The 115343-nt window shown below is 55.2% G+C and carries 100 protein-coding genes, 1 tRNA gene and 1 pseudogene (2 of these 102 running past the window's edge); 47 read left to right on the top strand and 55 right to left on the bottom strand.

What is annotated here, in order from left to right; all coding sequences use genetic code 11:
• Positions 1–412 carry the 5' portion of a 50S ribosomal protein L13 gene (gene rplM / locus JK231_RS17020; protein ID WP_034826650.1) on the bottom strand. Its footprint begins 17 nt before the window's first position, so only the first 412 of its 429 coding nucleotides appear in the window; the start codon lies at positions 410–412; its stop codon lies beyond the left edge, outside the window.
• Positions 413–651: 239 nt separating this feature from the next.
• The gene (gene zapE, locus JK231_RS17015) at positions 652–1779 is read right to left on the bottom strand and encodes a cell division protein ZapE (RefSeq protein WP_211729108.1); all 1128 of its coding nucleotides are present in this window, start codon (positions 1777–1779) and stop codon (positions 652–654) included.
• Between the two features lie 184 nt (positions 1780–1963).
• Here zapE and zapG point away from each other — a divergent pair, with 184 nt between their 5' ends.
• The 3 genes from zapG (at position 1964) to degS (ending at position 5016) form a co-directional block, all read left to right on the top strand.
• Positions 1964–2368 (top strand): Z-ring associated protein ZapG, encoded by a 405-nt coding sequence (zapG, locus tag JK231_RS17010; protein WP_034826655.1) that lies wholly within the window; start codon positions 1964–1966, stop codon positions 2366–2368.
• Between the two features lie 111 nt (positions 2369–2479).
• On the top strand, positions 2480–3850 hold the full coding sequence (degQ, locus tag JK231_RS17005; protein ID WP_058961870.1) for a serine endoprotease DegQ: 1371 nt from the start codon (positions 2480–2482) through the stop codon (positions 3848–3850).
• An 86-nt stretch (positions 3851–3936) separates the two neighbouring features.
• Positions 3937–5016, top strand: a complete 1080-nt coding sequence (gene degS, locus JK231_RS17000; protein ID WP_034826661.1) for an outer membrane-stress sensor serine endopeptidase DegS — start codon at positions 3937–3939, stop codon at positions 5014–5016.
• Between the two features lie 69 nt (positions 5017–5085).
• Here degS and epmA read toward each other — a convergent pair whose 3' ends face one another.
• The 4 genes from epmA to efp form a co-directional block, all read right to left on the bottom strand.
• Complete coding sequence (epmA, locus tag JK231_RS16995) at positions 5086–6063, bottom strand: elongation factor P--(R)-beta-lysine ligase (RefSeq protein WP_058961869.1); 978 nt, start codon at positions 6061–6063, stop codon at positions 5086–5088.
• 159 nt (positions 6064–6222) lie between these two features.
• Positions 6223–6357, bottom strand: coding sequence for an entericidin A/B family lipoprotein (locus JK231_RS16990; protein WP_038649531.1), 135 nt, complete (start codon positions 6355–6357; stop codon positions 6223–6225).
• A 104-nt stretch (positions 6358–6461) separates the two neighbouring features.
• On the bottom strand, positions 6462–6596 hold the full coding sequence (locus JK231_RS16985) for an entericidin A/B family lipoprotein (protein WP_034826667.1): 135 nt from the start codon (positions 6594–6596) through the stop codon (positions 6462–6464).
• Positions 6597–6651: 55 nt separating this feature from the next.
• Positions 6652–7218: an elongation factor P gene (gene efp, locus JK231_RS16980; RefSeq protein ID WP_034826669.1), complete on the bottom strand. Its 567-nt coding sequence runs from the start codon at positions 7216–7218 to the stop codon at positions 6652–6654.
• Positions 7219–7259: 41 nt separating this feature from the next.
• Between efp and epmB the strand changes: the two genes are divergently transcribed.
• Positions 7260–8288 carry an EF-P beta-lysylation protein EpmB gene (epmB, locus tag JK231_RS16975; protein ID WP_097119020.1) on the top strand — a complete coding sequence of 343 codons (1029 nt, stop codon included), beginning with the start codon at positions 7260–7262 and terminating at the stop codon, positions 8286–8288.
• Positions 8289–8331: 43 nt separating this feature from the next.
• Here epmB and JK231_RS16970 read toward each other — a convergent pair whose 3' ends face one another.
• From JK231_RS16970 to JK231_RS16955, 4 genes are all read right to left on the bottom strand, one after another.
• A complete protein-coding gene (locus JK231_RS16970; RefSeq protein ID WP_034826674.1) occupies positions 8332–8679 on the bottom strand; it encodes a DUF4156 domain-containing protein in 348 nt (115 codons plus the stop codon).
• Between the two features lie 198 nt (positions 8680–8877).
• Positions 8878–10530: a chaperonin GroEL gene (groL, locus tag JK231_RS16965; RefSeq protein ID WP_034826677.1), complete on the bottom strand. Its 1653-nt coding sequence runs from the start codon at positions 10528–10530 to the stop codon at positions 8878–8880.
• A 45-nt stretch (positions 10531–10575) separates the two neighbouring features.
• On the bottom strand, positions 10576–10869 hold the full coding sequence (locus JK231_RS16960; protein WP_021507766.1) for a co-chaperone GroES: 294 nt from the start codon (positions 10867–10869) through the stop codon (positions 10576–10578).
• Between the two features lie 195 nt (positions 10870–11064).
• The gene (locus JK231_RS16955) at positions 11065–11517 is read right to left on the bottom strand and encodes an FxsA family protein (RefSeq protein ID WP_097119018.1); all 453 of its coding nucleotides are present in this window, start codon (positions 11515–11517) and stop codon (positions 11065–11067) included.
• A gap of 375 nt (positions 11518–11892) precedes the next feature.
• Between JK231_RS16955 and aspA the strand changes: the two genes are divergently transcribed.
• The 6 genes from aspA to JK231_RS16925 all read left to right on the top strand — a co-directional run bounded on the left by aspA (position 11893) and on the right by JK231_RS16925 (position 18029).
• Positions 11893–13329 (top strand): aspartate ammonia-lyase, encoded by a 1437-nt coding sequence (aspA, locus tag JK231_RS16950; protein ID WP_007886584.1) that lies wholly within the window; start codon positions 11893–11895, stop codon positions 13327–13329.
• Between the two features lie 117 nt (positions 13330–13446).
• Positions 13447–14748 (top strand): anaerobic C4-dicarboxylate transporter, encoded by a 1302-nt coding sequence (locus JK231_RS16945; RefSeq protein ID WP_211729107.1) that lies wholly within the window; start codon positions 13447–13449, stop codon positions 14746–14748.
• An 83-nt stretch (positions 14749–14831) separates the two neighbouring features.
• On the top strand, positions 14832–16532 hold the full coding sequence (locus JK231_RS16940; RefSeq protein ID WP_211729106.1) for a protein-disulfide reductase DsbD: 1701 nt from the start codon (positions 14832–14834) through the stop codon (positions 16530–16532).
• Positions 16533–16598: 66 nt separating this feature from the next.
• A complete protein-coding gene (locus JK231_RS16935) occupies positions 16599–17177 on the top strand; it encodes a transcriptional regulator (RefSeq protein ID WP_097119015.1) in 579 nt (192 codons plus the stop codon).
• A gap of 190 nt (positions 17178–17367) precedes the next feature.
• A tRNA-Phe gene (locus JK231_RS16930) sits at positions 17368–17443 on the top strand.
• A 256-nt stretch (positions 17444–17699) separates the two neighbouring features.
• Entirely contained in the window at positions 17700–18029 is a 330-nt protein-coding gene (locus JK231_RS16925) for a helix-turn-helix transcriptional regulator (RefSeq protein ID WP_045831892.1), read from the top strand.
• 195 nt (positions 18030–18224) lie between these two features.
• On the opposite strand, the gene JK231_RS16920 is transcribed toward JK231_RS16925, so the two are convergent.
• The gene (locus JK231_RS16920; protein ID WP_034826692.1) at positions 18225–18524 is read right to left on the bottom strand and encodes a helix-turn-helix transcriptional regulator; all 300 of its coding nucleotides are present in this window, start codon (positions 18522–18524) and stop codon (positions 18225–18227) included.
• A complete protein-coding gene (locus tag JK231_RS16915; protein ID WP_034826694.1) occupies positions 18517–18876 on the bottom strand; it encodes a type II toxin-antitoxin system RelE/ParE family toxin in 360 nt (119 codons plus the stop codon). Before JK231_RS16915 ends, JK231_RS16920 begins: the two co-directional genes overlap by 8 nt.
• Before the next feature lie 296 nt (positions 18877–19172).
• Here JK231_RS16915 and JK231_RS16910 point away from each other — a divergent pair, with 296 nt between their 5' ends.
• Both JK231_RS16910 and JK231_RS16905 read left to right on the top strand, forming a co-directional pair.
• Positions 19173–19997, top strand: a complete 825-nt coding sequence (locus JK231_RS16910) for an SDR family oxidoreductase (RefSeq protein WP_160834328.1) — start codon at positions 19173–19175, stop codon at positions 19995–19997.
• A 329-nt stretch (positions 19998–20326) separates the two neighbouring features.
• Entirely contained in the window at positions 20327–21022 is a 696-nt protein-coding gene (locus JK231_RS16905; RefSeq protein ID WP_034826696.1) for an RraA family protein, read from the top strand.
• 79 nt (positions 21023–21101) lie between these two features.
• Here the strand turns inward: JK231_RS16905 and JK231_RS16900 are convergent, their stop codons facing one another.
• Positions 21102–22022, bottom strand: coding sequence for a DMT family transporter (locus JK231_RS16900; RefSeq protein ID WP_097119011.1), 921 nt, complete (start codon positions 22020–22022; stop codon positions 21102–21104).
• Positions 22023–22281: 259 nt separating this feature from the next.
• Here JK231_RS16900 and JK231_RS16895 point away from each other — a divergent pair, with 259 nt between their 5' ends.
• The 4 genes from JK231_RS16895 to JK231_RS16880 are packed head-to-tail and all read left to right on the top strand — an operon-like array spanning position 22282 to position 25609.
• On the top strand, positions 22282–23121 hold the full coding sequence (locus JK231_RS16895; RefSeq protein ID WP_058961861.1) for a transporter substrate-binding domain-containing protein: 840 nt from the start codon (positions 22282–22284) through the stop codon (positions 23119–23121).
• Between the two features lie 2 nt (positions 23122–23123).
• Positions 23124–23834 (top strand): 5-oxoprolinase subunit PxpB, encoded by a 711-nt coding sequence (gene pxpB, locus JK231_RS16890; RefSeq protein WP_160834329.1) that lies wholly within the window; start codon positions 23124–23126, stop codon positions 23832–23834.
• Positions 23831–24817 (top strand): biotin-dependent carboxyltransferase family protein, encoded by a 987-nt coding sequence (locus JK231_RS16885; RefSeq protein ID WP_160834330.1) that lies wholly within the window; start codon positions 23831–23833, stop codon positions 24815–24817. Before pxpB ends, JK231_RS16885 begins: the two co-directional genes overlap by 4 nt.
• A 21-nt stretch (positions 24818–24838) precedes the next feature.
• Positions 24839–25609, top strand: a complete 771-nt coding sequence (locus JK231_RS16880; RefSeq protein ID WP_211729105.1) for a 5-oxoprolinase subunit PxpA — start codon at positions 24839–24841, stop codon at positions 25607–25609.
• A 64-nt stretch (positions 25610–25673) separates the two neighbouring features.
• Here JK231_RS16880 and JK231_RS16875 read toward each other — a convergent pair whose 3' ends face one another.
• Entirely contained in the window at positions 25674–26876 is a 1203-nt protein-coding gene (locus JK231_RS16875; protein WP_034826708.1) for a pyridoxal phosphate-dependent aminotransferase, read from the bottom strand.
• A 456-nt stretch (positions 26877–27332) separates the two neighbouring features.
• Here JK231_RS16875 and nac point away from each other — a divergent pair, with 456 nt between their 5' ends.
• The 6 genes from nac (at position 27333) to JK231_RS16845 (ending at position 31897) form a co-directional block, all read left to right on the top strand.
• Positions 27333–28256: a nitrogen assimilation transcriptional regulator NAC gene (gene nac / locus JK231_RS16870; protein ID WP_034826712.1), complete on the top strand. Its 924-nt coding sequence runs from the start codon at positions 27333–27335 to the stop codon at positions 28254–28256.
• 114 nt (positions 28257–28370) lie between these two features.
• Positions 28371–28787 (top strand): acetyl-CoA carboxylase biotin carboxyl carrier protein subunit, encoded by a 417-nt coding sequence (locus JK231_RS16865; protein ID WP_211729104.1) that lies wholly within the window; start codon positions 28371–28373, stop codon positions 28785–28787.
• A 131-nt stretch (positions 28788–28918) separates the two neighbouring features.
• The gene (locus JK231_RS16860; protein WP_160868463.1) at positions 28919–29671 is read left to right on the top strand and encodes an SDR family oxidoreductase; all 753 of its coding nucleotides are present in this window, start codon (positions 28919–28921) and stop codon (positions 29669–29671) included.
• 22 nt (positions 29672–29693) lie between these two features.
• Positions 29694–30389 carry an amino acid ABC transporter permease gene (locus JK231_RS16855; protein ID WP_058961854.1) on the top strand — a complete coding sequence of 232 codons (696 nt, stop codon included), beginning with the start codon at positions 29694–29696 and terminating at the stop codon, positions 30387–30389.
• A 5-nt stretch (positions 30390–30394) separates the two neighbouring features.
• A complete protein-coding gene (locus tag JK231_RS16850; protein ID WP_034826721.1) occupies positions 30395–31150 on the top strand; it encodes an amino acid ABC transporter permease in 756 nt (251 codons plus the stop codon).
• A 9-nt stretch (positions 31151–31159) separates the two neighbouring features.
• On the top strand, positions 31160–31897 hold the full coding sequence (locus tag JK231_RS16845; protein ID WP_045816006.1) for an amino acid ABC transporter ATP-binding protein: 738 nt from the start codon (positions 31160–31162) through the stop codon (positions 31895–31897).
• Positions 31898–31946: 49 nt separating this feature from the next.
• Here the strand turns inward: JK231_RS16845 and JK231_RS16840 are convergent, their stop codons facing one another.
• From JK231_RS16840 to JK231_RS16830, 3 genes are all read right to left on the bottom strand, one after another.
• Positions 31947–33116, bottom strand: coding sequence for a Gfo/Idh/MocA family oxidoreductase (locus JK231_RS16840; protein ID WP_211729103.1), 1170 nt, complete (start codon positions 33114–33116; stop codon positions 31947–31949).
• Between the two features lie 10 nt (positions 33117–33126).
• On the bottom strand, positions 33127–34050 hold the full coding sequence (locus JK231_RS16835; RefSeq protein ID WP_211729102.1) for a TIM barrel protein: 924 nt from the start codon (positions 34048–34050) through the stop codon (positions 33127–33129).
• A 254-nt stretch (positions 34051–34304) separates the two neighbouring features.
• Entirely contained in the window at positions 34305–35330 is a 1026-nt protein-coding gene (locus JK231_RS16830) for a LacI family DNA-binding transcriptional regulator (RefSeq protein ID WP_097119002.1), read from the bottom strand.
• Between the two features lie 332 nt (positions 35331–35662).
• Between JK231_RS16830 and JK231_RS16825 the strand changes: the two genes are divergently transcribed.
• Both JK231_RS16825 and JK231_RS16820 read left to right on the top strand, forming a co-directional pair.
• The gene (locus JK231_RS16825; RefSeq protein WP_211729101.1) at positions 35663–36700 is read left to right on the top strand and encodes a Gfo/Idh/MocA family oxidoreductase; all 1038 of its coding nucleotides are present in this window, start codon (positions 35663–35665) and stop codon (positions 36698–36700) included.
• Between the two features lie 16 nt (positions 36701–36716).
• Positions 36717–37598, top strand: a complete 882-nt coding sequence (locus JK231_RS16820; RefSeq protein ID WP_034827178.1) for a sugar phosphate isomerase/epimerase — start codon at positions 36717–36719, stop codon at positions 37596–37598.
• Between the two features lie 35 nt (positions 37599–37633).
• On the opposite strand, the gene JK231_RS16815 is transcribed toward JK231_RS16820, so the two are convergent.
• Positions 37634–38644, bottom strand: a complete 1011-nt coding sequence (locus JK231_RS16815; protein WP_211729100.1) for a Gfo/Idh/MocA family oxidoreductase — start codon at positions 38642–38644, stop codon at positions 37634–37636.
• Between the two features lie 100 nt (positions 38645–38744).
• On the opposite strand from JK231_RS16815, the gene JK231_RS16810 reads away from it, so the two are divergent.
• The 3 genes from JK231_RS16810 to JK231_RS16800 all read left to right on the top strand — a co-directional run bounded on the left by JK231_RS16810 (position 38745) and on the right by JK231_RS16800 (position 41038).
• Complete coding sequence (locus JK231_RS16810; RefSeq protein WP_211729099.1) at positions 38745–39764, top strand: LacI family DNA-binding transcriptional regulator; 1020 nt, start codon at positions 38745–38747, stop codon at positions 39762–39764.
• A 102-nt stretch (positions 39765–39866) separates the two neighbouring features.
• Positions 39867–40748, top strand: a complete 882-nt coding sequence (gene yghU / locus JK231_RS16805) for a glutathione-dependent disulfide-bond oxidoreductase (protein WP_038643540.1) — start codon at positions 39867–39869, stop codon at positions 40746–40748.
• Positions 40748–41038, top strand: a complete 291-nt coding sequence (locus tag JK231_RS16800) for a DUF1330 domain-containing protein (protein WP_034826742.1) — start codon at positions 40748–40750, stop codon at positions 41036–41038. The genes yghU and JK231_RS16800 overlap by 1 nt, the downstream gene beginning before the upstream one ends.
• A gap of 73 nt (positions 41039–41111) precedes the next feature.
• Here the strand turns inward: JK231_RS16800 and JK231_RS16795 are convergent, their stop codons facing one another.
• The 4 genes from JK231_RS16795 to JK231_RS16780 form a co-directional block, all read right to left on the bottom strand.
• On the bottom strand, positions 41112–42563 hold the full coding sequence (locus tag JK231_RS16795; RefSeq protein ID WP_211729098.1) for a methyl-accepting chemotaxis protein: 1452 nt from the start codon (positions 42561–42563) through the stop codon (positions 41112–41114).
• A 207-nt stretch (positions 42564–42770) separates the two neighbouring features.
• On the bottom strand, positions 42771–43685 hold the full coding sequence (locus JK231_RS16790) for a substrate-binding domain-containing protein (RefSeq protein ID WP_034826747.1): 915 nt from the start codon (positions 43683–43685) through the stop codon (positions 42771–42773).
• Positions 43686–43758: 73 nt separating this feature from the next.
• Positions 43759–44538, bottom strand: a complete 780-nt coding sequence (locus tag JK231_RS16785; RefSeq protein ID WP_211729097.1) for a TIM barrel protein — start codon at positions 44536–44538, stop codon at positions 43759–43761.
• Positions 44538–45536, bottom strand: coding sequence for a Gfo/Idh/MocA family oxidoreductase (locus JK231_RS16780; RefSeq protein WP_211729096.1), 999 nt, complete (start codon positions 45534–45536; stop codon positions 44538–44540). The genes JK231_RS16785 and JK231_RS16780 overlap by 1 nt, the downstream gene beginning before the upstream one ends.
• A 197-nt stretch (positions 45537–45733) precedes the next feature.
• On the opposite strand from JK231_RS16780, the gene JK231_RS16775 reads away from it, so the two are divergent.
• On the top strand, positions 45734–47692 hold the full coding sequence (locus tag JK231_RS16775; RefSeq protein WP_211729095.1) for a sigma 54-interacting transcriptional regulator: 1959 nt from the start codon (positions 45734–45736) through the stop codon (positions 47690–47692).
• 191 nt (positions 47693–47883) lie between these two features.
• Here the strand turns inward: JK231_RS16775 and JK231_RS16770 are convergent, their stop codons facing one another.
• From JK231_RS16770 to JK231_RS16755, 4 genes are all read right to left on the bottom strand, one after another.
• Complete coding sequence (locus JK231_RS16770; RefSeq protein ID WP_058961842.1) at positions 47884–48561, bottom strand: SDR family oxidoreductase; 678 nt, start codon at positions 48559–48561, stop codon at positions 47884–47886.
• Complete coding sequence (locus tag JK231_RS16765) at positions 48558–49751, bottom strand: exo-alpha-sialidase (protein ID WP_211729094.1); 1194 nt, start codon at positions 49749–49751, stop codon at positions 48558–48560. The genes JK231_RS16770 and JK231_RS16765 overlap by 4 nt, the downstream gene beginning before the upstream one ends.
• A 1-nt stretch (position 49752) precedes the next feature.
• Positions 49753–51174, bottom strand: coding sequence for a sodium:solute symporter family protein (locus tag JK231_RS16760; RefSeq protein WP_211729093.1), 1422 nt, complete (start codon positions 51172–51174; stop codon positions 49753–49755).
• Positions 51175–51428: 254 nt separating this feature from the next.
• The gene (locus JK231_RS16755) at positions 51429–52334 is read right to left on the bottom strand and encodes a LysR family transcriptional regulator (protein ID WP_160834340.1); all 906 of its coding nucleotides are present in this window, start codon (positions 52332–52334) and stop codon (positions 51429–51431) included.
• A gap of 84 nt (positions 52335–52418) precedes the next feature.
• Here JK231_RS16755 and JK231_RS16750 point away from each other — a divergent pair, with 84 nt between their 5' ends.
• Positions 52419–53489 carry a tartrate dehydrogenase gene (locus JK231_RS16750; RefSeq protein WP_097118991.1) on the top strand — a complete coding sequence of 357 codons (1071 nt, stop codon included), beginning with the start codon at positions 52419–52421 and terminating at the stop codon, positions 53487–53489.
• Positions 53490–53593: 104 nt separating this feature from the next.
• Here JK231_RS16750 and JK231_RS16745 read toward each other — a convergent pair whose 3' ends face one another.
• Genes JK231_RS16745 through JK231_RS16735 form a run of 3 tightly spaced genes read right to left on the bottom strand, consistent with a single transcriptional unit; the run spans position 53594 to position 56683 of the window.
• Positions 53594–54409 carry a carbohydrate ABC transporter permease gene (locus tag JK231_RS16745; protein WP_034826777.1) on the bottom strand — a complete coding sequence of 272 codons (816 nt, stop codon included), beginning with the start codon at positions 54407–54409 and terminating at the stop codon, positions 53594–53596.
• Positions 54409–55281: a sugar ABC transporter permease gene (locus JK231_RS16740; RefSeq protein ID WP_038643559.1), complete on the bottom strand. Its 873-nt coding sequence runs from the start codon at positions 55279–55281 to the stop codon at positions 54409–54411. Before JK231_RS16740 ends, JK231_RS16745 begins: the two co-directional genes overlap by 1 nt.
• A 58-nt stretch (positions 55282–55339) precedes the next feature.
• The gene (locus tag JK231_RS16735) at positions 55340–56683 is read right to left on the bottom strand and encodes an extracellular solute-binding protein (protein ID WP_097118990.1); all 1344 of its coding nucleotides are present in this window, start codon (positions 56681–56683) and stop codon (positions 55340–55342) included.
• Between the two features lie 531 nt (positions 56684–57214).
• Between JK231_RS16735 and JK231_RS16730 the strand changes: the two genes are divergently transcribed.
• Positions 57215–57814: a GNAT family N-acetyltransferase gene (locus tag JK231_RS16730; protein WP_160834342.1), complete on the top strand. Its 600-nt coding sequence runs from the start codon at positions 57215–57217 to the stop codon at positions 57812–57814.
• A gap of 13 nt (positions 57815–57827) precedes the next feature.
• The gene (locus JK231_RS16725) at positions 57828–58919 is read left to right on the top strand and encodes an ABC transporter ATP-binding protein (RefSeq protein WP_211729092.1); all 1092 of its coding nucleotides are present in this window, start codon (positions 57828–57830) and stop codon (positions 58917–58919) included.
• 99 nt (positions 58920–59018) lie between these two features.
• Here JK231_RS16725 and JK231_RS16720 read toward each other — a convergent pair whose 3' ends face one another.
• Entirely contained in the window at positions 59019–60140 is a 1122-nt protein-coding gene (locus JK231_RS16720) for an ROK family transcriptional regulator (protein WP_058961835.1), read from the bottom strand.
• 26 nt (positions 60141–60166) lie between these two features.
• Positions 60167–61042 carry a BadF/BadG/BcrA/BcrD ATPase family protein gene (locus tag JK231_RS16715; protein WP_176505788.1) on the bottom strand — a complete coding sequence of 292 codons (876 nt, stop codon included), beginning with the start codon at positions 61040–61042 and terminating at the stop codon, positions 60167–60169.
• A 267-nt stretch (positions 61043–61309) separates the two neighbouring features.
• On the opposite strand from JK231_RS16715, the gene JK231_RS16710 reads away from it, so the two are divergent.
• The gene (locus JK231_RS16710; protein ID WP_160834344.1) at positions 61310–62470 is read left to right on the top strand and encodes a Gfo/Idh/MocA family oxidoreductase; all 1161 of its coding nucleotides are present in this window, start codon (positions 61310–61312) and stop codon (positions 62468–62470) included.
• Between the two features lie 101 nt (positions 62471–62571).
• Here JK231_RS16710 and JK231_RS16705 read toward each other — a convergent pair whose 3' ends face one another.
• Complete coding sequence (locus tag JK231_RS16705; RefSeq protein WP_097118986.1) at positions 62572–63810, bottom strand: MFS transporter; 1239 nt, start codon at positions 63808–63810, stop codon at positions 62572–62574.
• Positions 63811–64227: 417 nt separating this feature from the next.
• Here JK231_RS16705 and JK231_RS16700 point away from each other — a divergent pair, with 417 nt between their 5' ends.
• Complete coding sequence (locus JK231_RS16700; protein WP_211729091.1) at positions 64228–64827, top strand: hypothetical protein; 600 nt, start codon at positions 64228–64230, stop codon at positions 64825–64827.
• Between the two features lie 283 nt (positions 64828–65110).
• Positions 65111–67501 carry a glucose/quinate/shikimate family membrane-bound PQQ-dependent dehydrogenase gene (locus tag JK231_RS16695; RefSeq protein WP_038649714.1) on the top strand — a complete coding sequence of 797 codons (2391 nt, stop codon included), beginning with the start codon at positions 65111–65113 and terminating at the stop codon, positions 67499–67501.
• Positions 67502–67630: 129 nt separating this feature from the next.
• Here JK231_RS16695 and JK231_RS16690 read toward each other — a convergent pair whose 3' ends face one another.
• The 3 genes from JK231_RS16690 to JK231_RS16680 form a co-directional block, all read right to left on the bottom strand.
• Positions 67631–68842: an MFS transporter gene (locus JK231_RS16690; RefSeq protein ID WP_097118984.1), complete on the bottom strand. Its 1212-nt coding sequence runs from the start codon at positions 68840–68842 to the stop codon at positions 67631–67633.
• A 110-nt stretch (positions 68843–68952) separates the two neighbouring features.
• Positions 68953–69843 carry a LysR family transcriptional regulator gene (locus tag JK231_RS16685; protein WP_211729090.1) on the bottom strand — a complete coding sequence of 297 codons (891 nt, stop codon included), beginning with the start codon at positions 69841–69843 and terminating at the stop codon, positions 68953–68955.
• A 179-nt stretch (positions 69844–70022) separates the two neighbouring features.
• The gene (locus JK231_RS16680) at positions 70023–70391 is read right to left on the bottom strand and encodes a helix-turn-helix domain-containing protein (RefSeq protein ID WP_034826803.1); all 369 of its coding nucleotides are present in this window, start codon (positions 70389–70391) and stop codon (positions 70023–70025) included.
• Between the two features lie 290 nt (positions 70392–70681).
• Between JK231_RS16680 and JK231_RS16675 the strand changes: the two genes are divergently transcribed.
• From JK231_RS16675 to JK231_RS16665, 3 genes are all read left to right on the top strand, one after another.
• A complete protein-coding gene (locus JK231_RS16675) occupies positions 70682–71341 on the top strand; it encodes a response regulator (protein WP_034826805.1) in 660 nt (219 codons plus the stop codon).
• Positions 71338–72696: an ATP-binding protein gene (locus tag JK231_RS16670; protein WP_097118982.1), complete on the top strand. Its 1359-nt coding sequence runs from the start codon at positions 71338–71340 to the stop codon at positions 72694–72696. Before JK231_RS16675 ends, JK231_RS16670 begins: the two co-directional genes overlap by 4 nt.
• Before the next feature lie 445 nt (positions 72697–73141).
• Positions 73142–74008: a nucleoside-specific channel-forming protein Tsx gene (locus JK231_RS16665; RefSeq protein WP_160868442.1), complete on the top strand. Its 867-nt coding sequence runs from the start codon at positions 73142–73144 to the stop codon at positions 74006–74008.
• Positions 74009–74091: 83 nt separating this feature from the next.
• Here JK231_RS16665 and yjdN read toward each other — a convergent pair.
• Together yjdN and JK231_RS16655 are read right to left on the bottom strand one after the other, a co-directional pair.
• Positions 74092–74523, bottom strand: a pseudogene (yjdN, locus tag JK231_RS16660) (VOC family metalloprotein YjdN).
• 108 nt (positions 74524–74631) lie between these two features.
• Positions 74632–75534, bottom strand: coding sequence for a LysR family transcriptional regulator (locus JK231_RS16655; RefSeq protein WP_097118980.1), 903 nt, complete (start codon positions 75532–75534; stop codon positions 74632–74634).
• Positions 75535–75648: 114 nt separating this feature from the next.
• On the opposite strand from JK231_RS16655, the gene JK231_RS16650 reads away from it, so the two are divergent.
• From JK231_RS16650 to JK231_RS16635, 4 genes are all read left to right on the top strand, one after another.
• Positions 75649–76962, top strand: coding sequence for an amidohydrolase (locus tag JK231_RS16650; protein WP_211729089.1), 1314 nt, complete (start codon positions 75649–75651; stop codon positions 76960–76962).
• Positions 76959–78398: a M20 family metallopeptidase gene (locus tag JK231_RS16645; RefSeq protein ID WP_211729088.1), complete on the top strand. Its 1440-nt coding sequence runs from the start codon at positions 76959–76961 to the stop codon at positions 78396–78398. The genes JK231_RS16650 and JK231_RS16645 overlap by 4 nt, the downstream gene beginning before the upstream one ends.
• 149 nt (positions 78399–78547) lie before the next feature.
• The gene (gene abgT, locus JK231_RS16640) at positions 78548–80068 is read left to right on the top strand and encodes a p-aminobenzoyl-glutamate transporter (protein ID WP_058962220.1); all 1521 of its coding nucleotides are present in this window, start codon (positions 78548–78550) and stop codon (positions 80066–80068) included.
• Positions 80069–80256: 188 nt separating this feature from the next.
• The gene (locus JK231_RS16635) at positions 80257–81666 is read left to right on the top strand and encodes an MFS transporter (RefSeq protein WP_160834350.1); all 1410 of its coding nucleotides are present in this window, start codon (positions 80257–80259) and stop codon (positions 81664–81666) included.
• A 161-nt stretch (positions 81667–81827) separates the two neighbouring features.
• Here JK231_RS16635 and JK231_RS16630 read toward each other — a convergent pair whose 3' ends face one another.
• Genes JK231_RS16630 through JK231_RS16620 form a run of 3 tightly spaced genes read right to left on the bottom strand, consistent with a single transcriptional unit; the run spans position 81828 to position 85680 of the window.
• Positions 81828–83147 carry a cytochrome c gene (locus JK231_RS16630; RefSeq protein ID WP_097118975.1) on the bottom strand — a complete coding sequence of 440 codons (1320 nt, stop codon included), beginning with the start codon at positions 83145–83147 and terminating at the stop codon, positions 81828–81830.
• An 11-nt stretch (positions 83148–83158) separates the two neighbouring features.
• Positions 83159–84943 (bottom strand): GMC family oxidoreductase, encoded by a 1785-nt coding sequence (locus JK231_RS16625; protein WP_058962217.1) that lies wholly within the window; start codon positions 84941–84943, stop codon positions 83159–83161.
• A gap of 2 nt (positions 84944–84945) precedes the next feature.
• Complete coding sequence (locus JK231_RS16620) at positions 84946–85680, bottom strand: gluconate 2-dehydrogenase subunit 3 family protein (RefSeq protein WP_058962216.1); 735 nt, start codon at positions 85678–85680, stop codon at positions 84946–84948.
• Between the two features lie 295 nt (positions 85681–85975).
• On the opposite strand from JK231_RS16620, the gene sbmA reads away from it, so the two are divergent.
• A complete protein-coding gene (gene sbmA / locus JK231_RS16615; protein ID WP_034826847.1) occupies positions 85976–87211 on the top strand; it encodes a peptide antibiotic transporter SbmA in 1236 nt (411 codons plus the stop codon).
• A gap of 103 nt (positions 87212–87314) precedes the next feature.
• Here the strand turns inward: sbmA and JK231_RS16610 are convergent, their stop codons facing one another.
• The 4 genes from JK231_RS16610 to JK231_RS16595 form a co-directional block, all read right to left on the bottom strand.
• Positions 87315–88955: a dihydroxyacetone kinase subunit DhaK gene (locus JK231_RS16610; RefSeq protein ID WP_097118974.1), complete on the bottom strand. Its 1641-nt coding sequence runs from the start codon at positions 88953–88955 to the stop codon at positions 87315–87317.
• 123 nt (positions 88956–89078) lie between these two features.
• Positions 89079–90128, bottom strand: coding sequence for a YncE family protein (locus JK231_RS16605; RefSeq protein WP_160834353.1), 1050 nt, complete (start codon positions 90126–90128; stop codon positions 89079–89081).
• A 215-nt stretch (positions 90129–90343) separates the two neighbouring features.
• The gene (locus JK231_RS16600; RefSeq protein ID WP_097118972.1) at positions 90344–90553 is read right to left on the bottom strand and encodes a DUF1471 domain-containing protein; all 210 of its coding nucleotides are present in this window, start codon (positions 90551–90553) and stop codon (positions 90344–90346) included.
• A gap of 525 nt (positions 90554–91078) precedes the next feature.
• Positions 91079–92266 (bottom strand): MFS transporter, encoded by a 1188-nt coding sequence (locus tag JK231_RS16595; RefSeq protein ID WP_211729087.1) that lies wholly within the window; start codon positions 92264–92266, stop codon positions 91079–91081.
• Between the two features lie 103 nt (positions 92267–92369).
• Between JK231_RS16595 and JK231_RS16590 the strand changes: the two genes are divergently transcribed.
• Entirely contained in the window at positions 92370–93320 is a 951-nt protein-coding gene (locus JK231_RS16590) for an AraC family transcriptional regulator (protein WP_097118970.1), read from the top strand.
• A gap of 62 nt (positions 93321–93382) precedes the next feature.
• On the opposite strand, the gene JK231_RS16585 is transcribed toward JK231_RS16590, so the two are convergent.
• From JK231_RS16585 to gltP, 7 genes are all read right to left on the bottom strand, one after another.
• Positions 93383–94927, bottom strand: a complete 1545-nt coding sequence (locus JK231_RS16585; protein ID WP_097118969.1) for a PAS domain-containing methyl-accepting chemotaxis protein — start codon at positions 94925–94927, stop codon at positions 93383–93385.
• Between the two features lie 372 nt (positions 94928–95299).
• Positions 95300–101383 (bottom strand): autotransporter outer membrane beta-barrel domain-containing protein, encoded by a 6084-nt coding sequence (locus JK231_RS16580; protein ID WP_211729086.1) that lies wholly within the window; start codon positions 101381–101383, stop codon positions 95300–95302.
• Positions 101384–101952: 569 nt separating this feature from the next.
• The gene (gene murP / locus JK231_RS16575; RefSeq protein ID WP_034826865.1) at positions 101953–103392 is read right to left on the bottom strand and encodes a PTS N-acetylmuramic acid transporter subunit IIBC; all 1440 of its coding nucleotides are present in this window, start codon (positions 103390–103392) and stop codon (positions 101953–101955) included.
• The gene (gene murQ / locus JK231_RS16570) at positions 103392–104303 is read right to left on the bottom strand and encodes an N-acetylmuramic acid 6-phosphate etherase (RefSeq protein WP_211729085.1); all 912 of its coding nucleotides are present in this window, start codon (positions 104301–104303) and stop codon (positions 103392–103394) included. Before murQ ends, murP begins: the two co-directional genes overlap by 1 nt.
• 150 nt (positions 104304–104453) lie before the next feature.
• A complete protein-coding gene (locus JK231_RS16565) occupies positions 104454–104858 on the bottom strand; it encodes a type II toxin-antitoxin system HicB family antitoxin (protein WP_211729084.1) in 405 nt (134 codons plus the stop codon).
• A 108-nt stretch (positions 104859–104966) separates the two neighbouring features.
• The gene (locus JK231_RS16560; protein WP_097118966.1) at positions 104967–105143 is read right to left on the bottom strand and encodes a type II toxin-antitoxin system HicA family toxin; all 177 of its coding nucleotides are present in this window, start codon (positions 105141–105143) and stop codon (positions 104967–104969) included.
• Positions 105144–105366: 223 nt separating this feature from the next.
• Complete coding sequence (gltP, locus tag JK231_RS16555) at positions 105367–106668, bottom strand: glutamate/aspartate:proton symporter GltP (protein WP_058960091.1); 1302 nt, start codon at positions 106666–106668, stop codon at positions 105367–105369.
• 581 nt (positions 106669–107249) lie between these two features.
• Between gltP and acs the strand changes: the two genes are divergently transcribed.
• The 3 genes from acs (at position 107250) to JK231_RS16540 (ending at position 111357) form a co-directional block, all read left to right on the top strand.
• Entirely contained in the window at positions 107250–109205 is a 1956-nt protein-coding gene (gene acs / locus JK231_RS16550) for an acetate--CoA ligase (RefSeq protein ID WP_097118965.1), read from the top strand.
• 173 nt (positions 109206–109378) lie between these two features.
• Entirely contained in the window at positions 109379–109708 is a 330-nt protein-coding gene (locus JK231_RS16545; protein ID WP_211729083.1) for a DUF485 domain-containing protein, read from the top strand.
• Positions 109705–111357 carry a cation acetate symporter gene (locus tag JK231_RS16540; protein ID WP_034826878.1) on the top strand — a complete coding sequence of 551 codons (1653 nt, stop codon included), beginning with the start codon at positions 109705–109707 and terminating at the stop codon, positions 111355–111357. The genes JK231_RS16545 and JK231_RS16540 overlap by 4 nt, the downstream gene beginning before the upstream one ends.
• Positions 111358–111440: 83 nt before the next feature.
• On the opposite strand, the gene JK231_RS16535 is transcribed toward JK231_RS16540, so the two are convergent.
• The 3 genes from JK231_RS16535 to JK231_RS16525 form a co-directional block, all read right to left on the bottom strand.
• On the bottom strand, positions 111441–111986 hold the full coding sequence (locus JK231_RS16535; protein WP_034826879.1) for a YfaZ family outer membrane protein: 546 nt from the start codon (positions 111984–111986) through the stop codon (positions 111441–111443).
• 120 nt (positions 111987–112106) lie between these two features.
• Positions 112107–112802, bottom strand: a complete 696-nt coding sequence (locus tag JK231_RS16530) for an LrgB family protein (RefSeq protein WP_034826881.1) — start codon at positions 112800–112802, stop codon at positions 112107–112109.
• Entirely contained in the window at positions 112795–113220 is a 426-nt protein-coding gene (locus JK231_RS16525; protein WP_034826883.1) for a CidA/LrgA family protein, read from the bottom strand. The genes JK231_RS16530 and JK231_RS16525 overlap by 8 nt, the downstream gene beginning before the upstream one ends.
• Before the next feature lie 104 nt (positions 113221–113324).
• On the opposite strand from JK231_RS16525, the gene JK231_RS16520 reads away from it, so the two are divergent.
• On the top strand, positions 113325–114227 hold the full coding sequence (locus tag JK231_RS16520) for a LysR family transcriptional regulator (protein ID WP_211729082.1): 903 nt from the start codon (positions 113325–113327) through the stop codon (positions 114225–114227).
• A 30-nt stretch (positions 114228–114257) separates the two neighbouring features.
• On the opposite strand, the gene JK231_RS16515 is transcribed toward JK231_RS16520, so the two are convergent.
• On the bottom strand, positions 114258–115343 hold the 3' portion of the coding sequence (locus JK231_RS16515) for a Na+/H+ antiporter (protein WP_097118961.1). It continues 564 nt past the right edge of the window; only the last 1086 of its 1650 coding nucleotides appear in the window; its start codon lies off the right edge, out of view; the stop codon is at positions 114258–114260.

The raw sequence follows: 115343 nt of genomic DNA, 5'->3' as shown, positions 1-115343 counted from the left end.
GCGGTTGCTGCGCCGCGTGAGTGTGCTCGTTGCCTGCGTAAACTTTCAGTTTACGGTACATAGCACGACCCAGTGGGCCTTTCGGCAGCATGCCTTTAACCGCGATTTCAATCACACGCTCAGGACGGCGCTCGATCATCTCTGCAAAGGTCGCTTGCTTGATACCACCGATGTGGCCAGTGTGGTGATAGTAAATCTTGTCAGTACGCTTGTTGCCGGTTACAGCAACTTTCTCAGCGTTCAGAACGATGATGTAATCACCGGTATCAACGTGCGGAGTGTATTCCGCTTTGTGCTTACCACGCAGACGGCGCGCCAGTTCAGTCGCGAGGCGACCCAAGGTTTTGCCAGTTGCGTCAACAACATACCAGTCACGCTGTACGGTTTCTGGTTTAGCTGTAAAAGTTTTCATTGAAAAGCTTACCCAAATAAAAAGTTACACGTTGGTGAAATCCCAAACGCTAAGTAAACGATTGAGGCTCACACGACCATTTTGCCCAGCAAGCCACCCCTTCAAGTGAGTTACCGGATCACATCGAGTTCTTGGGAAAGAAAACCGATGCTGTAACGTGGGGTCGCAAGATTATAGAGAAGTCGAACTCAAAGATCGAACCTTTTTGCATCGAAATCCTGCGATTTTTGCCCACGTCATCAGGGCAGATGCGGCAGACGCAAATACTCTTCGCTTTGCATCTCCTGCAAACGCGACAAGCAGCGTTGATACTCAAACTTCAGGCGCGTGCCCTGATAAATTTCAAACAGTGAGGTTTCGGCCGCCACCACCAGTTTCACGTGGCGTTCGTAGAATTCATCGACCAGCGCCAGGAAGCGGCGTGCCTGATCTTCGGTCTTGTAAATCATCACCGGCACATCATACAGCAATACGCTGTGGAAGCGGCGTGATAGCTCGATGTAGTCATGCTGACTACGCCCTTCGCCACACAGCGCGAGGAAATCAATCGCCAGCACGCCTTCATGAACGCCCAGCGTTGGCATCTGACGGTGGTTAATTTCCAGCACCGGCGCATCTTCACGCGGCTTGCCGGACAAGGCGCGGAACATGCGCTCCATTTCAGCATGCGTGGCATCGTTAAGCGGGAAATTCCACAGATGCGCGGATGTCAGTGTACGCAAGCGGTAGTCGATACCCGCATCCACGTTCATCACATCACAATGACGTTTGATCTGCTCAATTGCGGGCAGAAAACGCGGGCGCTGCAGGCCATTGCGATAGAGATCGTCAGGCGGAATATTGGACGTCGCCACCAGCGCAATGCCGCGATCGAACAGTGCTTCCATCAGCGTGCCCAACAGCATGGCATCGGTAATATCAGACACAAAGAATTCGTCGAAGCAGAGAATATCGGTTTCTGCTTTAAAGCGGTCGGCCACAATCAGCAGCGGATCGCTATGGCCTTGTAACTGGGTCAGTTCTTCATGGACGCGCAGCATAAAACGATGAAAATGCAGGCGGAGTTTGCGATCGCCAGGAATAGACTGAAAAAATAAATCCATCACCCAGGTTTTACCGCGACCCACGCCGCCCCACATATACAGCCCGCGCACCGGCGCTTCGTTGCTGCTTTTCTCTTTGGACATCAGCTTCGACAGGCGGCCAAATAGCCCTTTAGGGGAGGGTTCAGGCGCGGGCTTACGGGCAATCAATCCTTGCTGGATCGCATCCAGGCGGGTAATGGCTTCGCGTTGTACATCATCTGGACGAAACTCGCCCTGTGATAGCGCCTGCTCATAGCGGGCAAGCGGAGATGAGGTTTGCATGGTTCTCTCAGAATCCCTGAAAAAGTCCGATTCACGGGTCGGTTGGCGAAAATTAGGCCGCACTACACTAAGCGATGCAGCCCGAGAGTTCCACTTCCATAAGATTATTGGGTATAGTGGCTGCTATTGAAGTGGAAACAGAAGCAATGCCCTACGAAGCAACGGAAATTACACGGGAGTCATTATGACCTGGGAATACGGGCTGATTGGTTTAGTGATTGGCATTATTGTCGGCGCAGTTGTCATGCGTTTTGGCAACAAGAAGCTGCGTGAGCAGCGAAGCATGCAGTACGAACTGGAAAAATCGAAGGCTGAGCTGGCAGATTATCGCGAAGAGCTCACCAACCACTTTGCGCGCAGCGCAGAATTGCTGGACAACATGGCACATGATTATCGCCAGCTGTATCAGCATATGGCAAAGGGTTCGAATGACCTGCTGCCAAATCTGCCGGGCGAAAAAAATCCGTTTGCTTATCAGCTGACGGAAGCCGAAGCGGATAACGATCAGGCACCGGTGCAGATGCCGCGTGATTACTCTGATGGCGCATCCGGTTTGCTGCGCGGCAGCGACCGTACACCGCGTAAATAATCCTTTTGGGGCACAGCTTAGCTGTGCCCTTTTTGTTTTCCGAACACTTACGCCAAACTACTGTCACACTTTCTATCCCCTTTCTTCTTTCGCAGCGAGAGCGTTGTAGCAATGAAAAAACAAGCACGACTGTTAAGCGCATTAGCCTTGAGTATTGGGATGAGTCTGGCGGCAACGCCTGGCGCGATGGCGACGCTGCCCGCACAGGTGCAGGGACAAGCACTGCCGAGTCTGGCACCCATGCTGGAAAAAGTTCTGCCCGCGGTCGTTAGCGTGCATGTTGAAGGCACCGACAGCGGCCAGCAGGCACAGGATATTCCTGAACCGCTGAAGCGCTTCTTTGGCCAGGCACCGGGACAATCTCAGCCGCAACCGTTTGAGGGCCTTGGTTCAGGTGTCATCATTGATGCGGCTAAAGGTTACATTCTCACCAACAATCACGTGGTCAACGGTGCCGATAAAATCAGCGTCCAGCTCAGCGATGGCAATGAATATGATGCCAAGCTGATTGGCCATGATGAGCAAACCGATATCGCGCTGATCCAGGTTGAAGGCGCTAAAAATCTGACGCAGGTGAAAATCGCCGACTCCGACTCCCTGAAAGTGGGCGATTTTGCTGTGGCTATCGGTAACCCCTTCGGTCTTGGCCAAACGGCCACCTCCGGCATTATTTCGGCGTTGGGCCGCAGCGGGTTGAACCTTGAAGGACTGGAAAACTTCATCCAGACCGATGCGGCGATTAACCGGGGGAACTCCGGCGGTGCGCTGGTGAACCTGAATGGCGAGTTGATTGGTATCAACACCGCGATTCTTGCCTCCAGCGGCGGCAACATTGGTATCGGCTTCGCGATTCCCAGCAATATGGCGATGAACCTCGCGCAGCAGCTGATTCAGTCTGGTGAAGTGAAGCGTGGTCAGTTGGGCATTAAAGGCACCGAAATGACGCCTGACATCGCCAAAGCCTTTAACGTTGACGCTCAGCGTGGTGCCTTTGTTTCTGAAGTGCTGCCTAACTCGGCGGCGCAGAAAGCGGGCATTAAAGCGGGTGACATCATCACCTCAATCAATGACAAAGCGATCACCAGCTTTGCCGAGTTGCGCGTAAAAGTGGGCACCACCCCACCGGGTCAGCAGGTGAAAATTGGTCTGCTGCGTGAAGGCAAACCGGTGACGGTGACCGTGACGCTGGAACAGAGCGCGCAAACCACCGCCAGCGCCCAGCTGATGTCACCGGCGTTACAAGGTGCCACCTTGAGCGATGGTGCCTCTAAAGCCGGCGACAAAGGCGTGAAAGTGGATGCCATTGAAAAAGGCACGCCAGCTGAGCAGGCAGGTTTGCAGAAAGATGATGTGATTGTCGGTGTGAACCGCGATCGCGTGACCTCGCTGGCTGAAATGCGTAAAGCGCTGGAAAGTAAACCCGCGATCCTGGCACTGAACGTGGTGCGTGGCGACGAGAGCATTTACTTACTTATGCGATAATCCTCGCAACAGGCGGACAAGCAGGTGTTTGTCCGCCTTTCTCATGTTATTCTGCCCAGCGATCCCACCTTTCCTGAAATAACACCATGTTTCTTAAACTTTTGCGTTCTGTGGTGATGGGCCTGATCGTAGCGGGTTTGCTGCTGGTAGCGATCCCTGCGCTGCGTATGAGCAGCAACGTCACCTTTGATCATGACAACAGTGATGATGAATCCCCCGTGAGCTTCAATCAGGGGGTGCGCCGCGCTGTGCCTGCGGTGGTCAACGTCTACAACCGCAGTGCCCATGGCAACAATAATCGCGGTATCACCACGCTGGGTTCTGGCGTGATCATGAACGTGAAAGGCTACATTCTCACGAACAAGCATGTCATTAATAACGCCGACCAGATCATTGTGGCGTTGCAGGATGGTCGTTTCTTTGAAGCCACCTTAGTGGGTTCAGATGCGATGACCGATTTAGCGGTGCTGAAAATCAGCGCCACTAACCTGCCGGTGATTCCGATTAACGCTAACCGTATCGCACATATCGGCGATGTGGTGATGGCGATTGGTAACCCCTACAACCTCGGGCAGACCGTCACTCAGGGCATTATCAGTGCCACCGGGCGCGTGGGCTTGAGCTCATCGGGTCGTCAAAATTTCCTGCAGACCGATGCATCCATCAATCAGGGCAACTCAGGCGGTGCGCTGATTAACTCGCTCGGCGAACTAATGGGCATTAACACCCTGACATTTGATAAAAGCAATGATGGCGAAACGCCGGAAGGGATTGGCTTTGCGATTCCAACCGCGTTAGCAACCAAGATCATGGATAAATTGATTCGTGACGGTCGGGTCATTCGTGGCTATATCGGCATCACCGGCCGTGAGCTGCCGCCGCTACACGGTCAGGGCAGCAGTCTGGATCGTGCACAGGGTATTATCGTCAGTGAGGTTACGCCAGGCGGGCCAGCCGATCGGGCAGGCATTCAAGCCAATGATGTGCTTTTACAGGTGAACGGCAAACCGGCGCTGTCGGCGCAGGAAACCATGGATCAGGTCGCCGAAATTCGTCCAGGATCGGTGATTCAGGTGCAGGTTCTGCGTAACGAACAAAAGATGATGCTGCCAGTCACTATTCAGGAGTTCCCCGAAGCGCCAGCCGCACCCACCACGCAGCAGTAACCCTTGAATGAACAACGGCGCAATACATGCGCCGTTGTTGTCTGAAACACCCTGCCTGAGCAAGAATGATTAGCTGCGATCCACCGGGAAGGCAATCACGTCGCTTAATGCATTGGCTTTCAACGCCAGCATAATCAAACGATCCACACCCAACGCCACACCTGAACAAGCAGGCATGCCATGTGCCAGCGCATCCAGCAGGTTGGTATCAATCGGGTGCTGCGGTAAACCACGCGCTGCACGGCGACGATTATCCTGCTCAAAGCGCTGACGCTGTTCGCGGCTATCGGTCAATTCGCGGAAGCCGTTAGCCAACTCCACGCCTTTGTAATACACCTCGAAACGCTCCGCGACGCGATGATCCTCAGTGCTGATTTCGGCCAATGCCGCCTGACTGGCCGGGAAGTGATACACGAAGCACGGTTTCTCGTTACCAATCTTCGGCTCAACACCCAGCATAAACAGCAGCTGCAACAAGGTATCGCGGTCTTCTTCACGATTCGCCAGTTCACCCTCACCCAACTTCGTCGCGGCTTCACGCAGCTGCGTTTTATCCGCTGACAAAGGATCAAGTTCCAGATGGCGAATAAATGCCTGCTGATACGATAAAGATTCGGCGCTATCGCACTCCAGCACCTGCTGCATCAGATCGTCGACTTCATTCATCAGGCGATACATATCGTAGTGAGGACGATACCACTCCAGCATGGTGAACTCAGGATTATGGTGGCGCCCTGCTTCTTCGTTACGGAAGCAACGTCCCATCTGATAGATTGGGCCACTGCCCGCCGCCAGCAGACGCTTCATATGATATTCCGGGCTGGTCATCAGCCACAGATCGCGCCCTTCCGCTGCACCTGGACCCACAAAGCGCGTCTGGAACGGCACCAGATGGATATCCGTGATGGTCGCCTGGCTCATCGCCGGGGTATCGACCTCCAGCACGCCGCGATCGGCAAAGAAACGACGAATCTCCGCCAAAATAGCGGCGCGTTTCAACAAATTGGCAATGGGTGCGCTCGGCTGCCAGCTTGCCGTTTCGCTCATGTTGGTGACTCCTTATACAGATAAGGGGGAGAAGTCTACCCGTATTGGCTACGGCAAACAACGGCGTGACGGGATCGAAGGCGTTAGCGGTGCTTTTTCAGACAAAGAAAGAGGGAATCAGGGAATCCGGTACGAAATCGGGTTTCGCACCGGTTTGGATCACTGTGCGCTACGCTGAATCGCTTTGCCACCGGCCTGAACGTCCTCGCCAACACCACGGGTGGTGTTGCAGGCGGTCAACACAGAGGAAAGCACCAGAACAGAAAGAATCGCGACAATACTTTTCTTTAACATAGCCATATCCTTGTTGGTTGCAGTAAAAGTACAGCCATTCAAGCATAGACCTTATACACAATCTTGCTGGCTAAGCCGCTGAGAAAAGGCGGCGCCCTCGCAATTTATTTATCAGCTGCGCGTGAAATGGCACCGCCCAAATGGGAGACGTCTTCACCAAAGCCGTGGAAAGTGTTGCAGGCACTTAAAGCAGAAGAGACCAGCAACGCAAAAACAGCCAATTTCGCCATCTTTTTCATTATTCTGAACTCATAGAGAAAAAAGGCGCATCGAGTGATGCGCCTGATTTGGCAATTATTTTACGCGAGAAACGTATTCGCCAGAGCGGGTGTCAACTTTAACCACTTCGCCAATCTGGACGAACAGTGGAACTTTGATCACTGCGCCAGTAGACAGGGTCGCTGGCTTGCCGCCGGTACCGGCAGTATCACCTTTCAGACCTGGATCTGTTTCGATGACTTCTGCTTCGATGAAGTTCGGTGGCTGAACAGCGATCGCTTTATCGTTCCACAGGGTAACGATACAATCCGCATTGTCCTGCAACCATTTGGTCACGTCATCCAGCACTTTAGATTCGATCTGATACTGCTCGAAAGACTCAGGGTGCATGAAGTAGTAGAAGTCGCCGTCGTTGTAAGAGTACTGCAGCGTCATATCACGAACGTCTGCGCCTTCGGCAGAGTCGGTAGATTTGAAGGTCTTCTCAACGCGAGAACCGGTCAGCAGACGACGCATTTTAACGCGTGCAAATGCCTGGCCTTTACCCGGTTTAACGAACTCACTGGCTTCGATGGCATATGGCTCGCCTTCGAACATGATTTTAAGACCGGGACGGAAATCGTTGCTAAGATAAGTCGCCATAAAGGCCCTCTGTAAATATTGAACTGGTAATAGCCAAAAAAATGGCAAACATTGTAACCCTAAATCCCCCCATCAGAGAAGATTGGTTGCAGCAACTTGCTGATGTTGTCACCGATCCTACTGAATTACTGCGACTTTTATCTCTCGAACAGCATGCGGATTTGGCCGCAGGCAACGATGCGCGCAAGCTTTTTGCGCTGCGCGTGCCGCGTGCCTTCATTCAACGCATGACGCCGGGCAATGCGCACGACCCCCTTTTGCTGCAGGTATTAACCAGCCGTCAGGAATTTGTCGATGCGCCAGGTTACAGCACTGACCCGCTGGATGAGCAAAGTAGCGTGGTGCCCGGTTTACTGCATAAGTACAGAAACCGTGCATTGCTGCTAGTGAAGGGCGGCTGTGCGGTTAACTGCCGCTACTGCTTCCGTCGCCATTTCCCCTATCAGGATAATCAGGGCAATAAGCGTAACTGGCAGGCGGCGATCGATTACATCGCTGAGCATCCAGAGCTGGATGAGATTATCTTCTCGGGTGGCGATCCGCTGATGGCTAAAGACCATGAGCTGGCGTGGCTGGTGGGCGCACTGGAGAAAATCCCCCATCTGAGGCGTCTGCGCATTCATAGCCGCCTCCCGGTGGTAATCCCGGCACGCATTACCGAAGGGTTATGCCAGATTCTGGCCGAGACACGCCTGCAAGTGCTGATGGTGAGCCACATCAACCACGCGCAAGAGATTGACGATGAGCTGCGCTACGGCATGCAGATGCTAAAACGCGCGGGTGTCACCTTGCTTAATCAGAGCGTGCTGCTGCGCGGTATCAATGATGATGCACAAGCGCTGGCCAACCTGAGCAACGCGCTGTTTGATGCCGGTATTCTGCCCTATTACCTGCACGTGCTGGATAAAGTACAGGGCGCGGCGCATTTCTTTGTGCCGGATGAAGAAGCCCGTGCGCTAGTACGCCAGTTGTTAACCATGGTATCGGGTTATATGGTGCCGAAGCTGGCGCGCGAGATTGGTGGTGAGCCAAGTAAAACGCCGCTGGATTTGCAGTTACGCCAGGAATAAAAAAAGCCGCATCAGCGGCTTTTTTTACATCTCTTTCATGCCATTACGGGCACTTATACACCTGACCAGACATTTTGCTGTCAAGCGGTGCGAAAGCTGAAAGCAGGTTCTGCGTTGGGCTGGTTGCACCGTAAATCACGTTGCCACCCATCTCTGCCGCGCGGTTACGCAGGTCATTGGCTGCGCCACGCAAAGAACTGCCTTCACCGCCTGAACCGCTCAACCAGTTGCTCTGTGAGCCGGTGACATTGCCCAGCAGCTGACATTGGCTTCCAGGCTGTTGGTCAACGAAAGTGACACGCTGTCCGCCGGAACTCAGTTGATTGGAGCTGCTGCAGCCCGCCAGCAGTAAAGTCCCTACCGCCAGTCCGAGCAAGAGGTTAATCCGCATTGTAATCCCCATTTATTATCATCAGTGTCGGGCGGCAGCGTAGCAGAAAAGCGCACTTTTTTTCTGAACATTCATTGCCCTAAACCCGCAAAGCCGAAGTATTGCGCTCTTACTTATACCTTGTTCGCCACCAAAAGAAAAACCCCCGACCGTTTCCGATCGAGGGTTTTTCACATGACTTAAGCAGTCAGGGGCAAATTACATCATGCCGCCCATTCCGCCCATGCCACCCATGCCGCCAGCGCCACCTAAATCAGGAGCATCGCCTTTAGGCAGGTCAGTTACCATCGCTTCGGTGGTGATCATCAGGCCCGCAACAGAAGACGCGTACTGCAGCGCAGAACGGGTCACTTTGGTTGGGTCCAGGATACCGAAGTCGATCATGTTGCCGTATTCTTCAGTCTGAGCGTTGTAGCCGTAGTTGCCGTCGCCTGCTTTCACGTTGTTAGCAACAACAGATGGCTCTTCACCGGCGTTAGAAACGATCTGACGCAGTGGAGCTTCCATTGCGCGCAGCGCAACTTTGATACCCACGTTCTGATCTTCGTTCTGACCTTTCAGGCCAGAAGCGGCGATCTTGGCTGCAACGCGAACCAGTGCAACACCACCACCAGCAACCACGCCTTCTTCTACCGCAGCACGGGTAGCGTGCAGGGCATCTTCAACGCGTGCTTTCTTCTCTTTCATTTCAACTTCAGTGGCTGCACCCACTTTCAGAACGGCCACGCCGCCTGCCAGTTTCGCTACGCGCTCCTGCAGTTTTTCTTTGTCGTAATCAGAAGTTGCTTCTTCAATCTGCTGACGGATCTGAGTCACACGGCCAGAGATTGCACCCTGATCGCCCACACCATCGATGATGGTAGAAGTATCTTTGTTGATCACAACACGCTTAGCCTGACCCAGATCTTCCAGGGTCGCTTTTTCTAGCTCCATACCGATCTCTTCAGAGATGACGGTACCGCCAGTCAGGATTGCGATATCCTGCAGCATTGCTTTACGACGGTCGCCGAAGCCTGGTGCTTTAACCGCAGCCACTTTCACGATACCGCGCATGGTGTTAACCACCAGAGTTGCCAGTGCTTCGCCTTCAACATCTTCAGCGATGATCAGCAGTGGTTTACCGGCTTTCGCAACCGCTTCCAGTACTGGCAGCAGTTCACGGATGTTAGAGATCTTCTTGTCAGCCAACAGGATAAACGGTGCATCCAGTTCGATTGCGCCGGTTTCTGGCTTGTTGATGAAGTAAGGAGACAGGTAGCCACGGTCGAACTGCATACCTTCAACCACGTCCAGCTCGTCTTGCAGGCCGGTGCCTTCTTCAACGGTGATAACACCTTCTTTGCCCACTTTATCCATCGCTTTCGCGATCAGGGTACCGACTGACTCATCAGAGTTAGCAGAGATGGTACCTACCTGAGCAATGGCTTTAGTATCCTGGCAAGGAACAGACAGCGCTTTCAGCTCTTCAACGGCAGCAGCAACGGCTTTATCGATACCGCGCTTCAGGTCCATTGGGTTCATGCCAGCCGCAACGGCTTTCAGGCCTTCGTTCACGATAGACTGAGCCAGAACGGTTGCAGTGGTGGTGCCGTCGCCCGCAGCGTCGTTCGCTTTAGAGGCCACTTCTTTCACCATCTGTGCACCCATGTTCTCGAACTTGTCTTCCAGCTCGATTTCACGTGCTACAGAAACGCCATCTTTGGTGATGGTCGGTGCACCAAAAGATTTATCCAGAACCACGTTACGGCCTTTCGGGCCCAGGGTAACTTTTACTGCATCTGCCAGTACGTTCACGCCACGCAGCATTTTTACGCGCGCGTCATTACCGAATTTTACGTCTTTAGCTGCCATTTCAAATATCCCTTAAATTCGTTTCGTTCAGTGGATTACGCGTAATTACGCTTCGACAATCGCCAGGATGTCGCTTTCAGAGATGATCAGAACTTCTTCGTTATCGATCTTCTCAGTTTTGGCACCGTAGCCTTCGCTGAAGATAACCAGATCGCCAACTTTCACGTCCAGCGGCTTAACATCACCGTTTTCCAGGATGCGGCCATTACCCACAGCCAGAACTTCACCACGGGTTGATTTGCCAGCTGCAGAGCCGGTCAGAACGATACCGCCAGCAGATTTAGCTTCAACTTCTTTACGCTTGACGATAACGCGATCGTGCAACGGACGAATTTTCATTTGGTAGCTCTCCTTTGAGAAGTCCAATCATTCAGTTTTTTGGGTTGAACCGGACTGCATGGCTTCCGGCCTCGTGGAGAGAGAGATAGGGTCACTAAAAAAGGCTTTCAAGGGGCAAAAAATAAAAAATTTTCGTTTTTGTAACCATTGACGAAAAAGACAGCAAAAAGGGCGACTCTCGCCGCCCTTCTCTTCTTATCGATCTTTATCGTGTCCGATTTGATCCTGATCTTTACGCTCGTATTCGCCATCCATGGTATAGCCACTGTCCGGCCCGGCGCCGGGTCCGCGCCACACACGCAGATGCGGCATTAATTTCAGCGTCAGATGTTTCTGCACCGGAGGCAACAGCAGCAACAAACCGAGGAAGTCAGTAAAGAAGCCCGGCAACAGCAGTAAGAAGCCCGAAATAATCAGTGAAACGCTTTTGGTCATCTCCGCCGCTGGGCTTTCATTGCGCGCCAGCTTCTCCTGCATCAGACGGAAGTTCTTCATACCCTGGTTTTTCACCAGCGACACACCGATGCACGAGGTGAAGATCACCAGTAGCATGGTAAGCAGCACGCCGAGGGCATGTGCAACCTGAATGAAAATTGAGATCTCAATCCAGGCCAGAACAAAAAAAATCACGAACGGTATCCAGCGCACCGATATCTCCTGTGAGTAGGGCTGCCTCGCTTCTTGCCAGGCAGCAGAAAGGGATGGTCTGTCTGACCGTATTGATAGAGATGGGCATCTCAACCCGCGATTTCAACCGATCCTGCCAAATTTTTCCCACTGACTTAAAATTGCGAACTACATCACATATCGTTATTACCGCTGGGCCAGTAAATGCCCGTAAAGTGATCTGTGCACAAACAATTCTGTAACAACAGAATATGATCGTGCCCGCCAGCCCGAAGATGGATAAAATGTCGGTGCTGGTAATCCACGACAATATAATTGCTTCACCTGCACAGTGATTGCCGCCCGACCATCCCGGTCGCCCGGCAGTGACACCGCAGAAATAATAAGAAGGTAATCATGGCGAACAACATTCGTATCGAAGAAGACCTGTTAGGCATGCGCGAAGTTCCGGCAGACGCTTACTACGGTGTTCATACTCTGCGTGCGATTGAGAACTTCTACATTAGTAACAATAAAATCAGTGACATACCGGAATTTGTCCGCGGTATGGTGATGGTCAAAAAAGCAGCCGCGCTCGCCAACAAAGAGCTGCAAACAATCCCTCGCAACATCGCAAACACCATTATTCAGGCCTGTGATGAAGTGCTGAATAACGGTAAATGCATGGATCAGTTCCCGGTTGACGTCTATCAGGGCGGCGCGGGCACCTCGGTCAACATGAACACCAACGAAGTGCTGGCAAACATCGGTCTGGAACTGATGGGCCACCAAAAAGGTGAATACCAGTACCTCAACCCTAACGATCACGTGAATAAGTGTCAGTCGACCAACGATGCTTATCCCACCGGATTCCGTATTGCGGTTTACGCTTCAATTCTGAAACTGCTGGACGGCATCAGCCAGCTCAGTGAAGGCTTCCAGCGTAAAGCGGTCGAGTTCGAAAATATCCTCAAGATGGGTCGTACCCAGCTGCAGGATGCCGTACCGATGACGCTGGGCCAGGAATTCCACGCGTTTAACGTGCTGCTGAATGAAGAAACCCGCAGCATCCTGCGCACCGCAGAACTGCTGCTGGAAGTAAACCTGGGCGCGACGGCCATCGGGACTCGCCTCAACACCCCGGATGGCTATCAGCAGCTGGCCGTTCAGCGTCTGGCGGAAGTCAGTAATCTGCCTGTCGTCCCGGCAGAAGACCTGATTGAAGCAACCTCTGACTGCGGTGCTTACGTGATGGTGCACTCTGCGCTGAAACGTCTGGCGGTGAAACTGTCGAAGATCTGTAACGACCTGCGCCTGCTCTCTTCCGGCCCACGTGCGGGTCTGAACGAAATCAACTTGCCAGAATTGCAGGCCGGTTCATCAATCATGCCAGCCAAAGTGAACCCGGTGGTGCCAGAAGTGGTGAACCAGGTGTGCTTCAAGGTTATCGGCAACGACATTACCGTGACCATGGCATCAGAAGCGGGTCAGCTGCAGCTGAACGTGATGGAACCGGTGATTGGCCAGGCGCTGTTTGAGTCGATCAGCATTCTGACCAACGCCTGCTTCAACCTGCTGGAAAAATGCGTCAACGGCATCACGGCTAACAAAGCGGTATGTGAAGCTTACGTGTTCAACTCCATCGGTATCGTCACTTATCTCAACCCGTATATCGGCCACCACAATGGCGATATCGTCGGCAAGATTTGTGCGGAAACCGGCAAGAGCGTACGTGAAGTGGTATTGGAGCGCGGTCTGCTGACCGAAGCGGAACTGGATGACATCTTCTCCATCCAGAACCTGATGCATCCGACCTACAAAGCCAAACGCTACACCGACGAAAACGAACAGTAATCCGTTCCGGATCAAGTTGCCAAAAGCACGCCTGTATACAATACGGCGTGCTTTTTTCTTATTGGCGGCTACAACTTTAAGAGTCGAGATTTCCCCCACGGCTCAGGAGCGGAATGAATGGTGTTAGTGGAATTATTGATTGTCCTGCTGGCGATCTGGCTGGGTGCACGTCTAGGCGGCATCGGAATTGGATTTGCCGGCGGATTGGGCGTACTGGTGTTGACGCTGTTCTGCGGCATGAAGCCGGGCGCGATTCCCTTCGATGTGATCGAAATTATCATGGCAGTGATTGCCGCAATTGCCGCGATGCAGATTGCAGGCGGACTCGATTACATGGTCGGTTTGGCCGAGCGCCTGCTGCGCCGTCATCCGCGTTACGTCACCTTCCTCGCCCCACTCGTCACCTATGTGATGACGCTGCTGGCGGGCACCGGACACACTGCGTTCTCGACGCTACCCGTCATCGCTGAAGTGGCCAAAGAGCAAGGTGTACGCCCTTCACGCCCACTGTCGATTGCGGTGGTCGCCTCGCAAATTGCCATTACCGCTTCGCCGCTCTCTGCTGCAGTGGTGTTCTTCGCGTCGATTCTGGAACCGCGCGGTGTCAGCTATCTGGCGCTGCTCGCGGTATCGATCCCGTCCACCATGGCTGCCATCTTCTGTGCCGCCGTGATCACCAGCTTTCTTGGTAGAGAGTTAAAAGAAGACGAGGTGTATCAGGCGCGCTTAGCCAAAGGTGAAGTCACACTGCGCGGAGAACGCGTCTATGACATTAAGCCTGGCGCCAAACGTGCGGTCGGGCTATTCCTGATCGGCATAGCGGCAGTTGTGCTCTACGCCACGGCGATCAGCGACAGCGTTGGATTAATAATTAACCCAGTGCTGCCTCGTAACGAAGCGATTGTGGTGTTTATGCTCACCGTCGCCACACTGATTTGCCTAACCTGCAAAGTCGATACCGGCGAAATCCTCAGCGCCAGTACGTTCAAATCCGGTATGAGTGCCTGTATCTGCGTGATGGGCGTGGCATGGCTAGGCGATACCTTTGTCAAAGCCCACCTGGCGGACATCCAGACTGCGGCTGGCGATATGTTGCAGAGCTACCCGTGGATGCTGGCGTTGATATTATTCTTCGCTGCTACCCTGCTCTATTCACAGGCAGCGACCACCAAGGCGTTGATGCCTGCCGCCCTCATGCTTGGCGTATCCCCTCTCGCCGCCGTTGCCTCCTTTGCCGCCGTCTCAGCCCTGTTCGTGTTGCCGACCTATCCCACCTTATTGGCAGCCGTAGAAATGGATGACACCGGTTCGACCCGAATCGGCAAGTTTGTGTTTAATCACTCCTTTATCATTCCCGGCGTGTTGGCGATTGCCTTCTCCGTGGCGTTTGGCTTCCTGTTTGGTAGCCTGATTCTGTAGCGCCGTTACATCCTGAAAACCTCGTGGCGAGGCGGCCGTGCTATCATCGCGGCTCATTTGCCACCGGAGCTGATTACATCCTCATGGCTGCACGACTTTCTCGCCTGATGGGCCTTTGCCTCGCATTGCTGTTTTGCTTTTCAGCACAGGCCAATATCTTCTCACCGAACAATAACAGCCGCTTTGTGCCGGTGGATCAGGCATTTGGCTTCGATTTCAGCCAGCAGGGCAACCAACTCACACTGAGCTGGAAGGTGAAGGACGGCTATTACCTTTATCGTCAGCAGATTCATGTGACGCCGCAAAAAGCACAGATTGCACCGCTCGCTCTGCCGCCAGGACAGCCGCATGAAGATGAGTTCTTCGGCAAGAGCGAAATCTATCCGCAGGATTTACAGGTGCCGATCACTCTGCGTCAGGCTGAGTCCGGTGCCACGCTCACGGTGACCTATCAGGGCTGTGCGGCCGCTGGTTTCTGCTACCCGCCCGAAACCCGCTCAGTGCCGCTCACTCCGGTTGCTGCCAATCACGACGCAACCGCCGTTAACGCGCAGCCTGCGCAACAGCGTACGCCACTGCCGTTTTCACCACTGTGGGCGCTGCTGATTGGCATCGGCGTTGCCTTCACGCCGTGCGTATTGCCGATGTATCCGCTGATCTCCAGCATCATTCTCGGTGGCCAGCGTCGCTACTCTGCTGGACGCCTGTTCGCACTGGCGATGGTCTATGTGCAAGGGATGGCGCTGACCTACACCGTGCTCGGCATGGTGGTGGCCGCCGCAGGTTTACGTTTCCAGGCGGCGCTGCAGCATCCTTACGTGTTGATTGGCCTGTCAGCGCTGTTCATCGTGCTGGCGTTGTCAATGTTTGGCCTGTTCTCACTGCAACTGCCTTCCAGTCTGCAAACGCGCCTGACGCTGTGGAGTAATCGTCAGCAAGGCGGTTCATTGCCGGGCGTGTTTATGATGGGCGCACTGGCGGGATTGATCTGCTCGCCCTGCACCACCGCGCCGCTGAGTGCCATTCTGCTGTATATCGCGCAAAGCGGTAATCTGTGGGCCGGTGCGGGCACGCTGTGGCTCTATGCGTTCGGCATGGGCCTGCCGCTGGTTGCCGTAACGATGTTCGGCAACAAGCTGCTGCCGAAAAGTGGCCCGTGGATGCAGAGCGTCAAAGAGGGCTTCGGCTTTGTGATTCTGGCGCTGCCGGTGTTCTTACTGGAGCGTGTAGTGGGTGATGTCTGGGGCTTGCGTCTGTGGAGCCTGCTCGGCGTCGCGTTCTTTGCCTGGGCGTTCAGTCTCAGCCTGCGCGCTAATGGCAAATGGCGCATTCTACAAATCATCATGCTCGCTGCTGCACTGGTGGCCGCTCGCCCGCTGCAGGATTGGGCTTTTGGCAGTAGCGCCAGCGTGGAGTCTGTGGCGCATCTGCCGTTCAAAACCATTGCCAGCAGCGCACAATTGGATAGCGCGCTACAGCAGGCACAAGGCCGCATTACCATGGTCGATCTCTACGCCGACTGGTGCGTCGCCTGCAAAGAGTTCGAGAAGTACACCTTCAGCGATGAAGGCGTGCGTGCCGATTTGAGTCAGGTGCAGTTACTGCAAGCCAACGTCACCGCGAATAACGCGCAGGATAACGCCCTGTTGCAGCATTTACAGGTATTAGGCTTGCCCACCATTCTGTTCTTTGATGCGCAAGGCAAAGAAATCCCTGACTCACGCGTCACCGGTTTCCTTAACGCTGCCGACTTCCGCGCGCATTTGCACAAACTGTCGCGTTAAACGACACTGGTTGCAGGACACTGCCCGTTCGTGCGCGAGCGGGCCCGCACTCCAGAGGAGAGTCACTTGCAACGTGAACAGATTCTTGAGCATGCGCTGAATGTGCTTGAGCAAAGCGGCCTTGCCGCCACCACTTCCCTGCAGCAGTTGGCCGGTGAGACCGGACTTGATGCAGAACATCTTGAACGTTTCTGGCCCGACCGTGACGCATTATTGTATGACGCGCTGCGCTATCACGGTCAGCAGATTGACAGCTGGCGCCGCCAGATACAGCTCAATGAACATCTCACAGCCCAACAAAAATTGCTGGCGCGTTACGACGTGTTAAGTGAGCACGTGAACAAAGGCCGCTTTCCCGGCTGCCTGTTTATCGCCGCCTGCAGCTTCTATCCGCAGCCTGACCAACCCGTACATCAGTTAGCAGAGCAGCAGAAACGCAGCTCATGGCAGTTCACTCATGAAATTCTGGTGGATTTGGCGCTGGATAATCCGACGATGGTGGCCGATCAAATGGAGCTGATTCTCGAGGGTTGTCTGAGCAAGCTGCTAGTGAAACGCAACGTGCAGGATGTGTCCACCGCGCGTCGTCTGGCAGAGGATGTGCTGAGTATCGCGCTGTGCCGACAGAACGGGGCACTGGCCTAAACTTTCGCAGGAGGCCCTTAAGCCCGTGCATCACGCAGGTCACGCAATCCTGAATACTGCTTTACCACCAGCGGGCACGTTGAGATTTTGCACACCCTGCCTGAAAAGCAAGCAATCAGTCACGATTGCTACGCTTTTTTGACGAAAGCCGTTGACGGCTGAAAGCCATTAGGGTTTAATGCGCCCCGTTGCCCGGATAGCTCAGTCGGTAGAGCAGGGGATTGAAAATCCCCGTGTCCGTGGTTCGATTCCGCGTCCGGGCACCAACATTCTGAAAACCCAGCTTATGGCTGGGTTTTTGCTTTTCTGCGTTTGACGTTTTCAAAACTTAATCCCTTAGCCCCCCCTAAACTTTATTATGTCCCACTTTAAGGACTTAAATCACCTTTAATCCTCATAAAGTGCTATATAAGGGACTCTACAATACATCCATTTATCATGACAATGATCCGATAGAGTCCTATAATTTGGACATTAAACGCATGACCGACGATAAAGTGTCTACATTGGGACTTTAAAGATATGACTACTCCTTCCGCATCTGCACTGGCTGAAGAAATTGGCCAGCGACTCAAGCAAGCCCGTCTAAATCGTGACTTAACGCAGACGGAGGTTGCTGAGCGCGCAGGTGTTGCACGTAAGTCTGTGCTCAATGCTGAAAAAGGAAAAGTGCCGTTCGATGTCTTTATCGCCATCATGGTAGCGTTGGATCTCACCGAAAAGCTGGAGCTGTTTCTGCCGCGTCAGGAGATATCCCCGATTCAACTTGCAAAGCTGCAGGGTAAACAAAGGCGTAGAGCTTCAGGACAACGAAAAGATAAACCGCTCAGGGAGGAGAAATCAGAATGGTAATGGAAGTTATCAATGTTACCTTTGCACAACAAGAAGTGGGTGCTTTCTGCAAAGCCGCTGTCTTAGATATTTAAACAGCATCAATGAACATAATCGCATCAAGATAAGCTGCAGGATGCCTCACGGCATCCTCAAACGACCTGCAACCGAAAATCTTCACCATTCATCCAAATGAAATAGAGAAACTTATTAATGTCAAAGCAGAAAAGTTCGCCCATCGCCCGTAGGTAGTTCAACGTTCAAGCTCAGCTTTCCGCCTAATGCCTCAACATACTTTTTTAGGCTTGAGAGTTTTATATCATCGCCTCGGGCTTCAATAGCTGCTATGGCTGGCTGTGAAACGCCCATTTTCTCGGCTAACTGTACTTGTGAGAGCTCAAGCTCTTCGCGTAAGTGTCGTAATTGAACCTCAATAATTTTATCCGCGACTTTAGCCTTAATTCTCTTCTGTGATTCTGGAGATCGTTGTGCAATGAGTTCTTCCAGTTTAGGCATGTATTATTCCTCTCAAATGCTTGCTGTATTCTTGATCTGCTAATTTGATCATTGATCGGTAAAACCGCTTCTGATTGATCCCCGTTTTGTCCCCTGCACACAAGACGATCCCCTTCCTTCTGGGATCGAATGCGAAGAACGCCCGAACAGGCCTACCATTACTTTGCACGCGCAATTCTTTCATGTTTGCATATTGAGAGCCGATGATGGTGTCTACATCAGGCCGCCCTAAATGAGGGCCGAAGATTTTCAACACTTCCAGGCTTGCGAGTACATCTTCAATCATTTCATCATCCTGCGCTTTTAGCCACGCTGCAAAATGCTCCGTTGTATCAACGCTCCAGTTGTTCAAAAGTCCCTCACATGAACTGTAGTTTATACGCCTTGGATATAAACTAGAAGTTATATTTGAAACTTACCCTTTTTCAATACCTGAACGCTTAAGTGAGTTTGAAATAATGTTGAACTGAGATACATCGCGAATAAAACTGCAAACAGCCTGCAAAGTGCAGTTAGTCATAGGTCCCGCCCCTAAAGCTCAGAACCCATGAGCAGCATTCATAAGCTCATGCCAATTGGCCCTACAGTCATCAATGGCCTTCCCCGCTATGCTTGCCGCATCACTTATTCCTCAAGGCAGGAGAGACAATGAAAGAGATTATGGTGGTTATTGGCGCGGGTGCGATTGGACAAGCCATCGCGCGTCGCGTGAGTCAGGGCAAAACTGTGCTGCTGGCGGACCTCAATTCGAGAAAATGTGCGGCTGCCGCACAAACCTTACGTGATGCCGGCTTTACGGTAGAAACCAGCCAAGTCGATGTCAGTTCGCGCCAATCGATTCAACATCTGGTGCAGCAGGCCACTGCGCTGGGTGTTATCAAAGGAGTGATTCACTCGGCTGGAGTCTCGCCTTCTCAAGCCAGCCCCGCCACCATTTTACAAGTCGATCTTTACGGTACTGCCGTGGTGCTGGAAGAGTTCGGTCCGCACATGGCGTCAGGCGGTTGCGGAATCGTGATTGCCTCTCAATCCGGCCATCGACTGCCTGCGCTCACGGTTGAACAAAATGAAGCGTTAGCCATCACGCCAACAGAGGATTTGCTCAGCCTGCCATTTTTGCAGAACACCGCTTTCAGTGATCCTCTGTTGGCCTATCAATATGCCAAACGCGGTAACGCTCTGCGGGTTATGGCCGAAGCGACGAAGTGGGGCCAGCGTGGCGCGCGTGTCAACAGCATCAGCCCCGGCATTATCTTTACACCCTTAGCGAATGATGAGCTAAATGGCCCGCGCGGCGCGGGCTATCGCAATATGCTGGCAAAATCACCCGTCGGTCGCGGCGGCACCGCCGACGAAGTTGCAGCGCTGGCAGCCCTCATAATAGGACCAGAAGGCGGCTACATCAGCGGCAGTGATTTTCTGATGGATGGCGGCGTGACGGCATCTTATTGGTACGGTGATTTGAAGCCTTGATTGATTTCCCCGCCGTACATGTCCTTCGGCGGATTAAATATAAAATATGCAATACACCTGACCATACTTTAAATATATCTAGCCATAACCATATCCAATAAAATTATTAATCAGTAAGTTAAATACGGTGTGAATATTATTTCGTGATCCTGATTTTGTTAGCTGTAACAACGCATTCGTAACACATCACTAATCCTTTACACTCTCCTGAATTCAGAAAATCATTCATCACATGATCATCTACAAATAAAGTTAAATTTATTAACCGGCGAAATTTGCTGGTCATCCTTTATCGATCACAAGTTAATAACCCTGACAGGAGAAATAAAATGACCGCAGGAAATCGTATTTATTTACGCCGTCCCTCCGATGCTGAACCCTTACTGGAAGCGTTCCGCCGTTTACCCGCGGCGGTAGTCGCCGACTGCATGAGTCGCTTGCCTGCGCTATCGGCAGAGATCAGCCTGAAAACGGCGCCTAAAGCCCCCATCATGTGCGGCCTGGCGGTGACGGTAAAAGCGCGCTCTGGCGATAACCTGATGTTGCATAAAGCGCTGGATATGGCCGGGCCGAACGATGTGATCATCCTGTCGAATGAGGGCGATCGTAGCCAATCGCTGATGGGCGAAGTGATGGCCACTTATGCCAGACAGCGCGGTATGGAAGGCATCGTGCTGGACGGCCCGGTGCGTGATATTGAGGGCTTATCACGTATGGATTTCCCGATTTATGCCGCCGGACATACGCCAGGTGGCCCTTTCAAAGATGGCCCAGGCGAAATCAACGTGCCGATTGCCTGCGGTAAAATTCACGTTTCACCTGGCGATATCGTATTAGGCGATGCCGACGGCGTGATCGTCATTCCCCGGCAGGATGCCGCGCGCATTCTCGAAGCGGCACAAGCTTACCTGATTGTTGATGAGCATAACTTTGAGCTGGCGAAAACCGGTTCACTGGAACGCGGTTGGCTGGCAGAAGCACTGCAAAACAAGCAGGTAGAAATTATCGATGATGTTTATCGATAAGCGCACGAGCGCTGTGTTATCCAGGTCGCCCGCTATGGCGACCTGGTATTGCAAACTGCGCAGCGGCTAACACACCGCATCACGGTGTACTGCTCACCATCGCCAATTTGCGCTGACGGTTTTCACGCCATACCGCAAAGATTCCTGCCAGTGCCACAATCGATGCACCGAAGAGGGTTGTCGTGCCTGGCAGACTATTAAGGAACAGATAGCCAATCAGCATCGACCACACCAGCGTAGTGTAATCAAACGGTGCCAGCAGCGAGGCATCAGCATAGCGCAGGCTGAGTGTCACCAGAATCTGTGCCAGACCGCCAAATAAACCACAGCCCACCAACAGCAGCCACTGCAAGCCAGTGGGCTTTATCCAGCCGAAAAATACCGTTGCCAGGCCAATCAACGTCGTCATCAGCGAAAAATAGAACACGATCGCGCCCGGTTTTTCGATGCCATTCAAAAAACGGATTTGCACATTCGAGGTGGCCGTACAGAGTGCGGCAATCAATGCAAAAGCAACACCAAGGCTGGCCGTGGTACTGCTGGCGCCACCTGCCGGCACGCCGCCGCTAGCCGCAAGACTGGAGGAGAGCATAATCAGTATGCCCGACAATCCCACCACCACGGCCACCCAGCGCGACACGCGCACCCGTTCCTTCAATAGCATCGCCGCCATGATTACTGTGAAAAGCGGTGCGGCGTAACTCAGTGCCGTGGCATCAGCCAGCGAGATATACACCAGCGCCAGATAGTTAAAATACATGCCGCCTGTGCCGGAGAAACCGCGAATGAAATGGCCAAACAAATTGCGCGTTTTGAGATTCTCCAGCACGTTCCCCTGCACTCTCAGCCAGATTAACAGGGGAAATAGCGCGATAAAGCTGCGGAAAAAAATCACTTCGCCGGTGGGGATAGCACCGTTCAGACCTTTAACACAGGCCAGCATCAGCGTAGCGCTGAGTGCGGCGAATATCTTTAATAACACGCCTAATCGGGGATTCATGCTCTCACTCTTCTCTCTCTACCACGTGCAATCGGCGGGGTTGCCGAGAGGACAACGCGGCTTACACTAGGGAGAAAAATGTGCGCTGGATAACACTTTTTCGCTCTGCCTGAATAGAAATAACTTATCGCCATCGGTCATATCATTTCCCTATTGCATAACACGCTTTCCCTCTTTTTCGCCGCAAAACAAAGCCGATATAGTCCAGAAAAGCGAGATTTTGCGCTCCCAAGCAGTATCCACCATTGAGGGAAAGCACATGACCATGAAAAGAGTGACCACCATTGGCTTGGCAATGCTGCCGTTGCTGGCTGTTTCGGCGGCGCAGGCAGATATGATGGCGAACATTAAATCGAGCGGTGAATTGAAATGCGCCGTTTACTCCGACGTACCGCCCTTCTCTTCGCCGGATCCACAAACGCGCCAGCTGGCTGGCATGGATATCGACCTGTGTCACGCTCTGGCCAAGCAGATGAACGTCAAACTGACTCTGGTGCCGACCTCTGTTGAAGCGCGTATCGCGGTGATCGCCACCGGCCGTGCCGATGTGTTGATTGCTAACCTGGCCTACACCAAAACGCGTGGTAATCAGATCCAGTTCAGCGATCCTTACTACGTGGCGAAAGAGATGCTGCTGGTGAAAGCGCCGCTGGCAGATAAACCACTGGACTATTTCAAAGGCAAACGTATCAGCGCCACCAAGGGCACCACGTCAGAGCAATCGATCCACATCAAAGGCGGTAAAGCCGTCACCTTCCAGGATTCTGCCTCCGCCTTCCTGGCGCTGGAGCAGAACAAATCGGTGGGCTTTGTCACTAACACCATGACCGGGATGAAAACCATCGCCCAGGCGAAAAAAGACGGCATCAATCTGGCGATGGTGAAAGAGCCGATGGCGCTGGAACCGATTGGTGTCGGCATGAAAAAGGATGAACCGGCCCTGCTGGCCAGCGTTAACAGCGGCCTGAAAGCGATGGACGACGATGGCACCATCGACAAAATCTGGAACACCTGGATTGGGCCAAATACCGAATACAAAATGGTGCGCGAAGAGCGCGTACAGCCGCTCTCCAGCCTGAAATTTGAACCACTGGAATAATCATGCCCGTGATGTCGCACTCTGATATCCAGCCCGCCAGCGCACCCGCGCTGGCTTGTTCCTCTGCGATCGCCCTTTCCACCATTGGCGCCCGTGCGTGGCTGGTGGAAGCACCGGGTGGATTTGATCTTTCCGCCCAGCGACGCATCTGGTCATTAGCGCGTTTGCTGCAGTCGGATGCGGCGGTTGAAGCCTTGATCCCCGGCGTCACTAATCTGCTGGTGCTGTTCCGACACATCCCCGAGGACGAAGCCGCCGTTCGTGCTTCGCTGCATGCCGCCTGGGATCAGGCACAGGCGATTAGCCCTCAGGGCAAACTGATTGAAATCCCGGTCTATTACGGCGGCGAGCACGCCACCGATCTGGATGCGGTTTGTCGTCACACCGGGTTCAGCGCACGCGAAGTGGTGCACCGTCACCATCAAAGCGAATACACCGTGTTTGCTCTTGGCAGCGCGCCGGGATTTGGTTACTTGCATGGGCTCGATCCGCAATTAGCCACGCCACGCAAGAAAGTCCCCTCGCTCAGCATGTTGAAAGGCACCGTTACCATTGGCGGCGCCCAGGCCGGTGTTTCAGCGCTGACCGGCCCCAACGGCTGGAACGCCATCGGTTTTGCCGAGCTGGAAGTGTTTGATCCAATGGCAGAATCCCCCGCGCTAATGGCACCGGGCGATCGTATCCGTTTTCTGCCGCAGAGGATTGAACTGTGATCGAAATTGAACAGAGCGGCGCCCTGAACACGGTTCAGGATCTGGGGCGTTTCAACTTCCGCCATATGGGCGTCTCGGTGAGTGGTGTGATGGATCCGCTGGCACTGCGCGCCGGAAATCTGCTGCTCGGCAATGAAGAAAATGCCGCCGCCATTGAAGTTCAGCTGTTCCCATTTCGTGTGCGTTTTTTGCAGGACAGCAGCATTGCGGTAACAGGTGCGGATTGTCGCGCCACTTTAGACGGTGCGCCGTTGCCGCCCTGGTGGGGCTGCGGCGTGCGTGCCGGACAGGTGCTGGAAATGCGTTACCCGCGCAGTGGCGCACGCGGTTATCTCTGTATAGCAGGCGGCATTGATGTGCCAATGGTGCTGGGTTCGCGCAGCACGGCACTTCGTGGTGGCTTTGGTGGCCTGGAAGGCCGCCCGCTGCAGCGTGGCGATCGGTTGGCGCTGGGTGAAACACAGGCATCCCCGTTGCCCAGCAGCGGTATTGGCATTGAGCCGCCCGACAGCGCCCTGCGTGCACATTTCCCGCGTAACAGCGCAGGTGAGATTCAGCTGCGCGCCATTCCATCCGGCGAATATCCCTTGTTTGCTGCCGATGCCGGTCGCTTCTGGCAGCAATCATGGCAGGTCTCCAATCAAAGCAATCGCACCGGATATCGACTGGCGGGCGATCCGATTTTCCCGTCAAAAACCATTGAGATGCGTTCTTACGGGTTGATTCCCGGCATTGTGCAGGTGCCGCCTGGCGGCGAGCCGATCATTCAGCTCAGCGATGCCAACACGGCGGGCGGTTATCCCAAGATCGCCGGGGTGATTGAGCAGGATCTGTGGCGTTTAGGACAGGTATTACCCGGCCAATCGATCCAGCTGATCCAGAGCGATACGCGTGAGGCGATCGCCATTGATCAGGAAGTCACACGCTGGCTGAGCCGCTTACGTGTGAGCTGCCCACCGCTGCGTAAAGCGTTAACCGCATAATTTTCCGAAGGAACCCAAACCATGAAGATTGATGTGAACTCCGATATGGGCGAAGGCTTCGGCGTTTATCAACTGTGCGATGACGCCGCGCTGATGAAAGTGGTCTCCTCAGCTAATATCGCCTGCGGATTCCACGCCGGCGATCCGGCGATCATGACCCGAATGGTGCGACTGGCGAAAGAGAATCGTGTCGGCATTGGTGCGCATCCTGGCTTGCCCGATCGCCAGGGCTTTGGTCGTCGCGAGCTGCCGTTCAGTGCCGAAGAGATCTGCCAGCAGGTCGCTTATCAACTCGGCGCGCTGACAGCGATTGCTCAGGCAGAAGGCACGAAGGTGTCGCACTTCAGCTTCCACGCTGCGATGGGCAATATCGTCAATCGCGACGAGGCATTAGCGCAGCAGGTCATGACGCTCGTCGCCCGTATCAATGCGGATCTGATTGTGTTCGCACAACCCGATACCATCATTGAGCGAGCGGCACAGGCAGCGGGCCTGAAAACCCTGACGCTGTTCCTCGCCGACCGCGCTTACGATGCACAGGGCCGTTTAGTGCCGCGTGGCATTGCCGGCTCGGTGATCAAAGAGGAAGCGGCGCTGCGTGCCCGCGTGCGGCAGTTCCTGCAGCATGGCACCGTCACCACCTTCGAAGGGGAAGTGATAGCCGTGCGTGCCCGGTCGATCCTGGTGCACAGCGATACGCCAGGCTCACTGGCCCTCGCCACCATCGTACGCAGTGAAATCGAAGCCAGCGGCCATCAGGTGGCGCCGGCGGCAGAGGTGCTTGCTCAATAAGTTTTTTTGAATCGCCCAAATAAAAATGGCTGCCCCATCGGCAGCCATTTTTTTCGCCTTTCGTTTAACGGCAGCCAGCGCAGAATGCCGCAATACGATCGCAGCCCGTCTCTAAGCGCTCCATGCTGGTGGCGTAGGACAAGCGGAAGTACGGGCTCATGCCATAAGCCGCACCCTGCACCGTCACCACATGCTGCTCTTCAATCAGCGCCAGCACAAAATCGGCATCGTTGCTGATGAAGCGTCCACCGGCACTGGTCTTGCCGATCAGCCCTTCAATGTTCACAAACAGATAAAATGCGCCTTCTGGCTTATGGCAGCGCAGGCCATCAATCGAGGTCAGACGCTCCAGCACGTAATCACGACGTTCACGGTAAATGCGTGCGCGCTCCTGCAACAGATCTTGTGGACCTTCCAGCACCGCCACCGCTGCCGCCTGCGTCAGGGTACAGACGCCGCCGCTGTTCTGGGTGTTCACATTGCTCATGGCTTTAATTAATGGCGCAGGACCACCGCAAAAGCCCAGACGCCAGCCTGTCATCGAATAGGCTTTCGATACGCCGTTCACCGTCAGTACACGGTCATACAGGCGCGGTTCAACCTGCGCCAGGGTATAGAAACGCACATCGTCATAGATCAGATGTTCATAGATATCATCCGTCATAATCCACACCTGTGGATGGCGCAGCAGCACGTCACCCAGCGCCTGCAACTCGGCTTTGCTAGCCACCGAACCGGTTGGGTTGCTCGGATAGTTCAGCAGCAGCCATTTGGTCTTGTCAGTGATCGCCGCATCCAGATCCGCTGGCAGTGGTTTAAAGCCATTCTCCTGCGCACACGGCAGCGGCACCGGAACACCACCGGCAAATTTCACGATATCGGCATAGCTGATCCATGACGGCGTGGGGATCACCACTTCGTCGCCCGGATTGATGGTCGCCAGGATGGCGTTAAAGATGATCTGCTTAGCGCCACCGGCCGTCAGAATCTGGCTGACGTCATACTCCAGTTGGTTATCCCGTTTGAATTTCAGCTGGATAGCTTTGCGCAGCGCAGGCGTACCGTCGGTCGGTGGATAGCGCGTGTCGCCCGCGCGTGCAGCGGCGTAGGCGGCTTCAATCGCATGTTCCGGCGTGGGGAAATCCGGTTCGCCGGTAGAAAGTGCTACCACATCAACGCCCTGCGCCGCGAGATCGCGCGCTTTTTGGGTCATGGCAACGGAGGCGGAAACGGTCACATTCTTTAAACGATCGGCTATCTCGGGCATGTTCAATCCTGGGTTCGGGGGATGTCAGTTTTCCCTGAGCATAGGATTAGGGCCGAAGCCACGGATAATAGTGCTTTGTTGTGGTGATATAACACAAAGCGATGACTGGACCGACTGCACACTTCTGCCATAAAGGCGGCAGATTGACTCAGAATTGCGCGACAGGTCACGCCCGCACGCCTGACGGGATGTTAATAAAGTGTTACTTTCTTTCCCAGATTACATCCCGAACCCACGATTTTCCTTGCCCGTCACTGGCAATGCTGATGGGTCAACTGCACTCATTCGGTGCAGCGCTGCATTTTTCAACACCCGCCATGCCGGCGGCTCACTAGCTCAGCACCAGCCTCAGGAGGCCCGGTAGCCGTACCCTCCTGTCTGAGTTCAATAACGAAAGCTTATCCTGGCATCAACTTTGCTTGATGAGCATATGCGTTCTGTTTGAGGGAAGTGTCCATGAATCTTCGTCGCCTGAAGTACTTTGTTAAAATTGTTGACGTCGGAAGCCTGACGCAAGCTGCCGATATCCTGCATATAGCCCAACCCGCGTTGAGCCAGCAGCTGGCTACGCTGGAAGGTGAAGTCAATCAACAGCTGTTGATTCGCACCAAACGCGGTGTCACGCCTACTGAAGCCGGGAAAACACTCTATTCCCATGCACAGTCCATTTTGCGCCAGTGCGAACAGGCGCAAAGTGCGATTGATCTGGTCGGCGCTGCGCTGAGTGGCAGCGTTTCCGTCGGGCTGGCACCGGGCACAGCGGCGCAAAACCTGGCGCTACCGCTGATGATGGAAGTGCAGCAGCAGCATCCTGGCATCGTGCTCTATTTTAACGAGAACTTCGGCACCACCCTGAGCGAGCTGATCATGAACGGGCGTATGGATATGGCGGTGATTTACGATCATCGCACCATCCATGGCCTGCGCTTCATGCCGCTGATGAAAGAAGATCTGTGCTTCGTTTGCCCGTTCAGCCTGGCAAAACCGGTGAAAGAGATCCCGCTGTCACAGGTCGCGCAATATGATCTGTTCCTGCCACGTATCTATAACATCATGCGCAAAGTGCTGGATGACGCCTTCGTGCAGAACAATCTGCAGTACCGCGTGAAGTGCGAAATTGAGTCGCAAACCACCCTGAATGCGGCGTTGAGTGCCGGTCTGGGCACCACCATCATGCCGGAATCCGCCGCACGCGCGATGCTGAAAAACGGGGATACCTGGATGGCGAAGATCATCGAGCCGGATGTGCAGGCTTCGCTGTCGTTCTGCATGTCAGATCATCTGCCGCTGTCCCAGCCTGCTGAAGCAGTGAAATCCATTTTGCTGTCGCTAATGTCGCGCCGCAACGTGGAGAATCATCCACTGACCCTGGTGGGATAAGACCCGCTTATCACCGCAAAGCGAAACCCTCTTACTGCCCGTCTGACGAACGCGCTAGATTGATTCGGTCTGTTGCCCGCTTCGGCGGGCGTGTTTCGCTTTGACGGGAACCCCATGGAAAAAACTGCGATACCGCTGCCGACGCTGCGTGCGTTGGCGCGCAAGATGCAACGATCCGGCCTTAACAGCCTGGCGTTAGAGGGCAAACAGTGGTCGGTGCGTCTGACGTTTGACCCGCCCTCCTTCTCATCCCCAACGGAGATCCCGACGCAAGCGTGCCCGCCCGTGACGCATCGCATTGGCGCGCCCCTGCCCGGCACACTGCTGCGTCGCCACCCACACAGCCAGCAAGATTTTGTCCAGCCTGGACAGCAGGTAGAACCTCAGGATCTGCTGGCGATGGTGCAGGTCGGCCTCCTGTACGTGCCGGTGCTCAGTCCCTGCAAAGGGCGGGTGCAGCCATTCCCCTCTTCAACGCGATCTGCGGTTGAATATGATGAAGAAATTCTTATTCTTCAATCAGATAATTAATCATTAATCCGGTTATAAGGGGCTCTTATCGCCTCACAGTTTTTATGTCTTATGCCCTTGCGGCATAACTGCATAAAGTCAAAAAAGACCCATTACGCCGGACACACACCTGGCGAGACGAGGAAACACAAATGCCATTCTCAGATTACAAAACCGCGCTGGTGACCGGCGCATCGGCTGGTATGGGCGAAGCGATTGTTGAGCGCCTGTGCAAAGAAGGGATCACCGTGCACGCGGTGGCACGTCGTAAAGAGCAACTGGCCGCGCTGGCCGATCGCACTGGCTGCATCCCGCATGCCGTGGATGTCAGTGACGTCAATGCGCTGACCGCGCTGTGCAAAGACCTGGAAATCGATATCCTGGTCAACAATGCAGGTCTCTCTCATCCTGGTTCGATTCTTGATGCCGACGAAAACGTGGTAGAAACCCAGGTCGATGTCAATCTGCGTGCCGTGCTGCACCTGTGCCGCTTGCTGGTGCCGGGCATGATGGCGCGTGACCGTGGCCACGTGTTCAACATCACCTCGATTGCCGCCATCTACAACTTCAACGGCAACTCGGTGTATCACGCCACCAAAGCCGGGGTGCATGCCCTGTCACGCCAGCTGCGCGTTGACTGCTATGGCAAACGTGTGCGCATCACCGAAATCTGCCCAGGCCGCGTCGCCACTGATATTTTCGGCAACGTTTCAGGCGATCACGATGAGGCGCGTCGCCGCTTTATCGATGGGTTCGAACTGCCGCAGGCCAAAGATATTGCCGACTGCGTGGCCTTTGCGCTGTCTGCGCCAGTCGCCGTCAACATCGGCAACATCGAAATTACCCCGACGCTGCAGGTGCCGGGCGGTCTTTCCACTATGCGACCGGGCGACCGCACCGCGTAAAACCGTACAATGAGGTAACTGTATGGCACTTGATTTCAGCAGTGTGATAACCGGCCATTACGGCCAGATGATCGTTGACGGAACGGTGGTCACCCTTGAACTGGCATTGGGTGCCTGGCTGCTGGCGATGGTTCTCGCCCTGCTATTGGTGGTGGTCCGCCTGACGGAGAATCGTCTTGCCGTTGGGCTGGTTAAGGCGTATGTCTCCTATCACCGCAATGTGCCCACGCTGATTCAGTTGATGATGTGGTACTTCGCGATCCCCACCCTGCTGCCGGAATCGCTGCAGATGATGATCGTTGACTACAACGCCGAGTTTTTATTTTCTCTTATCGCGCTCGGGCTGTGTCAGGCCGCTTACTTCTCTGAAGATATCCGTAGCGGCCTGCGGGCCATTCCAGACGGACAGAATGAGGCCGCCCGCGCGCTTGGCATGAGCTATGTCCGCGCCATGCACTCGGTGATTTTGCCGCAGGGTGTGCGCAATGCGCTGCCATCCGTGGTCAATCACACCGTGCTGCTGTTCAAAAACACCAGTCTGGCAATGGTGATTGGCGTGGCAGACCTCACCTATGTGACGCGTGATATCGAGAATCAAACCTTCCGTACCTTCGAATCCTACTTAGTGGCAACCGTGGGTTACCTGTTCTTCTCCCTGCTGCTGATGGGCTTGGGCGCGCTGCTGGCCCGCCGCTTCCAGCGCGTTTACGCGAGGTAATGGCGATGTTTGAGATCTTCACCATTTTGCATGACAACGGCATGCTGCTGTTAATGGGCCAGTATCCTAACGGTCCGCTGGGCGGCGTACTCTGTACGCTTTTGATCTCCGTGCTGGCAGTATTGCTGGCCTTCCCCATCGGTGTGTTGCTCGGCCTGGCGCGTCTGTCGCCGTGGCGCTGGCTGAGCTGGCCCGCCACCTGTTGGGTGTATCTGCTGCGCGGCATTCCGCTGATGATGGTGGTGTTCTGGACCTACTTCTGCGTCCCGTTGCTGATTGGCCACAACATCAGCGGCTTCGCCACCATGCTGTGTACGCTGGTGATTTACGAAAGCGCCTACATCGCTGAGATCGTGCGTGGCGGCATTCAGGCACTGCCGCACGGCCAGTATGAAGCGTCACGCGCGCTGGGTATGAGCCACCTGAAAACCCTGCGTTTAGTGATTCTGCCGCAGGCGCTGTTTAACACTTTGCCGAGCCTGGTGAGCCAGCTGGTTTCGATCATCAAAGACTCCACGCTCGGCTACGTGATTAACGTGCCGGAGCTGACCTTTGCCGCTAATCAGGTCAGCAATCAACTGCTGACCAAACCGTTCCAGGTGTTCGCCATTGTGGCGCTGAGCTACTACATCATCTGCTTCAGCCTCACCTGGCTGGCTAACAAACTTGAAGCGCATATTGCGCAGAAACGTCGCCAACCGCCGCAGGCGAATCCCAGCGTAGCGCCCGCGGTGATGCTGACTAAAACCTCTTCGCAATAAGGAACCACTATGAGCCCGATGATCATGTTTAACCAGGTCAACAAATGGTACGGCGCGTATCAGGCGCTGACTGACCTGAGCGCCGAAATCAATACCGGTGAAGTGGTGGTGGTGTGCGGTCCTTCCGGGTCGGGGAAATCTACCTTGATCCGCACCGTTAATCGCCTGGAACCGATTGATAATGGCCAGATCGTGTTTGATGGCACCGACATTCACGGCAGCAGTACACGCCTCAACCATCTACGCACCCGCATTGGATTTGTGTTTCAGAGCTTCAACCTGTTCCCCCACGTCTCGGTGGCAGAGAACATCATGATGTCACCCATGAAAGTATTGGGCGTGAAGCGTGCCGAAGCGCGTAAACAAGCGGGTGAGTTGCTGGAGCGCGTTGGCTTATCACACAAAGCAGACGCCTATCCGGCGCAGTTGTCTGGCGGCCAGCAGCAGCGCGTGGCGATTGCACGTGCGCTGGCAATGAAGCCGCCGGTGATGCTGTTTGATGAACCGACCTCGGCACTCGATCCTGAAATGGTCGGTGAAGTGTTATCGGTGATGCGCAGCCTGGCGCAGGAAGGGATGACGATGATGTGCGTGACGCACGAGATGAATTTCGCGCGTGAAGTGGCGGACACCATCTGGTTTATGGATCAGGGGCAAATTCTGGAAAAATCGACGCCAGAGAAGTTCTTCACCCAACCGCAGCACCCACGTGCCCAGCGCTTCCTGAGCGATTTGCGTTCGCATTGATGCATCCCGGTCGGCAGAGCCGCCGACCGGTTTGTTGACTTCATCTCAATCAGCAATCCACCCACACCGCACCGGCATCCGCTGACTTCACGCACTGCTCTACCCAACGCACGCCCATCAATCCGGCATGCACATCGGGATACCAGAAGTCAGCCAGAAACGCCTCATCACCGCGATCGGTGGCATCCATCGCCAGCGCAAAACGGCGATAGAGATTTGACCAGGCTTCAAACAGCCCTTCCGGATGGCCGCCGCCGATACGGTCATCAGCCAGCGCACTTTTGTGCAGATAGCCCATACCACGCTCCAGAATCTGCAGCGGCTCACCCTGCACTTCATAGCGCAATTGGTTCGGCTGCTCATCCCACCACTCCAGACTGGCCTTCTCACCAATCACCCGCACTTTCTGGCCGTGCATCGAGCCACAGTTCACTGCCGAGGCCCACATGGTGCCGACGGCACCGTTGTCGTACTCCATCATCACAAAGGCGTTATCTTCCAGCGGCGCACGGGTTTTCACGAAGCTCTGGCGGCTGCACAACAGACGTTTCACCTGCAGTTTCGGCACTATGGTTTCGGCGATAAACAGCGGGTGCGTCGCCAGATCGCCCAGCACATAGCTGGGGCCAACAAAGCGTGGATCAACGCGCCACCTGGTACTTTCGTTTTGCAGTTCGACCGCTTCGTTATGGAAGCCGTGCGCGAACTGCATATTAATAATGCGGATCTCACCCAGCAGCCCTTCCGCGATCATCTCGCGCGCCTGTTGGATCAGCTGATGGCCGGCATAACCGTAAGTCACACCGATGATCTTTTTCTTCTCGGCGCAGAGTCTTTCCAGCTCGTCCGCTTCTTCCGTGGTGAAGCAAAGAGGCTTCTCACACACCACATGCAGACCGGCATTGAGTGCCGCACGGCAAATGATGAAGTGGGTATTGTTCGGCGTGGCAATCGAAACGGCTTCGATGCCGTCTGCACGCGCCGCTTCCGCCGCAAACATCGTTTCATAATCCGGATAGCAGCGATTTGCGTCGACGCCCAGTGATACGCCAAACGCACGACCGCGTTCGGCGTTAAAATCAAATGCGCCCGCCTGCAACACAAAGTTGCCATCACGCAGTGCCGATGAACGATGGATGTAGCCAATCTGACTGGTACCGCCGCCGCCCACCATGCCCCAGCGCAGTGAACGATCCAGAGCTTTAATGCCGTTAATCATGATGATCTCCTCAGAATCCGACCGATTGCAGGTAGTGAAGGCTGGCAGTGACGTCGCGCAGGCTAGTGTCGGCGTTGCGCGGATCGCGCTCCTGCTCGATGGTGATCCAGCCCTGATAGTTGCGCTCAGCGAGAAACGCGCGCACTGCCGGATAATTAATCGCGCCTTTGCCAATCGGGCACATCACCCCTTCGGCGCAGGCGGCAAAGAAGTCCACGCCACGCGCAATCACATCGCGCCAGACTGCGTCATTCACATCTTTAAAATGCAGGTAATCGATGCGATCCCAGTAACGGCTCAGATAAGGGATCGGATCCATACCGGAGTAGTAGAGATGCCCGGTGTCGAGACACAAACCGGCTACCTCGTGTGGAATGTCCTGCACAAGTTGCTCCAGCTCGTCGGCGAACTCAATACAGCCGCCCGCATGCGGATGGATCACCGCGCGCACGCCATACTCATCCCAGGCAATCTGGCTCAGGGTGGTGATGTGCTGCATCATGCGCTGCCACTCTTCACTGGAGAGGCGCGGCGCTTTATCTAACTGCCCGGCAAATCTGGCACGCTCAGGGTTACCGAAATCGATAATCACCAGGTAAGGTGCGGGCAGATTATCCGCGTGGGTTTTCTCGGCAGTAGGAACCTGCGACAGGTTGCGACAGATGTTGTGTGTCAGTTCAACCATCGCCGGGAAATTGGCTTCGCTGACCAGATCGTCAAAGATCGTGCCCGCCACCAGTGAAAGCTGATGGGCTTCCAGCTGGTGACGCAGTTCAGCGGCATCGGTCGGCAGATAGGTCCACGGACCCAGCTCAATGCTTTTGTATCCGGCCTGAGCGGCTTCCGACAGGACTTTCTGCCAGGGCGGCAGGAAAGGGTTTTTAGGATCGTCGACACCCCAGCTGCAGGGCGCATTAGCAATGTGAATCGTCATGATCGTTCCTTGCGGTGTTGGATAGCGCAAGTATCAAATAAAAATTTCACCCACAGCAATCATGAAACATTCATTTTTTGATAGCGATCATGTTATTTTTTATCATTAAAATGATAAATAATCTATCAAATTCATAGCTGGCGCCACTTTCAGGCCAACCACTCAAGTACTGCCAACGCATTCCCGGTCAGCCAGCCGGAGAGCGAATCAGGCTGACGCTTCTCATCGCGTCGCCAGATTTCGGTGCTTAGAGGCTAAAGATTCTCACGCGTGATGATCTCAAACGGCAGCGTGACCTGAGAGAAATGCTCCCCTGATTCGACAGTTTGTTGAGTCGTGCGGACAAATTGCCGCACCATTTCCTCAATTTCATGGCGAATCATCACGGTGATTGTGCCGTCAATCAGTGCCAGTTCGCCCTCTTTCACCGGGCCGTGACAGATTAACGCCACCTTGCGCTGCGGCTGCTGGCGTAACGCATGAATCACGCCTTCAATACCGCCACAGGGCGCGTAGATTAAGGCGAGATCGGCATGCTCTTCCAGCAACTGACGCGTGGCGTGATAGCCGCCATCAATCGACTCATGGGTTTTCAGCGGCTCTAATACGCGTCGGGTGCTGTCCTGCTCGCGCAGATAGGAGCGGAAGCTGATTTCGCAGCTCTCCTGACAGGTAAAACGATGGTCGCCCACCAGCACGCCCACCGATCCCGGCTGATGCAGCAAATGCGAGGCCACCCAACCGGCAGTGCGTCCGGCTTTCTGATTATCCAACCCGAAATACCCCGCATGTCCGCAGGGCGAGAAGTTGGAGAACAGGGCGTAAACCCGCACGCCCTGGCGTGATATCTGCTCGATGGCATGGCGGATCAGTGGGTGATCCAGCGCGACTAAGCCAATCACATCCACCTCTTGCGCCAGCTTGTGCAGTGAGGCCACCACAGCTGCCACATCATCAATGTCATGCCAGTAAAACCGTGGCTCACTGCCCGCAGGATGCAACGGTTGCGTCTGTTGTCTGAGGGCATCTGTCAGCGAGTGATAGAACGAATACGATTTTGATAGCAGCACAAAACCCATGCGCAGCGTCACGTGCGCGGACTGCGACTCAGCGCTGACAGGCATAACCGGCGCCATGCGATAACCCAGTCGGTTGGCAGCTTCTAACACCTTCTGCTCGGTGGCCGCTCGAACCGGAGCCCGCCGATTCAGTACCCGATCCACCGTGGCGACGCCAACGCCAGCCGCATTGGCGATAGCGTTCATGGTGATTTTGCTCATCAACAGATTCCAGTTTGATAGTAAGTTATCAAAATAATGCCCGAAATGGACCGGGAGTGCGAAGACATTGCGGAGTAAATCGTCATCAAATCTCAATATTTGATAGAGAATCTCTCAGTAATTTGATCGTTATCGCAAAAATGAAATGATTCATTTCATTAAATTACCTACCGGAATAAATGTTTGATATTTTCCTGTTCGAGGACAGAGGTGAGGGCTGATGGATTTGCATCAGTAAATCCATAGAGGCGGCGGTCGCGCCTTTCTATAGTGAAAGCGATCTGCCTTATCGGCTCCCGGCACATGAACGACTCAATAATAACGGAGATGATATGTTCCCTCAGACCCTACCTGCACCTCGCCGTCCCCTTGAAAACCAGATCCCCGCGCTGCGCTGGGGCATTGTTGGACCCGGCTGGATCGCCGACCACTTTGCCAATGCGTTGCGTCATCATACTCAGCAACAGCTGGTGGCCGTATCGTCACGCAGTCTGGCGAAAGCACAAGCTTTTGCCAGCAAATGGGATATCCCGCACGCCGTTGAAGGCCTTGACGCACTGCTGAGCCGCCAGGACATTGATGTGGTGTATATAGCCACACCGCACAATCATCACTTTCCTGATGGGCTGCGCACGCTGCAAGCGGGCAAGCATGTGCTGATTGAAAAGCCGCTGGCGCTCAATGCACAGCAGGCGTTGCAGTTACAGCAGGAAGCGCACAAACAACAACGCTTGTGCGTAGAAGCGATGTGGAGTGATTATGCGCCGAAATACGATGTGATCCGTCAATTGCTGGCCGATGGCGCGTTAGGAGATGTTCATACATTGATCGCCGATCATGGTGAATATTTCACCCAGGATCACCGCATTTTCAATCTCGATCTGGCGGGCGGGCCGATGCTGGATCTCGGCAGCTATTTGATCGGCTTCAGCGTGCTGGTCGGCGGCGCACCCGACAGCATTGTGGCGCAAGGCCAGCCTGCACCTGGCGGTGTGAATGGGCAAACATCAATGCTGCTGACCCACGGCAACGGCATGCACTCAGTGCTCAACACCACGCTGTTCAGCAACACACCGGGCACTGCCGTGATCGCCGGTCGTGATGCCACGCTTTATCTGGACGGCCAGTTCTATGCGCCGGGCAATTTCCGTCTCACTTCCAGCGATGGCCGCCATACGCTGCGCTGGGAAGAACCGACTAATCGCTATATTCAGCTCTGTCATGAAATCGAACATACCGCCTGGTGTATCCACCAGGGGCTGCTTGATTCGCCTGTCCGTCCGCTGGCCACCTCACTGGCCACGCTGCACGCCATGGATGAAGTCAGGAAGCAGATCGGTGTGGTGTTTAATGAAGAGCGCACCGCTTAACGATCAGGAGAACAATATGAAAATCGCTTTTGATGTAGATGTCATCAGAGAAATGGGCATCACGCGCATGGTGCATCAGGTGGCCGAATGGGGTTACAAGTACATCGAACAATCGCCCCATCCACAGATCAATCCGTTTTATAAACACCCGAAAGCCAGCAGGGAAATCATGCGCGAATACAAAAATGCGCTGAATGCCACTGGCGTGGAAATCTCATCGTTTATCACGGTTTATCGCTGGTCAGGCCCGGACGAGTTGCGTCGTCAGGCGGCGGTGAAGAACTGGAAACGCATGATCGAGATCGCCGTCGAGATGGGCGTGCAGGTGATCAATACCGAACTCTCAGGCAATCCGAACGAGCCGGAGATTTGTGAAGAGATGTTCTATCGCTCGATGGATGAGTTATTACCGATTATCGAACGTGAAGGTATCCGCGTCGAAATTCAGGCACATCCGTGGGATTTCTGCGAACAAAGCAACGAAACGGCGGATATCGTGAAATCGTTCCGCAGCGACAACGTTAAATACATCTACAGCGCGCCTCATACCTTCTATTACGACAAAGGCGTGGGTGATGTGAAAAACATGCTGCACTACGCGGGCGACGATCTGTCGCATATGCTGATTGCCGATACCATGAACCACACCAAGCACTGCCGCTATATCGTCAACCCCCCGGGTGTCGACGCCACCATCCACCAGCACGTGGCGGTGGGTGAAGGGGAAGTGAACTTCGATGCGCTGTTTGAAGCGCTGCGCGAGATGGATTTCGCCAACCGCACCTATAAAGTCGGGGGAGAGTCGATTATCTCGGCGGCGCTGTTTGGCTATCCTGAGAAGATGAAATATCAAGCGGTGGAAACACGTGAATTAATTGAGCGTGAGCTGCTGAAATAAAGTTGAAGGCGCGGCCAGTGTGCCGCGCCCTGCCATCAAATGGCTACCCACTCCACTTCTGTAAATTCACCTCGCGTCAGCGATAACTGTGCCGCCTCGGCAATCGCCTGCGCGCGCAGACCGTCGATCAATCCCGGCAGCCCTTCGATTTTCTCTCCGCCGATGTGGCGTACAAACGCATCCAGATGGGTGTAGTAGGTCTCTTTCACCCGACTAAACCAGTCTGCATACAAGCCAGGCTGAGTGATGCATTTGCCCTGATAAAGGGTGGCACCCCGCGCTGACTGGCTCTCTGAAGCCAGCATCCCTTCACTGCCCATCACGCTGATGCGTTCGTCGTAGCCGTAAGCCGTGCGGCGCGTGTTATCCAATTGCGCCAGCGCGCCCTGCTGCATGCGCATGATCAGCACCGAAGTATCGACATCAAAATCACGGATCTCCGGCATCGCCAGTGCGGCACCGAGTGCGCCAACGGTGCTGACTTCATCTTCTGTCAGCCAGCGCAGCAGATCAAAAAAGTGGATCGCCTGATCGCGCATTTGGCCGCCAGAAGCTTGCAGATAACTGATCGGCGGTAATTCTGACGCGCGGCACACCATCTGAATCAGCTCGGTACGGCCAATCAGCCCCTGTTTCAGCTGGGATTTAAGTTGCTGATGACTCTGGTCGAAACGACGGTTAAAGCCGACGGTAACGGGAACCTGCACCGGAGTGATTTTTTCCACGACTTCCCGCGCGCGCTGCAACGACAGGTCGATCGGTTTCTCGCAGTACACCGCTTTGCCCGCCAGCACCGCCTGCTCCAGCAGTTCGGCATGGGTTGGCGTAGCGCTGGCGATCAGCACCGCGTCGATCCCATCACTGCTCAGCGCCTGCTGCACGCTGGCCGCTTTTGCGCCATAGCGCTGTGCCACCGCTTCGGCACGCGACGCATCGATATCACACACCAGCGCCAGCTCAACGCCGGGATGCGCTGCCAGGTTGGCAGCGTGCACCTGGCCGATAAATCCACTGCCAATCAAGGCAAAACGTTGCGGAGTCCGCATTTTAACGCTCCTTTTGTTCACACTTCGGAATAGCCGATGTTGTCAAAATAGCGCTTTCTGGCAGGCTAGCTGAACGCGGTTTTTGATGGAATTACCTCAGATGAAAGCACTGACGCTGGCGGAGCTGGCAAAGCAAGTAGGCGTGGGCGTGGCCACGGTCGATCGGGTACTCAACGATCGCGGTGGTGTGTCTCCGGCGATGACAAAAAAAATTCTGCAGGCGGCGCGGGATGCGGGTTTGAAGCGTATTTTGCCAGAGGAGCATCGCCATAGCTGGCAGATCGAAGTGCTGCTCAGCGGCAACGGCTCGTTCTTCTTCCAACAGCTGGCACAGGACTTTGCCCGACTGGCTGATGAGCTGGGCTATCGTCGACTGCGCCTGCATCGCACGCTGATCCCGGAAAACGCCCCCGAGAAACTGGCCGCACACATTGCTGCCAGCAGTAAAAAGATGGATGCGCTGATCGTTTTCGCCCACGAGAATACGCTGATTTATGATGCCTTAGCGGCGTGTCAGGCACGCGGCGTGCCGGTGATCACCATGGTCACGGACCTGCCCAATGCAGCGCGCTTGTGTCACGTCGGCATCGATCAATACAAAGCCGGACGCACCGCCGGATTGATGCTGGGCAGTATGATCAAAGCACCGGGCGATGTGGTGCTGGTGAGTGGTCGCGCCGACTATTCGGCGCATCGTCAGCGCATTGAAGGTTTTCAAACCGTGCTGGCGGAGCGTTTTCCGCAGCTCAGGTTACGGGAAGTTTTGGCCGGGCAGGATGAACGCGATCGCATTAGCCGCCTGCTGGAGAAAACCCTGGCCGGATCGCAAAATATCGTCGGACTCTACAACACCGGCCTCGGCAATACGCAGATTCACGAAGCGCTGGCGCGCCATCGACTCGGCGGCAAAGTGGTGTACGTGACGCATGAACTTTATGCCACCACGCGCCAGCTTTTTGAGAAGCGCGTGCTGACGCTAACACTCGATCAAAACACCCTGCGCCATGCTCAGCTGGCGCTGACCTTATTGCTAAAACATCTCGAAGAGGGTGAACAGCCTGACACCTACCAGTCCGGCAAAGTCGACTTTATGCTGTTTACGCAAGAGAACTTCGCATAATCACACTTTGCATCTCACCGCCAGCGCGGTTAAATCGCCTTCATCTGTCGCTGCTACACTCAGTAGCAGCAAAAAACGCAATCACAACAAGGCGAAATCATTATGTCGGAAAATCAGTATCAGCCCGCGAAAGTCTGGACCTGGGACCCGGAAGCCAAAGGTAACGGCGCAAAAACCAACCGTCCGTTCGCCGGGCCGACGCATGAGAAGACCCTGCCGGTGGGCAAACATCCGCTGCAGCTCTATTCACTGGGGACGCCAAACGGCCAGAAGGTCACCATCCTGCTGGAAGAGTTGCTGGCCGTCGGGGCAAAAGAAGCCGAATACGATGCCTGGCTGATTCGCATCGGTGATGGCGATCAGTTCTCCAGCGGTTTCGTTGACGTGAACCCGAACTCCAAAATTCCGGCACTGAGTGACCACTCAGTCACGCCACCGCTGCGCGTGTTCGAATCAGGCAACATTCTGCTGTATCTGGCCGAGAAATTTGGTCACTTCATCCCGGCGGATATTGCAGGCCGCACCGAAACCCTGAACTGGTTGTTCTGGCTGCAGGGCTCTGCGCCTTACCTTGGCGGCGGCTATGGTCACTTCTATTTCTACGCACCAGAAAAAATCGAGTATGCCGTCAACCGCTTCACGCTGGAAGCCAAGCGTCAGCTGGATGTGCTGGATCGTCAGCTCGCCAATAACCGTTTCCTCGCCGGTGAGGAATACACCATCGCCGATATCGCCACCTGGCCGTGGTACGGCAACCTGGTGCTGAACAACATCTATGGCGGCGGCGAGTTCCTTGATGTGCAGTCGTACAAAAACGTGGTGCGCTGGGCTAAAGAGATCGCTGAGCGTCCAGCGGTGATTCGGGGTCGCAAAGTGAATAAGGCATTTGGTGCCGAACCACAGGATCAACTGCTGGAACGCCACGATGCCTCTGATTTCGATACCAACACCGAAGACAAACGTCAGGCGCGAGGAGAGCAGTAATGGCCGCTTATGTGGTGATGATTAAAGACGAAACGCTGGATAAAGATGAGCTGGCGACCTACGCGCAGAAAGCCGGTGAGGCACGCGGCGATCATCAGATCACGCCGCTGGCATTTTATGGCGATCTTGAAGTGCTGGAAGGCCGTGAGGCGGAAGGCGTAGTGGTGCTGGAATTTGCGGATATTGATGCAGCAAAAGCCTGGTACCACAGCCCGGCGTATCAGGAAGCGAAAGCCCATCGGGTCAAAGGCGCGAACTATCGCGTGTTACTGGTCAAGGGTGTGGCTTAATCTGCCAACAGGGGCGCACTTCAATCGGTGCGCCCTGCCAGCCAGAGAGGTCGAGATTTGCTCGTCTCGCCGATCAATCCAGTCTGAATAGCGCAATCGCCTGCTGCAACCGATTCGCCTGCTGTTGCTGCTGATGCGCCACTTGCAAGGTTTCCGCCACGTGCTGAACGTTGTGATGCACGCTGTGATCGATGCTGTTGATGCTCTGCTGAATCTGCTCGATGCTCAAATTCTGCTGTTCACTCATCTCAGACAACTCGGTGACCAGCTGTGACAATCCGCTGATGCTGCTGTGAATATCACGCATGGTCTGTGCAGCATGTTCAATCTGCACGGTGCCATGTTCGGTGCTCAGGCTGCTGGCATCCATCAGTTGGCGAATTTCGCGCGCAGCATTCTCGCTGCGCATCGCCAGATTGCGCACTTCGCTTGCCACCACGGCAAAACCACGCCCCTGACTGCCGGCGCGCGCCGCTTCTACTGAAGCATTCAGAGAAAGAATATTGGTCTGGAAAGCGATGCCGTCGATCAATGCTAAAATCACTTTCACCCGCTGTGACTCTTGGCTGATTTTCGCCATTGAGCTCATCGCCGACTGTATATTTTCCTCTCCGTGCGTGGCCACCGCACGTGCATCCCGCGCGAGTTCGCTTGCACTCTGTGCTTTGTCACGCGTTAAGCTGGCAGCAATGCTGATTTCCGTCATCGCACTGGCCGCGACTTCCAGTGCCTGCGCCTGTTCATCGGTGCGGGTCGACAGTTCAGCGTTGCGTTGCAATATACTTTCAGACTCCGTCAACAAGGCGCTCACGCCGAGACTCACCTGATGAAGCGTGCCATGCATGGTGCCCAACGTGGTACTGAAGGTGCGGGCGAACGGGCTTTCACTCTGCTGGCTATCCGCATTCAGCGTCAGATACCCGGCCTGCTGATTGATCCGTGAGGCTAGCTCCGCGACTTCACTCGCGGAACGTGCATCGGCGGCCATCTGACGCGCAATCACCAGCAAGATGGCGGTCTGCGCCACCACAAACAGGGCATGAAACACCACCATGTCCCAGCCCGGATGATGGAACACCACCACGCCGAAAAGATCGTTTTCCTGCAGATAATTAAACAGAATGTGATGCGTGGCCGCTGCCGCCGCGCCCATGATCAGTGGACGGATGTCGCGCCACGCCAGCAGCACCGACATCAACACAAATACCGAGAAGTGATATTCGGTTTCACCACCGCCGAGTTGAATCAGTAAACCTGCCCAGCCGATCAACAGGGCTGAGAGCACCAACCTTGAAGTCAGCGTGCCGCGCAGGACGGTGCCAAAGAAGGTCGACAGCAGTGCCAACGCAAGGCCAGCAATCAGCGCTACGGTTAAACTGTCATTCATCCACCCAACGCCGAGTGCAATCGGCCACAATCCCCAGTTGAGGATCACCGCAAGGCTATCTGCGCGCTGTGCAATACGTCGCAGCGAAACCATCTCCACCGGCGCGGCATCCGGGCCTGACAAGGGCGTTGCGATCATGGCAATTTTCCACACCAGAGGTTGATTAAGATGCCCAAACGTCAGGGCAAAGTGCTCAGACTGAGTGGTGAAATTATCGGCGCGTTAATGGGAAAGTTTAGGACCGTGAATAATTGAAAGAGAAGGATGTGAGCAGGTTCACTTGAATGCGATGATTTCCCGGGCAGCACAGGCGCAACGTCGTGCGCCTGTGCCATGACGCTCAACTTACTTTGCAGCAAACTGCGCGTAGTTTTCCGGAGTGATGGTCTGATACGGCACCCAGTTGTACTCCTGCACTTTCTGTTTATCCAGCAGTGCCTTCGTCACCTGTACTGCACCGGTTGCCTGACCTTTAGCGTCCTGGAAAATGGTCAGTGTCATCTTGCCGTTCTTCACAAACTGCTGTCCATCAGGCGTGCCATCGATTCCCGCGACCAGAATTTTTTCATTTTTCGCCTGACTGAGCGCCATGATGGCACCAATCGCCATTTCATCATTGTTAGCGGCAATCGCATCGATCGGACGCTGGTTCAGCAACCAACTCGATACCACATCCACGGCTTCATTGCGCTGCCACTTGGCGGTCTGCTTCTCAATCACCTTCATGTCTTTATATTTGGCGATCACCGCTTCGACAGCGCGGGTGCGCTCGCGCGCCTCTTCATTGGACAGTGCGCCCATCAGAATCGCCACATTACCTTTGTAATTCATCTTCTTCGCTAACGCTTCCATCTGCATTTCCCCGCCCAATGCAGAGTCAGAACCCACATAAGCCATGTCGCCCGGCAGTTTCACTTCTGGCTTACGATTGACGAAAATCAGCGGGATATTGGCGTTTTTCGCGGCGGTGATCATCGGCAACACGCCCTGCGTATCGACGGGATTAAGGATGATGGCGTCCACGCCCTGGTTAATAAAATCATCAACCTGCTGTACTTGCAGTGCCACATCTCCTTTGGCATCCACGAACTGGCCGTTGAGCTGATTGGCTTTTAGCTCTGCCTGCATCTGCGTACGCAGAATCGAGACAAAGTTAAGGTCGAAGTTGGCCAGCGCAACGCCGACGGTGAAGGTTTTCGCACTGACGCTCAAACTCAGCAGCAGCGAGCACAGACAAAGCACGATGTTTCGGATGTTCATGAGGTGATTCCTGTAGATTGAGGTTTTATTGTTATGACGCCGGGCAACAGGCAAATACCCGGCGGTAAAACGCTTAAATCGTGAAGTGATCGCGGAACTGCTCTAGCGCGGCGGTGCTGTCACCGCTGGCCCAGCCCTCCATCGCCACCGTACCGCTGTAACCCACTTCCTGCAGTGCACGCGCGATGGCGCGATAGTTGATCTCGCCGGTGCCCGGCTGCTGGCGACCCGGTACATCCGCCACCTGAACTTCACCAATGGCGGAACCGCTGCGGCGAATCAGCTCAATCAAATTGCCCTCGCCAATCTGCGCATGGTAAAGGTCGAGATTCATCTTTAGCGCCGGGCTGTTGACCGCTTCCACCAGCGCCAGGGTATCGGCGGCCAGCGCGAACGGGGTGCCGGGGTGATCGACCGGCAGGTTGAGGTTTTCCAGGGTGAACACGCGCCCGGCGCGTTCGCCCAGTTGCGCCACTTTGCGCAAGGTATAGACCGCTTTCAGCCACATCGCACCGGTTACCACTTCCACGGGTTTGACCGGCAAGCCTTTGTCATCCAGCCCGGTGCCGTGCAAATTTAATCCAGGGCAGTTAAGCCGTTCAGCCACCGCCAGCGAGGCTTCGGCACTCTGCAAGAGCTGCTGGATCTCGTCATCATCGGTGAGATTGCCAGTGAGGTAGCCGGTCATGGAGGTGAATCGCGCACCGGTCGCCACCAACGCATCAATGTCTTTATTGGCCCATCCCCAGATTTCAACGCCAAACCCCAGCGCGTGAATGCGTTTCACACGCTCAACAAATGGCAGATCGAGGAACACCATTTCGGCACAAACCGAGAGTTGATAAGCAGCCATTAGCGCGCTCCTACTTTGACAGGCAGGTTGTGGGTGACCGATTCAATACAGGCCAGCGCAATCTCCAGTGCATTGCGCGCGTCTTCGCCGGTGCGGATACAGCGGGCAAATTCGATCATCTCCGCCACATAGGCATCGCGCAGCAGATCCGAATCCATGCGCGAGGTCTCCATGCTGATGCCGCTGGCGCTGTAGCGCACACAGTTAGAAGAGGTGATATGGCCCGCCTGCAACATCCCCTTACTGCCAAACACTTCGCCGCGCACGTCGTAGCCGTACACTGCCTGGAAGTTGGCCTCTGCGATGGCAATCGCTCCGTTATCAAAGCGAATGGTCACCACCGAAGTATCCAGTAAGCCTTTATCTTTGAAGTCCGGCCGCACCAGCGCATCGGCGATGGCATACACTTCCACCGGCTTCGCCCCGTGGTTGAAATGCAGCAGGGTGTCGAAATCATGGATCAGCGTTTCGAGATAAATGGTCCACTGCGGGATGCGCGACGGATCGTGCAGCGCCGGATCGCGCGTTACAGAACGGCTCAACTGCGTAATACCGTTCTCGCCTGCCTTCACTGCCGCAATCGCCGCCGCAAAACCCGTATCGAAACGGCGATTAAAGCCCACCTGCAACACTACGCCTGCGCTTTTGGCGGCGGCAATCGCGCGGTCAGCTTCCTCCAGCGTGACCGCCATTGGCTTCTCACAAAATACCTGCTTACCGGCATTCGCAGCGGCAATCACCCACTCGGCATGGGTGCGAGCGGGCGCCGCAATGGCAATCGCATCAATTTCAGGATCGAGTAGTAGCGCATGCAAATCGCTATAGGCTTTCGCGACACCCAGCTTGCTGGCGAGCTTTTCCACTGCACCGGGCTGCGGATCGGCGACAGCTGCCAGCGTGGCGCCGGGGACGCGATATGCCAGATTCTCGGCGTGGAAGCTGCCCATTCGCCCTGCGCCAATCAGACCAACACGTACCGGTTGAAGATGAAATGTCATAAATCATTCCTTACTGTTTTGGATATGTCCGTTCGGGACAGGTGAGATAGGCATTTCATTGCAATCCAGATGCCAACTAAAAAGGGGCAATTTATGTGAGGAACCACACAGCGTTGCGTTTTGAATTGGTCATAAACTTTACATGTCAACTTCACATGTCAATAAAATGGACATTCCAGATTGACCAGGAGCCTCTGATGCGCGCCAGCGAACGTTTGCCGTTTAAAGATGAAAGCGACCCGATTTTCAGCCTGCCGGAAGGGGCTGAAGCGGGCGAATGGGATACCTTGCTCTGGCAGGGCTGGCACAGCTTTGTCCGGGGGGAACAACCGGGCTGGATGCGGCGCAGTATTTTGCAGTCATGGCAGCGATCGCAGCAGCGCGCCATCGATCCACACACCTTCATCTACACTTCGCCTCCTGCGGATGAGCTGAAGGCCATCCTGGCGCACAATACCGAGCTGATTGCGGTGGCGCGTAACGTAATGGAAAACCTGCTGGCCTATAACCCGGATGGCCATATCAACCTCACCGACGCGCAAGGTGTCACGCTGCATTTTTGCGGCGCTGATTTGACGCCGATTGGTAGCATCCTGAGCGAAGAGGTGCTCGGCACCAACTGCACGGCACGTTGCCTGATTGAGCAACGGCTGGTGTATGTGTTAAGCGGTGAAAACTGGAAGATCGATCTGCGTAAGCGCCACTACCAGTGCGCAGCCGCGCCGATTCGAGATGCCAGCGGCCAACTGCTCGGCGTGCTCACGCTCACTGCCACGCCGGATAATTTCAATGCCCACACGCTCGGCACGGTACAGGCCGCTGCAGAAGCGGTGGGACAACAATTAATGTTGCGCAGTTTGCTGGCAGAACAACAGTCGATCCTGGAAACCCTGAATGAGGGCGTGATCGTCTGCGATCGCCACGGACGGATCAAAACGTTAAACCGCTATGCGCGGCAGATCTTTAGTGGTCTCGATCCTCAAGCCGGGCCGATTGATGTGTTACTGCAACCCCAGGGAGGATCGCTGCTGACCATGCCATTCTGTAATGACCGTGAGTTGCAGTTTATCCCGGACGGCGTGCAGCCCCTCTCCTGTCTGATTTCATTGATGCCGGCACCCGATGGTGGACGTGTGCTGTCTCTGCGCGAGAACCAGCGCATCCGGGCGATTACGCGGCAGGTAATGGGCGTCAGCGCCAGTTATACCTTTGAGATGATCCGCGGCCACGCTCCGCGCGTGCAGCAAGCCATTCAGAAGGCACGCGCCAGCAGCCGCACAGATAGCACCGTGCTGTTAAGCGGTGAAAGCGGCACCGGCAAGGAGTTGTTCGCGCAGGCGATCCATAACGCCAGCCCACGACATCAGGAACCCTTTATCGCCCTCAACTGCGGCGCCCTGCCGCGTGACCTGGTGCAGAGCGAACTGTTTGGTTATGTCGATGGCGCATTCACCGGTTCCCGGCGCGGCGGCTCCGCGGGAAAATTCGAGCTGGCGGATGGCGGCACGCTGTTTCTGGATGAAATTGGCGAAATGCCGCTGGAGGCGCAAACCAGCCTGCTCCGCGTATTACAAGAGAGTGAAGTGGTGCGTATTGGCGCCGCGCATCCGCTTAAGGTCAATGTGCGCATCATTGCCGCCACCCACTGTAATCTGCTGGATGCGGTGGAAAAAGGCGCCTTTCGCCGCGACCTGTATTACCGTCTTAACGTGATTTCATTAGCCATTCCACCGTTGCGAGAACGTCAGGAAGATATTCCAGGTCTGGTGAATACGTTTATTCAGGCGCTCTGTACCCGCTTGAAACGTATCGCGCCGCAGGTGTCGTCTGAAGCCATGCACTGCTTGCAGACGTGGCACTGGCCGGGCAACGTGCGTGAACTGGAGAACCTGGTCGAACGCATGGTGAATTTGTGTGAAGGGCTGGAGATTGGCAAGCCGGATTTGCCGGAAGAGATGACGCAGCGCGTCTCGCCGCCACAATCCAGCGTTTTAACATCATTGCAGGAAAATGAGCGTCAGCATGTATTGCAGGTGGTGAGTGAGCAGAAAGGCAACCTGCGCCAGTCAGCACAGCAACTGGGGATTTCACGTACCGCGCTGTATAACAAACTGAATGTCTGGCAGGTGGATGTCACGGCATTGCGAGGGAGATAGGTTAAAAAGGGTTCATGTGCTTCCTTTAGCCCACCCGCTCTCGTCCCAACACTCCCTGAACCCCGGACGGGATTCAGGGAAGACGGATGAGGGGGAGCATATTGACCGCCATCTACAATGACGCTCTACCGTAAATCATTCACTCTTGCCCGGTGATTGCATCAGCTGCGGATAACAACACGAATCGCTATCTACAACGACGCTCCACCGCAGATAACCAATTCCTGCCCGGTTATTGCATCAGCAGCGGGGGACAGCACAAAACCCGCCAGCGCCGCCACTTCCTCCGGCTTGATGTAGCGCCCAATGGGCGGCAGCTTGGGTGGTGAACTGGCACGGCCAGGTTGCAGCAACATGGGCGTTTCAGTGGCACCGGGCGCGATCACATTCACGGTGATCCCCTGCGGCGCTAATTCAGCCGCCCAACTGCGCGCCATCCCAACCATTGCCGCTTTGGTGCTGACATACTGGCTGCGATGAGCGGCGCCGCGTGAGGTGCGACTGCCGATCAGCAAAATACGATCGCCCTGCGTCATCTGCGGCTGCAACGCGTTCGCCATGATCTGCGCCACCTGCACATGCAGATACCACAGGCGCGCGCTCTGCTCCTCATCGAGATCGCCGAGCGGCGCTGCCGCCATCATGCCTGCGGCATGCACCAGCGCATCCACCTTTGGCAAAGCGGCCAGCGCCTGCTTCAGCAAACTGGCATCGAACAGATCCACGCTCACCGAGGTAAAGCCCGGATGATCTTTCTTGACCAGTGTGCGACTGAACCCCGTCACCTGCCAGCCCTGCGCCAGCAGATGATCGGCAATCGCCGCGCCAATACCTGAACTGACACCCGTGACCAGCGCGTGTCGACTCATTTTTCGCCCCTCACCCACGCTTCGTTAACGCGGACGTACTTAATCGCCTGACGGAAATAGGTGTAGGCGATATGCAGTGCGCCGTCCTCACTTTGCTTGATGCTGGGATAGGAGAACTCGCGGTTGAGCTTCTGCTGCGAATTGTTGGTCATGCAGTAGCCGTCGCCTTCATCGAGATGACGCTGCCACGGCCAGCTTTGGCCGCCATCCGGGGAGATGGCCAGCGTCATCGGTGCACGCGGTGCGCCCCAGAACGCGGTACGTCCGCTATGCACCACCGGTTCAGCGGCCACCGCCACATCGTCATCCTCATCCTCATCTTCGATTTCGTCATACAGCGACAAGCGACGCTCGCTGGCATCTTTGGCACTCATGGCGTTGAACACCAGCGCCAGATGGCCGTTGTTCAGCGTGGTCACCTGAATTGAGGAGTTGTTGTTCGGCAGTTCCGTCGCCGCCGGCGCACTCCAGCTTTCACCACCGTCTACAGAACGACTTTGGTAGATAAAGTCTGCCCAACGACTGCGATACAGCGCCAGTAAACTGCCATCCTGCAATAAAGTAATGTTCATGTGCACGCAGCCGAGGCTATCCGGCACCGCCACATCGCGCCAGCTTTTGCCTTTATCGCTGGAGATTTTTACCGCGCTAATGTCATCATTACCGACCCATTTTACGCCCGGCTGAGTGCGGCAATAGAACACCGGCAACAGCCAGTTGCCATTCGGTAACACCGTAATCGGCTGGCGAATAAAGGTGCCGGGTTGATCGAGCAGCGTGTCGATGGCGCTCCAGCTGCGGCCAAAATCACGTGACTGGCGATAGCGCACAATCGCCGTGTCCTGATTACCGGACTTCTGCGCTGTCCATAACAGCCACAATACCTGGTCAGGATCGAGGAACAGCACCGGGTTCTGCTCAGAGCGCGTCGAATCATCAGAAAGTTTCTGCGCCTCACTCCACTGGCTGCCGCCTTGTTCCAGGCGCGAGCACCACACGGAGATATCGGCAATACCTTCCTGCGTACCACCAAACCAGACACACAGCAGATCACCGTTGGGCAGCGGCAGCAGATTAGCGGCATGATTCTGCGGACAGACCGAAGGCAGCATCGCCGTGAGCTGCTGCGCATCCTGCGCGTGCGGATGAAGGTTACCGTTACGTTCGACGGTAATCGTTGAATCGGTCATTTCAGGCTCCACTGTTTTGCATTGAAGATTTTGGTGCTTTTTTGTCGTACGTTTGTGCCGAAGGGATCAGGCGATCAATCACCATGATCACTGCTGGCGTAATCAACGCCACGTACATATTGTTGATGCCGAACGGATCGCCGAGCAGATACCAGACGGTGGTGACCACGCAAGCCCCAATCAGACCGGCATTCGCCCCTCGGGTACTTTTATAGAACGGCAGATAGAAGGCAATAATCGCCACCACCGAGATCGACAGACGAATCGCGCGGGTGAAGAAGGAGAGCTTCAGCACCTCGGGTACGAACAGCACCAGAATTAACGGCAGGAAACCAATCAGCAGCGACAACCAGCGCGTCATGCGGAATTCACGTTCTGGCGTCGGGTTGCGATACGGCACATAGAAATCTTTAACCACCAGCGAGGCAATCGCCAGCGCCACAGTACTGACACTGACGAAGATGGAGGCCACCAGCGAGGTGGTCACAATCCCCGCCAGCCATGGGCTCATATCCTGCAGAAACACCGGCAGTGCATACAGGCTTTTGATATCCGGATGCAGGTACTTCGCCGCCACGCCAATCAACGCAATGGCAATCGCAATCGGCATACAAAAGAAGAAGGCAACCCAGGTTGCACGCTTAGCGGATGCGGCACTTTTGGTGGAAGCAATGGCCTGAATGACAAACTGGGTGCAGAAAATCGAACCGATGGTGCCTATCATCCAGGCAAATATGGTGCTGGCCCCGATATTACCGTCCCACGTCCAGTAGAAATGCGGCATCTCTTTGATCATCGGGCTAACGCCGCCGGTCATATGCAGTGCGACGCCGAGAATGATCAGGATACCGATATATTTCAGTCCGCTGTGCAGCAGCGTGACCCAGGCAATGCCCTTCATGCCACCGAACATAAAGTAGAAGGTACTGACGATTGCGGTGATCACGGCCGCCGTGGTGAGATCGAGGTTCAACACGGTAGAGATCGCCGCTGCGCCGCTCACATAGTTCCCCACGTTCACCAGCAGCAGCGCATAGATCATGATGAGGGAAATGATGTTCTTGGTTGAGTTGCCGTAACGTTCAGCAATCGCACCCGAAATGGTGATTTTTCCGGTGTTATAAATACGCTTAACCAGCAGGAATCCAAACAGCGGGAAGCCAATCGCGGCACCAATCACCGACCAGGATGCGGCAAACCCACCTTCAAACGCCGCCTGGGCGGTACCAATGGTCGATTTTGCGCCAATGTACTCAGACATTAACATCACACCCACAACAAAAGCCGGCATCACGTTGGATCCCGCCATAAAGTCGCCGCTGTTTTTACTGCGCAGGCGCCAGGTCAGCCAGGTGGTAAACAGAATATACGCGATGACGATCCCGACAATAATCATCATCCCTTCTGCAGAAAACTGTTTCATTTTAGCCTCATTGATAACGTAGGGTCGTGGCCTGCGCTGGGCTTCACGCTTGCCGTTAATGAGGTTGCCTGTTTTGTTATTTTAGTGTCTGTGCACAACGGCAACCCTGTTTATGCTTATTGATTCATTTCACTCAAAACAGAATGAATTCACGCATAAGCAGGGCAATTTATAGGCTAATCAGCCAATGATTTGTTTGATCATGCTCACAAACAGTCAATTATGATTATAAATAATCAAAAATAACTTAATAGTTACAAGGCGGACTGCAAAAAATCCACAAAGGCGCTAATGCGGGCAGGTAACTGACGCTGCGGCCGCCACACCGCAAAAATATCCCCGTCCACGCTGCTCCACGCTGGCAGTATATGCAGCAGATCGCCACGCTCAATCATGTGCTGGGCATCCCACCAGGATCGCAACAAAATGCCGTGCCCATCCATCGCTAACTGCATCGCCACTTCACCATCGTTGGTGATCAGGCTGCCCTGCACTTTTTGCGTCACCTGCTGCTGGCCATCACTCAATCGCCACAATGCGAAATCGCTTTCGTACTGGCGTAGCAAAATACAGTTGTGCTGCGCCAGCGCCACAATACTGTCAGGCAGGCCGTGACGTTGCGCATAAATCGGGGCGCAGCATAGCACGCGTGGATTGGTGCGTAACTTGCGCGCGATGAGTCGCGCATCGGGCGGTTCGCCTATGCGGATATCAATGTCGATGTGTGAATCGATGAAATTCAGTGGCTGGCTGCTGAGCTGTAGTGATAACGAGACTTCAGGATGCAGCGCCGCAAAGCGCGACACGCAAGGGGCAACATGGCGGCGTCCAAATCCAAACGAGGCGTTGATGTTCAGGCTGCCACGCAGCACCGCCGCCTGGCTGCTGACCGACTCCTCCAGCTCCGCCAGTTGATCGAGCAAAGGGCGAGCCCCTTCCAGATAGCGTTTTCCTTCAGCGGTGAGCTCCAGCCGCCGCGTGGTGCGTTTAAGCAGTTGCACCCCCAGACGCTGTTCAAGGTGGCTGAGACGTTTGCTGACGGCGGGCAGCGACAACCCCAGCTCACGCGCCGCAGCGGTTAAACTCTCCAGCGCGGCGACGCGCACAAAGAAGGCCAGATCATCAGTCGAAGTGCGCGATTCTCTACTTTTATTCAACATTGGCTTGCCGCTCAGGCTAATTATTTCCCGGTGATGCATGGTTATACTGCGTTCAGAACATCAACAGCAACCTGTGAGAACCCTATGAGCGGCAAAACCTACAAAATCGCCGTCATCCCTGGCGATGGCATTGGCAAAGAAGTGATGCCAGAAGGCATCCGTGTAATGGATGCAGCGGCAAAGAAATTCGATATTTCTCTGGAGTGGCAATGGTTTGACTTCGCCAGCGCTGAATACTGGCAAGAGCACGGCAAGATGTTGCCGGATGACTGGTTCGCCACCCTCAGCCAGTTTGATGCCATCTATTTTGGCGCGGTGGGCTGGCCGGATGTGGTACCGGATCACGTGTCGCTGTGGGGATCGCTGCTGCAGTTCCGCCGCGAATTTGATCAATACGTCAACCTGCGTCCGGTTCGCCTGATGCCGGGCGTCAAAGCGCCGCTGGCCAATCGTCAGCCCGGCGATATCGATTTCTACGTGGTGCGTGAAAATACCGAGGGCGAGTACTCGTCCGTCGGCGGCACCATGTTCCCTGGCACCGACCGCGAAGTGGTGATTCAGGAAACTGTGATGACGCGCGTCGGCGTCGATCGCATCCTGAAGTTTGCCTACGAGTTAGCGCAGAAGCGTCCGAAAAAGCACCTGACCTCTGCCACCAAATCCAATGGCATTGCTATCACCATGCCGTATTGGGACAGCCGCGTTGAAGCCATGGCACAGAGCTATCCGGAAGTGAAAGTCGATAAGTATCATATCGATATTCTGACCGCGAACTTCGTGCTGCATCCGGACTGGTTTGATGTGGTGGTGGCCAGCAACCTGTTTGGCGACATTCTGTCGGATCTCGGCCCGGCCTGTACCGGCACCATCGGTATTGCGCCCTCCGCGAACATCAACCCGGAAGGGAAATTCCCGAGCCTGTTTGAGCCGGTGCATGGCTCAGCGCCGGATATCGCGGGCAAAGGCGTGGCAAACCCGATTGGACAGATCTGGTGTGGTGCGATGATGCTGGAGCACCTCGGTTACGCCGAAGCGGGTGCCGCCGTGCTGGATGCCATTGAGCGCACCCTGGCCGCCGGTTCTAACCTGACGCGCGACCTCGGCGGCAGCGCCTCAACGGAAGAGTTGGGTGCGGCGATCGCAGCAGCGCTGTAAATAGGCTTAACGGATGCGCCCGCTATCAACTCGGGCGCCCCAATGGCCACGGCCTGTAATGTTCGCAGTTGCAGGTGCTCACAGAGTCGTGCTCTGGCGCACCCCTACTTCACCGCCCCTTCCGTCACTCCGCTGATAAACTTGCGCTGGAACACCAGAAACACCGCCACCAGCGGCATGATCACAATCATCGCGCCCGCCATTAGCACTGGAATATCAATGGTGTTTTTGTTCTGGAAAAACATCATGCCGATTGGCAAAGTGCGCAGTTCATCCTTGTTGACCAAAATCAGCGGAATCAGGAACTCATTCCACGTCCAGATAAACAGCAGCAGCGCCAGCGTTGAGAGCGTGGGCCAGATGGCGGGCACCAGAATGCCCCACAGGATTTTGCGCCGGGATGCACCATCCATCACTGACGCTTCAACCAGTTCACGTGGCACCTGTTGCAGTGCAGTGGCAATCATCAACGTGGTAAACGGCAGTGATAAGGCAATTTGTGGCAGGATCAGCGCCAGATACGTGTTCGTCAGCCCCATCCAGCGCAGTTCGTGATAAAGCGGGATAATGAAAGCCTCACTCGGCAGCACCATACCCAGGCCCAGCATCGCCGCTATTACTTTCTTACCGGGGATTTTCAGCCAGGCAAAACCAAATCCCGCCAGAATCCCTAGCAAAATGCTGCTGATCACCACCGGAATCACTACCAGCACCGAGTTCATAAAGTAGACGTTGAAGTGCCCCTGCTGCCAGGCCGTCACGTAATTTTTAAAGTTCAGCGATGAAGGCAGCGTGAACACGCCCTGAAACAGCTCCATCTGCGTTTTGAACGAAGTCATCAGCGCCATTAAAAACGGCAGGATGGTCATCAGCGCGACAATCCAAATCAGTGCGCGTGAGACAACAGGCGTACCGCGCATCAGTGACGCTCCCGAATAGCAAAATGAATACAGGCGTTGATCATCAGCACAATCAACATACTGAACACGGCAACCGCAGACGCGTAGCCAAAGTAGTGCAGATCAAAGCCCTGCTTATACATAAAGATGTTGGTCACCATAGTCGACGTACCCGGCCCGCCTTGCGTCATCACATACACCAGATCGAAGGCCTTCAGGCTGGCAATCACCGTCAGCAGCAGCGCAATGCGCAGTTCCGGGCGCAGTGAGGGCAGCGTGATACGCATAAACTTCTGACGCCGTGAAGAACCATCCAAATCGGCGGCTTCTAATAGCGAGGGATCCATGCGCTGTAATCCAGCCATAAACAGCACCAGACAGAATCCAAAGAAATACCAGGTGGCGACAAAACCTACGGCCGGTAACGCCCAGGTGAAATCCCCCAGCCACGACAGAGCCAACTGCGGCAAGCCAATCGCGCGCAGGAACTGATCGATAGGACCAAACGCGGGGTTATACAGCCAGCGCCACACCACGCCCAATACCGCCATCGGCATGATGTAAGGCAGGAAAAACAGAATACGCAATACGCTGCGCTCTTTGCCGTTGCGCGTTTCATACAGGAAGCTGCACAACAGCAGACCGACGCCAATCGGCAGTAAGGTGTAAAACAACATCAGCAGCGCGTTGTTACCGAGCGCCACCCAGAAAACCGGATCCTGGAACATGCGCACGTAGTTGCTGATACCGGTGAAAATCGGCAAGGAGGTGCCATCCCACTCGGTGAAACTGATGCCGAGCGAGGCCAGCAGCGGCAGGAGTAAAAACACCGCATAGACCAGTACGGCAGGCAGAAGATAGAGCGCATTGCGCCAGGCAGATTTGTTCAGCATAACCTTACTCGCTTGCAGGCTAATTCACGGCCCGGCATTGCTGTCGGGCCGGACGTCATCAGTGCTTCAGGGTTTTCAGGTAACGTTGATAGTTGTTGTCGAAATTGGTGACCATCTGCTCCGGCGTCTGTCTTCCGGCCAGTAACAGCTGCACGTTCTGATTCAGCTCAGCATTCATGGTCGGCGTGGCCCAGTCCAGATAATGGCCGAGGCCATCATGCTCGTTGAGGGTCACCCATACCTGATACGTCTCCGCCAGCAACGGGTTATCCGCAGGGATTTGTGCATTCTTGCTGGTACCCGCCGGCAGGAAGCCCACTTTCAACCAGCGGTTAGCCATCTCATCGGAAACGATGTAGTCGATAAATTTGGCCGCCGCATCCTGCTGCTCTTTGGTTTTCGCGGTGTTGGTGATCGAGAACGCCAGATCGGTACCGCCCACCATTAGCGCATGCTGTACCCCCTCACCCATCGGCATCGCCGCGAAGTGCACATCTTTATTGTCTTTGAACTGACCGAGATACCAGGTGCCGCTCACCAGGAACGCGGCCTGACCATTCTGGAACAGCGTGGCCGCATCATCATGGCCAATGCCTTCGAAGCCAGGGAAGAAGTAGCCTTTGTCTTTCCAGCTTTTCATCATGCTCGCCGCTTTCACCAGCTTGTCGTCTTTGAAGGTGCCGCCGACGTCGTAAATCAGATCGTCGAGGGCTTTGCGATCTTTACTCTCAATCTGTGCTTCCCATACCGTACTCAGCAACTGCTGGCCCATATTGCCATCCAGCAGGCCGAGCATCATCGGCGGCGTACCCGCGGCTTTCAGTTTCTCCATTGCCGCTTCCAGTTCAGGCAGGGTTTTCGGTATCGCAACACCCGCTTTGTCCAGCAGCGCCTTGTTGTAATACAGACCCACCATTTCACCGAGACTCGCCACGCCATACAGTTTGCCGCTACCAAAGTCTTGCTTATCAGACCAGCGGTTACGCTTGAGGATCGAATCCGGGAAGCGCGTGGTCCAGCCGTAAGTTTTGGCATAATCGTCCAGCGGCCACAGCAGTTTGTCTTTCACCAGCGAACCCATATCGCCACCGCCCTGATTGACCTGCGCGATTTGCGGGCCATCACCGGCAGTCAGCGCCAGCTTCAGTGGAATGCGTGTGTCTTCAAAAGAGTGCACCGAGCGCTGGATGGTAATGCCCGGATTCTTCTGCTGGAACGCTTTAACCGCTTCATCCACGGCTTCGGTTTGCTGCGGATAGTTATAAATATCCCATTCGTTCAGCGTGACCGCTTGTGCCGTCGCCAGGGTCGCACCGAGCAAAATCCCGGCTGAAACCAGACGCGACACACTGCGCAGTGAGCTTTTCATACGGGACGGACGTTTGGTTGAATCACACATCATGCTCGGTTTCTCCAACAGATGACTGGCATCCCTTCATCGCGACACCTGCATGTCCTGGCAGGTTGATTCAGCAGCAATAATAACGACGTTAATTCATACTTACTTTATGAACAAAAGAAAGTCAAACACCCTCACTGCGGAATTTTTGCTCTGTGATACAGTGCAAACTGTGAGAAGAAAAGCGGGCTATGCAGTAGAGAATTCTGCATGACAGCCGCTGAAGCGCACACCATAAGAAGACATGCCTCTGCCGACAGCACAAATCACTCACGCCATTCCGCCGCATTAACCCACTGACAGACCATATGAAAATTCTATACTTATTGAGAGAGGTGAGAGGCCTCTGCGGCAAAATCATCCCAGAACACAGGCACCACAGGCTCTGCGCCGCTTCACGTGGCCGTTCAGGCCACCGTCCCCCCTCAGGATTTACCTCGATGTTGTGCGGTAGCGCAATTATTACACCTTGAAAACTAAGTCAGCTTTATTTACCGTAAAATCTGTTCATCTCATGACCACAGAGGCATCACCATGACGGCTAAAGGTGTTATTCGCCGCGCCAGCGAGAGCGATTTTCCGGCCCTGTCGCGCATCTGCTTAGAAACGGCCAATGCGGGCACTGACGCCACCGCGCTCTATTCCGACCCGGCACTGCCCGGCCTGCGCTTTGTCATTCCCTACGCGCGCTTTGCGCCTGACTTCGCTTATGCCCTTGAAATAGAAAGCGAAGTGATGGGTTATGCGGTGGCAGCACCGGATACACGCGCCTTCGAAGCAGAACTGGATGCGCAGTGGTGGCCGCCACTGCAACAACAATATCGCGACTACACGCCGCGAGCCCCCCTCGACAGCAAAGTGCTGGACGCCATCCTCCAGCCGGATACCGCTGCGGAACAACTGGTAGCGCAATGGCCTGCACATCTGCACATCAATCTGCTGCCGCCAGCGCAACAGGGCGGCTGGGGACGAAAACTGATTGAGCAGTTGCTGCAGGATCTGCGTGCCGCTGGCGTACCGGGTGTTTATCTGGGCGTAAGCCTGCAAAACGAGAAGGTGTGCGGCTTTTATCAACGTCTCGGTTTCACGCCCATTATGCGCAGCAACGCCATCTACATGGGCCAACTACTCTGATTGAGGCATCACCATGACCAGCCTGCATCTGCAAAGCGTTAAAAAGTCCTACGACCATGTGAATGTGATTCACGGTATCGATCTCACCATTAACAGCGGCGAGTTCGTGGTGTTTGTCGGCCCTTCCGGCTGCGGTAAATCGACCTTGCTGCGCATGATTGCCGGGCTGGAGGAGATCAGCGACGGCAAGCTGTTGATTGAAGGCGCAGACATGACGCACCAGCCCGCCACCGAGCGTGGCATTGCCATGGTGTTTCAGTCCTATGCGCTCTATCCGAATATGACGGTGCGCGGCAATCTGGCTTACCCGCTGGAAGTGATGAAGAAATCCAAAGCGGAAATTGAGAAAGCGATTAACCAGACGGCGGCGCGTCTGCATCTGACGGAACTGCTGGATCGCCTGCCACGTGCGCTCTCCGGCGGCCAGCGTCAGCGTGTGGCCATTGGTCGCGCCATCATCCGCCATCCACGTATTTTCCTGTTTGATGAACCTCTCTCCAATCTGGATGCTGAGCTGCGGCTACAGATGCGCATTGAGATCGCTCGCCTGCACGCCTCACTGGGCAACACCATGATTTATGTCACGCACGACCAGCTGGAAGCGATGACGCTGGCCGATCGCATCGTGGTACTTCGTCAGGGCAAAATTGAGCAGGTAGGTGCACCGATGGCGCTGTATCACGATCCCGACAATCTGTTTGTCGCCGGGTTTATCGGTTCACCGAAGATGAACTTCCTGCAGGCGGAAATCGCTACGATCGCGCCAGGTGCCGTGCAGTTGCGCGTGCCCGCATTGGGCATTCAAACGCTGACCATGAAGATCGACGCAGCCTGCCATGAAGGACAAAAAGTCACGCTGGGGATTCGCCCCGAACATTTCTCACCGGCGCAGCAGGAAACCGATACGCTGAGCTTTAGCGCTGATTTGTCATTCAGCGAGATGCTGGGGCATACCAACTATCTTTACCTGGATATCGGTGAGGAGAAGTTACTGGTGATTGAGGAGCGTAACGCGGCAGAACATGAGATTGGCGACCGCGTCAGCTATCAGATCAATGCTGAGCGCGGAATGTTGTTTGATGAGCAGGGATTGCGCCTGCGTTAAGCGCCTGAACGAAGCAAGCGCCGTAGTTATGCTACGGCGCTCTCCTTATAACGAGTGAACAACGTCGATGCAGATCGCGCCACTACAGCTATTGCTGCTTTAAGACACCGTCTCTTCATCAGCCTGCGCCGCCAGTAAATCCAACAGCTTATTCACCGCAAAACCTGCCGCACCCTGTGCCCACATCCGATTCGACTCAGTGAGGAACTGCAGCGGCGTCATCTGCGGCGTGATCTTCAGGCGATAGGTCTGGAAGCTCTGCGTAATGTGGTCGAGCAGGATGCGCGAGGCCATCTGCGGCTCCATCGCCAGATACACCACGTCAGGATCGTAAGCCACCGACAGATTCGCCAGCGACATGCCCAGATGCTGCCCGGCCTCCGCCAGCGCGCTAAGCACTTCAGGTGTGGGCTGGCTATCCAGATCGCGTAACGTCTGCGGCAGCGCCTCTTTCAGTGAAACTGCCACACGCTGCAAAATCGCCTGTGACGAGGCGACATCTTCCAGCAAACGTTCGGAGCCATCACCGAGCAATGACACACCAATCTCACCGGCTTTGCCATGGCGGCCGCGATAGAGCTGGCGATCCAGCAAGATTCCGGCCCCAATCCCTTTGCCAAAGGTGGCGATCACTGCTGACTGCGCATGGCCCAATTGACCAAATACCAGCGCGGCCATGGCTAAGGCATTGGCATCATTTTCGATAAAGACCGGCAGTGAAAAACGTTCTTCCAGCAGGCGTGCAATCGGCACGTTGTTCCAGCCCAGCGCGCGTGACAAGACGCAAACGCCGTTGCTGGCATCCACCAGCCCCGAGAGTGCAAGCCCAATGGCACCGACTTTCTTTCCTTCCACACCACGCAAAAACTTCGCCAGCGCATCACCCAGTTGCTTGGGGGTCATCGCGCCTGAAGGGATCTGCTGTTCGCCAATAATGTTGCCGCTGAGATCGGTTAAGACGATCAAATTACGTTCGGCGTTAAGCTGAATGCCCACCACACTGGCGTGATCCGGGTTGAGGCCGAGCAGGGTTTTCGGTCGTCCCATTGATACACGACGCAACCCCAGCTCCTGCACAATACCGCCGGAGAGCAAGCGGTTGGTGGCCTGCGAAACCGTGGACATACTCAGGCCGCTACGGACTTTGAGGTCAGACTGGCTGATTGGCGCATTTTCGACAATCAGCCGCAAAATGCGTGCAGTTACGTTGGGAGCGCTCATGGATCTCTTTTTTAAGTTAGAAGAGGCTAAGCCGGTTGCTGGCTGAACTGGCTGGCAAGGCGCAGTGCGCCGCTTAAGGCATCTCCCTGCGGCGGCACAAGCTGTGCAGCAATCTCGGCCGGTAACCAGGGCTGAATCGGCACCGCAAGCCCCCCCATCAGGGCCAGTTTGCCGTGACTGCGTGCCAGCAAGGGTTGCACCATCTGCACGATATCGGCAGCGGCCTGCTGCACCAGCGCAATGCCATGGGGATCGCCCTGCTGTGCAGCGGCAAAGACTTCAGGTACCACGCTGCCCCACTCGGCGGGTGTTGCCTGCTGTGACCAGAGTAACATCTGTTCCGGGCTGTGTTGATGCAACGCCATAATACGTTCAGTCAGCGCTGAAGCAGGCACGATAGCTTCGTGCGCCAGCAACGCTAAGCGCCGTGCACGGCGTCCAAGGATGGCGCCTGAACCGGCATCCGACAGGGCAAAACCCCAGCCACCCAGCAGGGTAAACTGCGCGCCGTCCCAGGCTGCGCCCTGGCTGCCCGTCCCGACAATCAGCACCGCGCCTGGTGCACCATCGTGCGCACCCGCGCAGGCGATCTCGACATCGGTAAACAGATAACGCGCCTGACAACGAGGCTGCCAGCTTTGCAGCCGTGAATGCACCGATGCCACATTGGCCCCCGCCAAACCCGCCACCAGCAGGGTGCGGTCACGCGCATCAGCAGCCAGCCCCGCTTGTTGAAAGAGCGTGTCGATGACCGATTCAATGGCGTTGATGGCGGCATCATACTGCGACCAGACATTGGCGGGCCCGCCCGTTGCTTCCGCCAGCACGTGGCCAGCGTGGTCCGTCAGGCGCCCGCGACAGTGTGTACCACCGCCATCAATACCCAGCAAAAGTGATTGCACGCGCTTCCTCCTGCCTGCCACGAACGGCATGATGCTTATAGATGTGCGAAAGATAGGGGAAAAAAACTTAAATCGCAATCACAAATAAATACGCATTCCGTATAGTTAATTAATATTCATATAAAACATAAAGATAACAAAAAGTACCAATTTGAGATCGGCGTTACGGATTGACATTAGTTTTTCTGCCGTAATAAGTTAATGGTCAGATTATCAGCAGCCTGATGGGTCGGGCAGCTAACAAGCAACGGGCTTCAGGGGTACAACATGAAAGTGGGCATTATTGGTCTGGGCTTTCGTCTTTCCCATGTGGTGAAAGAGTTCAACAAAGCTGACGCAGAGTTCTCCGTGGTGGGTTACGTCGATCCGGCTCCCGCTGGCTTGCCAAATCTTCACACCTTCGGTATTGATGCCGGGAAGGCGTTCGACAGCGTGGATGCGCTGCTCCAGCACGGTGGTTTCGATCTGTTGCTGGTGGGGTCACCCAACTTTATGCACCTCGAGCATATCCGTCAGGGGCTGGCCGCCGGTTACACCGTGTTTACCGAGAAACCGGTGGTGATCAATGAAGAGCAGACGATGGCGATGGCGCAACTGGTACAACAATATGGCCATGAGCGCATTCTGGTCGGCCTGGTGCTGCGTTACTCACCGCTGTATCACGATCTATTGAACGCACGCGATGAAAATCGTCTCGGTGAAATCACCTCAATCGAAGCCACTGAACACATCAAGCCTTATCACGGCGCCTTCTTCCAGCGCGACTGGCGACGTCTGGAAAAATACGCCGGTCCTTATATTCTGGAAAAATGCTGCCACGACATCGACCTCTATCAGGGATTGGTCGGTGAGCGCCCGGTACGCGTAGCCAGTTTTGGTGGACGTAAGAACTTCACCCCGCAGCATGCACCCACCGGCGCTGTCACACCGCAATCTGAGGTGTATCACGTGAAGCCCAGCGGCTGGTCGAGCACGGATGCGGTGTTTGACGGCGACGCCGATATCGTCGATTACCAGACGGCGCTGATCGAATACGCCAATGGCGCAACCCTCGCCTTCCACGCCAACCTCAACGTGCCGGATGAATTTCGTCGTTTCTGCGTGATGGGCACCGACGGCATGGCCGAGGGCGACTTTGTGCGTAACTACTTCCGCGTACACAACGCCCGTACCGGCGAGCGTGAAGTCGATACCACCTACAGCGGCAATGCTTATGACGGTCACTATGGTGCCGATGCGTTGATGGCTGAAGAGATCGTCAAACACATTAAACAGGGAACGCCACTGAAAGTATCCGTGGTGGATGCACTGGAAGCGGGTCTGACCGCGATCAAAATCGATGAAGCACGAAAATCGAAAACCGTGGTGGATATGACAGACAGCTGGAAACAATTTGACGCCAGCCTGGGGAAAACCGCGACCGTATAAGGTCAACCTCCCCGCGCAGATCCCCCTTTGCGCGGGGCTTTTCATGGCAGTGCAGAGTGGTGACATCATTAACCGGCCCGCGAGCCGGTTTTTGTTGGCACTTAACCTGCGTTTTCATTCTCCAGCTTCTGCCGTTTGCGCAGATGCGGGAAAATAGTCATCCAGACCGCTACCACCACCAGCGTGCCGATCCCGCCAAGTGCTGCGGCAGGCACCGCCCCCATCCACGCCGCCAGCAAGCCTGACTCAAACTCGCCCAGCTGATTTGAGGTGTTAATAAAGATGGCGTTGACCGCATTCACGCGACCGCGCATGTCATCCGGCGTATCCAGTTGCACCAGCGCGCCGCGAATCACCATGCTCACCATGTCGAACCCACCCAGCGCGGCCAGCGCCAGCAGAGAGAGCCATAATTGCGTGGAGAGCGCGAACACCAGCGTGGCGACCCCAAAGCCCGCCACCGAACCAAACATAATCATGCCGACGTGTTTTTCCAGCTTGTGACGGCTGAGCCACACGCCAACAATGAGCGCCCCTACAGAAGGTGCACCGCGCAGCATGCCCAATCCCCAGGGGCCGGTATGCAGAATATCCTGCGCGAAGATCGGCAACAGCGCGGTGGCACCTCCCAGTAACACGGCGAACAGATCGAGAGAGATCACACCCAACACATCTTTGCGCTCACGAATAAAACGCACGCCCGCAAACATGGTGGTGAGATTCATCGGCATCCGCGTTTGGGGTGGACGTTCATAACGAAGGCGGCTGACCAACACCAGAGAGAAGAGATAAAACAGGGCGGAGACGCCGTAAACCACCTCGGGACCGGCCACATACAGCAGGCCACCTAAGGTTGGGCCGACGATCACTGCAGCCTGGCCGCCCACTGAACTCGCCGCCATGGCACGCGCGAGAATCGGTGGAGGCACCAGCGCAGGGAGCATCGACGTGATCGACGGCCACTCCAGCGCTTTGGCCACGGAGATCAGAAACACCAGTCCCCAAATTTCAATTTTATCCGCCCAGTGCATCAGCGTCAGTGCCACCAGGCCAAGCAGAGCTAGCCATTCAATCAATTGCCCGACCAGCACAATGCGGCGGCGATCAAACTGGTCGGCAAGATGGCCGGCCGGCAGAGCCAGTAATACCGAAGGCAGGAACTGCATCAGGCCAATCATCCCCAACGCCATCGCGCTGTGCGTAAGGGCGTAGATTTGCCAGCTAACCGCCACGGAGAACATCTGGAAACCAAACGATGAACAGGTGCGCGCCAGCCAGAAGGCGACAAACGACCTGTGCCGCAACAGAGAGTCTTCTGCTGCGGATAACGGTGAAGCCATATTTTATCCCATCCTAAATCATCTTCCGGCCAGCATCATTGCACCAGCCTGGTGAAAAGCCGTTTACCGACTCTCATTATCATTTTGCGGCCACAGAGTGCGACATCTGACGCTGGCAAGCAATGGCTAGCCGTGCGCTTTAAAAACAGTTGCTTATCTAAAATTTAACTAAGCATAGAGTTCTGAATATTAGCAGGCTGATTGTTTTCACCTGAAAATATCTGAATCATTCCAGAAATTCCAATAACTCAATATTAAATACATCTTTTAGCCGCCATATCTCTCTATCAGAGACAGCTAAAAAAGGTGACCTTAACAAACATTTCGATCTATATTGGAAGCGTAAAGATCACAGCAACCTTGCCGTCCTTATAATAATTAAGACGTTCCAGTTAATTAATTTATTCATAGAGATAAATGGAAAACAGTTCATACAATCCTTATGTTACTGAGCGTATCCGTCGCCTCGACGGGGCACTGATGGGCGTGTGTTATTCAGCACCCTTTATGCATTGTGAACAGGAAAGCACAGTATTACTTAACGGAAGCAACATAATTTCACTGCACAATCAGTTGCCCGATGCGCCCGAACGAATAATTATCCCTTTAGTGGGAAATAGTCTTGCGTGCTTTTTAAAGGCGCCAGAAAATTATCCCAGCCTGCAAATGGAAAATGTCTCCCTTGCTATCAATTATGCCAGTTTAGTTAAGCATGAAGCGGCATTGCGAGAAGCCGTACAGCATCACGCATTCTGGCTTTATGATTTGGCTCCGCCAGGAACGTGCTGGAAGAATATTGCCTCTTTTCCCTTCAGTGGAATTGTCCTGAACGATGATTTCTTCAATGATAATTATCTCAAGTTCAGCTTTCCCTTTTTGCTCGGATCCTGCCGGGAAAGAGAAGCAGAGGTGATATTACGCACTCCGCAATTAACTCTGCCGTTGTCTGTCTATGAAGACCTGCAACTTTCTGGCTGTCAGGAACAACGCACCAGCAACACCCTGTTTGAAGTGTAAACGCTTACACGAAATGCCGCCTCTTGCCGTTATGTCCCGATCTCTTCGGGCATAACGTTAGAATATCCTCATAAAATGTCGCACTACTACCATTCCACAAGCGCAAAGCACTAAAAAAATCAAACCCGTTAACGTTTTTAAGATAAAATTTAACGCAAAGGGATCATCTGGCGTAACGGAAGCGCTGCGATCGAACATTTTAAGTCACTTCGTACTCTATGTCGGGAAACAACCTAATGCGTTGTTTCCTTTTAAGTTTATGGCAAAGAAAGAGGTTAATATTATGGGGAAAGCTTCCTCATCTTTTGGCGTGATTCGCTTTTTGACGGTGCTGTTCGCACTGCTCACAGGCGCATTTATGCTGGTAGGCGGTGTATGGCTAGCCGCAATTGGTGGTTCCTGGTACTACGTTATTGGCGGTGTGATTATGTTGATCACCGCTATCCTGCTGTGGCGCCGTAGCGGTGCAGCGATCATGCTGTATGCACTGTTGCTGTTGGCAACGCTGGTGTGGGGCGTTTGGGAAGTTGGTTTCGACTTCTGGGCGCTGGCACCACGTACCGATGTGCTGGTGATCTTCGGCATCTGGCTGATTCTGCCGTTTGTGTATCGCGGTCTGAATCATGCAGGTAAAGGCGCGCTGGGTCTGATGGCCGTTGCGCTGATTGCCAGCGTGCTGGTGCTGGCGTGGGCAGTGTTCCACGATCCGCAGGAGCTGAACGGTGAAATCCCAGCGGCGGCAGATAATGCCCCGCAAGCGCAGCCGCTGAGCAACATCAAGGATGCTGACTGGCCTGCGTACGCGCGTGACCAGCAAGGCACGCGCTTCTCTCCACTGAAGCAAATCAACACCGGTAATGTGAAAGAGTTGCAGGTAGCCTGGCAGTTCCAGACGGGCGATCTGAAAACCCCGAACGACCCAGGTGAAATCACCGACGAAGTGACGCCGATTAAAATCCGCGACACCTTGTATCTCTGCTCACCGCACCAGATTCTGTTTGCGCTGGATGCAAAAACCGGTAAGCAGAAGTGGAAATTTGATCCGGGCTTAAAACCGAATCCAACCTTCCAGCATGTGACCTGTCGTGGTGTCTCTTACCATGAAATGCCAGCAGCAGCGGATGCGTCTAACACCCAGCCTGCGCTGTGTTCACGTCGCATTTATCTGCCAGTGAACGACGGTCGTCTGTTCGCGCTGGATGCCGAAACCGGTGAACGTTGTGCCGCGTTTGGTAACAACGGTGAGCTGGATCTGCAGCACAAACAGCCGGTACTGACCCCAGGCCAGTATGAGCCGACTTCACCACCGATCATCACGGATACCACTATCGTGATTGCCGGTGCGGTCACTGATAACTACTCTACCCGTGAACCGTCAGGCGCTATTCGTGGCTTTGATGTGAACACCGGTAAACTGCTGTGGGTGTTTGATCCGGGCGCGAAAGATCCCAACGCGATTCCAGATGATGAACATACCTTCACCATGAACTCGCCGAACTCCTGGGCACCGGCAGTATACGATCCAAAACTGGATACCGTATTCCTGCCAATGGGCGTGACGACACCAGACATCTGGGGTGGTAACCGTACGCCTGACCAGGAACGTTTCGCGAGCAGCGTACTGGCACTGAATGCCACCACCGGCAAGCTGGTGTGGTCGTATCAGACCGTGCATCACGATTTGTGGGATATGGACCTGCCGTCACAACCGACGCTGGCCGATATCACTGACAAAGATGGCAACACCGTTCCGGTGATTTATGCCCCGGCCAAAACCGGTAACATCTTTGTCCTGGATCGTCGTACCGGTAAGCCAGTTGTCCCCGCACCGGAAACTCCAGTGCCACAGGGCGCCGCGAAAGGTGACCACGTTTCTCCTACTCAGCCGTACTCCGAACTGACCTTCCGTCCGAAGAACAATCTGACGGACAAGGACATGTGGGGCGCGACCATGTTCGACCAACTGGTGTGCCGCGTGATCTTCAAGCGTCTGCGCTACGAAGGTCCGTTCACGCCGCCGTCTGAGCAAGGTACGCTGGTGTTCCCAGGTAACCTCGGTATGTTCGAGTGGGGCGGTATCGCGGTAGATCCACATCGCCAGATCGCGATTGCTAACCCAATGGCGCTGCCGTTTGTCTCTAAACTGGTGCCACGCGGTCCGGGCAACCCGATCGAGCCACCAGCCGATGACAAAGGCGGTTCAGGTACTGAAACCGGTATTCAGCCACAGTACGGTGTACCGTACGGCGTCGAGCTGAATCCGTTCCTGTCTCCGTTGGGTCTGCCATGTAAACAACCGGCCTGGGGCTATGTCTCAGCGGTTGACCTGAAAACCAACGAAACCGTGTGGAAAAAACGTATCGGTACCGTTCGCGACAGCGCGCCGGTTCCGGTTCCGTTCAAAATGGGTATGCCAATGCTGGGCGGCCCAATTACCACGGCCGGTAACGTGTTCTTCATTGGTGCGACTGCTGATAACTATCTGCGCGCGTTCGACACCAACACCGGGGAAATGCTGTGGCAGGCACGTCTGCCAGCCGGTGGCCAGGCAACACCGATGACCTACGAAGTGGATGGCAAGCAGTACGTTGTCATTGCTGCGGGTGGTCACGGTTCGTTTGGTACTAAGCTGGGCGATTACGTCATTGCCTACGCACTGCCAGATGCTAAATAAGTTTCTGGTTTGATGTGACAAAGGCGGGCTGCGAAGCCCGCCTTTTTTATTGTCTCACTGCCTGCGCTCTGGCGTATCGCGTCATTATGAAGAAGCTAAAGGTTGTTCGAAGCGCCATACCTGTCGCCGTTACGGCTTCTTTAACACCCGCGCATTTAACAGCGCGCACAGCGCCATGATCACACAAGTCGCCAGAAACACTGGCCGCATGCCGAAAGCACCGCCAACAAATCCGCCAAATAACGGACCTGAGACCTGACCGACATACTGGGCCGAGGTCGAATACCCCAACATTTTCCCCACCTGCCCTTGCGGCACATTGTGGCGAATCAGCGCCGTTACACACGGCATCAAACCGCCCAGCGCCATGCCCATCAGGAAACGCAGCACCACTAACTGCCAGGCTTCGGTGATAAATGCTTGAGGTATTAGCAGCACAGCACAGGCCACCAGGCCATACACCAGCACGCGGCCATGCCCTATTCTATCCGCCAGGCGCCCCAAACGCGGCGCAGAGAGAATACTGCCCAGTGCAGCCGCCGCCATCACCACGCCCGCCGTCACCGTAATCGCATGATCGCCCTGCACGAACTGACCGATATACAGCGTGATAATCGGTTCAATCGACATATTGGCAAAAATCAGCAGCATGCCGGACAGCCACATCAGTCGCACCAGTGGCAGATTGACCGGCTTCTCACTCTCATCGTGAGTTTGCACCGTTTTTTTACCCGGCTGACGCGGTGCTTCTTTTAATAAAAAGGTGGTGGCAAGGAAGGCGAGGAAAATCACGGCGCCGGTCAGCCAGAAGGTATGGCGAATACCAATCAGCGGTGGCAACACCCCGCCCAGCAGTGGCCCCACCACGTTACCCGCCATAATGCCGGAAGACAACACACCCAGCGCCCAACCCGTCTGCTCTTTTGGCGTTTGCGCCGCGACCATGATGGTTGAACCCGATGCGTAGCCCCCCAATAATCCCGCCAGCAAACGCAAGGCAACCAGTTGCCACGGCGCCGTCGCCATGCCAATCAGCGACATGGCAATCGCCATTCCGAGGCTGGCACGAATCAACATCAGTTTGCGGCCATAGCGATCCGCCAGTTTTCCCCACAACGGCGCGGTTAACGCGGCGCTGAGGAAAGTGGCACCATACGCAGCCCCCGACCAGCGTGCAATCGCGGCAGGTTCCTGCACGCCAAGCTGCTGCACATACAGCGGCAGAAAGGGCAGCAGCAACGTCATCGCCACAATGGTGCTGAACGAACCCAGCACGCAGACAAACAAATTACGTTTCCAGTGTTGCTGCTCAGGCGCTAACACTGTTGATGATTGCGACATAGTCATTCCCTGTTTTTGCTTTTTTAGCAGGCTAACAGCGGAGCACGACATAAAACAGGGAGAGAGAGATATTTGCCAACCAGCGTAATATTGTTGTCAGGCAACAACAATTAACTGCCGCTCAAGGCATTGATTAACGCATCACACAGCAACGTCACGGGGGATGAGGGTTGCGGCAGCTCTTTGAGCAGCAGATAACTGTGTAAACGGTCCATTTGCCACTCGGGCAACACCTGTTGGATCTCGCCGCGCCCCAGCGCCTCTTGCGTCATATACGCTGGTAAATAAGCGATGCCGGTGCCGGCCAGCGCCGCATTCAGCAGCGCCATGCTGTTATTGGCGCGGAAACGGCTATGCACATCCAGCGCCAGCCGCTGTTTATCGCGACGAAACGGCAGTGCGGCCGTATGCGCGGGACCGTGGAACAGCAATAAATCGTGACGCGTCAGGCGCTCTGGATGGTCGATAGCGGGATGCGCTGCCAGATAATCCGGCGTGGCATAGAGTCCCCACTCGATGGTGCTCAGTTCGCGATAATTAGCGACTTCCGGCGCGCGCGCACGAATCACTATCGCCACATCCGCGCTGGGCTGCGGATCGTCGCTAGTGGTGAGGTCGAGATCGACATTGATATGAATATGATGGCGGATAAAGTCATTCAGAGTGGGGACGACGCACTGGCAGCCATAGGTGATTGGCGCCTGTAAGCGCACATTACCCGCGGGCAGTTGATGAACCTGCTGCACAAACGCATCGGCGCGGTGCATCTCTTCCAGCATGCGGGTACAAAACGGATAGTAAGCCTGACCCAGCTCGGTCAACGCCACTTTCCGCGTGGTGCGCTGCAGCAGTTTGATGCCGAGTCGCACTTCCAGCCGCGCGATTTCGCGACTGACATGGGATTTAGAGACGCCTAAGGTTCGCGCGGCTTCACTGAAACTTTGCCGCTCAACGACGCGCGCAAACAGCATCATGGCGGTGAGATTGTCGCTGTTGTCCATGTTCTCTGGTGGGTAACAAACGGAGAACAGCAGCTTAAAAGTAAAAGCAGCAATAAGCACCGAATTTAATCAGCGCACATTGCGGAGCGGCGTAATTTATCGTGTAACGCCTTCGCGATTTACTGCGCAATAAATTGCGCCGCTACGTCTACTTTGCAGATCACTATCAGCGTCATCAATCAACTGGCCACCGCCAGCGGGAACAACAAACGTTCCTGTTCAACGCGGCGCTGACGACGCAATTGACCCGGCGTGACGCTGAAGTAGTTCTTAAAGGTGCGGGTATACGCCTGCTGCGTATCAAACCCGTAGCTCATCGCCACCTGCAGAATCGCTTCATCGCTGTTGATCAGCGTGAGCGCGGACTCAGTCAACCGGCGCTGACGGATGTACTCTGCCAGAGAAAAACCGGTGTGCTGACGGAACAGACGTTGCAGATGCCAGCGGGAGTATCCCGAGCGGCGTGCTACTTCATCCAGATGCAAATCGTGCCCTAAGTTGTCTTCAATCCAGTCCAGCAAACTACGGATAAATTCGCGCTGATTCATGGGAACCTCCTGCTTCGACAATATGTCCAGTGCAGTCACTGTAGCGCGCTAAATTTATCCCTTAATTAGCAGAAAATTAGCGCAGAATTAGCAAGGGGGAAAGTGGGTGCTCCGCCTGAATAAGTCCAGCGGCAGAAAGGCAGCAAGAGCGTGAATCCTCAGAGGCTTGCATAAGTCAGTGAGGGGGTGAACGCTCGCAGCTCACGCCTCTGCAGCGGGAAGTATGACGGAGGGTAATTCTGGCCTAATTATCTGGCGCTACACTGCGTCCATCAGTTTGGGAGAACTCTATGCGTGTGCTGCTGGTAGAAGATGATGAAATGATTGGCGCCAACTTGCAGCAGGCGCTGGAAGCGGCGGGCTGGTCGGTGGACTGGGTGCGCGATGGCGTATTTGCCACCAACGCCTGGGCCGAAGGCGGTTATACCTGCGTGCTGCTCGATCTCGGTTTACCGCGGGAAGACGGTATCCATGTGTTGAAGCGTGCGCGTACGCGTGGCGATATGACGCCCGTGCTGGTGCTGACTGCGCGTGACACAGTGCAACAACGCATTCAGGGACTCGACAGCGGCGCCGATGACTATTTGCTTAAACCCTTTGATCTGCAAGAGGTACTGGCGCGCATGCGTGCAATCACCCGACGTCGTCACGGAGCGGCGGATTCCCTGTTAGGCAGTGGCGATGTGCAGCTGGATATGATGACGCGCGAAGTGCTGTACAAAGGCCAACGCGAACAGCTGACTGCACGCGAATATGCCCTGCTCTACGCTCTGCTGGAGCGACCAGGTGCCATCCTGTCACGCGAACAATTAGAGAACCGCATTTACGGCTGGGGTGAAGAAGTCACCAGCAACGCCGTTGATGTGCTGATCCACGGCATGCGCCGCAAGCTCGATAACGAAGTGATTCGCAACGTGCGCGGTTTGGGCTGGCGAGTACCGGCAATATGAAACCTTTCACTTTTATGCGCTCCCTGCGTAACAAACTGCTCGCCACGCTGGTGCTGCTGCACCTGGCGATGATCGGCGGCGTCACCTGGTATTTCTACCACTGCTACGGCGACATGATGGGCACCATGAAGGACGATCAGCTCGCCAAGATCGCTGATGCCTGGTCCTCCAGCCAGCGCATGCCCGCGCTGATGCCTATGGTGATGCAGCAAGAGAAGCTGAAGAGCACCTACATCGTTCAGCTGTGGGACACCAACAATCATCTGCGCGCCAGCTCATGGCCTGCTTTACAGGCGCCGCTGCAGGCAAAAAAAGGCTGGTCCGATTTAAAAGTTGGCGACTGTGGCGATGACTGTGACTGGCGCGTGTATACCCGCCCCGGCGAACTGGGCAGTGAAATCGGTAATATTCAGGTTTTACACAACATCGGCTACATGAAAAGTTTGATGGTGAAGCGGGTGCTGTCCGCCATCATTCCTTTAATGCTGATGATGCCGCTGTCACTGCTGGTGATCTGGCTGGTAGTACGTGCCATCACGCGAGATTTGCGCGTTGCTTCGCGACAGATTGCCGCACAAGAAACATTGCATCCGCACTCGGTATCGCCGGATGGCTTACCAGATGAAGTGCTACCGCTGGTGGCTGCTTATAACTCTCTGCTCGATAAGCTACGGGCAGCCTGGTCATCGCAGCGACAGTTCCTTGAAGATGCGGCACATGAACTGCGCACGCCGGTTACCGCCGTCACCTTGCAGCTGGAAAATCTGCGCCAGCATATTCAGCCTGGTGAAGCCAGTCGCCAGTTTGATCAGCTGGAAGCCGGCGTCACGCGGACGCGCCATCTGGTGACGCAGTTGCTGAATATCTCGCGCCAGGAAGATCAGTCAGTGGTGGCCACGGTGGAAACCATCCAGCTCGATGATTTGCTGAAAGAGAGCATCGAGCAGTTGATGGTGGTCGCCGATAAACGCGGCATTGATATCGGTTTTAATGGCACCACGCACTATCGCCTGCACGCCAGCCGTTCCGATTTGCGTAGCCTGTTTGATAACCTCATCGGCAACGCGATGCTGCACACGCCGGAAGGCAGCCTGGTGGATGTGCTGCTGCATCGCGTGGGCAATCACACCGTGGTGGATATCGTCGATAACGGGCCGGGTATGCCGGAGTCCTTTATCGAACGCGCCTTTGATCGCTTCACCCGGTCGCCAGATGTACAGGCGCAAGGCAGCGGTTTGGGTCTGTCGATTGTGCGCAGCGTAGCGCAGAAGCATCAGATGCAGGTCGCGCTGTCGAACTGCCATAACGCCCAGGGACAAATCTCCGGCCTGCAGGTGCGTGTGACCTTGCCATAATCGACGTGTCGCTACCGCCTTGAATATCCAGCGCGGTAGCGGCACAACGTATTGAGTCTTTTCCTCATCTAAATCGCCCTACACGATGAACCACGTATTTTCCGCCGCCAAATTCCAAAGGCACACGATGAATCGTGCCGCTACGTTCTTTTTCTGCATCTGACATTTTTACGGTTGTACGCGACAACGTAAACGGTTGCGGGGTTCCGTTCGCCACACAGCATTTATGTGATCACAATCACATTTACAGTGAATCAAAATGCAACACATTTTGACAAACGTGATCAAAATCTATTTCCTATCGCTCTGTTACAGGCACATTACGCACATTTGAAAATTCGGCGATTCAGACCGGATAAAAACAACTCACGGCCCATCCCCTGGGATTGATTTCACTCGATTGCGGCGCAACCGCAGCAATCACTAGCATGTGGTTAATAAAATAATGAAATTTAAAGCATTGATAGCAGGGGCCTTACTGGCCAGCAGCTGGACCGGCGCGGCACAAGCGGCAGACAGCGATCCGCAGTATCTTTCAGACTGGTGGCACCAGAGCGTTAACGTGGTGGGCAGCTATCACACCCGCTTCGGACCACAGTTCAACAATGACGTGTATCTCGAATACGAAGCCTTTGCTAAAAAAGACTGGTTCGATTTTTACGGCTATGCGGATTTAACCAACTTCTTCGGCGTGGGTAACAGCAACGCGAACGGCATTTTCGACCACGGTTCGCCGCTGTTCATGGAAATTGAACCGCGTTTCTCTATCGATAAACTGACCGGCACCAGCCTGGCATTTGGTCCGTTTAAAGAGTGGTACTTCGCCAACAACTACATCTATGACATGGGTCGTAACGCTTCACAGCGTCAGAACACCTGGTACATGGGTCTGGGTACCGACATCGATACCCACAGCGATATCGGTCTGTCATTGAACGTGTATGCCAAATACCAGTGGCAGAACTACGGTGCAGCGAACGAAAACAGCTGGGATGGTTATCGCTTCAAAGTGAAATACTTTGTGCCGATTACCGATCTGTGGGGCGGCAAGCTGAGCTACATCGGCTTCACCAACTTCGACTGGGGTTCAGACCTGCGCGATGAGACCGGTCCATCACGTACCAGCAATTCGATCGCGTCCAGCCACATTCTGTCGCTGAACTACGATCACTGGCACGTTTCTACCGTGGCACGTTATTTCCACAATGGCGGTCAGTGGGCGGATGGGCAGGAGCTGAACTTCGGCAACGGTCCGTTTGAAGTGAAATCGACGGGCTGGGGTTACTATCTGGTCGTGGGTTACAACTTCTAATTCGTATGAATACAAGGGTCGCCATCACTGGCGCCCCTTGTAAGGTACGCATTTATGCGTACCTGGTCACAAACTGTTCCGGTTTAACTCTGCGGCATGTCCGCACTCACCATCCAGGGCACGCCAAACTTATCGGTTAACATGCCGAAACCGTGCGCCCAGAATGTCGGCTCCCACGCTTTCGTCACCTCTCCGCCTGCGGATAAAGCATCAAACCAACGTTTTCCTTGCGCTTCATCGAGTGTCGATAAACATACGGAAAAGCCGGCCTAGTTTGCCTGCTGTGCGCCATCGCTCATCATCAATTCACCCTGACCGATGCGCAGCTGGGCATGCATGATTTGTTCTGGCGAGAAGGTCACGCCAGAGGGGCAGCCCTCATCCTCAACAGGGGTTTCATCCGGCATGTCACCAAAGGTCATTTTAAACAGTAGTTCGCCGTCAGTGGCCGCAAGATAAAAGGCGATCGCCTCTTCACAGCGGCCGTTGTAAAACAAATAAGGTGTAATTTGCATGGTCGGTTATCCTTAACGTAAACGTACGGAGCGAGTGTAATGCGCAATTTTTAAAAAGCTGCGAGCCAAACCGCACTCTTAACTTTGCTGACAATCCAGGACACAATCTTACTTTTGTTGACAATAGCGGCGGAACAGCTGGGCCATATAAGCGCTCATTGGGGTCAGCGCGGTGTCTTTCCGCTGGATCAAATAGAAGGTGGCTTTTGGTAACGGATCGTCAAGATCGAGGGCAATAAGTTGCCCACCGTGCGTCGGATCCTCAATGACATCGCGCGAGATGATGCTGACAAAATCACTCTTTGCCACCAGGCTGGTGCAGGCCATAAAGGTTTCGCAGGTCACCACGATCTTCGGTGCCATACCGCGTTCACCAAACAGATCGTGCAGCAACCGATAGTAACTACCCTGCGGCGTCGGCATCGTCCAGTCACAGTGCTGCAACTCATTCAGTGAGCGGGCATGCGCCATCGGATGGCCTTTTCGCATCACCACCTGATAGTCACGCTCCATTAGCCGCTCAAAAATCAGCTCCTGATCCAGATGATGTTGATCGTAGGTATTAACGGTGAAATCCAGGGCGCCCTGACGCAGTTCATGCACCATCGACACCAGCTGCCCCTCAACGATACGCACCTTCACCAGCGGGTATTCACGATGAAACTGGGTGATCACCTGCGGCATGATAGTGCGCGCAATACTGCCGCCCACGCCGATGTTCACTCTTCCGCCCGCCAATCCCAATCGCTGCTGAATATCCTCCTGCGCCACGCGCAATTCTTCCAGCACCAGACTGGCATGACGAAAAAAGTTATCACCGATATCCGTTAGCGTGACGCCCTGCTGACGACGTTCGAACAAACGTGCGCCAAGCGCCAGCTCCAGTTCCTGAATCGCTTTGGTCAGCGCAGGCTGTGAAAGTCCCGATAAGCGGCTGGCAGCGCGAATACTGCCCTGGCGGGCCACATCGACAAAGGCGCGCAGTTGATGAAGTTTGAGGTTGGCAGGCATGATTTTTGTGATAACCGTTGTTTATCAGTGACAAGATATTCGCATCTTATGCGCACCAATACCATTGTGTAGATTCGGGATAATGCATAAAAAACCAACACAAAGGATATGCCGATGAAAACCCTCTCCGACCTCGTCAACGCGCGGATTCCACAGATGCAAAGCTGGCGTCGCGATCTGCACCATTTTGCCGAATCGGGCTGGCTGGAGTTCCGTACTGCAACGATAGTGGCCGAAGAGCTGCATCGTCTTGGTTATCAGCTCAAGCTCGGCCGCGACGTGATCGATGCCGATGCGCGCATGGGCTTACCTTCTGACGAGGTACTGGCACAACAGGAAGCCCGTGCACTGGAGCAAGGCGCACTGCCACAGTGGATCTCGCGTTTCTCAGGCGGCTTCTGCGGCGTAGTCGCCACGCTGGAGACCGGTCGTCCCGGCCCGGTGATGGGCTTCCGTGTCGATATGGATGCGCTGGACCAGAACGAAAGCCGTGATGCCGACCACATCCCTACCCGTGAAGGATTTGCCTCCTGCAACTCCGGCATGATGCACGCCTGCGGCCACGACGGCCATACTACTATCGGCCTGGCGCTGGCGGGCGTGTTGATGGAGATGAAAGATCAGCTCAGCGGCACCATTAAGATCATCTTCCAGCCTGCCGAAGAGGGCGTGCGTGGCGCTAAAGCGATGGTGGCCGCAGGCGTGGTGGATGATGTGGATCTGTTTACCGCTATCCATCTCGGCACAGGCGTGCCTGCTGGCGAAATCGTTTGCGGCAGCGATAGCTTCCTGGCCACCACCAAACTGGACGTCAATTTCACTGGCGTCGGCGCGCATGCGGGCGGTAAACCAGAAGAGGGTCGTAACGCCTTGCTGGCCGCCGCGCAAGCCACACTGGCGCTGCACAACCTGCCACAACACAGCGGCGGTGTCGCACGCGTCAACGTAGGTGTGTTGCAGGCGGGATCCGGACGCAACGTGGTACCCGATTATGCCCTGATGAAAGTGGAAACCCGTGGCGTCAGCAATCAGGTTAACGATGACATCTATCAGCAAGCCCTGCGCGTGATTTCCGGCGCGGCGGCGATGTATGGCGTTGAGTACGACATCAAACTAATGGGTGGCGCACGCAGCTGTACCCCAAGCCAGCCGTGGGTCGATTTTATCCACCAGCAGGCCGATGCCATGGGGATTTTCACCTCGGTAGTGGATACCAAAAAGCAGGCGGCGGGTTCGGAAGATGCCACATACATGCTGGAGCGCGTGCAGCAGCGTGGCGGTCAGTCATCCTATGTGATCTTTGGTTGCGATCTGGCGGCAGGCCACCACAACGCGAAGTTCGATTTTGACGAAGCGATTATGGCCACAGCGGTGCAAACCCTTGCGACGCTGGCGCTGAACCAGGCACAGTTTGGAGGTCAGCGATGAGCCATCACGATTTTATCGATCGTTACATCAACGAAAACCAGCCGCGCTTCACCGCCCTTAGCGATGCCATCTGGGATGTACCGGAAACCCGCTTTGAAGAGACGCAATCCGCCGCCCTTCTGGCCGATGCGCTGGAGCAGGAAGGCTTTGCCGTCGAGCGTGGCGTCGGCAATATCAACACCGCCTTTATCGCCAGCATCGGCAGTGGAAAACCGGTGATTGCTATCCTCGGTGAGTTTGATGCGCTGGCCGGTTTGAGCCAGCAATCAGGCTGCGCCACACCACAACCACTGGTGGAAAACGGCAACGGGCACGGCTGCGGCCATAATCTGCTGGGCACCGCCGGACTGGCCGCGGCCTTTGCCATCAAGGCATGGTGGGCAGAAAACGGCCAGCGCGGCACGCTACGCTTTTACGGTTGCCCAGGCGAGGAAGGCGGTTCTGGCAAAACCTTTATGGTGCGCGAAGGGCTGTTTGATGATGTGGATGCTGCGGTCACCTGGCATCCTGAAGGCTTCAGCGGCATGTTCAACCTCAGCACGCTGGCCAATATCCAGGCCGCATTTCACTTCAAAGGCGTGGCCGCGCACGCCGCTAACTCGCCGCATCTGGGACGCAGTGCGCTGGATGCCGTGACGCTGATGAACACCGGTGCCAACTTCCTGCGCGAGCACATCGTGCAGGAAGCGCGTGTGCACTACGCCGTGACTAACACCGGCGGTGTTTCCCCCAATGTGGTGCAAGCCGATGCCGAAGTGCTGTATCTGATCCGCGCGCCAGAACTCGATCAGGCACAGGATATTTATCAGCGGGTGATCAATATCGCCAAAGGCGCGGCCCTGATGACCGACACCACCATGACGGTGCGCTTCGATAAAGCCTGCTCCAACTATGTGCCGAATCGCGCGCTGGAAGCGGTGATGGAGCGCAACTTGCATCAGTTTGGCTTGCCCGAGTACAGCGCGGAGGAGCAGCAGTTCGCCGCCGAGATTCGTGCCACGCTAACGAAGGACGATCTGCGCAATGCGCGTTTGAACGCAGCGCGCACCGGCGGCGAGGCAGGCGTGGCATGGACCGAGGCGCTGGGCGACAAAATTTTGATGGATGAAGTGGCACCGTATGCCATAACGCGCGAGCTGCTGTATGGCTCAACCGATGTCGGCGATGTGAGTTGGGTGACGCCAACCGCGCAGTGCTTTGCGCCTTGCTTCGCCTTTGGTACCCCGCTGCACACCTGGCAACTGGTGGCGCAGGGCCGCACTTCGCTGGGCCACAAAGGCATGTGTCTGGCCGCCAAAGTGATGGCCGCCACCGCGCTGACCTTGTTGCAGGATGAAGAAGCACTGGCGCGCTGCCGCGAAGAGTTCCAGCGCGTGCGCCGCGAACAGCCCTACAGCTGCCCGATTCCGGCAGATGTGACGCCATCAAAATTATAAAAGCCTTAGCGGCATAAAAGATTCAATCCGGCGCAAACCCGGATGCAGTAACCAAAAAAATAAAAACTAAAGCCCGTCATACTTCGAGTCGCCTCAGCGGCTTGAAGTATGACGGGCGCAAATACAACAGACATGACGAGGAATAACCGATGGAAGTGACCACGGAGAACCGCAGCCCAGGGAAGCTGTTTAGCTGGATTGAGCGGGTCGGCAACAAAGTGCCCAACCCGTTCTTACTGTTTGTCTATTTGATCGTGGTATTGATGGTCGCCACCGCGATTATCAGCTACTTCGATCTGGCAGTGAAAAATCCCACCAATGGCGAACTGGTGCGGGTCAACAACCTGCTGAGCGTGGCCGGGATTCAATGGATTCTGCCTAACATCATCAAAAACTTCAGCGGCTTCACGCCACTGGGGTCAATTCTGGCGCTGGTGATTGGTGCGGGTTTAGCAGAGAAAGTCGGCCTGCTGCAATCGCTGATGGTGAAGATGGCCTCACGCGTCAGCCGCCGCTACGCCAGCTATATGGTGCTGTTTATCGCCTTCTTCAGCCATATCTCATCGGATGCCGCACTGGTGGTGATGCCACCGCTGGGCGCGCTGATCTTCCTCGCCGTGGGTCGTCATCCGGTGGCGGGTTTACTGGCGGCTATCGCGGGTGTCGCTTCCGGCTTTACCGCCAACCTGCTGATCGTCACCACCGATGTGCTGCTCTCCGGCATCAGTACCGAAGCCGCGAAAGCGGTGAGCGATACCGTGCACGTGAGTGTGATCGATAACTGGTTCTTTATGGCCAGCTCGGTGATTGTGCTGACGATTGCCGGTGCCATCCTTACTGATAAGTTTGTCGAGCCGCGTCTTCCTGCGTGGAACGGCGGCAACAACGATCGCCTGCCGCCGCTGACCGCGCTGGAGAACCGGGGCCTGCGGGCTGCGGGCATTGCCGCGCTGGTGTTTATCGCCCTGATGGCCCTGCTGGTGGTGCCAGAACATGCCCCCCTGCGTAACCCGAAAACCGGCGGCATCATTCCTTCGCCGTTTATTCAGGGCATTGTGCCGATCATCATCCTGTTCTTCTTTGTGGTGGCGATTGCTTACGGCGCCGTGACAAAGCAAATCCGTCGGGCCGATGACATCCCGCAGCTGCTGGTGGATCCGATGAAGAGCATGGCGGGCTTTATTGTGATGGTGTTCCCGCTGTCGCAGTTTGTCGCCTTCTTTAACTGGAGCAACATGGGCAAATTCATGGCGATCGGTCTGACCGATATGCTGGAAAGTGCCGGCATCAGTGGCGCGCCCGCGTTCCTCGGTTTGATGTTCCTGTCGGCATTCTTGTGCATGTTTATTGCCAGCGGCTCAGCCATCTGGTCGATTCTGGCGCCAGTGTTCGTGCCGATGTTTATGCTGCTCGGATTCCATCCGGCCTTCGCGCAGATGATTTTCCGTATCGCGGATTCTGCCGTATTGCCCCTCGCGCCGATGTCACCGTTCCTGCCGCTGTTCCTCGGATTCCTGCAGCGATACCAAAAAGATGCGCAACTTGGCACCTATTATGTGCTGATCTTCCCGTATCCGGTGGTGTTCTTTATCAGCTGGATCATCCTGCTGCTGGCATGGTACGCACTGGGTTTACCGATTGGACCGGGCGTTTACCCCAGCCTGCATTAATCGCATCGCCATGGACGGCGACCACACTTCTGTGAACTGCAACGTAGATTGCGAAAATGTCACCGTTGCCCCTCTCGGCAACCCGCGATGAATTGATTATCCTGCTATTCCTTCGCTTGCTAACGGTTAATTATTTTTAAAACCCATAAAACCGTGCGAGTTCTGCAAACACCGAGGTTTATCCAATAATGACAACAATCACTTCGACAGGGATGGCGAACGATCACATCGCAGCGGATCGCCGCACCTTAGCCGGGCGCATCGATGCACTGCCCTCATCCGCAGGCTTATGGCGTTTTATTACGCTGCTGGCGCTGGGCGGTTTTTTTGAGCTCTACGATCTGTTTGAAACCGGCTATATCAGTTCTGGTCTGCTGGCAGCTGGCGTGTTTCATACCGGCTCGGAAGGGGTCTTCGGCATTGCCGACCAGGCCGCCTTCGCCTCGGCGACTTTCCTCGGCCTGTTTGTCGGTGCCAGCCTGCTGGCTCCCTATGCCGACCGCTTTGGTCGTCGTCTGACCTTTATGTGCGCACTGGCATGGTACGGCGTGTTCTCGCTGTTGATGGCCTTCCAACAGAGCGCTGAAATGATCATCCTGTTCCGCTTCCTGGTCGGTATCGGCCTCGGTGTTGAGCTGGTGACCATTGATACCTATCTGTCCGAATGGGTGCCTGCTCATCTGCGCAGCCGCGCCTTTGCCTACTCTTTCTTTATCCAGTTCCTGTCGGTGCCTGCCGTGGCGCTGATGTCATGGTGGCTGGTACCGCAAACTATTCTCAACCTTGAAGGCTGGCGCTGGGTGGTGATCGCCGGTGCGGTTTGCTCGCTGGTGATCTGGCTGATTCGTAAAAACCTGCCGGAATCGGCGCGCTGGCTGGCGCAGCAGGGCCGTCATCAGGAAGCGCATAAGGTGCTGAGTGAGATGGAAAAACGCTGCGGGATTGCGCCGGGCGAAGATTTCTCTGACAGCGATGCCGCAGCAGCGTTGCCAAAAAAAGGTCGCTTCAGCGAGATTTGGTCCCCCGCTTACCGCAAGCGTACACTGATGCTGGTAGTGATGAACTTCTTCCAGGCAATTGGCTTCTTCGGCTTCGGTAACTGGCTGCCTGCACTGCTGTCCGGCAAAGGCGCAACGGTGACCCACAGCCTGCTGTATGCGTTCTTTATCACCCTGGCTTATCCGCTCGGCTCACTGATTTGCAGTCGCTACGCCGATAAGCTCGAGAACAAATGGCAGATCGTTTTCTCCTCCCTGATGACCGTGGTATTCGGCACGCTGTTCGCGCTGGCAACCAATCCGGTGCTGATGATCATCTGTGGCTTCCTGATCACCTACAGCAACGCGTGGCTGACCTTTAGCTACCACGCCTATCAGACCGAGATTTTCCCGACGCATATTCGCGCGCGTGCGGTCGGCTTCTGCTACTCCTTTAGCCGCCTGTCCACGGTGTTCAGCAGCATTTTGATCGGCATTATTTTGCAGTACGCCGGCAGCCAGGGCGTGATCGTCTTTATCGTGCTGAGCATGCTGATGGTGATGCTGTCAGTGGGGATTTACGGTCCGAAAACACGCGGGCTGGATTTGGAGAATATTTAACAAGACGTAAGGAGTCTTGATATCCAGCGGTAAGTAACGGGTGATAACGCAGTCTGGAGCCGCTTAGGGTCTGGCGTTTTGTAAAAAGGCCGCCAATGATGAAAATGGCGGCCCTATCTGGTTAAAGCGGTACGCAAATTTGCGCCCCGCTTTATGTCACTTTACTGCCCTTCCAGCACCTTAATGTCCGCGCTGCCCTGCTTCGACTCGACCGCCTCATCCTTGCGTAGCTTCGCCACATCCTTCGCCGTCACCGTCGACTTCACGCCATTACCCCAGCTGCCACGGATAAAGTTCACCACATCTGCCACCTGGTTGTCGTTCAGACGCCAACCGAATGCCGGCATGGTGATGGCTGACGGAGCGCCCTGCACGCCAGGCAAGGTGCCGCCCACCAATACGATGTGGATCAGCGAGGTCGGGTCCTCCGCCATGACGACCGGATTGCCGCGCAGTGCCGGGTAGAAACGTTGATAACCGCTGCCGTCGGTCTTATGACAGGCCGCACAGCTATCGACATACACCGAAGCACCTGGCTGGCTGTCATCGCCCTTCCACAACGCTTTGGCGACCGCATCATCCTGCGTGAACACCGTCTGGCTGGCATCCTTCGCACCCAGCGACTTCAGATATTTAGCAATCGCGCTGATATCTTCATCGTTGAGATACTGCAGGCTGTGCTGCACCACATCGGTCATGCCACCAAATACGGCGGTGTGATCGTTGCGGCCAAAGCGCAGGAACTGCTTCAGATCGTCTTCGCTCCAGCGGCCTAAACCATCACGGTTGTCACCGCGCAGATTGCTGGCGGTCCAGCCATCAATCGGTGCGCTACTGCCTGACAGGTAATCATTGCCTTCGCCGTTGGTCAGCGCTTTTTCCTGCATGGTGATGCTACGCGGTGTATGGCAGGCACCGCAGTGACCCAGACCTTCCACCAGATAGCGACCGCGCGCCAGCGCCGGATCTTCCTGCGCGGCGGGCTGGAACGCTTTCACGTCTGGCGCGAAGATGCCACGCCAGATGGAGAGCGGCCAGCGCATCGACAACGGCCAGGGAATGTCGCTGTCTTTGTTAGCCTGCGCCACCGGCTGTACGCCATGCATAAAGTAGGCATACAGCGCCTGCATGTCTTCATCGCTGACTACCGCGTAGGACGGATATGGCATCGCCGGATAGAGCGTCTCGCCATTTTTCGCCACGCCATGACGCACCGCTTTCTGGAAATCGTCGTAGCTGTAGTCACCAATACCGGTGGTTTTATCCGGGGTGATGTTAGTGGAGTAAATGGTGCCAATTGGTGTCGCCATCGGCAATCCACCGGCAAACGGCTTGCCGCCCTCGGTGCTATGGCAGGCTACGCAGTCACCCGCGCGTGCCAGATACTCACCGCGCTTCACCAGAGCGTCCGAACCTGCTTCGTCCGCCACTGCGGCGAACGTCATCGTGCCCAGAAACAGGGCCAAAATGCTTTTGATCATCGCCGTGTTCCTTATGCCTGAACCAGGGGGCCGGGGTTCTTCAGATACTGTTCGCGGATAGCTTTAGCTGACCAATAGCTCAGCGCCGCCACCATGCCGGTTGGGTTATAGCCGAGGCCCTGCGGGAACGCAGAGGCACCTGGCACAAACACGTTAGGCACATCCCAGCTCTGCAGATAACGGTTCACCGCACTGGTTTTCGGATCTTCACCCATGATCGCACCGCCGCTCATATGCGTGGTCTGGTACACGGTGGTATCGAAGTGAGAGCCTGGTCCTTTGGCGCCGCCGATGATCATTTTCGGGTTCATCGCTTCGGTGATCTTGCGCATCTTGCCGACCATAAACTGCGCCATCTTGATGTCGTTGTCCTGCCAGTCAAAGGTCATGCGCAGCAGCGGCTGGCCATAGACATCTTTGTAGTTCGGATCGAGATCGAGATAGTTGGCGCGATACGACTGGTGCGCGCCGTGCGCATCCATCGAAATATGATGGTTATAGGTATCAGCCACAGCGGCTTTCCACTGGCTGCCCCAGTTTGGCGTGCCTTTCGGCGTCGGCAAACCGGAGATCGGTTTGGTACCCGCCTGGTTCACCCAGAACGGGGAGCCGCCAACAAAACCATGTGGGCCGTGGTCGAAGTTGTCTGCGTTGAAGTCATCCACTGCCACGCCCGCACCGCCCGCACCAATAAACGGGTTGGTGGTGGTGTTTTTGTCGAACAGCGCTTTCAGGGTCGAGATGTTCTGATAGGCGAAGTTACGACCCACCACACCTTCGTTGCTGATCGGGTTGTACGGTTTGCCGATGCCTGACAGCAGCATCAGATGCACGTTGTGGAACTGGAACGCAGACAGGATCACCAGATCCGCTGGCTGCACCACTTCACGCCCCTGACCATCCAGATAGGTCACGCCGGTGGCGCGCTTCTTGTCATCGGTCAGATTGACGCGCAGCACGTAGGAGTTGTTACGCAGTTCGAACTTCGGCTCCTGACGCAGCGCGGGCAGAATATTCACGTTCGGAGAAGCTTTGGAGTACATGTAGCAGGCATAACCGCTGCAGTAACCGCAGAAGTTGCACGGCCCCATCTGCGCACCATAGGTGTTGGTGTACGGGCCAGAGGTGTTGGCTGACGGCATATCATAGGGATGATAACCCACTGATTCAGCAGCCTGGGCAAACAGCTGTGCCGAGTAAGTACGCTTCTGCGCAGGCAGTGGGAAAGCACTGGAACGATCCGGCGCGTAAGGGTTACCCCCTTTCTCTTTGCCCTGCAGCTGGCCTTTGATCGACCAGGCGCTGCCGGATGTACCAAATACTTTCTCAGCCTGATCAAAGAAAGGCTCCAGCTCATCATAGCTGACGCCGAAATCCTGGATGGTCATGCCTTCCGGGATGAAGTTTTTGCCGTAGCGCTGCTCGTAATGGCTGCGCAGGTTCAGCTCCACCGGATCGACACGGAAATGCACGCCTGACCAGTGCAGACCTGCACCGCCGGTGCCGGTGCCCGGCAAAAACGCCGCCAGCTGACGATACGGCACCGCAGTTTGCGAGGCATCGTGACGGATGGTCACGGTGCTTTTCGACAGATCCTGGAACAACTTTTTACGGATGTTATAGGTCAGTTCATCAATCGACTGCGGATAAGATCCATCAGGATAGGTATCACGATGTGGACCGCGCTCCAGCGCCACCACCGTCAGACCGGCTTCGGTCAGCTCTTTCGCCATGATGGCTCCGGCCCAGCCGAAACCCACCACCACCGCGTCTACTTTTTTCAATTCATTTGCCACGGTTACGCCCTCTCCCCGCGAATATCCACTGACGGGAACGGATAACGTTCACCACGCTCCACCCAATCCATAAAGTCGGCACGTGCGCCAGGGAAGCCAATCAGCTTCCAGCCCACCATGCCCTGATTTCCACCGTGGATCGGATCGCTGAAGTAACCCTCGCGGGTGTTCTGCAGCAGGAAGGAGAAGAAGGTTTTGCTATTGAGCTGCGGGAACTGTGCCTCACCGCTCTCAAACGTGGTCAGCAGTGCGTCCTGCTGTTCGCCGGTTAGCTCAGCGAACACTTTGCCGTGCTGCTTTTTGCTCCAGCCATCGGCATCGGCCAGACCCAGGCGATAAATCTGCTGCGGCACCAGCGGAGACTGATAACCCAGCTCTTTAGGCAGATCGGGATTGAACGGCCCCTGCATATACCAGTTGCTGCCGGTGGCGTACGGCGTGTTCATTTGACGATCGATAAACTCCGGCACACCGGCTTCCAGTGCGCCAGGACCGCGTTCATCATTGGGGATCAGGCGCGCCACTGCCGCAGTGATAAAGGCGAACTCTTCCGCCGTGAACCAGCTTGGCTGATAAGCGCGTGCTTGTTGAGGTGCGACGGGTTGCTCTGCTGCTCCTGCGGCCATCGGCACCACTAACGCGCCCATTGCCGAACCGCCAACGGCCATCGCTGGCGCCAGGGTGATGGTTCTCAGCAGAAAATCCCTGCGACTGTGACCATTTTTTTGTTCTGACATGACATTGCCTCATTACCACATGAATGCGGTATGAAAGTTAACTCGTTGCGTTGTATTGTTTTTTTAGTTGTGGCTTAAGGGATACAGCGTCAATGTTACCGGTAACAGTGCACATAGTGTAACACCACAACTGTTATTAATTTAGTTTCTCGAAACAAATGCGCACAAAATACTTAACAAGTCATGGTGTCGCTTTACATCGCAGCAGCGATGCTGTCATCGTCAGATACAACCCACAACAGACAAAGCACTGTCTGACGCGGTATAAAAGAGTACACATAACAGCGGAGTGCCTATGTTTAAGTCCTATTTTCCGCGGCCAGCGCTGTTTTTCAGCTCGGCCGCGATTTGGAGTTTGATTGCGATTTTTGCCTGGTTTGGCTTTTTCAATGATTTTCCAGCACGCTGGCCTGCGCTACAGGCCGCAATGCAGCAGCCATTGCCAACCAATGCCAGCCGCTTTATTCATGCGAGCCAACTATGGTTTTATGCCTATTACTGGATCGTCGCAGCGATTTTCGCCCTTGCATGGAAGGTGATCGATAACCATCCGTGGCAGCGCTGGTCAGTGTGGGGTGCAGCATTGATCATCTTTGTCACCTGGTTTGGTGTGCAGGTCGGCGTAGCGGTCAATGCCTGGTATGGTCCATTCTATGACTTGATTCAAAAAGCCTTAACCAAAGCCGGATCGGTGCAGATTGCTGAATTTTACCAGCAGGTTCTTGCCTTTTTAGGTATCGCATTGATTGCGGTGGTGATTGGCGTGATGAACTCATTCTTTATCAGCCACTGGGTGTTCCGCTGGCGCACCGCGATGAACAATTACTACATGCACAACTGGCAGCGCCTGCGCCATGTGGAAGGTGCCGCTCAGCGTGTGCAGGAAGACACCATGCGATTTGCCAGCACGTTGGAAGATTGGGGCGTGAGTTTTATTCAGGCGATCATGACGCTGGTAGCGTTCCTGCCGGTGTTGATCACCCTGTCACATCACGTGAAAGATATCCCGCTGTTGGGCAATATCCCGTATGCGTTGGTGATTGCGGCGGTGCTGTGGTCGGTGTTTGGTACCGGACTGCTGGCAATCGTCGGGATTAAGCTGCCAGGGCTGGAGTTCCGCAATCAACGTGTGGAAGCGGCCTATCGTAAAGAGCTGGTGTATGGCGAAGACAACGCCGATCGCGCGTCACCGCCGACGGTAAATGAGCTGTTTAGCCGCGTGCGCTTTAACTATTTCCGTCTCTATTTCCACTATCTCTATTTCAACATCACCCGCATTCTCTATCTGCAGGTCGATAACGTGTTTGGGCTGTTCCTGCTGTTTCCGTCGATTGTTGCCGGGACCATCACACTCGGTTTGCTCAACCAGATTACTAACGTGTTTGACCAGGTGCGCTCATCGTTCCAGTATCTGATCTCCTCCTGGTCAACACTGGTCGAACTGATGTCGATCTACAAACGTCTGCGCAGTTTCGAGCAGATTCTGTCGGATATCCCGCATCAAGAGATGATGCGCGAGTCGGCGGAGTAAGGTTGTTGTAGCGGCGTTATTTATTGCGCATCTGTCAGCGGTTATATCGCTTCAGGTGTGCGCGATAAATCGCGCCGCTACCCTTCTCATCAATCAGCTGCCATCAGCCTGCTAACACCGTAAACACCTTCTCAACCGCATACGCACCCGGATCTTTCACTCCATCCAGACTTTGTTGGTTCAGATAAGCCGAACGTCCCGCTTTGGCACTCTGCATTTTTGCCGTGGCATCCGCGCCTTGCTGAGCGGCTTTCGCCGCAGCGGCCAGTGACTCACCCGCCACTAACGCCTCCAGCGCCGGTTGCAGCGCATCCACTAACGTACGATGCCCCGGCTGCGCGCCACCGTAATGCTTCATGCGCTCCAGACCATGCATTAATGCCTGCGGCAGTGCGCTGCCCTCTTCCAGTTTTTGCCCGGCGCTGGTGAACAGAATCGACATCAGTACGCCGCTTGAACCGCCCATCACCGTCGCCAGTTGCTCACCGATCAGCGCCATTAAGGTCGGCAACTCATCCAGCGGCAACTGCTTGTCACGCAGGCCGCGTTGAATCTTCTTCGCACCCGCAGCAAAGGTTGAGCCGGTATCGCCGTCGCCGACTTTGGCATCCAGCGCATTGAGTTCGCTTTCCAGATCTATCAACGTCTGCGTCACGCGGTCGACATGTTTTGCCACTTCAGCGTTGTCGGACGGATCGAAATCCAGCACGCTGCCGACTTTTTCCGCGCTCTGTAAACTGATCGGTGCAAAATCATAGACCGGTACCCAGCCCAGCACCTGCACCGGCGCATTGAGTGCCTCAAGGAAGGGTTCCTCCAGCGCCAGCAATGACAGCGAGAAGCCTTTCATATCTAAAGCGCTGACCAGGGTTGCCGGACCGATAAGGTGGGTAACCCGCGCCGCCAGTGGCGATTGCAATACTTCGCGCGTCAACACCGCCAGCTCCAGCTGGGAGAAGCCGCCGAGGTTGTTGATCAACAGCAGCGCCTGTTTGCCGTCTGGCAGCGACTGCGCCAGCTTATCGGTCATAATACTGCTGATTTTTCGACTGTTTTGGGTATCCAGTGTCACCACGCCCGGTTCGCCGTGGATGCCCATGCCCAGCTCGCTGTGGCCCGCTTCGACACGTTCATCACGCTTTTCGCCCGGGATATGGCAGGTCGCAAACGCCAGCCCAATCGATGAGGTGGCGTCGATGGCACGCTGCGCCAGCGCTTTAACTTCATCCAGCGATTGCCCCTGCTCGGCGGCAAAACCGGCGATCTTATGCACCAACACGGTTCCAGCGATGCCGCGCGGCTGAGGATTTTCGGGCAGTGCAATATCGTCCTGCACCATCACCAACTCGACGTTGTAGCCGAGATTTTTCGCTTTCTCCGCCGCCAGCCCGAAGTTCAACCGGTCGCCGGTGTAGTTCTTCACAATCAGCAGACAACCTGCATCGCCCGTGACATTGATGATGGCATTGAGCACCGCATCGACGCTCGGTGAGGCAAAGATATCGCCGCATACCGCCGCCGTGAGCATGCCTTTGCCGACAAAACCGGCGTGCGCCGGTTCATGGCCCGATCCGCCGCCGGAGATCAGCGCCACTTTGCTCTTATCCCAATCTGTGCGCACCACCACGCGGATCTCATCACCGAGATCGAGGCGGCTCAGGTTATGCCATGGCGTGCTCAGCAAAACCCCTTCGATGGCTTCGTTCACCAGATCGTTTTTCTCATGCATAAAAAACTGGCTCATTGCTTCCTCTCCATTGGTGTTGTCGAGGTAAAAGGTAGCGTATATCGCGGGGCGAGCGGGGAAGGAAAGTGCGGAAATGCAAAGGGCGGCACACGCCGCCCTTGAGTTTCAGATAACTGCCGCTTACAGCGCGATGCGCAGGACGCTATCCGGGTTTTTTGGTGGCTCTTTACGGGTGCCTGGCTGCTTGATGCTGACAAACAGCGCTTTACCGTCTGCTGACAGCGCCAGGCTGTTTGGCAGGCCCGGTGCTTTCACCGTGCGCTTCACTTTATAAGAGCTGGCGTCGATGATGCTGATCTCGCCGGCTTTACGGTGCGTCACATACAGCTCGTTGCGGTCGGCATTGAACAGTACCGCCAGCGATTCTGGCACATCAATCTTATGAATCACCTGCTGAGTGCGGGAATCCAGCACCAGCACCTGAGGCTGTTTAGAGTCGCTCAGGAAGATGCGATGGCCCTGGGTATCCAGCGCGATATTCAGGAAGAAGTGGTCTTTGTCGCCATCGATTTTCTGACGTTTTTCAATCGCGTTCAGGCGCGTATTGATGGTTACCAGTTCGCCATCGGCGTTGGTTACGTACAACTTCTGTGCCGCAGAATCGATGGCCAGGCCGGTGCCCATTTTACCGGTGTTCGGTACGGTGCTGACCAGCTTCAGGGTTTTGCCATCCACAACCCACACCACGCTCTGCTCACCGAGGCCGGTGACATACACACGATCGGTTGCCGCATCCGCTGCCACTTCACGCGGTTGCAGTGGACGGACGGTTTCGCTGCGCTTACGCGCATCCAGCACCAGCGTGTTCAGCACTTTACCGCTGCTGGCATCGACCGAGGTCAGCGCCGCATCACGGGTATTGCCGAAGAACAGCGTGTTGGTTTTCTGGTTGATAGCGGCGCCAAAGGTCGGCAGATCGGTATTGATGGTCTGCTTCACCGACAGATCCTGCGGATCGAGACGATAAACGGTGCCGCCTTTGGTGCTGGCGTTTTGCGCCGTGGCGAGGAACAGCGCGTTATCGCTGTTGCTGAACGCCAGTTCGTAAGCCCCTTTGGAAATCACCTGGTTCAGCGGCTGAGACTCCGCTGCCAGTACCGCAGCGGAAGATAACAGCGCCGTTGCCAGCAGCAATGGACGTAACGCCCATGTTGTTTTAATCGCTTTCATAACTTCTCCATAGCAAATCCACCGCCTCATGGCAGTGAAGTGAAAGCCCGACAATGCAACCAATTTTAGAATGACAGCCCGAGGTGAGCCGACGAAGGATGTTAGTTTTTGAGAATAGTAATCATTTAGGTAGGAAAGTAACAGAATTTTATGCAGTTACCAACGCCGCCAGGGCACCCTAAGGCACCCTGTCAGCACAGATCGTTAACGCAGACTTATTTGGTCAACTCGGCAGTCATGTGCACGCCGTTGTTGAAATTGGCTTCAGTCACTTTATAGGAAGCACCAGCTTTATGTGCCTGAGCAGCGATTTGCGCTTCTGCACCATCCAGTGTTGAAGCACATGCGGTGACGCTTTGCGCGAAGCTGGCGAATGGCAGAGCAGAGAGAGCGATAACAGCAGCAAAAGTTTTGATAGATTTCATGGTCAATTCCTCAATGATTTTTTATCGGATAAGGCTTCATCGCCTTGCTGAGATAAATAATAGGCGTGAATTCGATCACAAAAAAGCAGAGAGATTTGCCGTAGTTATTCGATTAATTTGAATATAAAAAGCACATTTGGATTAACCTGTGTGCAAAGGGTTAAAAAACTGGGTTTTTAGAATGGTGCAGGATTTATGTCTGAAACAGCTGCTTTTCAATCTGTCACCGTTCATGGCTTGAGGCAGGCATTTCAAAGAGATTGCTAACAATACGCACAAGTGTTCAGAAGCAGGCTGGGGCCGCTTTGGGACAGGCAATCCGCAGCGCCGAACAGAATGAGTCTGCCAGGATAGCCCGCAGGACGCGGGCAGAAGGCGGGGCGGCACAGGGATGTGCCATCCCCCGCCGTTCCGTCAGGCAGACGAATGACGTGAGGGCACCGCGTAGCGGCGCGAGGACGCCAGTCCCAAAGCGGCCCCAGCCTGCGTGATCACGCGTGACTAAACACCGGTGCCGCAGGTAAATTAACCTTGATGACGAACGCGGGTAAAGATAGTGATGGCCGCCAGCAGCATCAGCACGCCGCTGGCGAGGAACACACCGCCCGCGCCGTTGAGATCAAACATCCAGCCACCGGCCGCAGCACCTGCGGTGATCGCCAACTGAATCGTCGCCACCAGCAAACCGCCGCCGGATTCCGCATCATCCGGCACCGCACGGGAGATCCACGTTGACCAGCCGGTCGGCATCGAACCGAATGCCAGGCCCCACACCGCCACGCCGGCACCGACCAGCCACGGCAGATTGCCAAAACTCACCAGCACCACCGCCGTCACACTCATTACCAGCGCCATGCCGGTCAGCGTCAGCGACACGCTGCGCGTCACCAGGTAACCCGCCAGTGAGGTGCCGAAGAAGTTCGCCACGCCAAACGCCAGCAGCACCAGCGACAGCTGATTGATATTGAGCTGCGCGCTGCTTTCCAGGAACGGACGCAGATAGGTAAAGAAGGCAAAGTGTCCGGTGAACATCATGATCACCGCCAGCATGCCCCAGCGCATCAGGCCGTTACGCAGCAGATCCAGCACGCCGCCGCTGCGCGCTTTATTCTCTGGCGGCATCGCAGGCAGTGTGAAGAACTGCCAGAACAACGCCAGCACGCCCAATGCACCGGTCAGCAGAAAGATATTACGCCAGCCAATAATGCCGCCGAGATAACTGCCCAACGGTGCGGCAATGATGGTCGCCAGCGAAATGCCGCTAAACACTATCGACAGCGCCTTCGGCACCTGATCGCTGGGCACCAGCCGCATGGTAATCGCAGTGGAAAGCGTCCAGAAACCGCCAATCGCCATGCCGAGCAGCACGCGTGCCAGCAGGATCATTGGCAGATTCTCTGCAAATGCCACCAGCAGCGCCGAGGCAATCAGCAGCAGCGTAAAGGCCAGCATCACGACGCGACGATCGAGACGACGCGTAAGGTTGCCGACCACCAGACTGGTGAGCAATGCCACCAGCGCAGTCACGGTCACCGTTTGGCCCGCTTGCCCTTCGCTCACCTGCAGCGAGTCGGCAATCGGTGTCAGCAAGCTCACCGGCAGAAATTCGGCAGTGATCAGGCCGAACACGCCAAACGCCATGGCAAACACCGCGCCCCATGCGGGTTTATCCACCGCTATACTTGTTTCGACTACTTCAGTATCCAGACTCATTTGCGATCCCCATCACAAAAATTCAGGTTGTAAGCATAGTGAGATGAGGCAAGACGATCTATGATACAAAAACTTTGTTTTTTGATAATTCGTCTGGATTCGTATGAGCCGCTATGAAGATCTGACCAGTGAACTGCTGATGGGCATGCGCCTGTATGGCGTGAAATATCAGCGTATCGCCTTACATAACCCTTTTGGTTTGCAATACGATGACGCGCCGGGCAAAGCACAATTGCACTTTGTTGGCCGTGGATCGTTAATGATCCGCTCAGCGTCTGGCGTGATCTATCCGTTGCAGGCAGGCGATGCGATGCTGATCCCGCACGGCAAAGCGCACGCGTTGATCTCCAGCGAAGACGCCATTTGTGAACCGATTGGCACCTTCAACAGCAAACCGATCTGTGGCAGCGTCTGTGACATCGCTGACAGCAGCGAAGGTTGCCCGGACGACAGCGATGTCATTTTATTTAGCGCCTGCATGGCGTTTGAACTCGGCGGTATGCAGCCGCTGGTACACACCATGCCGGATGTCATGCTGGTGAGTACCTTGCTGGCGCAGTACCCGGAAATCCAGCCGATTCTCGATGCGATGGAGCGTGAAACCCGCGAGCGCAAAGCCGGTTTCGCCGGGATTCTGTCCCGACTGGCGGATGTGGTGGCGGCGCAGATTGTGCGCGGCTGGGTGGAAAACGGCTGCGGCAAAGGCAGTGGATTAGTGCAGGCACTGCGCGATCCGCGTCTTAGCCTGGCGATGGCAGCCATGCATCGTGAGCCGGGCGAAAACTGGACGGTGGAGCGGCTGGCACGCGAATCGGGCAGTTCACGCTCAGTGTTTGCCGCCCGTTTTCAAACGGCTACCGGCATGACGCCGCTGCGCTACCTCACTGAACTGCGCATGCGGCTGGCGGTGGAACGTATCGTCAATGAGGGCGAAGCGGTGGAAAGCGTCGCCTTCCACCTCGGATACGGCTCGCTGGCGGCGTTTAGCCGGGCGTTTAAACGCATTGTCGGCTCACCACCCGGCGCATTAAGGGCAGCGCGCGAGACGCTTTAACGAAACACGCTGATCGCTTCGACCAGACGATTCGGCGCATTTCGCGCCGCGTGCAATATCCTTTAACGAAACACGCTGATCGCTTCCACCAGGCGATTCGCCTGACGCGTCATGCGCCCGGACGCTTCGGCGCTTTCCGCCACGCGAGCGGCATTCTGGTGCGTGATATCGTCGAGATCTTCCACTGCAGTACTCACTTCACTTAACGCGATGGACTGTTCCGCCGTGGCAGAACTGATCTGGGCAATCAATGCCGTGACATTTTGCACCTGGTCGACAATATCCTGCATGGTGCGCCCGGCCGCATCAGCGTGATTACTGCCCGACTGCACGCGACCCGCGCTGGTTTCCACCAACGTTTTGATTTCACTGGCGGCTTTGGCGCTACGCTGCGCCAGGCTGCGCACCTCGCCCGCGACCACCGCAAACCCTTTGCCCTGCTCACCGGCACGCGCCGCTTCCACCGCGGCGTTTAACGCCAGAATGTTGGTCTGGAAAGCGATGCCGTCAATCACGCTGGTAATATTGGCGATGCGTTTCGAGCTGTCGGCGATCTCCGCCATCATCCCCACCATCTCCTGCATCACTTCACCGCCTTTCAGCGCGGCGTGGCTGGTATTTTCTGACAGCTTGTTTACTTCATTAGCCGTATCGGTGTTGCTTTTCACCGTGGCGGTCATTTCATTCATGGTGGCGGCGGTCTGCTGCACGTTGGCCGCCGCCTGCTCAGTGCGACGGCTCAATTCGTCGTTGCTGCGCGCTATCGCACCGCTGGCACTGAGTACATTGATCGCCTGGCCGCTCACATCATCCACCAGCCAGCGGAACATCAGGCCGAGCTGTCCGATGGCACGCAGCGTGATCCCGATTTCATCCACACGATCTAACTGATCCACCTTATGACTGGCGCCAGTGGCGACGCTTAATGCCTGGCGGCAGATACGCTCCATTGGACGGGAAATCTGCTGCTCCAGCCATAGGCTCGCCAGCAGCAATAAACCTGCCATGCCTGCGGCAAAGCTGCCCAGTGCCATCGGTGCCATCCCCAGCAGCCAGACGCCGATAACAGACAGCGGCAGTACGGCCAGCAAAGTAGAGCGAATACGCCAGCGCAGCGGCATAATTTTTAACAGTGATCCGAGACGACGCCAGCCGGTCCCGACCAGCAACCCTTTATGGAAACGGCGGCCTTTGGCCCGCCCTTCGCGGAAATCACGGTACAGCGCTTCGGTCTGACGGATCTCTTCGGCGGAAGGTTTGGTGCGTACCGACATGTAACCCTGCACCTTGCCTTCACGCACCACCGGAATCGCATTGGCTCGCACCCAATAGTGATCACCATTCTTACGACGATTTTTCACCAGCGCGGTCCAGGGTTCGCCCTGTTTCAGGGTGGCCCACATGTCGGCAAACGCTTCCGGCGGCATATCCGGGTGACGCACCATGTTATGCGGTTGCCCATTGACCTCCTCCGGCTCGAAACCGCTAACCTCAATAAAGGCGTCGTTGGCATAGGTTATGTGGCTGCTGAGATCGGTGGTCGACATCAGCGTGGCGTCATCATCAAAGATAAATTCACGCTGAGTGATAGGCTGGTTGTTCCGCATGTGTGTTGTCCTTGCAAAATGCAGGCTAAAGGAAAAAATCAATTACACTTTTTTACCTTTTCGGCAGCGCAGGGAGCGGTCTTTAGCGATGAGAATTAATTTTTATCCTGAATTAAAGCCACAGTGAACAATATCCCTGTTTTTTGTGGCAGAAATTCCTCGATAAAATTTTATTTAGAGTATATGAAATCAAGGTTTTGCCGAGGCGCAAGATGATAAAGGTGCACAGCAATATGCACCTCAGCCCATCCTGCAATTAATGGCGATCAGGCCGAATACCGTATCCGTTTAACAACGCCATATAACGCGACTTGTCCAAATACCGCAGCCCTTTAATGACGACATTAAAGGCAACGCTTGAAATGTCCTCATTTAAAACTGCCACCTCACGCCAACGTTATAGCGCCACCCCTTGGCCCCGTTGCCGCTGATCTCTTTGCGGTAATCCGCCTCCGCATACAGTGAAACATCTTTCTGCAACGTGGCGGTGCCGCCCGCGCCCACTTCCCACATCTGGCCAAAATGGCCGCTGGTGAAGGTAGCGCTCAGCGCAGGATTTTCTACCGAAGAGATGTTGGTGTCGGCCGTACCGCCCCAACCTTTGTAATAGTTGGCGCGCAGGTAAGGAGTGTATTGGCGATTGCTGTCATCCGTCCAGGTGCGATCAAGACGTGCGCCCAAACGTCCAATAGTCTGGTTGTAATCGCCGTAACGCACCTTGTTGCCATCTTCATCGGTGAAGTCGTTCATATTCAGCTTCATGTACATTAACTGCGCCTGCGGTTCCAGCTTATAGCCATCGCCGAGATCAAACGGATAGCCGCTCTCCAGCGAGGCCGTCCAGCCGTGACCTTTTAGCTTCGCCTCTTGTTTTTGCCGTGCGATATCGGTTTCACCACGATGCCAGTCGAATGACAGCACGCCATCCAGATAAAACCCGTTCTGTCGCTGCCAGGTGCCGTAAAAGGCCAGGCTGTCGCTGTCGAAGGTGGTGCTGCTGTAACCGTCGGCGGCATCGGGACGGATGCGCGTGTTACCTCGGGTATAGGCTAAGCCACCGCGCAGGCTGTCTTTGTCACCGTCGAGGCGTAGCACGTTACCCCCCACCTGCACCGCGCTGTAATCCAGATCGAAGTCATAGCCGTAATCGCGGAAGCGCTGGTCACTTTTGTATTTCAGATTGGAACCGATGTAGCGCAGGAACATTTCGCCGCCATCGCCTTCCGGTCGTGTCTGCTCATGACGCAACTCACCAAGACGCTTATGCAAATCGTCGATAATCGCCGAGGTGTAATAAGCAAGGCCAACCGGGGCGGAGATATAGGAAGGCACCTGCGGCACCACAGCGGTACGCGCATCGTAGCTTTGCCCGCTGCCGAACGCATCGGTAATAAAGGTCGATGGGCAGCTGCCGCCATCTTCACACACGTAATAATTCGCCAGCCGGTAATCCCAGTAATTGTTGCCACTGCCGCTGACTAAACGCTGGCTGGGATCGGTGCTGCCCGGCGCGAAGGTGTAAAGCCGATATTGCCACGGCCCCGCGCCGAGATAGCCGTCTTTAAGGGCAAAACTCTCGGGACCAGCGTTACCCGCCACCTGTGCCAGCGAAATCCCCTCGTTGCCCTCAATGCCGCCATTGCGATTAAGATCCGTTAACGCACCGGTGCTGCTGTCGGTCAGTTTTACGTTCACCAGCGTAGTGCCGGTAGCGTTGCCGGTGACGTTGAGGTGGTCGGTGAACTGGTTGTTCAGCGCGCCACCTGCGTTAAGGTCAGTGATCAGATTAAGCTGCCCGCCGCTGGACGCCAGCGAACCAGCGATATTCAAGGTGTTGCCCGGCGAGCCCGCACCGTTGGTCAGATCGAGAATACCGGCGTTATTCACCGTGAGTGAGTCCGCGGTGCCCCCCGCTAACGTCGGATGCACATTGTTGCCCGCATACAGCGTTGAATTCTCATCGATATTAATGGTGCTGTGCGCCAGTTTGAGGTTGTCAGTGAGCGTCCATTGGGTATCGGCAAAATTGATGGTGCTCCAACCGCTGCCGAGGTTTACCCCTTTATTGAGATCGTCAGCGCCCAGGCTGCCACCACGTGAATCGATCTGATTAAACGTCAGCGTGTTTCCGGTTCCGCTGCCGCTGGTGAGGTGGTAGGTGGTGCCGAGATCCACCTTACTGACCTCCGCATTATTGTTATTGTCATTGCCCATGGTCAGGCTGCCGTTAAGCGATCCGCCCGTCCAGCGGAACACATCGGCCCCGCCGCCGGGGTTGATATCGCCGCGCACCTCCCCTTCGGTCAGCAGGATTTCATCATTAGCATTGCTGCCTGCCACCGCCACGGTTTGTGGATTGACGGTGATGATGTTACCGAAGTTTTCGAAGAGGGTTTTACCGCCGCGCAAATCCACCACCGGCGCCGTCAGGCTGTTGGAGGTGAACGTCCCGGTGTTGACGATAGTGCCCGCCGTGCTGGAGATCAGGGCCGATCCGCCCGCCGGATTATCGATCGTGACATCTGCGGCGGTAGTGACATTGCCGGTGGTGTTGGCGCGGATGCCGCTGCCACCCGCGCCGGTGACATTAAATTGATAGCCGGAGCCCAGTGTTAAATCGCCGCTGGTGGTCGATCCATCCGCATTGACGATGTTCAGGCCCGTACCGCTGCCGGTCACATTGGTGGTCACCGTTGAGGCCGGATCAAACGGCACCGCAGTGCGGATCCCGTTGCCATTCGCCACGTTGAGCGTCAGGTTGCTCAGGCTAACATTGCTGAGTTCTGCCCGGTTTTCGATGCCATTACCGCTGCCCAGTACGTTGACCGTGGCGTCGCTGGCGCTAAGCGCGCTGGCACCGTTATCGACCAGGATGCCGTGCGCAGTGCCACGCGTGGTGATCACGGTATCGCTGCCGGTTAACGCCAGCTGTGCGCCGTCACTGATGCGCACGCCTGCCACACCGTTATCGACATTGATCACGCCGCCTTTGGCCAGCGTGCTGCCGCTGCCAGACACATCCAACCCGGTGCCGTTCGCCACATTGACCGTACCGTTATTGGTCAGCGTACTGCCCGCGCGTGAGCGAATACCGATATTGTTGCTGCCGGTAAGATCCACCGTACCGTTGTTGACCAGCGTGGCGCCGTTGGTGACATCAAAGCCGATGGCGTTGTTGCCTGCGCCGTTAAGATTGCCATTGCTGGTGACGGTGGTGGCCGCTGAGGTGCCATCCAGCGCGTTGCTGAGATCGGTGCGCAAATTATTGACCAGCACGCCGACTGCGTTGCTGCCACTGACATTAATGCTGCTGCCGCTGGCCAAAGTGGCATTCGCACCGCCCTCGGCACGTACTGCGGTGCTGCCCTGACCGCTGGCGTTGAAGCTGGTATTGGCGCTGTTGAGGCTACTGCCGCTGCCCGAGACGATCACACCCGTGCTGTTAGCGCCGCTGGTGGTCAATGAGGTGGGATTGCTAAAGCTCAGTGCCGCGCCATCATCGATACGGTATCCGGTGGAATTGAGGGTATTCACGTCCAGTTCGTTGGCGGCCGAGTTGATACGTGAGCCGCTGCCCGCCGCATGATAAGCCATCTGATCGCTGCCATTAAAGATCGGCACAGATCCGGCGGCGATGTTCACCAATGCGCCGTTGATTGCCTCTGCTCCAATCGCGCCAGAGCCGTTGAGGTTCAGGGTGCCACCGTTGTGATTCGCAATCGCCCGACTGCCGCTGGCGCTGACTCCCCGGCTGCGGTTGATGGTACTGCCGCCATTGACGTTGATGTTACCGCTATTATTCGCCGTGGTATTGGCCGTGCTGCCGCTGCTGTTCACCGCAATACCGGTGCCGCCATCGTTGATGCTGATGTTACCGCTGTTAGTACCGGTCGCACCGCTCTCCACGCGAATGCCAGTGGCGTTAGCGCCGCTGAAAGCAATGTTGCCAGTGTTATTGAGCTGTGCGCGATTGCGCGCCAGATAGCCAATCAATCCACTTTGCGATGAATTCAGTGCCGCAGCAGAACTTAACGTCGTGCTGGTCACCGGCGCACCGCTATTACTGCCTGCCAGCGTATGCTTTTGCCCATCGACAATCGCGCCAATCGCGTTGTTGCCGGTGAGGTTGATGGTCGTGTCATTGTCGATGGTGCCCGTTGCCCCGCCTTCAATATTCACCCCCGTGGCGCCTGCACCACTGACGTTGAGCGTGGCATTGCGGGTGTTCACTTCGGTACCACCGGTGCCGGTGCCGTTCACCGCCACAGAACCCGCGCCCGATGCGGTGAGTGACAGATCGGTGCCGTCAAAATCCGCGCCCTGCTCAACGCGGAACAGTGTCGAGTTGGTGGTGGTGACATTGAAGGGATTGTTGCCTGCTATGTTAATCCGCGCATTGGGGCCATAGGCGAAGAAAGCGATTTGATTACTGCCGTTACTGAACGTCGGTATTGCGTTAGCCGCTACTTCCACCGTGGCATTGCCGCGTGCGTGCACGCCAATCGCGCCCGTGCCGCTCAGATTCACCGGGCCGTTGACGTCTGCACTGGCCTGTCCGGTGCCCTGGCCCTCCACCCACACGCCAAAATTGCGTGTACCGCTGGCGGGATCGGCCCCCCCGGCAACGTTAATGGTCCCCGTTGAACTTGCAGAAGCGTTATTGCCACTGGTCGCCACGACTTTCACGCCCGTGCCATTGACGCCGTTAAGGTTAATGGTGCCACTGTTATCGATGGTGCCGCTGCTGTTGGTCACCGACATCCCGACGTTTTCACGCGGCACGGTCGCGGCAGCACCATTCACATCAATGGTGCCATTATTGACCATCGTGACCCCGCTGGCACCGGTCGCCGACATGCCCGCCGCGTTCTGCACCTTTGAGCCAATCACGATGTTGCCGTTGTTGGTGGCAGAACCGTTTGCCACCAGCGCGATCCCGCTGGTCAGGCCGCTCTGATTCATGGCGGTATCCGCCACGTTGTCGGTCAGGCTGTTTTGAGGACCACGACCAATATAAATCTGCCCATCGGCATTGTTGGTGAAGGTGGAGGTCGGCGATGTCAGCAGTACGCCCGATGCTGTACCGCGCGCGCTGGAGCCGTTCACGCCGACGTTGATATTGCCGCTGTTGCGGGATGTAGCGTCATCCTCCAGCCGAATACCGGCTACGCCATACTGCGAGTTACTACCGATCGTCGCCAGATTGACGATGCCGTTGTTGTTAAACGCACTGCCGCTCTGCACCAGCACCCCATTGGCACCGTAGCCGGTGGAGCCAATACCCGTGCCATCCTGGCGATTGAGGAACCCACCGTTGATCACGCCAGTCGTGCTGGTACTGCCGTTGCTGTTGCCAGAAAGCACCAGTGCCGTGCCGTTATTGGCGAGGGTGCCGCGACTGGCGAGCTTGCCATCAATCACCGCCTGCGCGCCGTTGGAGGCTTTAATCGCCCCGCCTGTCGAACCCACGACTTCCAGTGTGTTGCCCGCCGCGAGATTGACGCGAGCGTCTGGGCCATCGGCATTGACCACGATGCGGTTGCCAATCGGCTGTGTGACTTCATCTGGCGGTGTGGCGCTGACGTCGTACACAATATTGCCATTGGTGACGGTCACCGCTTTGTTGAATTCGGTCAGATAGTTGGCTTTGTCCAGATTGCCCGCTTGCAGTTGGCTAATCAGCCAGTTGTTGTAGGTCTGCAGTTCGCTGGCATTGGTCACGGTGAAGGTGTTGGTGGCGCCATCCAGCGTCTGTACGCTCACGCTGCCATTGTAGGTGGCGAGGTTTTGCACCTGAAAGGTTTGCGTCGCGCCGGCACCATCCGGTGTGGCGGCGGTGCCAAAGAAGCTGATGCGGTTGTTGGAATTCCAGTTCAGGGTGCTGTCGCTGCCCACCTGAAACAGCGTGGTCTGCTTCGCCGCCATGCTCCAGCTGTTGGTGCTGGCGCTGCTGGCTGCATTCGCTTGCCCGATATTCACATCAAGCGTGCCACCGTTCGAGACATCCGCAACACGCGTATTGATGTATTGATCGCCGTTAACGTTGACCACGTCCGGCACGGCGGTATCGGAGGTGACTGGCGTTTGAGCCACCAGACTGGCGGAGTTATAGACCTGGAAGGTGGTATTCCCGCCAGTAGTAGGATCGGGCACGGTGATGGCGAAGTTCTGCGGGCCGGGATCGAGACGAGTTTGATTGAGAAACTGCGCGCCCGATGTGATGTTGACCTGCCCCAGGCTGGAGTTCACTGATCCATCCGTTCCCGGCGCGAAATCAGGATTGCCCGTTAGCGTTTCATTGCTGCCGTTGACGTTAATACTCTGCTCGCCAAAGAGGTTGTCATTAACCTGCGGTGAATAACTTCCCAACGTAATGGCTTGCGCACTTATTGCCGGATAGAACAGCGCCTGCGCAGCTAATATTCCGAACGCAATCGGATTTAATGTGAACTTCATACTTCCTCCAGTGGGCGTGCAGCGTCCACGCTGTTATTGCAACAGCGTTAAATTCATCGCGAGGGATACAACGGCAGGAATAACACCAACCCCGATGAGCAATTAATTTCTGAGAGCCACTGTGTGAAGAAAGTCTGGTGCAGCGAATAAGCGGTTAAAACTGTTTTTATAGATTAATTGGCTTTAGGTATAGACTTTTCTGCCATCGGACGCAAAAGGTAAATAAAGATAACCCGTTGTCATAATGGCGAAATATTTGTGAGGCGGGATAAATTATTGGCAATAATTGAGTCCAGAAGTCTCCAATAATTAGCCCGCTATCTTACTAATAGTTTCTTTATTTTTCCTTAGCAGTTTACTTACGAATGGCACGGCATATTCGGCGATATCAGCGCCAGGCTAAGCGATACGGCGAATTGCAAAAAACGTGACATAAATCACATTTAAATTCATTAAATCTTCAAGGTTTTGCCGGCGTATCCCCCATAGCGGCACGCCATCGCAGGCTTCATTCCAGCTTCACCGTAGCGGCATGATGTCGTGTGCTGCTACGGTGAATAGCAATGGCATTAGCTGAGATCGACGCCTTTGGTTCCGCCCCACCAGGTAAAGGCAAATCCACCGACCCACGCCACGATTAATCCGGCGAGATACACCGCCATACCGGCAAAGATCCCCTGTGAAGAGGTCATCAGCGGCAACGTAACCAATCCGGAAGGCCCAAATACCGTATTCATCCCCACCGGCAGACCGAGCCAGGCTACCAGACCAATGAAGAATCCACCTAGCGCACCGCCACAACAGGCAGTAATAAATGGCTTCAGGCGTGGCAGCGTAACGCCATAAATCAACGGTTCGCCCACGCCCAACAGGCCCGGCACTATTGCGCCCTTGATTTGCGTACGCAGCAGCGAGTGCTTATCGGCCTTGCACCACAGCGCGAGAGAAGCCCCAACCTGACCCGCACCCGCCATCGCCAGAATCGGGAATAATGAGTTAAAGCCCTGGGTTTCCATCAGCGCAAAATAGACCGGAATGAAACCCTGATGAATCCCGAACATCACTGCAATTAAAAATAGACCGGCCAAAATAGCGCAGCCAAAGGGATTGTTATTGAGATGAATAAACAACCATGACATGCCTTTAAATAACTCACCGCCAATCGGCATAATCACCATAAAGGTGATGGCGCCGGTAATTAATAACGTGAGTAACGATGTCAAAATCATGTCGAGATTATCGGGGATAATTTTACGCAGTTGTTTCTCAATCCACGCACCGAATATCGCCGCCAATAATACGCCGATAATATTGCCGCGCGGGTCAATCGCCATGCCAAAGAAATCTGACATTCCGCTGTAATAACCCACGGTGGCTTTTGGCATATAACCGAGCACAAACAGTGAAGCGATAATGGCACCGTTCACGCCAGTGCCACCAAAGGCTTTCTGCGCGTTATAACCAATGAGGATGCTCAGGAAGGTGAACAGCCCCTTGCCGAACACTTTCATGTAGGCCACGGTATCCAGCAGCCACTGCGCATGTTCACCGGGCTGGTTGAGGTGGAAAATCTGCTCAATCAGCGTGGCAAATCCCAACAGCAAACCGGCACCAATAAAGCCGGGAATCAATGGCGTGAAGATGGTGGCGAAGCAGGAGAGAAAACGGTGCAGCGCGCTGGTTTGCTTCGCTTTCATCTGCTGCTTTTGGGCGGCAGCAATAGTGCTGAGATCCTGCGGTTTTTCCGTTTCATCGCTATCCAGTAATCCCTGCATTTTCTCAGCGGCGGTTTGCGCTTTGCCGGGCCCCAGTACGATTTGCAACTGCGCATCACTGTCGATCACACCCAATACGCCGGGCAGCGTTTTCAGTTGGGCATGATCGACTAATGTGGCATCCGCGAGCGTCAGGCGCAGACGCGTCATGCAGTTGCCGCACTGCACAATGTTATGTGCGCCTCCCACCGCTTGCAGGATATCGCGCAGTAATCCTTCGGTGATGGCAGCCATTATTGCGCTCCTGCGTCACGCAACGCGTTACGGATAAAACCGCTGTTTTGCTTCAGCAGCGCCTGGGCCTCGCTGGCATCCAATCCTGCCAGCACCATCACAATTGCCGTTTTGCAGTGCCCCTGACATGCGTTCAGCGCCTGCTGTGCGGTGGCATCGTCACAGTCGGTGGCCTGTTTGACGATGTTGATTTGGCGCTGCACCAGCTTTTGGTTAGTGGCTTCGACATCCACCATCAGGTTGCCGTACACCTTGCCACTGCGGATCATCGCGCCGGTGGTCAGCATATTGAGCACCAGCTTTTGTGCCGTACCGGCTTTCATACGCGAAGAACCGGTGACCACTTCTGGCCCCACTACCGGGGTGAGTGCCACATCCGCAGCCTGTGACATCGGGCTGTTAGGATTGCAGGTTAACGCCGCGCTAAATGCGCCCTGCTGTTTCGCATAGGCTAACGCGCCCAATACATAGGGTGTACGGCCACTGGCGGCAATCCCCACCAGTACATCATTAGCGTTGAAATCGATGTCCTTTAAATCCTGTGCGCCCTGTTCGACGTTATCTTCCGCGTTTTCCACCGCCTGCAAAATCGCGGTGTGGCCGCCAGCAATTAAACCGACGACCTGCGAGCGCGGCGTGCCAAAAGTCGGTGGGCACTCGCTGGCATCGAGAATACCGAGGCGGCCCGACGTGCCCGCTCCGCAATAAATGAGGCGCCCGCCTTTACTGAAGGCTGCAGTAATCGCATCCACCACCTGCGCAATCTGCGGCACAATCGCTTCCACTGCCAGTGCCACTTTTTTGTCTTCATCATTAATGACGCGCAGCATCGCTTCGGTGGGTAGCTCGTCAATGTTTTGGCTCGCTGGGTTACGCCCTTCGGTGATCATCTGGCTCAGGTCGATCTGCATCACGCACTCCTGTGAAAGAATAATTTATTCGAAAAACTATATACTATTTTGAATTGTTAATTCCTGCTCGGTTGTCATGTTTTTGTACTTTTTGCAGAGGCTGGCATAAAAAAACCCGCCGGATGGCGGGTAGATGTTTAGCTATGTTGATTACGCGTTCGCTAATTCTCTGCGCGCTAACTCCGCCAGAAAACCGCTGCGCGAACCATATTCGCGGTGGGATTCGACATAACTGTCAATTTTGCTGAGTAAATTTTGTGGCAAAGTGATATTGAGCTTTACCGATTTACCTTCATAGCGACTCAGATCGATCTCCACAAATGCCCAGTAACCTCCCTGACAGGCTTCATCATGAATGTGAGTCTCAATGTCTGCCGCTTTAGGGATGGCTTTGCTGGCATCCGCTAAAGATTCTACGTGTACATCAATCGCGTTAAATGCATCGCGCAGCGCATCATCTACGCTTTTGCCTGCAAAAAAACATCCCTCCACATCTGGCACAAAACCTGACCAGCTGTTGTCCTCTGTCTTATGCAGATAAACGGGGAATCTCATGTTCAGTCCTCACTAAAAAGAAATATTCAGTTAGGAATTCATTGCAATGTCTGCTGCAACTGCCATTGCTAATTTTTTCCAAATCGGGGGCATTGCCCCCGTATACATTTAGTCCATTAACTTCATTAACTTACGTAATGTTCCAGTTGCCAGGTCTTTTTCAGGATGAGGAAGTGAGATGTGATACGGCTTATCTGCTCTCACAAACACATGGTGGCTGCCTTTTACTCGGTCTAAAACCCAACCGCGCTCCAGCAACATCCTGATCAGCTCCCTGCTGCTCAATCAAACCTCCGGTTATCTTAGCGCTAAGAATATACCCACCATAACCACAAAACAATTTATTAGTGGTTATGGTGGGTATGAAATTAATCACAATTCCGGCGGCCAAACACCCAGGACACGTCTTGAATTGATATAAAAAAACCCGCCGGATGGCGGGTTTCGTTAACTACGCATCAAGGTGCATTACGCAGCTGAAGTCGTCATTTCGTTAAGGCTGATGGCCTTAACTGGCTTTCTGTGTGCGCAGTTCCAGCTCGTAGGCTTCGGCCTGCCTGGTGTCGAACTGGTTTTCCCAGCGTGCAATCACCAGCACCGCCAGCGCATTACCGATCACATTCAGCGCAGTACGCGCCATGTCCATGATGCGGTCCACACCGGCGATAAACGCCAGGCCTTCCAGTGGAATACCCACGCTGCCCAGCGTCGCCAGCAGCACCACGAAGGAGACGCCCGGCACGCCAGCAATCCCTTTCGAGGTCACCATCAGCGTCAGCACCAGAATGATTTCATCGGTCAGCGACAGGTCGATACCGTACAGCTGCGCGATAAAGATCGCCGCGATGCTCTGATACAGCGTTGAACCATCGAGGTTAAATGAGTAACCGGTCGGCACCACGAAGCTGGTGATGGCTTTCGGCGCACCGTAGGCTTCCATCTTCTGCATGATGCGTGGCAGAACGGTTTCTGAACTGGAAGTAGAATAGGCCAGAATCAGCTCATCTTTCAGGATGCGCATCAGCGTGGTAATACGCAGTTTACACATGCGCGCGACCGTTCCCAGCACCACGAAGGCAAAGAACAGAATCGCCACGTACACCAGTAGCACCAGCTTGGCCAGCGGATAGAGCGAGGCAAAACCAAAGTTGGCGATAGTGACCGCAATCAGCGCAAACACACCGACTGGTGCATAACGCATGATCATGTGCGTCACTTTAAACATGGTTTCAGACACTGAACGGAACACGGTCACCAGCGGATCACGATGTTCTGAAGGCAGCGCTGACAAGCCCATACCAAACAGCACCGAGAAGAAGATAATCGGCAGCATGTCGCCCTTCACCAGCGAGGCGAAAATGTTCTGCGGGATCAGCGACAGAATGGTGGTCACCAGGCCGTGAGGCGCCCCCTGTACCGCTTCCGTTGTGGCTTCGTATTTAGAGATGTCCACCGTTACCAGCGTAGACATATCAATGCCGCTACCTGGCTGGAATACGTTGGCCAGCGTAATGCCGACCACAATGGCAATGGTGGTGATCACTTCAAAATAGACGATGGTTTTGACACCAATACGCCCCAGTTTTTTCGCATCGCCAACGCCAGCAATGCCGACAATCAGGGAGGAAATCACAATCGGCACCACAATCATCTTGATCAGATGAATGAAAATGTCGCCTGCTGGGGTGAGAATGTTAGTGATTAACCATTCACGATCGTCTGGCTGATTATGCAGCACGGTTCCGACGATAACGCCGAGAATCAAGGCAATCAAAATTTGCCAGGCAAGGGTGAGCTTAAAACCTTTCATAACGCGTTACTTTCCTCAGTAAAAACCCCTTTGCTCCTCTGCGAAGCTGCAGAAGACATGACGCACAGGGAAGTGAGCAAAAGCCCGATAAAATAGAGGGTTATAGTGGACTGCATCAGACACTGCTGCGTAAGCATTTTGCGCCTGCGCGATGATGCAGCCTGAGTAGATACCTGCTGAACAGGGCCGAGATAAGTACCATTTTCACTGCGGTAATTGCAACCCCTGGGGGGTTAGCGTAAATCCTGCGCAACTGAGTAGCATAAAATGCTGACATTAACTTTTAGTCATAACTCGCTGTTATGAAAAGTGTTAATTCGATAATTTTCCGCATAGCTATTCAATTTCGGGCAAAAAACCGCCTGGCGCGTTTGCTGATTATTTAACCAGCGACAACGTCTGATTCCACGAAAAATCACAGACTGGGTCTCATTGGTTTCCGTGATGAACAGTATGAATTCGGGCGCTTTTCAGGCATACAAAAGGTCGTGATCCAGACTACAAAACAGAAACAAAGCCCAGTCACGCTCTTCAATTAACCTTTGATTGACATATGATTAACATCTTCAAGGAGGTCAGCCATGAGCCAAATACATAAGCATCCTGTACCCGCTGCCGTCGCAGCGAATGCCCTGATTAATGCCGATCAGTATGCGGCGCTGTATCAACAATCGGTTGACGATCCCGACGCCTTTTGGGGTGAGCAAGGTAAAATCCTCGACTGGATCAAGCCTTACAGCAAGGTGAAAAACACCTCCTTTGCCCCCGGCAATATTTCGATTCGCTGGTATGAAGACGGTGCGCTGAATCTCGCCGCCAACTGCCTCGACCGCCATTTGCAAACGCGTGGCGATCACCCGGCGATTATCTGGGAAGGCGATGATGCCAGCGAAAGCAAAACCATCACGTTCCGTGAACTGCACGGCGACGTGTGCCGCTTTGCCAACGTGCTGCTGAGCCTTGGCGTCAAGAAAGGCGATGTGGTCGCCATCTACATGCCAATGGTGCCCGAAGCCGCGGTGGCAATGCTGGCCTGTGCACGTATCGGCGCGGTGCACTCAGTGATCTTTGGTGGCTTCTCGCCGGAAGCCGTTGCCGGTCGTGTGGTGGATTCCAACGCGAAGCTGGTCATTACTGCCGATGAAGGCGTACGCGCCGGACGCAGCATCCCGCTAAAGAAAAACGTCGATGATGCACTGAACAACCCGAGCGTCACCAGCGTGAAAAACGTGGTGGTGTTCAAGCGCACCGGTAAAGATACCGGCTGGCGCGAAGGCCGCGATCTTTGGTGGCACGAGTTGGTGGCGAAGGCCAGCGATCAGCACGAACCGGTAGCGGTAGAAGCCGAGCATCCGCTGTTTATCCTTTATACCTCCGGTTCTACCGGCAAACCGAAAGGCGTGCTGCATACCACCGGGGGTTATCTGGTATATGCCGCCAGCACCTTCAAATATGTGTTTGATTACCATCCGGATGATGTCTACTGGTGCACCGCCGATGTGGGCTGGATCACCGGACACAGCTATCTGATTTACGGCCCACTGGCCTGCGGCGCCACTACCCTGATGTTCGAAGGTGTGCCGAACTGGCCGAAGCCGAGCCGTATGGCTGAAGTCGTCGATAAGCATAAGGTGACGCTGTTGTATACCGCGCCAACCGCCATCCGCGCCCTGATGGCCGAAGGCGACAAGGCCATTGAAGGTACCAGCCGCAGCAGCCTGCGCATCATGGGTTCCGTCGGCGAGCCGATCAACCCGGAAGCCTGGGAGTGGTATTACAAGAAGATTGGCGACAGCCGCTGTCCGATTGTGGATACCTGGTGGCAGACCGAAACCGGTGGTTTCATGATTACGCCGCTGCCAGGCGCGATTGAGCTAAAAGCCGGATCGGCCACCAAGCCGTTCTTTGGCGTGCAGCCCGCGCTGGTGGATAACGAAGGTAATGCGCTGGAAGGCGCAACCGAAGGCAACCTGGTGATCAACGATTCGTGGCCGGGACAGGCGCGTACGCTGTTTGGCGATCACGATCGCTTCGAACAAACCTACTTCTCCACCTTCAAAAACCGCTACTTCAGCGGAGACGGCGCACGCCGTGACGAAGATGGTTACTACTGGATCACCGGCCGCGTCGATGACGTGCTGAACGTCTCCGGCCATCGTCTCGGCACTGCAGAGATCGAATCGGCGCTGGTGTCACATCCGAAGATTGCGGAAGCGGCAGTTGTGGGTATTCCTCACAGCATTAAAGGCCAGGCGATCTATGCTTATATCACGCTGAACCACGGCGAAGAGCCCTCGCCAGAGCTGTATACCGAAGTGCGTAACTGGGTGCGTAAAGAGATCGGCCCGATTGCCACGCCGGATGTGCTGCACTGGACCGACTCACTGCCGAAAACCCGCTCCGGCAAGATTATGCGTCGTATTCTGCGCAAAATCGCGGCGGGCGATACCAGTAATCTTGGCGATACCTCAACCCTGGCCGATCCGGGCGTGGTAGAGAAATTGCTGGAGGAGAAGCAGTCCATCACCATGCCGTAACCGGCATCGACGCGACGGAGAGTGTCAGCCTGTTCACGGCAGGCTACTCTCCGTCATCCCTACCTTACGCTGTACGCTTTTCACCATCGCACAACCTTTATAACTAGAATATTCAGCAGTTTAAATCATTTAACCGTGAGATATCTGCCTGCCTTTCCTCTGGAGAAACTGTGATGAACGAAGCCCTAAATCAACAGGAAGCAGTCTGGCAACAAATCGAGAGTAATCCGCGTTTTCATGAACTGGTGCACAAGCGCCAGTCCTTTGCGCTGTTGCTCAGTATCATCATGCTGGTGTTGTACGTCGGCTTTATTTTGCTGATTGCCTTTGCCCCTGGCTGGCTCGGTACGCCGCTGCATGAAGGCACCAATGTCACACGCGGCATACCCATCGGCGTTGGCCTCATTGTGGTGTCGTTTCTGCTCACTGGCGTCTATGTCTGGCGCGCTAACGGCGAGTTTGATCGCCTGACCAAACAAATCCTGAGCGAGGTGAAATCATGAAGCGCCTGTTCTCAGCCTTGTTAGCGGTAGTGCCTGCCAGCGTGTTTGCCGCCGACGCCATTACCGGCGCAGTGCAAAAACAGGCCACCAACTACGAAGCCATCATCATGTTTGTGGTGTTTGTGGCGGCGACGCTCGGCATCACCTATTGGGCCTCCAAACGCACCCGTTCACGTAGCGATTACTACACGGCGGGCGGCAATATTACCGGCTTCCAGAACGGTCTGGCGATGGCGGGTGACTTTATGTCTGCGGCCTCGTTCCTTGGTATCTCGGCGCTGGTTTACACCTCGGGCTACGATGGGTTGATCTACTCGCTCGGCTTCCTGGTGGGCTGGCCGATGATTCTGTTCCTCATTGCGGAGCGCTTACGTAACCTCGGGCGCTATACCTTTGCCGATGTGGCGTCATATCGCCTGCAGCAAAAACCGATTCGTACCCTGTCGGCCTGTGGCTCGCTGGTGGTGGTAGCGCTGTATTTGATTGCGCAAATGGTTGGCGCAGGCAAACTGATTCAGCTGCTGTTTGGTCTTGATTACCATATCGCCGTGGTACTGGTGGGGATTTTGATGGTGATGTATGTGCTGTTTGGCGGCATGCTGGCCACCACATGGGTACAAATCATCAAAGCCGTGCTGCTGCTGTTTGGGGCCAGCTTTATGGCGATTATGGTAATGAAAGCCACCGGCTTCAGCTTCAACACGCTATTTACCGAAGCGATGGCGGTCCATCCGAAAGGCGCCGCGATCATGCAACCGGGCGGTCTGGTGAAAGATCCGATATCGGCACTGTCTCTTGGTCTTGGATTGATGTTCGGCACCGCTGGCTTACCGCATATCCTGATGCGCTTCTTTACCGTGGCGGATGCACGTGAAGCGCGTAAGAGCGTGTTCTGGGCCACCGGCTTTATGGGCTACTTCTACTTCCTGACCTTTATCATTGGTTTTGGCGCGATTCTGCTGGTCGGCGCAAATCCAGCCTTCAAAGATGCTTCTGGCGCGCTGATTGGTGGCACCAATATGGCGGCGGTGCATCTGGCGAATGCGGTGGGCGGCAGCCTGTTCCTTGGCTTTATCTCGGCGGTGGCTTTCGCCACGATCCTGGCCGTTGTTGCCGGGCTGACGCTGGCCGGTGCTTCTGCGGTTTCTCATGACCTGTATGCCAGCGTGATTCGCAAAGGTCAGGCGACTGAGCGTGATGAGCTACGGGTGTCGAAAATTACCGTGCTGATTCTCGGCGTGGTGGCGATTGTGTTGGGTATCGCGTTTGAGAAACAGAACATCGCCTTTATGGTCGGACTGGCGTTCTCGATTGCGGCCAGCTGTAACTTCCCGATTATTTTGCTCTCAATGTACTGGTCGAAGCTGACCACGCGCGGCGCGATGATTGGCGGTTGGCTGGGATTGATTACGGCGGTTGTGTTGATGATCCTCGGGCCGACCATCTGGGTGCAGGTGCTGGGGCATGCCACCCCGGTCTATCCGTATGAGTATCCGGCGCTGTTCTCAATGGCGGCAGCGTTTATCGGTACCTGGCTGTTCTCGATTACCGATCACTCCAGACAGGGTGCTGAAGAGCGGGCTAAATTCCGTGGTCAGTTTATTCGTTCACAAACGGGCGTAGGCATTTCCCAGGGCAAAGCGCACTAAACAAAAAATGCCGCCCAAATGGGCGGCATTCAATTTGTGCGATGATGAATCCGACGCGCCATCAGGTGCATCGGGTTTCATCATCAAAAACGCAGTGACGCGCCCACGTATGGGCCATCGACCAGCACGTTGTCTTTGCGATCGCCTTTGTTGTTCAACTCGATGTACTGATAACCCACACGCAGATTCAGCAGAGAAATCGGGGTGAAGCTCAGACCACCAGACGCTTCTTTGTAGCTGTCCAGCCGATCGGAGAACGCTTCCGGCGCGTAGTAGTATTCGCCGTACAGGCCCCACATACTGTTGAAGTTGTACTGTGCACCGGCACCTACAGCCACGGTGAAGCCATCACGACCATCTTCCGGATGGGTGAACAGTGCTTTGGCGGTAGGGGCAATGCGGAAGTCGCCAAAATCGATGTTGTAGCCCGCACCCAGACCGTAGGTGCTGCCATCGTGATCGCTGCGCAGCCAGTTGCCTTTCAAGAACAGGCCAGGAGAGGTGGTGCCGAGGCCAAGGTTCAGGTTGGTGCTATGCTCACCCACGTCAACACTGCCCTCAATTGCCTGCGCGCCGCTGCTCAGCAGTGCCAGACCCAATACGCTTCCAGTAACAAGTTGCTTAAACATATGATTCCACTCCATGAAGGACAAATAAGTCGGCGCAAAGGGTAACAGCCTGGCAGCAGGAGACAACTTTATTTGGAAACCTTTACGTAAAAATCGATGACAGTGCGCAAAAAGCGACCATCAGGCCGCCCATAACAAGTGGCTCAACAGCGGTGCCAGAATCACCGTCACCACGCCTGACAGCATCATCACCAGGCTCGATACCACGCCCTCTTGCTGACCTAATTGATAAGCGCGAGCCGTTCCCGCACCGTGCGACGCAGCACCAAATCCGGCACCTTTTGCCACGCCCTGCTTGATGGCGATACGCAGAAACAGCACATCGCCTACTGCCATGCCAAACACCCCGGTTATCACCACAAACAGCGCCACCAAATCCGGCTGGCCGCCAATCGGCAGTGCAGCCGCCAGTGCAAATGGCGTAGTAATCGAGCGCACCGCGAGGCTGCGCTGGATGGTTTCCGGCAGCATCAGCAGTCGCGCCAGCCATACCGAACTGCACACCGCCACCAGCGTGGCGGTTAACACGCCGACACTCAGCGATAGCCAGTGGCGCTTGATGATCTCCAGGTTCTCATACACCGGCACCGCAAACGCCAGCGTTGCCGGGCCCAGCAGCCAGATCAGCCAATGACTCTCGGCAATGTAATCCTTCCAGCTGACGTGTGTCAGCAGTAGCAGCGCCACCAGCACCACCGGCGTCATTACCAGCGGCATCAGCAGCAATGTCTGTTTGCGGCGATAGAGGCGTTTGTTGACGTAATAGACCAGCAGCGTCAGCGCCAGACACAGCAGGCTAATGATGAAATCAGCCATGATGCGCCTGCTTACGCGCTGCACGCGCCAGTTCGAAGCGGTACAGACGATCCACCACCAGCGAGGTCGCCGCCAGCACTAATAAGGTACTCACCGCAATCACCACACAGATGCGCCAGCCTTCACTGCGCAGCAAATCGCTATAATTGACCACCGCCACCACCGCAGGAATAAAGAACAGCAGCATTTCCGCCAGCAGCCAGTTGGCCCCGGCTTTCACCCAACGCAGCGGCACCACGCGTGTCATGATCAATAGCAACAGCAGTACCATTCCCACCACATTGGCAGGCAGCGGCAAATGCAGCCAGCTCACCAGTTTGTCGCTGGCCATAAACAGGCCGATATACAGCACCAACTGCAATGGCACAAAAACACGTTGCAGGATGTCCGTTCTGCGCGGACTCAATGCAAGCGCCATTTTCCTTCTCCCCAGAATTAAACGTTGGGCTTAGTATAAATCCGCGTCAAACTGTGAAAGAAATGAATTAAAATTATTCAAACTATGCCAAAAAGGAATGCTTGATGGACGTCCGCGCCCTACGCTATTTCACCGAGGTGGTACGCCAGCAAAGTTTCACCCGTGCCGCTGAGAAGCTGTTTGTCACGCAACCTACCATCAGCAAAATGCTGCGCCAGTTAGAGGAAGAACTCGGCTGCACGCTGCTGCTGCGTGAGGGACGCAAGCTGCATCTCACCGACAGCGGTCAGGCGGTGAATCAGCGCGGGCTGGCGATTTTGCAGGAGTTTCATCAATTGGAAGCGCAGATTGGCGATATCAATGAATTGAAAACCGGTGAACTGCGGCTGGGCATCCCGCCGATGGTCGGGATGCAGATCGCCGGTTCGATCTCCGCGTTTCGCCGCCGCTATCCGGGTGTGCAATTGAAGATTGTCGAATCCGGCGGCTTAACGGTGCAGCAGGCCGTGCTGAACGGCGGGCTGGATATCGCCCTCACTGCGCTGCCGGTCGATGCGGATTTGCCGCTCAATACGCTGGAACTGATGCGTCATCCTTTGTGCGTGCTGCTGCCGCGCAGCGCGCAGTGGCTCAATCGCAGCAGCCTGGGTCTCAAGGAACTGGCGGCTCATCCACTGCTGATCCTGAATGAAGAGTTCTCGCTTAATCGTCAGTTGATGAAGGCATTTCAGCGTCAGGGGCTGACGCCGGAGATTGCGGTGCGCAGCGCGCAGTGGGATTTCCTGGCAGCAATGGTACAAGCCGAAATGGGGCTGGCAATTTTACCCGAGCCGATTTGCCAGCGGCTGGATAAGCAATCGCTGCTATGGTTGCCACTGGAATCGGAGTTGCAGTGGAGTCTGGGTTTGATCTGGCGAGAAGGCAGCTATCTGTCGCGCAGTGCGCAGGCGTGGATAAATTGCTGCCGCGAGCATTGGCCGGACGCGCCGCCACGGTTATCGGTGTAGCGGCGCTATATGCTAGCTGTTGAGCTGTGCTTACTCCTCTTTCTCAATCAACAACGCTTCCAGCAGGTCGAGATCGCGCAACAGCTTCTGCATCGTCTCGTTGGAGATCTCCTGCGTCGCGCGCAGATGGTAAACCTCGGCGCGCTCGGCACGCAGGGCATTGAGGCGGAAACGACGCTCCAGGTTTTCGGCAAACAGCGCCTGATCCACCTCATCTTTGCCCACCACGCGGCGGCGCAGATTGCCAATCACACGCAAACTGACCTCTTTCAACAGTTCCGGATCGATATTCTCTTCTGCATCGTTTTCCAGTCGCTGCTCCATTTTGTGCAGGCTCTCAATCGCCACATTGGCCATTGCCGCACGCGCATACTGGATTTCACGGCGATGTCCCGATTTATCGGTGCTTTCCATACCGCGTAACAATATCGGCAGCAGAATCACCCCGACAAACAGCGAGAACAGAATCACGCCGGTGGCAATAAACACCAGCTCATAGCGCGCCGGGAACGGTTCGCCATTGCTAAGAAACAGCGGAATCGACAGCACACCGGCCAATGTAATGGCACCACGCACACCGGCAAAAGAGGCGATGAGCAACTCACGGAATGAGTAGTTTGAGAATTCCAGCGGCTTCTTCTTCAGGAAACGCAAACTGGCACGTTGCATCATCCACAACCAGCCAAAGCGCACAATCATCAAGGCGACATACACCAGGGCAACATCGGTGAACAGCATCCACAGCTCGACGTTCGGATCGGCATTGGCTTGCGCGACGGAAGTTTCCAGAATGTCCGGCAGTTGCAGGCCCAGCATCAGGAACACCATGCCGTTAAACACAAACTCCAGCATCTGCCATACGCTATTCGCACGTAAACGCATCGCCAGCGGTGCCTGGCGGATAATGCCAGAGCGCGTGATGGTCATACCCGCCGCAACTGCCGCGAGGATACCTGACACGCCCAGATGCTCAGCAATCAGATAAGAGGCGAAAGGCAGCAGCAGCAGTAGCACGGTTTGCGTCGCCGGATCGTCACCGCTCCAGCGGCTCAGCAGACGTAGCGAACGGCCATATAGCCAGCATACCGCCACACCCGCGACCAGACCGCCGATCGC

The organism is Pantoea sp. JGM49, assembly GCF_018257655.1.
Lineage (GTDB): Bacteria > Pseudomonadota > Gammaproteobacteria > Enterobacterales > Enterobacteriaceae > Pantoea > Pantoea communis.
Note: the sequence above shows the minus strand (reverse complement) of the source record. Positions and strands in the feature narration are given on the sequence as shown.

Bases quoted from the DNA above. Each gene is read 5' to 3' on its own strand.
- zapE (WP_211729108.1), bottom strand. From the start codon at position 1,779: ATGCAAACCTCATCTCCGCTTGCCCGCTATGAGCAGGCGCTATCACAG.
- zapG (WP_034826655.1), top strand. From the start codon at position 1,964: ATGACCTGGGAATACGGGCTGATTGGTTTAGTGATTGGCATTATTGTC.
- degQ (WP_058961870.1), top strand. From the start codon at position 2,480: ATGAAAAAACAAGCACGACTGTTAAGCGCATTAGCCTTGAGTATTGGG.
- degS (WP_034826661.1), top strand. From the start codon at position 3,937: ATGTTTCTTAAACTTTTGCGTTCTGTGGTGATGGGCCTGATCGTAGCG.
- epmA (WP_058961869.1), bottom strand. From the start codon at position 6,063: ATGAGCGAAACGGCAAGCTGGCAGCCGAGCGCACCCATTGCCAATTTG.
- JK231_RS16990 (WP_038649531.1), bottom strand. From the start codon at position 6,357: ATGTTAAAGAAAAGTATTGTCGCGATTCTTTCTGTTCTGGTGCTTTCC.
- JK231_RS16985 (WP_034826667.1), bottom strand. From the start codon at position 6,596: ATGAAAAAGATGGCGAAATTGGCTGTTTTTGCGTTGCTGGTCTCTTCT.
- efp (WP_034826669.1), bottom strand. From the start codon at position 7,218: ATGGCGACTTATCTTAGCAACGATTTCCGTCCCGGTCTTAAAATCATG.
- epmB (WP_097119020.1), top strand. From the start codon at position 7,260: ATGGCAAACATTGTAACCCTAAATCCCCCCATCAGAGAAGATTGGTTG.
- JK231_RS16970 (WP_034826674.1), bottom strand. From the start codon at position 8,679: ATGCGGATTAACCTCTTGCTCGGACTGGCGGTAGGGACTTTACTGCTG.
- groL (WP_034826677.1), bottom strand. From the start codon at position 10,530: ATGGCAGCTAAAGACGTAAAATTCGGTAATGACGCGCGCGTAAAAATG.
- JK231_RS16960 (WP_021507766.1), bottom strand. From the start codon at position 10,869: ATGAAAATTCGTCCGTTGCACGATCGCGTTATCGTCAAGCGTAAAGAA.
- aspA (WP_007886584.1), top strand. From the start codon at position 11,893: ATGGCGAACAACATTCGTATCGAAGAAGACCTGTTAGGCATGCGCGAA.
- JK231_RS16945 (WP_211729107.1), top strand. From the start codon at position 13,447: ATGGTGTTAGTGGAATTATTGATTGTCCTGCTGGCGATCTGGCTGGGT.
- JK231_RS16940 (WP_211729106.1), top strand. From the start codon at position 14,832: ATGGCTGCACGACTTTCTCGCCTGATGGGCCTTTGCCTCGCATTGCTG.
- JK231_RS16925 (WP_045831892.1), top strand. From the start codon at position 17,700: ATGACTACTCCTTCCGCATCTGCACTGGCTGAAGAAATTGGCCAGCGA.
- JK231_RS16920 (WP_034826692.1), bottom strand. From the start codon at position 18,524: ATGCCTAAACTGGAAGAACTCATTGCACAACGATCTCCAGAATCACAG.
- JK231_RS16910 (WP_160834328.1), top strand. From the start codon at position 19,173: ATGAAAGAGATTATGGTGGTTATTGGCGCGGGTGCGATTGGACAAGCC.
- JK231_RS16905 (WP_034826696.1), top strand. From the start codon at position 20,327: ATGACCGCAGGAAATCGTATTTATTTACGCCGTCCCTCCGATGCTGAA.
- JK231_RS16900 (WP_097119011.1), bottom strand. From the start codon at position 22,022: ATGAATCCCCGATTAGGCGTGTTATTAAAGATATTCGCCGCACTCAGC.
- JK231_RS16895 (WP_058961861.1), top strand. From the start codon at position 22,282: ATGACCATGAAAAGAGTGACCACCATTGGCTTGGCAATGCTGCCGTTG.
- pxpB (WP_160834329.1), top strand. From the start codon at position 23,124: ATGCCCGTGATGTCGCACTCTGATATCCAGCCCGCCAGCGCACCCGCG.
- JK231_RS16880 (WP_211729105.1), top strand. From the start codon at position 24,839: ATGAAGATTGATGTGAACTCCGATATGGGCGAAGGCTTCGGCGTTTAT.
- JK231_RS16875 (WP_034826708.1), bottom strand. From the start codon at position 26,876: ATGCCCGAGATAGCCGATCGTTTAAAGAATGTGACCGTTTCCGCCTCC.
- nac (WP_034826712.1), top strand. From the start codon at position 27,333: ATGAATCTTCGTCGCCTGAAGTACTTTGTTAAAATTGTTGACGTCGGA.
- JK231_RS16865 (WP_211729104.1), top strand. From the start codon at position 28,371: ATGGAAAAAACTGCGATACCGCTGCCGACGCTGCGTGCGTTGGCGCGC.
- JK231_RS16860 (WP_160868463.1), top strand. From the start codon at position 28,919: ATGCCATTCTCAGATTACAAAACCGCGCTGGTGACCGGCGCATCGGCT.
- JK231_RS16855 (WP_058961854.1), top strand. From the start codon at position 29,694: ATGGCACTTGATTTCAGCAGTGTGATAACCGGCCATTACGGCCAGATG.
- JK231_RS16850 (WP_034826721.1), top strand. From the start codon at position 30,395: ATGTTTGAGATCTTCACCATTTTGCATGACAACGGCATGCTGCTGTTA.
- JK231_RS16845 (WP_045816006.1), top strand. From the start codon at position 31,160: ATGAGCCCGATGATCATGTTTAACCAGGTCAACAAATGGTACGGCGCG.
- JK231_RS16840 (WP_211729103.1), bottom strand. From the start codon at position 33,116: ATGATTAACGGCATTAAAGCTCTGGATCGTTCACTGCGCTGGGGCATG.
- JK231_RS16835 (WP_211729102.1), bottom strand. From the start codon at position 34,050: ATGACGATTCACATTGCTAATGCGCCCTGCAGCTGGGGTGTCGACGAT.
- JK231_RS16830 (WP_097119002.1), bottom strand. From the start codon at position 35,330: ATGAGCAAAATCACCATGAACGCTATCGCCAATGCGGCTGGCGTTGGC.
- JK231_RS16825 (WP_211729101.1), top strand. From the start codon at position 35,663: ATGTTCCCTCAGACCCTACCTGCACCTCGCCGTCCCCTTGAAAACCAG.
- JK231_RS16820 (WP_034827178.1), top strand. From the start codon at position 36,717: ATGAAAATCGCTTTTGATGTAGATGTCATCAGAGAAATGGGCATCACG.
- JK231_RS16815 (WP_211729100.1), bottom strand. From the start codon at position 38,644: ATGCGGACTCCGCAACGTTTTGCCTTGATTGGCAGTGGATTTATCGGC.
- JK231_RS16810 (WP_211729099.1), top strand. From the start codon at position 38,745: ATGAAAGCACTGACGCTGGCGGAGCTGGCAAAGCAAGTAGGCGTGGGC.
- yghU (WP_038643540.1), top strand. From the start codon at position 39,867: ATGTCGGAAAATCAGTATCAGCCCGCGAAAGTCTGGACCTGGGACCCG.
- JK231_RS16800 (WP_034826742.1), top strand. From the start codon at position 40,748: ATGGCCGCTTATGTGGTGATGATTAAAGACGAAACGCTGGATAAAGAT.
- JK231_RS16795 (WP_211729098.1), bottom strand. From the start codon at position 42,563: ATGATCGCAACGCCCTTGTCAGGCCCGGATGCCGCGCCGGTGGAGATG.
- JK231_RS16790 (WP_034826747.1), bottom strand. From the start codon at position 43,685: ATGAACATCCGAAACATCGTGCTTTGTCTGTGCTCGCTGCTGCTGAGT.
- JK231_RS16785 (WP_211729097.1), bottom strand. From the start codon at position 44,538: ATGGCTGCTTATCAACTCTCGGTTTGTGCCGAAATGGTGTTCCTCGAT.
- JK231_RS16780 (WP_211729096.1), bottom strand. From the start codon at position 45,536: ATGACATTTCATCTTCAACCGGTACGTGTTGGTCTGATTGGCGCAGGG.
- JK231_RS16775 (WP_211729095.1), top strand. From the start codon at position 45,734: ATGCGCGCCAGCGAACGTTTGCCGTTTAAAGATGAAAGCGACCCGATT.
- JK231_RS16770 (WP_058961842.1), bottom strand. From the start codon at position 48,561: ATGAGTCGACACGCGCTGGTCACGGGTGTCAGTTCAGGTATTGGCGCG.
- JK231_RS16765 (WP_211729094.1), bottom strand. From the start codon at position 49,751: ATGACCGATTCAACGATTACCGTCGAACGTAACGGTAACCTTCATCCG.
- JK231_RS16760 (WP_211729093.1), bottom strand. From the start codon at position 51,174: ATGAAACAGTTTTCTGCAGAAGGGATGATGATTATTGTCGGGATCGTC.
- JK231_RS16755 (WP_160834340.1), bottom strand. From the start codon at position 52,334: ATGTTGAATAAAAGTAGAGAATCGCGCACTTCGACTGATGATCTGGCC.
- JK231_RS16750 (WP_097118991.1), top strand. From the start codon at position 52,419: ATGAGCGGCAAAACCTACAAAATCGCCGTCATCCCTGGCGATGGCATT.
- JK231_RS16745 (WP_034826777.1), bottom strand. From the start codon at position 54,409: ATGCGCGGTACGCCTGTTGTCTCACGCGCACTGATTTGGATTGTCGCG.
- JK231_RS16740 (WP_038643559.1), bottom strand. From the start codon at position 55,281: ATGCTGAACAAATCTGCCTGGCGCAATGCGCTCTATCTTCTGCCTGCC.
- JK231_RS16735 (WP_097118990.1), bottom strand. From the start codon at position 56,683: ATGATGTGTGATTCAACCAAACGTCCGTCCCGTATGAAAAGCTCACTG.
- JK231_RS16730 (WP_160834342.1), top strand. From the start codon at position 57,215: ATGACGGCTAAAGGTGTTATTCGCCGCGCCAGCGAGAGCGATTTTCCG.
- JK231_RS16725 (WP_211729092.1), top strand. From the start codon at position 57,828: ATGACCAGCCTGCATCTGCAAAGCGTTAAAAAGTCCTACGACCATGTG.
- JK231_RS16720 (WP_058961835.1), bottom strand. From the start codon at position 60,140: ATGAGCGCTCCCAACGTAACTGCACGCATTTTGCGGCTGATTGTCGAA.
- JK231_RS16710 (WP_160834344.1), top strand. From the start codon at position 61,310: ATGAAAGTGGGCATTATTGGTCTGGGCTTTCGTCTTTCCCATGTGGTG.
- JK231_RS16705 (WP_097118986.1), bottom strand. From the start codon at position 63,810: ATGGCTTCACCGTTATCCGCAGCAGAAGACTCTCTGTTGCGGCACAGG.
- JK231_RS16700 (WP_211729091.1), top strand. From the start codon at position 64,228: ATGGAAAACAGTTCATACAATCCTTATGTTACTGAGCGTATCCGTCGC.
- JK231_RS16695 (WP_038649714.1), top strand. From the start codon at position 65,111: ATGGGGAAAGCTTCCTCATCTTTTGGCGTGATTCGCTTTTTGACGGTG.
- JK231_RS16690 (WP_097118984.1), bottom strand. From the start codon at position 68,842: ATGTCGCAATCATCAACAGTGTTAGCGCCTGAGCAGCAACACTGGAAA.
- JK231_RS16685 (WP_211729090.1), bottom strand. From the start codon at position 69,843: ATGGACAACAGCGACAATCTCACCGCCATGATGCTGTTTGCGCGCGTC.
- JK231_RS16680 (WP_034826803.1), bottom strand. From the start codon at position 70,391: ATGAATCAGCGCGAATTTATCCGTAGTTTGCTGGACTGGATTGAAGAC.
- JK231_RS16675 (WP_034826805.1), top strand. From the start codon at position 70,682: ATGCGTGTGCTGCTGGTAGAAGATGATGAAATGATTGGCGCCAACTTG.
- JK231_RS16670 (WP_097118982.1), top strand. From the start codon at position 71,338: ATGAAACCTTTCACTTTTATGCGCTCCCTGCGTAACAAACTGCTCGCC.
- JK231_RS16665 (WP_160868442.1), top strand. From the start codon at position 73,142: ATGAAATTTAAAGCATTGATAGCAGGGGCCTTACTGGCCAGCAGCTGG.
- JK231_RS16655 (WP_097118980.1), bottom strand. From the start codon at position 75,534: ATGCCTGCCAACCTCAAACTTCATCAACTGCGCGCCTTTGTCGATGTG.
- JK231_RS16650 (WP_211729089.1), top strand. From the start codon at position 75,649: ATGAAAACCCTCTCCGACCTCGTCAACGCGCGGATTCCACAGATGCAA.
- JK231_RS16645 (WP_211729088.1), top strand. From the start codon at position 76,959: ATGAGCCATCACGATTTTATCGATCGTTACATCAACGAAAACCAGCCG.
- abgT (WP_058962220.1), top strand. From the start codon at position 78,548: ATGGAAGTGACCACGGAGAACCGCAGCCCAGGGAAGCTGTTTAGCTGG.
- JK231_RS16635 (WP_160834350.1), top strand. From the start codon at position 80,257: ATGACAACAATCACTTCGACAGGGATGGCGAACGATCACATCGCAGCG.
- JK231_RS16630 (WP_097118975.1), bottom strand. From the start codon at position 83,147: ATGATCAAAAGCATTTTGGCCCTGTTTCTGGGCACGATGACGTTCGCC.
- JK231_RS16620 (WP_058962216.1), bottom strand. From the start codon at position 85,680: ATGTCAGAACAAAAAAATGGTCACAGTCGCAGGGATTTTCTGCTGAGA.
- sbmA (WP_034826847.1), top strand. From the start codon at position 85,976: ATGTTTAAGTCCTATTTTCCGCGGCCAGCGCTGTTTTTCAGCTCGGCC.
- JK231_RS16610 (WP_097118974.1), bottom strand. From the start codon at position 88,955: ATGAGCCAGTTTTTTATGCATGAGAAAAACGATCTGGTGAACGAAGCC.
- JK231_RS16605 (WP_160834353.1), bottom strand. From the start codon at position 90,128: ATGAAAGCGATTAAAACAACATGGGCGTTACGTCCATTGCTGCTGGCA.
- JK231_RS16600 (WP_097118972.1), bottom strand. From the start codon at position 90,553: ATGAAATCTATCAAAACTTTTGCTGCTGTTATCGCTCTCTCTGCTCTG.
- JK231_RS16595 (WP_211729087.1), bottom strand. From the start codon at position 92,266: ATGAGTCTGGATACTGAAGTAGTCGAAACAAGTATAGCGGTGGATAAA.
- JK231_RS16590 (WP_097118970.1), top strand. From the start codon at position 92,370: ATGAGCCGCTATGAAGATCTGACCAGTGAACTGCTGATGGGCATGCGC.
- JK231_RS16585 (WP_097118969.1), bottom strand. From the start codon at position 94,927: ATGCGGAACAACCAGCCTATCACTCAGCGTGAATTTATCTTTGATGAT.
- JK231_RS16580 (WP_211729086.1), bottom strand. From the start codon at position 101,383: ATGAAGTTCACATTAAATCCGATTGCGTTCGGAATATTAGCTGCGCAG.
- murP (WP_034826865.1), bottom strand. From the start codon at position 103,392: ATGGCTGCCATCACCGAAGGATTACTGCGCGATATCCTGCAAGCGGTG.
- murQ (WP_211729085.1), bottom strand. From the start codon at position 104,303: ATGCAGATCGACCTGAGCCAGATGATCACCGAAGGGCGTAACCCAGCG.
- JK231_RS16565 (WP_211729084.1), bottom strand. From the start codon at position 104,858: ATGAGATTCCCCGTTTATCTGCATAAGACAGAGGACAACAGCTGGTCA.
- gltP (WP_058960091.1), bottom strand. From the start codon at position 106,668: ATGAAAGGTTTTAAGCTCACCCTTGCCTGGCAAATTTTGATTGCCTTG.
- acs (WP_097118965.1), top strand. From the start codon at position 107,250: ATGAGCCAAATACATAAGCATCCTGTACCCGCTGCCGTCGCAGCGAAT.
- JK231_RS16545 (WP_211729083.1), top strand. From the start codon at position 109,379: ATGAACGAAGCCCTAAATCAACAGGAAGCAGTCTGGCAACAAATCGAG.
- JK231_RS16540 (WP_034826878.1), top strand. From the start codon at position 109,705: ATGAAGCGCCTGTTCTCAGCCTTGTTAGCGGTAGTGCCTGCCAGCGTG.
- JK231_RS16535 (WP_034826879.1), bottom strand. From the start codon at position 111,986: ATGTTTAAGCAACTTGTTACTGGAAGCGTATTGGGTCTGGCACTGCTG.
- JK231_RS16530 (WP_034826881.1), bottom strand. From the start codon at position 112,802: ATGGCTGATTTCATCATTAGCCTGCTGTGTCTGGCGCTGACGCTGCTG.
- JK231_RS16525 (WP_034826883.1), bottom strand. From the start codon at position 113,220: ATGGCGCTTGCATTGAGTCCGCGCAGAACGGACATCCTGCAACGTGTT.
- JK231_RS16520 (WP_211729082.1), top strand. From the start codon at position 113,325: ATGGACGTCCGCGCCCTACGCTATTTCACCGAGGTGGTACGCCAGCAA.